Origin of the sequence: Rhodocyclus tenuis (genome assembly GCF_014197755.1) — a bacterium.
In the GTDB taxonomy this organism is placed as follows: Bacteria; Pseudomonadota; Gammaproteobacteria; order Burkholderiales; family Rhodocyclaceae; genus Rhodocyclus; species Rhodocyclus tenuis.
Genome location: NZ_JACIGE010000002.1, coordinates 282637 through 391646, shown reverse-complemented (window position 1 = coordinate 391646; position 109010 = coordinate 282637). Strand labels below are relative to the sequence as shown.

Below are 109010 nucleotides of genomic sequence, written 5' to 3'. Positions count from 1 at the left end.
GTTCAGGCGGGCTTGATGTCGGCCCAGTGCAGCAGGTGGCGCGTCAAACGCTGGATGCGAGAGACGCGGAACGAATAATCCGCGCCGCCATTCTGGCCAAAGCCCTCGGCACGCAGCAGCTCGTTGTGGCAGAGCACATCGAGCGCGCGGTAGATCGGCGGCTCGTCTCGCTCGATCGCAAGCCGCTCGCCCTGGTGCGCCGACCAGGAAGCGGGCGAGTCGTCGCTGGCGAGCAGGCGAATCTCCAGCGCAACAAAGCGCGCTTTCAGATCGCGGTGCAGGCCGGCCTTGGCCGCGTAGCCGACGACGATATCCCACGCCGCGAGCACGGCAGCAACGGTGGCGAGCGCCAGCAGCCAGGCGGGGGAATCACCGGGGCGCGCAATGTCGAACAGCACCGACCCGGACAGCAGCACCGTCAGGCCGCCCGTGATCTGATGCAGCCGCTCGAAGAAAGCGCGCCGCCGGTCGTGATAGCGGATGGAACGGCGGACATCGAAGAGCAGGCGGAACTGATCGTCGCTCATGTCCTGCAGGTTCATTTTTTATCGCCCTTTCCGCCGTTGCCGCCGTTACCGCCCCGATGAGGATTTGGCGGCGCCGGCATGGTGTTGGTGACTGCCCACCCGTGGCCTCGCTGATCAGACAGCGGCACGGCTTTGTCGTGCGTTTTGTTCCGGTCCGGATAAACAGCCGGCTTGCTCGGTTTCTTATCTTCCGCCACTTTGCTTCTCCCTTTCAAGTTGTTCTAAAAACTGCTGGCGCCGCAAACGGCGGTGCAGACCCCCGCCGCGCTGCCGCGCCGAGCCGTTTATAAACGCGCAGGCTGAGCCTCCGACCAAAAGCCTGCGCATCCGCCTGCACCTTGCCCCCGGTTGCGCCCCACAGCGCTTCCGCACCGATCGAGCCTGAGCGAAACAGGCGCTGTTCCTCTACCTCCGATCCTGGAGAATCGTGTCGATAATTTCGATGCGCTCGCGGTAGTAGGCGACCATCTTTCCCTTGCGCTGGCGCACGGTGGCCAGCCACATCGATGGGATCGCCATTGCGCCGATCATCCAAGCGAACATCCAGAACTGCCCTGCGATCTTGAACCACGCATCGGACAGCAGCAGCCACACCGACCCGATAACACCAGCCAAGAACCACCAGAACGGAATGCTGAAGAAAATATCCCGGCGCATCTGCCAAAGCTTCGCCTTGCACCGCTTGAGTTCCCAAGTCAGCTCTGTCGTATCACAGTCCCACAGCATTTGCGCCCCCACGTTGATGATGTCTCGGCCAGCCACGTAACCGACTTGGCCATTGAATTCCTGCTTATTCATCTCTCCCTTTCTTTGAGGTTCCACAGCGGCAGGGGCGAAGCCCCTACACCCTGCGGGGCTGATTAGAGGGCGCCGTTTCGGCGCGCTGTTTTCTTGCGCTCCGCAACGGCTCGATAAACCGCCTCGAGCTCCAGTGCGGAGAGGTCTTTCAGGGAGCGGCCGCTGTAGCGATCGGCCAGCAGTTGCGGCAACGCATCGGGCTGGCCGATCTCTTTCAATACCGCGTGGATGTAGCGATAGCGGCTGTTTCGCCAGTCCGCATCTTTGGCCGGGGCGCTTTTCGCCGAGCGCAGCCGCGCGAGCCAGGTCTGCAGATACGCCTCGGCCTGGGCAAAGTTCTCCGCCGGGATCAGGTGATAGCTCGTCACCTTGAGCTTGGCTGTCAAGGCCGACCACACGGTGGCGTGCCGCTTGGGCACGCGCTTGATGGCCGTCTCCAGCGCAACCACCTCGTTGACCAGATCCTTGAGCCGGACCTTCTGGGCCGGCGAGATGTGTTCGGGGCCGGGCTGGATGACGACCTTGAGGCGTGGCCGTGCCGCCACCTGCAGATGGATGTCGCCCGTCTGGCCAATGATGTTGTTGCCGCCGGAGATGCGGCCGATCCGGATGCTGTTGCCGGGCGCGTCATTGATGACGTCTCTGCCGGCGATGTCGCCTTCGATTGCTCCCTGGAACTCTTGCTTCACAACGGTCGCTTTCCCTTCGTCTTGATGATGTCGCGCCCGGCAACGTCGCCGACGGCACCGTGGAATTCCTGAATCGATCCTTCGAAGTTCTTCGGCGGCTGAGGGCTGGACCCGGCGCCGCCCCGGGCGCACAGCTTGACTACCGCGCGCGCCAGCTGCTGCGCGTCGAGCTTCTTGTCGAGCGAGAGCAGATCCACCGCGTCGAGCACCGCCTGATGCACGGCGGCTTCGCCGATGCCATCACCCCGCCGCTGGCCGGTGATGACGTACTGGACGTCAACGCCGGCAGTGGCGATTGCGGCGAGATAAGCCGCATCGGGGGAGCGCTCTGCCTCCTCATAGTTGAACTGCGTCTTGCGGCCAACGCCGCCCGCAGCTCCGAAATCGCTCTGGTTCAGGCCGAGCCGTTCGCGCTCTTCACGCAGCCGCTTCCCAATGCCCACAAAAAGCCCCATAAACAATTTGACAATGGGTACAAACGTACCCATAATTTATTCACACCGTCCAACACAGCACGGCGACTTAATCGACACCCGAAAGAGCGCCTAACCCCCGAAGGAGCTTCCATGAAACAACTGCGTACTGCCGAAGAAGCCCGCGCCGAACTGAAGCGTCAGGGCATCTCCATCACCGCTTGGTCGCTGGCCAACGGCTTCTCGCCCAACCTGGTCTTCGAAGTCCTCGGCGGCCGCAAGAAGTGCGCTCGCGGCGCCGCCCACAACATCGCCGTCAAGCTCGGCCTCAAGGACGGCGTCGTTTGCACCGACCCGGCCCGCGCGCTCGACTCGCAGGCTGACCGCCGCATCGCCGCGTGAGACCTGCCATGTCGGCCGATCAACTGCTCGCACTGCTCGCGGAGTTCAACGGCAGCAACCACGCCGAGCTCGCGATCAAGTACCGCATTACTACTGTGCAGGTTCATCGCCTGGTAGCGCAGCTGCGTCACGCAGCGCTGCGCGCGGCGCTCCTGGCAAGCGTTGAAAACTCCGCGCAAGTCCTCGTGGCATTCCGGTTTCAACAGGAGTTCCTATCTGGCACCGAAGCTGTGCTTCAAGCCGTTCAAAAGGCCAGAGCAGCGGGCTATGAGGATCGTCTTGTGCTTGCTCTGCATATTCTCGCGGCAGCGCCTGCAGCAACTGCGCCGGACTCCGGCTCGACTCCGCCAGCTGCGCCAGAAGAAAGCCAATCAGCGCCTCAAGCCCATCCTGATACAGCGCCGCTTCCTTCAGCGCCGCTGAAGTCGTCGCTGCTACCTGATGCAAGCCGTATTCCATTTCAGCCATGACGTACTCCCCTATCCAAATTATCGACGCTTCATCCTATTTCATGCAAACGCGTTGCAACAGCCGCAATTCGGCGATTTGTTTGGCGCGGCCATTTGCCGCCCGGAAAGGGGGCTTCCAATGAGCCGCCGGAACTGGAAACGCCTGCAGCCGACCAGCCTGCGCCACGCGCTGGAGCTGTGCAAAGACCACGCCCGCGAGCGCCGCAACCTCTCCGTTGAGCGTATTGCCGACGCGATGGGCATCACCGACCACTGGTCGCTCTACAAGTGGATTCAGTCCGGCCGCTTCCCGGCCAACCTGATCCGCCCCTACGAAAACGTCTGCGGCATCGACTTCGCCACCCGCTGGCTGGTGGCCAGCGCCGGCCGGCTGATGGTCGGCATCCCGACCGGGCGCAGCGCCTCGGCCGCCGACATCCAGACGCTGCAGGCGGTGCTCAACGATGCCGTCGGCGCGCTGATCGGCTTTTACGCCAGCCACGCCAACGCCGACGAGACGCTCGGCGCGATCCAGGCGGCGCTGGAAACGCTCGCCGCGCACCGCGGCAACGTGGTCAAGCACGCGCAGCCCGAACTCGACTTTGCAGGAGAGGCGGAATGAGCCGGGACGACGACGAACGCGGCGCCGCGCTGAAGGTGCTCGACGTGCTCGATGCACTGTCGGCTTACGCCGTGAATGGCGTCTCGAACGCCGCGCTGGCCAAGCAACTGAATCTGAGCGCCAGCAACATCACCCGCGCGACGCGCCTCCTGATCGAAAAGGGCTGGGCGCGCAAGGACGAGACCACCGGCCACTTTCACCCCACGCCCCGGATGGCCCGAGTCTTCGGTCGCGTGATGGCCGATCTGGACCGCGCCGATCAGCGACTGGCGGAAATCCGCCACAACTTCACCCGTACGAACTGAACTGGAGAACGCCAACATGGCACGCCCGACCAAAGCACTCCCCACCCCCGCCGACGACGGATTCAACCCGGCACGCCTCGAAGAGGCCAATGAGGCCGCCAAGCAACTTGGCGCCCTGCAGCAGGGTTACGAGCAGGGCCGTGACCTGGTCAATCAGCTGCTCGGCCAGGCGCAAGCGTTCCAGGCAGCAGGCGATCTACTCCGAACGTTCGGAGTTTCTAAGCTCGCGATCGTCAAGGAAAACAAGCTGTATCAGCAACTCGCGGGTGCAAGAACTCCGAACGGTTCGGAGTTGAAGGGTACGTGGGTGGAATTTTGCAGCCTGCTCGGGATTTCCGACGACAAGGCCAATCAGGACATCGCCAACCTGCAAGCGTTCGGCGAGGAGGCTCTGGAGCAGATGCAGCGCGTCGGCATCGGCTACCGTGATCTGCGTCAGTTCCGCAAGATGCCTTCTGATCAGCGCGCAGCACTGATCGAAGCGGCCAAGGAGGGCGACAAGGACACTTTGCTGGAACTGGCCGAAGACCTGATCGCCAAGCACGCGAAGGAAAAGGAGGCGCTGACGCAGCGCGCCGAAGCCGCCGAGGCCGACCTCGAAGCTCGCGGCGAAGTGCTCGAAGGCAAGAACCGCAAGATCGACGAGCTGACCGAATCGCTCGCCAAGGCGCAGCGCCGCGTGAAGGCGCTGCCGCCGGCCGAGGTGGCCGACGAGCTGCGCAAGGAAGTCACGCAAATGGCGGGCATGGCCGAAGTGGGCATCCTCGCGCTGCGCTCCGGTTTGGCGGCGCTCGCCGAGCATGCCGAAACGCACGGCGCCAATCACGAAGACTTCACCGCGGGGCTGATCTGCCAGCTGGAGCTGGCGATCAAGCAGCTGCGCGGCGAGTTCGACATCAAAGCCCGTCCGGACGGCGACGACACGCCCGAGTGGGCGCGCCCCGGCGCCGAAGCGCGCATCAAAGAAGCGACGGCTGCTGCGATGGCAGAAAACGGCTGGGCCTTCGATGCGAGCGGAAAGATGGTTCCCGCCGAGCTGGCGAAGAAGGGCTGGGAACTCGATGCGCAGGGCCGCATGGTGGCGGCCGGCACGGTGGCAGAGGCCTGAGCCATGAGCCCGGCGCTGACGGAAAGATTGGTGTCGCTGGCCTGCGCCCTTCGCCAGGCGGCGCACGGCAGCAAGGACGCCATCTACCAGGCTGCGTGCCAGGAACTGGGGATGTCGCGCGCCACGTTGCACCGCAAGCTGAAAGAGGTAGCCATCATGGGCGAGCGCAAGAAACGCCGCGACGCCGGCAAGACGGCACTGTCGCGCGATGAGGCGCTGGTGATCTCCGGCGTGCTGACGAACTCGGCGCGCAAGAACAACAAGCGTCTGTTCGGCGTGGGCGATGCGGTTGAAGCGCTGCGCGCGGATGAGAAGGTGCGCGCCGAGGGCATCGACAAATCGACCGGCGAAGTCCGGCCGCTCTCGCAGAGCACGATTCACCGCGCGCTGCGTGCCTACAAGCTGCATCCCGACCAGCTGGCCGAGCCGGCGCCGGCGACGCAGCTGGCCAGCCTGCACCCGAATCATGTGTGGCAGATCGACGCCAGCCTGTGCGTGCTCTATTACCTCAAGCCCGGCGCCGGCGCAGGGGCGCGCGAGAGCGGCCTGCAGGTGATGGAAGCCGACAAGTTCTACAAGAACAAGCCGAAGAACCTCGCCCGCATTGCCGCCAACCGCGTTTGGTCGTACGAGCTCACCGATCACACCAGCGACTGGATTTACGCCGAGTACGTGATGGGCGCGGAGTCCGGCGACAACCTGTGCTCGGTATTGATCAACGCGATGCAGGAGCGTGGCGGACAAGACCTCATGCACGGCGTGCCGAAGATCCTGATGCTCGACCCGGGTTCAGCCAACACGGCGGCGATGACGAAGAACCTGTGCAAGTCGCTCGGCATCCGGCTGATGCCGCACGCGCCGGGCAACGCCCGCGCCACCGGGCAGGTGGAAAACGCGCGGAACATCATCGAGCGCAAGTTCGAAGCGCGGCTGAAGTTCGAGCCGGTGGCGAATCTCGACGAGCTCAACGAGCGCGCCCGGCAATGGCGGATGGCGTTCAACGCGACGGCGATTCATCGCCGGCATGGACGCTCGCGCAGTGCGGTGTGGATGACGATTACCGCAGCGCAGCTGGAGAAGGCGCCGCCCGTAGAAGTGTGCCGTGAGCTTGCCGTCGCGGCGCCCGAGCCGCGCACGGTGACGCCGCTGCTGCGCGTGCAGTTTGCCGGCCGCGAGTGGGACGTGTCGACGGTGCCTCAGGTGATGGTTGGCGAGAAGGTGCTGGTGACGCGCAACCCGTGGCGCGACGATGCGGCGCAGGTGGTGCGGATCGACGCCGATGGCCGCGAGGTTTTCCACGTGGTGGCCGAGGTGAAGAAGAACGAATTCGGCTTTGCCGAGACGGCTGCGGTGATCGGCGAGCGCTATCGCGCGCCTGCCGATACGCCGGCGCAGACGGCCAGCAAGGAAATCGAGCGGCTGGTGATGGGCGCGGACACGCAGGGCGAGGCCGAGGCGGCACGCAAGGCGAAACGCCTGCCTTTCGGCGGCGAGTTCCATGCCTTCAAGACGATCACCGATGCCGAACTGCCGAACTATCTGCCGCGCCGCGGCCGGGCGCATTTGCTGACGCCGCCGACGGTGGAGTTTCCGCCGCTCTCGCACGTCGAGGCCGCACGCCGTCTCAAGGCGAGGCTCGGCGAGCGCTGGACGAGCGAGCACTTCGCGCGGCTGGCAAAGCGCTTTCCCGAGGGCGTTCCCGAAGACCAGCTCGATACGGTTGCCGCCGAGCTCGAGGGCGCGCGCGCGGCACAGGGCGAACCGGCAGCGCGGCTTCGCGCGGTGGGAGGTGCGTGATGCTCAGGCTGAAGCTTTTGCTCGGCCCCCCCGGCTGCAGGCAGGCCGATCTGGCGCGGGCACTGAAGGTATCGACCGCGACTGTCGCTCAGATCGTCAATCACGGCTCCTGGCCAAAGAGCTTGCCGCAGGAAACGCTCGAGGCGGGAATCCGGGCCTTTCTTTCGCAGGCCAATGTTCCAGCGGCCGATATCGCAACCGCTTTCGAAGTAGTGGGGCAGACGCGCGCCAACGCGCCTGCCCCGGTCTCCCCGCAGCAAACCACTGACGACTTACCCAAGGAGGATTCCATGTTACTGCGTAAACAAACCCTTCACCCGGCGACGAAGAAGCACTTCTCGCTCTTCCGCGACCCCTTTGCAGAGGATGCCATCCAGTCCGACGAGGACATGTATGTCAGCCCCGATATCCGCTATGTGCGCGAGTCGATGTTCTCGGCGGCCAAGTTCGGCGGCCTGCTCGCCATCGTCGCCGAGTCCGGCGCCGGCAAGACGACGCTGCTGCGCGACCTGGAAGAGCGCATCGAGCGCGAGCACCAGCAGATCGTGCTGATTCGCCCCTACGTGTTGGGCATGGAAGACAACGATCAAAAAGGCAAGACGCTCAAGGCCAGCCACATCGCCGAGGCGATCATGGCGACGGTGGCACCGCTGGAGCGGCCGAAGAGCAGCCCGGAAGCGCGCTTTCGGCAGTTGCACCAGGTGCTGCGCGAGAGTCACGCCGCGGGCTATCGGCATTGCCTGGTGATCGACGAAGCGCATGCGCTGCCGGTTCCGACGATCAAGCATCTGAAGCGCTTCTTCGAGCTGGAGACCGGGTTCAAAAAGCTCTTGTCGATCATCCTGATCGGCCAGCCCGAGCTGCAGGCGAAGCTGTCGGAACGCAACGCCGACGTGCGCGAGGTGGTGCAGCGCTGCGAGATGGTCGAACTGCCGCCGCTGGATGGCGGGCGCCTGGATGACTACCTGCGCTTCAAGCTGGAGCGTGCCGGCAAGGCGGTTGCCGATGTGATCGACGCGGGCGGCATTGACGCCATCCGCGCCAAGCTGACGGTGACGGCGCAGCGGCGCGACAAGGCGGAGACGGTCTCGCTGCTGTATCCGCTGGCGGTGGGCAACCTGATGACGGCGGCGCTCAACGTCGCCGCCGAGATCGGCAGCCCGCTGGTAACGGCCGACGTGGTGCGGAGCCTGTGATGAGCGCCGCCCATCTTCAACAGCCGCGGGCGCTGATCGACTCGGCGGCGCCGGACGCTACTCGCCAAACGTCGATCGCGGCGGCTACCAAGCTGATCACCAGCTTGCTGAACGCCGTGGTGTGGCTGATCAGCCAGCGCTTCAGCGTGATCAGCTTTCACGGATCGCGCGACATCGGCGGCGACAAGATCGTGATCGTCGTGGCGCCCAGCCCGCGCCTGCATGTGGTCTTCAAGGATGACTGCGCCTGGCGCCAGCGGCGGCAAGACGGCGCGCTGACGATCTACACCTGGTTCGCCGATCGCTTCGGCGTGAGGATTGAGTGGGAAGAAGTGACATGCCTTTGATCACTGAAACCATCATCTGGCACCCGACCGCCGAGCAACTGCCGGACTCGGATACGACGGTACTCATTACCGGCAACGTCGAGGCAGGAAATGTCTGGCTGGGCTATCTCGACGGCGAGCAGTGGCGCAATGCTGACGGCTGGCCGATTGATCCGCCCACTGCTTGGGCGACGATGCCGGCCGGGCTCGAGGCGGCGCAAGAACCTTTGACTGGCGTGCGCTGCGAGGTTGTGAAGAACTGCAAGAGCTGCCGGCACAGCTTTGGACGCCTGTCCTGCGCGCTGGCTGGTCGCGATTTCGACAGCCTAACGCGCGCCACAACGCCACCCGACTGGTGCCCGCTTCCGGTTTACACGGCCGCATTTGCTACCGCCGAGAAAGGCGGTGCCGTATGAAGCCGCTCGCTGCAGTTCTGCGCTGGGCAGAACGTGCCCGCCTGGCGCTGCGCTTTTCCGTCTACCTGCGCTATTCGCCGCGCCGGGCGTGGCTGCTGGCGAAGCGGGAAGGCCTGGCATGAGCAGCCTTTTCTCCTCGCAAATCGCGGCGCTGCTGCAGATGAAGACGCCCGAGCAGGAAGTCGTCGAGGCCCTGCGCGAGGCGCGCGAGCCGCTGACTTTCAGCGACATCAAGGTGCGGGTGAGCACGCATGCGCTCAGCCTGACGCGCCTGCTCGATCTGCTGCTGACCCGCCGCGTGATCGAACGCGCCAGCGATGTGGATGCGCCGGCGGGCTCGCCGCGCAAGAAGGTTGCGACCTACCGCCTGTGCGCCGGTGCCGATCTCTCCGCTTTTTCCGTCTCCAACTGAACTGAAAGGATTCACATGACCACTCCAACCATCGCCCATATCCGCGACGCCGCTCAGCGCCTTGCCGACGCGCACCGCTTGTCGGTGGCTCGCGCTACGGCGCTTGAGCACGCGCTCTCCGAAGCCGCGGCGCCGATCTATACCGCCCACCGCCCGGGGATCGACGCCGCCGCGGCGCACGAGGCCGAGTGCCATGCCGAGCTGCAGGCGCTCATCGACGGCGCGCCGCAACTGTTCGCTCGCCCGCGCTCGATCCTGATCGACGGCGTGAAGTGCGGCTACCGCAAAGCCGAGGATGGCATCGACTACGACGACGAAGCCGCCGTGATCAAGCGCATCAAGGCGCTGCTGCCCGATCAGGCCGATCTGCTGGTCCGCACGCAAGAAGCGATCAACGTCGAGGCCGTCGCTCAGCTCGACAGCGCCATCCGTCGGCAGATCGGCATCCGCTCGGTCAGCGGCGCCGATGCCTCGTTCATCAGCTTTACCGACACCGACGTCGAAAAGCTGGTGAAGGCCATCCTCGCCGATGCCGCCAAGCGCCAAGGCGAGGACGAGAAACCGTCGAAATCTAAGGGCAAGCGGAAGGGGGTGGCAGCATGAAGAGCATCAACGCAAAGACGGTTTCCGGCGCCGACGCGCTCGCGCTGCGCCGGGAGAAGAAGCTCAACCAGGCGCAATTCTGGGGGCCGATCGGCGTTACCCAGTCGGGCGGCAGCCGCTACGAAAACGGCCGCAGCCTGCCGAAGCCGATCCGCTTGCTGCTGGCCATCGCGCACGGCAGTGAGGCCGATAGCAAGAAGGCGGTAGCGCAGATTCGCGGCGAGGCCTGATCGGTCGCCGCCTCAAGCCGCTCCTCGGGGGCGGCTTCGGGAGACTGCCATAACCGGGAACACCACATGAACGAACGCGACAAGATCATCGCCAAAATCCGCAAGTGCCTCGCCCTGTCGGCCAGCGCCAACGAGCACGAAGCCGAGGCCGCATTGCGCCAAGCGCGCAAGCTGATGGAGACGCATGGCGTTGCCGACCTCGATATCGCTGCGGCCGAGGCCGCTGAGCGACGCGCAAAGGCTGGGGCCACGGCGAAACCGGCCCAATGGGAAGCAAGCCTTGCGAGCCTGACGGGAGAGGCCTTCGGTTGCCGTGTGATCTTCAGCCAAGGCTGGGATCGTGCGAAATGGGAACCCATCGGCGAATGGGCCTTCATCGGCACTGGCGCTACACCGGAGATTGCGCAATACGCCTTCACCGTGCTTCTTCGGCAAGTGCGGCGCGCGCGGGCCGAGCATATCAAGGCCAAGCTCAAGCGCTGCAAAACCGAGACCAAGACACGACGTGCCGATCTGTTCTGCGAAGGATGGGTGGATGGCGTTGCTCGCGCGCTCGGTGCATTCGCTGGTTCGGGTGAGAGCTCAACGGCGATCGAAGCGTTCGTCGCCAAACGCTACGGGGCTCTTGGCTCGCTTGAGGCGCGTGATCGCAACGCGGGCAGGAAGCTGCGCGACCATGAATACGACGACGCGCAGGCAGGGCATTGCTCCGGTCGTCAGGCTGAGTTGAATCGTGGTGTTGGTGGCGTGGCTGCGCCACTGGCACTGGAGTGACGTCATGACCACTTCAATCTGGAACCGTCGGCGTAGCGCCGAACAGCAGCGCGCGGCGGAGATCACGCATATCCACGTTGCGCGGCAGCAGACCGGCATGGCCGAGGATACGTATCGCGGGCTGCTGGCGTCGATCGAGCAGGTTCAGTCGTCGAAAGACTTGTCTGCGCTCGGCCGGCGCCAGCTGCTCGATCATTTTCGCAAGCTGGGCTGGAAGCCCAAGCCGCCCAAGAAGGCGCCGGCGACGCGCGCGCACAAGCCGATTGCGCTCAGCAAGGAAGAGATCGAGGCGAAGATTGCAACGCAGCTGAAGGCGCTCGGCGCCGAGTGGGGCTACGCCTACGCCGTGGGCCGGCGCATCTTTCCGGACATCGCGCGCTGGGAGTGGCTGACGCCGGAGCAGCTGGGCGCGGTGTCGTCGGCGCTGGAGCGGACGATCCGCTTTCGGGAAAAGTCGGCACAGAAGGATGCGCGGGCATGAGCCGGGGAGCGCCGCAGCTGATTGCCGACCTGGCGGAAACCATCGCCGCCGAGCTGGTGAAGTCCGGTCAGACGGAAGAAATCGCCGTGGAGATCGGCGTGGCCGTTGCGGACAAGATTCGCGGCGACTGGGGCGGCGAGCCGATCTATATCCCGAAGGGCTGCGCGATCGACATTTCCCGCCGCGACGTTGAGATTTTCGAGAAATTCAACGGCACCAACCACCACGCGCTGGCGCGTGAGTACAATCTGACGGTCATACACATTTATCGCGTCGTCAAGGCCGTCCGCCTGGAAATGGTGAAGAAGCGGCAGGGGGCGCTGTTCTAGGGGGGAATATGAAAAGGGTTTTTCTGGCGGCGGTTCTCACCGCATCTTTGCTCGGGTGTGGCGACAAGAAGCCTGAATCGCACGAATTTACGTTGCACACAGACAAAGACCTTTCTCCCGCTCAGATCGAAACGATCACCAACGCGGCCGGCGCCCTTTTCAAGCAATGCCACGCACTGAAGGAGTATCTGCCGGACGTGGTTGAGCACAATGCCAAGATCTATGACGCAAAGGGGTTCTCTGAAAGTCGCGACTTTGGGTGGCGTCAGTTCGTCGAATTTGACTTCACCTTGTCAGATAAGCCCAAGGTAGTTCCGCGCGAGTACTATGCCGCCGGGCACCACTGCCGCTTCAGGGTGAGCGGAGATGAGGTAGCAACGCAAAAGACACCATGCGCGCACTTGTGCATGGGGGCCGGGGCAAAAGTCGACGGGGCTTACAGCCTTTACATAGGAAAGGCAGTAGACGGAAAGCCGTCTTCTCGGCCGCTTTAGTTGCTCCCTCAAGATTTTTGCAACAAGCCCAAGCCCCGCTCAGAGCGGGGCTTGTTGTTTCTAACTGCGGTTAATGGAGCCTCCGCGCGCGCGTCGCTAACGTGGGCGCATGCCTCGTCGCCAAACATCCCCCGCTGGCCTCGCTCTCATCGAATCTTCCGAGAGCTTCAAGCCGACCCGCTATTACTGCCCAGCCAACAAGCTGACGATCGGCTTCGGCCACGTGATCCGGGCCGGCGAGTCGATTCCTGAGCGCATCACGATCGAGCAGGCGCGCGCGCTCATGCGCGACGATCTGGCGCCGGTCGAAATCTACCTTTCCGCCGTCTTCCCCGATCTGCCGCAGTGCCAGTTCGACGCACTGGCGAGCTTTGCTTTCAATGTGGGGATCGGCGCCTTCGAGAAATCGACGCTGTTCAGCCGCCTCAAGGCAGGCGACACGATGGGCGCTGCCGGCCAGTTTGCCCGCTGGGTCAAGGCCAACGGGAAGACGCTTCCGGGCCTCGTCAAACGCCGCGCCGCCGAGCGCGCACTGTTTCTTTCCCAGGAGAAGTGATGGACCCGCTCACGATTGGTTTGGGCCTGGCACAGATCGCGCCCAGCCTGATGCGCTTTTTCGGCGTCGGAGAAAAGCCTGTTGCGGTAGCCGAGAAAGTGATCGGCATCGCCCAGACATTGACTGGCCAGCCGACCGGCGAAGCCGCACTGGCGACGCTGCAGGCCGACGCAGAGAAAGCGGCCGAGTTTCGCCTGGCTGTGCTGCAGAGCGATGCGGATCTCGAACGTGCCTATCTGGATGACCGCAAGGATGCACGTTCGCGCGATGTGGCTTTGCACCAGGCTGGTTACGCGAACAAACGCGCGGACTTGATGGTGGTGTTCGACGCAGTGGGCCTGATCGCTTGCCTCATCGTGCTCTTTGCGTTTCGCAAGGAGATGCCTGGCGAGGTTGTCGGACTGATTTCAACCATCGCCAGCATTTTCGGGTTGTGCCTGCGTGATGCTCACCAGTTCGAGTTCGGGTCGAGCCGGGGCTCTCGCGATAAGGATGTGCTGCTCAACGTCGCCGGAGGAACGAAGTGAATGATCGTGCGCGCGCGCTGGCGCAGGCTGGGGGCCGGCGATGACCGTTCAGGTTGAGCTTTGGGGGCTGATCACCTTTCTGGTCGGTCTGGCGATCACGTTCATGAGCTGCGTTTTCGGCTTTGCTCGCGTGTTGGGCGCACAGATCGATCAGCGTCTCACCGAGAAATTCAGGGCTCAGGAAGAGGCGCGCGAAGTAGGCAGCAAGGCGCTGCGCGAGCACATCGACCGTTACATCGCACAGGCTGATCGCACGGCCGACCAGGTAGCGGCGCTTGAGCGCGATTTTTTGCGCTGGCAGGCGGAGCTGCCGGTGAATTACGTGCGACGGGAAGACTACGTGCGGGGGCAAAGCGTGATCGAGGCCAAGCTCGACGCGCTCTACAGCAAGCTGGAGGTGGTGCAAATGAGGGGGGCAAACAATGGTTGATACCGCCAAGGTTCGGCGCGAGTCGATGCGCTGGAATCTGATCAATACGCTGGACAAGGCGCGGCCGCACACCAGCAGCGAGGCGTTTCTGCTCGACGTGATGCGGGCGATCTATCCGGACGCGACCTTGCTGGAGGTTCGGCGCGAACTGGATTACCTGGCGGATCGGCGATTGGTCGATCTGAACAAGATGCCGTCGGGCGCGTGGTTTGCGGATCTGACGCGCTACGGCGTCGATATCGCGGAATACACGATCGACTGCGCGCCCGGCATTGCGCGGCCCGAGAAGTACTGGAGCGAGTGATGGCCCGGCGGTCGAACATTGACGGACTGCCGGAAGACGTTCGTCGGTGGCTTGAGCGCGCGCTCGCGGAAAACAATTTCAGCGGCTACCAGGCGCTGGAAGAGATGATGCGGGAGCGCGGCTACAGCATCAGCAAGAGCGCGATTCACCGCTATGGCCAGAAGATCGAGCGGCGCTTCGCTGCCATCAAGGCCAGTACGGAGGCGGCGCGCTTCCTGACCGAGGGGGCGGCCGACGACCAGGACGCGCGCTCGGAAGCGGTGATCGCCCTGGTGCAGACTGAGCTGTTCGAGAGCATCGTGAATCTGCAGGAGGCCGATGAAGAGGGGCTGAAGCCGGAAGACCGGATCAGCCTGCTTTCAGCGGCCGCCAAGAACATCGCCACGCTGGCGCGGGCGTCGGTCAATCAAAAGAAGTTTCGGCTCGAGGTGCAGGCACGCGTCGAGGCGGCGGCGACTGCTGCCGAGAAGATCGCCAAGAAGGGCGGCCTCTCTCCCGCGGCGGCTGCCGAGATCCGCAAGAGCATTCTGGGCATTACCGGATGAGCAACCCTCTCAAGACTGCGCTCACTCCGGAAGCGGCGGCCGATGCGCCGCCGCCGGTGCTTTTGGGCTATCAGCAGCGGTGGATTGCAGATCCGTCTCCCCTGAAAATCCAGGAGAAGAGCCGCCGCATCGGCTGGACGTGGGGTGAAGCTGCCGACAACGCTTTGACTGCCGCCAGCGAGGGGGGCAGCAACGTCTTTTACATCAGCGCGACGCAGGACATGGCTCTCGAATACATCGAGGCGTGCGCGATGTGGGCGCGGGCCTACGACCTGGCAGCGGGAGAGATCGGCGAAGGGGTTTTCGACGATGGCGAGAAGGAAATCAAGACCTACAAAATTGATTTCCCGAAGACCGGCCGTCGCATCGTCGCGCTATCGAGCAGACCAGCCAACCTGCGCGGGAAACAGGGCGACATCGTCATCGACGAGGCGGCTTTTGCCCCCGACTTCGCGGGCCTGATCAAGGCGGCGATGGCCATGCTGATGTGGGGCAATCGCGTCCGTATTGGAAGTACCCATGACGGAGAGGACAACCCATTCAATGAGCTGATCAACCAGGTTCGATCGGGAAAGCGCAAGGGCACTGTGCATCGAACAACCTTCGCTGAAGCGGTCAGCGATGGGCTCTATCGGCGCGTATGTCTGCGGCGTGGCATCCCTTGGAGCAAAGAGGCCGAAGAAGCGTGGGTTGCCGACGTGCGCGGCTTTTACGCCGAAGACGCGGCCGAGGAGCTTGACGTCATTCCGTCCAAGGGAGGCGGAACCTATCTTCCGCTGGCGCTGATCGAATCGCGGATGGCGCCGGGCGTGGCCATCGTGCGTCAGCGCTGGAATGCGGAGTTCGGACTGCTGCCGGAGCCGATGCGCGCCGCCGAGGTGGCGGACTGGTGCCGGGAGTTTCTGGCGCCGCACCTGGCGGCGCTGGACCCCAAACGCCCGCATGGTTTCGGCGAGGACTTCGCGCGCGTGGGCGATTTGACGGTGATCACGGCGCTTGAGGAAGGCGCGGATATCGTGACCCGGCCGCGCCTCGTGGTCGAGCTGGGCAACTGCCCGTTCAGCCAGCAGAAGCAGATCCTGACCTTCATCGTCGATCGCTTGCCGCGCTTCTACTCGGGGGCGCTCGACGCCGGCGGCAACGGTGCGGATATCGCGGAATACGCGGCTGACAAGTGGGGGCACACGCGCATCGAGCAGGTGAAGCTCTCCGATTCGTTCTACCTGGCGAACATGCCGAGGTTCAAGGCAGCGCTGGAGGATGCAACGCTCGACGGGTTGCCGCGCGACGAGCAGTGCCGGGACGATCTGCGCGCGATCAAGAAGATCGATGGCGTTCCCAAGCTGGGCAAGGCCAAAACGCAGAACGCTGACGGCAAGAAGGTTCAGCGCCACGGCGACTTTGCAATCTCGCTGTTCCTCGGCCACTTCGCGATGAAGCGCGATGTGGCGCCGATTGAATTCACCGCCGCCCCGTCCCGCGCCAGCCGCTGGGATGGCGACGGTCACAGTTACGGTTCAGGAGCCTGGTAATGGCGCAGATTATCGACATCAACGGTCGCCCGCTGCGGCGCGAGACGCTGGCCGAGCCGCAAACCTCGCGCATTGCCAATCTGGCGCAGACCTTTGCCGGCCATCCGTCGCGCGGGCTGACGCCGCCGCGGCTGGCGCAGATCCTGCAGCAGGCCGAGGCGGGCAATTTGACGGCGCAAGCCGAGCTATTCATGGACATGGAGGAAAAGGACGCGCACCTCTTTGCCGAGATGAGCAAGCGCAAGCGCGCGTTGCTGACGCTGGACTGGCGCGTGGTGCCGCCACGCAATGCGAGCAAGGAGGAGGAAGACGACGCCGCGTGGGTGAATGATGTGCTGCGCGACTTCGCCGACCTCGAAGACCTGATGCTCGATGCGCTGGATGCGATCGGCCACGGCTTTTCTGCACTGGAACTGGAGTGGCAGATGGTCGGCCGCGAGCGGCTGATCGCTGCGGCGCACCATCGGCCGCAGAGTTGGTTTCAGCTGGCGCGCAACGACCAGAACGAGTTGCGTCTGCGCGACAACAGCGGCGATGGCGCCGAGCTGCAGGCGTTCGGCTGGATTGTGCACACGCATCGTGCGAGGAGCGGTTACATCGCGCGCGGCGGGCTGCATCGTGTGCTGGCGTGGCCCTTCCTGTTCAAGAACTTCGCTGTGCGCGATCTGGCGGAGTTTCTGGAAATCTATGGGCTGCCGATGCGCCTGGGCAAGTATCCGCCCGGGGCTTCGCCGGAAGAGAAGGTGACGCTGCTGAATGCGGTGGTCAGCATCGGTCATGCGGCGGCCGGCATTATCCCGGACGGGATGTCGATCGAGTTTGAGGAGGCCGCCAAGGGGGCTTCTGATCCCTATGTGGCCATGATCGACTGGGCGGAACGCAGCATCAGCAAGGCGATTGTCGGCCAGACGACGAGCAGCGAGGCGAAGTCGACGGGCATGGGCAGTGGCATTGCCAATTTGCACGGCGAGGTTCGCCGCGATTTGCTGCTCTCGGATGCGCGCCAGCTGCAGGGAACGCTGACGCGCTGGCTGGTGCAGCCGTTGCTGGCGATGAATCGCGGGGTGAGCGATCCGCGGCGCTTGCCGCGGTTTGAGTTCGACACCGGCGAAGCGGAGGATCTGAAGCTGTTTGCCGAGTCGCTGCCGAAGCTGGTGGCGATGGGCATGCGCATCGATCCGGCGTGGGCGCACGAGAAGCTGCGCATTCCTGAAGCCGCAGAGGGCAAGCCGATTCTGGCGCTGGCGCGGCCGCAGCTTGCCGTTCCGCCTGACGAGCGCCCGGCCGAGGCGGCCGACAAAGGCGGGCAGGCGGCAGCGCGAGTTGCGCTGAAGGGCGGTAGCCGGGCTACGGCCGAGCTGGATGAGTTCGACCGTCTGGCGGAAGAGATGGCGGGCGATTGGGAGCGGACGCTGACGCCGCTTGTTTCGCCGATCGAGCGCCTGGCCGAGGAGTGCAAGACGCTGGAGGAGTTCAACGCGCGGCTGCCGCAGGCGGTTGCGCAAATGGATGCCGAGGCGCTGACGCAGCTGCTCGCCCAGGGCAATTTTGCGGCGGCGATCTTCGGCCGGGTCGGTGGCGGCCAGGTCGATTGATATGGCGCCGCGCATCGATCTGAAGCTGCTTCCGCCGGAAGAGGCGATTGCCTTCTTTCGGCAGAAGGGTTTTCAGATCGGCTTCGACTACCGCGATGTTTGGCAGCAGGAGCATCAGGCGGCATTCACCGTCGCCAAGGCGATGCAGGTGGATCTGCTGCAGGACATCCGGGCGCAGATCGATGCGGCGCTGGTCAATGGTACGACGCTGCAAACCTTCATCGCGGAGCTGCGCCCCAACTTGGTCAAGCGCGGGTGGTGGGGGCAGAAGTTGATGGCCGATCCGGTGACCGGCGAGACGAAGGAGGTGCAACTCGGCAGCGCGCGCCGGCTGAAGGTGATCTACGACACCAATCTGCGCACGGCGCACGCAGAAGGCCAGTGGGCGCGCATCCAGGAGGCGAAAGATACGCTGCCGTTCCTGATGTATGACCACACGCCGAGTGCGCACGAGCGCAAGGAGCATGCGGCGTGGGATGGCTTGGTGCTGCCGGTCGATGACCCGTGGTGGCAGGCGCATTTCCCGGTGAAAGCGTGGGGCTGCAAGTGCCGGGCGATCCAGGTGGGCCGGCGCCAGATTGATCGTCAGGGGCTGAAGGTCGGCTCGGCGCCGGCGGAATCGTTCAGCACCTATACGAACAAGCGCACCGGCGAGACGCAGCAGATTCCGGCGGGCGTCGATCCGGCGTTTCATTACCCACCGGGCGGCCGGCTCGGGAACCTGAAGAAGATGCTTTCCGAGAAAGTGAGCGCGTTGCCGCCCGCGATGGCTGCTGCCGTGACGAGGCCGGCGCCGGTCTTCATTGAAGCGAAGACGGCCAAGGCAGCGGCAGAGTTCGCAGTCAAGAACGACCTGGCCGACTTTGCCGATTACACGGGCGTGAAGCCTGAAGTCGCGAATGCGTGGAATCGAAGCCTGTTCGACCATTTGCAGGAGTTCCCGGAGCTGCGCAAGAACCAGCAGTTTGTAGGTAGTGCGCAAGCTCAGTTCGCGCGGTGGGCAGACCTGGCGCGCCGTGACTACGCAGACAAGCTGATGGGAAGCTTGGGCATGTCCGCCAAGACGGCGGAGTCGATGGCGGCGGCTCGAATCAAGGCGCCGAAGGTGAAGGGAACGACCTTCGCGCAGTCATGGGCTCAGCCGCGGGTCAGAGGGATAGCGGTCAACGCAAAATGGGGCGGAGCGCCGGAGGTTTGGCGCGCGACATTGACCGCGCGGGTGAGAAGCCAGTGGTTTCCCCCAGGCTGCGATACGTTTCGGGCTGTTGCTGATCACGAATTCGGGCACCAGCTCGACGATCTGCTCGGCCTCCATCTTGACAACGAGATCCTCGGCGCCCATAAAGATGCTGTCGCCAAGGGAATGAAAAGCGAGGTTTCCGGTTATGCCGAGTACAAGGGAAGTCCGATCAAGGAGTTCATCGCCGAGTGTTGGGCAGAATCCCTCAATAACCCCTCTCCGCGACCTGTCGCCCGAGCTGTTGCGGCAATTGTCCGAGCAAGGTATCGATCCAAGTTCCATCCCGGAGCCTGATGTCGATCTCGGGCATGTCAGTTCAGGTGTGTGCGCGACGCCCGAGGCGCAGAGCGCCTTTGACGCGTGGGTTGCTGCTGGCGGCGTTCCCGGTACGGAGGATGCTCGGCCGTAGTTCCGGCGCGGCGAAACAAGGCCCGCCAGTGAGCGGGCTTTTTTACGCTGACGACTCTTGGAATCGCGCGCGCCGACGGTCTTACCCCTGTTTCCACTGCTGCAACAACATTGCGCGGCTGATCCCGGAACCTCCCGGCTCGTTCCAGCTCTTCCCGGATTTATCGCGCTCCCGCCGCTTCCTTTATCTCACTCCCCTTTAGGCGGCGTCGCGCAAGCGGCCCGCGATCGCCCTTCACCCCGCCACCACCCACCCATCCTCTTCGCGCAGCGCACCGGCGCGGCGCAGGTCGCGCACCAGCCAGTCGGCGAGGGCTTCGTCGGATAGGCCGAGAAAGCGCGCATTCACGCTCTGCGCGAAGCTGAGCGAGGCGAGAAACGCGGGCAGGTCGGCGCTGCGGATGCGGCGGCGTTCGAGTAGCGCAAAGGCGACGATCACCTTCAGCGCGTGCCGGGCGAGGGCGTCGATGTTGTTCTCGAAGGCTTCCAGCCGGCGGTAGGCGCGTTCGAAGGCGGCGCCGATGTCGGTGAATGGCGCGCCGTGGCCGGGGATGACCAGGTCGACCGGCAGGCGCGCGAGCATGTCGAGCGTTTCGCGCTGTTCCTTGAGGCCGCCGCGTTCTTCGCTATGGCCGAGCAGTTCGACGAAGACCACGCCAAAGCCCGCCTGCCACAGCGCGTCGCCGGAGATGAGGATGCGCTTCTCGGCGCAGTGGAAGGCGAGCGCGTCTTCGTCGTGGCCGGGAACGGCGAGCGCGCGCCAGTTGAGTTCGCCGCAGACGAATTCGTCGCCGGCGGCAAGCGTCGCGTTGTGCGTGAAGCGCGCCGCCTGCTGGCCGAGCGGCGAGAGCAGCAGGGCTTCTTCGTCCCATTCGGCGATGGTCGCGGCAACGCCCACCGGCACGCTGACGCGGCAGCCGAAGGCTTCGACCAGCGCGGCGTTGCCGCCGATGTGGTCGGAGTGCGCGTGCGTGTTGAACAGGCGCTCCAGCCGCCGGCCGGCGAGTGCGGCGCGCACCAGCGCGACGGTCTGCTCGGCGTGGGTGACGTAGCCGCTGTCGATCAGCGTCGCCGCATCGCCGTCGATGCCGAGCACGCTGTTCGACGACAGCCAGCCGCGCTCGATGACCTGGAGCGTTGGCGGCAGCGCGATGGCTGCGGAGGCGGGCTCAGCGGCAGTCCGAGACGAAAGCACTGCGGCTGATGGCATCAGACGTTCCAGTCGGCCGGCGCAGCTGCGGCGTCTTCATTGCGGTCGGCCGCAGGCTTGCCGGTCTTGACGCTGGTGCCCGCGGCGGTGCATTCGGGCAGCCGGCCGCAGCCGAGACAGATGCCGCTCTCGGGGTCGTACTCGCACATGCCGATGCATTCGGGTTCTTCGCTCATCCTTACTCTCCTGCCGCGCGGCGCTCGGCAACGGCAGCCAGCACCTGCCGTTTGCGGTCGTCCGAAAAACCGCTCCAGCCACCGATTTCGTCGAGCGTGCGCAGACAGCCGATGCACAGTTGGCGCGCGGCGTCCATGCGGCAGATATCGACGCAGGGCGATTTCGGCGGTGCGTCGGCGATGTTGGCCGGGGCGGCCTGGGCGCCCGGCGCGGGGCGGTGTTGTGTATTTCGTGCGGGAAGGGGAGCGTTCATCAGCGGCGGTGTCCTGTTCGTTGGTGACGGGCGCTGGCCGGGTAGGCATCAGTGCCGGGCGTGGCGCGCTGCGAGCAGCGCGCGTGCGGCCTTCGACAGTGGTTCGCGCTGAAGGTGCGCAAGGATGAAACTGCCGGCGTCGAGCAGGCGATCCATGTCCACGCCGGTCTCGATGTCGAGCCCGTGCAGCAGATGCACGAGGTCTTCTGTCGCCACATTGCCCGAGGCGCCGGCGGCGTAGGGGCAGCCGCCGAGTCCGGCAACGGCGGCGTCGAAAGTCGCCATGCCGAGTTCGAGCGAGGCGTACACGTTGGCGATGGCCATGCCGTAGGTGTCGTGATAATGGCCGGCCAGATAGTCGATCGGCACCGCGCCGGCGCAGGCGGCGAGCATGCGCTGGATGCTTGCCGGCGTGCCGATGCCGATGGTGTCGCCAAGCGAGATTTCGTAGCAGCCCATGACGAAGAGTTCGCGCGCCACCGCCGCCACCTGTGCCGGCGCCACCTCGCCTTCGTAGGGGCAGCCGGCAACGCAGGAAACGTAGCCGCGTACCGGGATGCCGAGCAGCTGCGCCCTGGCCAGCACCGGCTGAAAGCGCTTGAGGCTTTCGCCGATCGAACAGTTGATGTTCTTCTGCGAAAAGCTCTCCGAGGCGGCGGCGAAGATCGCCACTTCCTTCGCGCCAGCGGCCACGGCGGAGTCGAAGCCCTGCAGGTTCGGCGTCAGCACCGGGTAGGCAACGCCGGCGTGCCGGCGCGGGCTCGTCATCACCGCGCGCAGCACCTCGCCGGCGTCGGCCATCTGCGGCACCCATTTCGGTGAGACGAAGGATGTGGCTTCCACCGCCGCCACCCCGGCGTCGGCAAGGCGTTCGATCAGCTCGATCTTCACGGCCGCCGGCAGCAGCGTCTTCTCGTTCTGCAGCCCGTCGCGCGGGCCGACGTCGACGATGCGCACCTTCGCCGGCAGCTTCATCTCAGCGCTCCGCGGCATTGGCCTGCGCCGCGCTGGCGATGGCAAAGTCGACCAGCTCGGCGCCATCGGCCACCTGATCGCCGACGGCGTAGCGGAAGCCGTTGACCGTTCCCGCCTGCGGCGCGGTGATGGTGTGCTCCATCTTCATCGCTTCGAGGATCAGCAGCGGCGCGCCGCGTTCGAGCGGCTGGCCCACCGGCGCCAGCAGCGCGACGATCTTGCCCGGCATTGGCGCCGTCAGCCGGCCGCCAGCACCGCTGCGTCCGCCAGCTTCGACCAGATGCAGCGGGTCGTGCCGCTCCAGCGGCCAGGTGCTGCCGTTGAGGAAGACGATGCGCCGCGCGGCGCCCTTCTCGGTAACGCTGACCACGCTGGCCACCAGCCGCCGGTCGTCGATCTCGACGGCAAAGCGGTCGTCCTCCAGCCGCCGGCCGCGCGCCAGTGAGCTTTCGCCGAGGCAGGTGAGCTGCCAGCTGCCTGCAACGCCGCCTCCACTGCCACCTTCGTTACTGCCGTAGCGCACGCTCACTTCCACCAGCTGTTCGCCGTCGCGGAAGATCAGCGTGCGCGACGAGGCGAGGTTGAGCCGCCAGCCGTCGCGCGCCTGCCAGGGCGACCACGGATCGCCCGACGCCTGCGCTTTCTGCCGCGCGCTTTCTTCCTCGGCAAGCAGTTCGCCGACGGCGGCGACGAGCAGCGCGTCGCGCGGTGCCGGCGCCGCTTCGGGGAAGAGGAAAACGCGGCTGCGCTCGATCAGCCCGGTGTCGAGGTCGGCCTGCGCAAAGGCCGGGCAGGCGACGAGGCGCGAGAGGAAATCGATGTTGGTGGTGACGCCGGCGATGCGCCAGTCGGCCAGCGCGCGGCGCATCCGTGCCAGCGCCGCGTCGCGTGCGTTTTCGTTGCCGCCGTCCCAGACGATCAGCTTGGCGATCATCGGGTCGTAGTGCGGCGTGATTTCGTCGCCTTCTTCGACACCCGAATCGACGCGCACGTTGAGGTTCTCGGCGGGAGCGACGAGGCGCAGCAGGCGACCGGTCGAGGGCAGGAAGCCGCGCGACGCGTCCTCGGCATAGATGCGCGCCTCGATGGCGTGGCCGCGGATCGACAGCTGTTCCTGGCGCAGCGGCAGCGCTTCGCCGGCGGCGACGCGCAACTGCCATTCGACCAGATCCTGGCCGGTGATCATTTCGGTGACCGGGTGCTCGACCTGCAGGCGCGTGTTCATCTCCATGAAGTAGAACGAGCCGTCCTGGTTTGCGATGAACTCGACCGTGCCGGCGCCGACGTAGCCGACGGCGCGCGCCGCCGCCACCGCCGCTTCGCCCATGGCGCGCCGGCGTTCGGGCGTCATGCCGGGCGCCGGCGCTTCTTCGAGCACCTTCTGATGGCGGCGTTGCACCGAGCAGTCGCGCTCGAAGAGGTGCACGCAGTTGCCGTGCGTGTCGGCAAAAACCTGGATTTCGATGTGGCGCGGGCGGGTGATGTATTTCTCGATCAGCACGTGCGCGTTGCCGAAGCTCGCCGCCGCCTCGCGCTGGCACGAGGCGAGCGCGTCGGCAAAGTCGGCGCTGCGCTCGACCAGTCGCATGCCCTTGCCGCCGCCGCCGGCCGCTGCCTTGATCAGCACCGGGTAGCCGATTTTGTCGGCCTCGCCGTGCAGCAGCGCCGGCGTCTGGTCGTCGCCGTGGTAGCCGGGGGTGAGCGGCACCGCCGCCGTTCCCATCAGTTTCTTCGCTTCCGACTTCGATCCCATGGCGCGGATCGCCGCCGCCGGCGGGCCGATGAAGACGACGCCGGCGGCGGCGCAGGCGTCGGCAAAAGCGGCGTTCTCGGAGAGGAAACCGTAGCCCGGATGCACCGCCTGCGCGCCGGTCTTGTGCGCCGCCTCAAGGATGCGCGCCGCGTCGAGATACGATTCCCGCGCCGGTGCCGGGCCGATGCACACGGCTTCGTCGGCCAGGCGCACATGGCGCGCGTTGGCGTCGGCTTCGGAATAGACGGCGACGGTGCGCACGCCCAAGCGACGCGCCGTGCGCATGACGCGGCAGGCGATCTCGCCGCGGTTGGCGATGAGGATCTTGTCGAACATTCCCGGCGAGTGTCTTGCAGCCATGCTGTCTCCGTTATTTTTGTCTGCGGGTACTGTGCGGGTGCTATCGGCGCTCTAGGCGCGGCGGGCGCCGCCGGTTTACATCTCCGCGTCGCTCTGCTGCCACGCCGGTTTGCGCTTTTCGAGGAAGGCGGCGAGGCCTTCGCGCCCTTCCGGGCTGGCGCGCACGCGCGTGATGCGGCGAACGGTTTCTTCGGTGGTCGAATCGTCGATCGGCTGCCCGGCGACGACGCGGATCAGCGCCTTGCACTCGGCCTGCGCGTTCGGGCCGTTCTTCAAGAGCGCGTCGACCAGTTCGCCGATGGCATCGTCAAGCTGCTCGGCGCCGGGGACGATTTCGTGCACCAGCCCGATGCGGTAGGCCTCGGCCGCCGAGAAGCGCTCGGCGGTGAGCATGTAGCGGCGCGCGTAGCGTTCGCCGATGGCGGCGAGAACGTAGGGGCTGATCACCGCCGGCACCAGACCGAGCTTCACTTCCGAAAGCGAGAAAACGGCGTCGTACGAGGCGACGGCGATGTCGCAGGCGGCAATCAGGCCGACGCCGCCACCGTAGGCCGGGCCCTGCACGCGCGCCAGCGTCGGCTTGGAAAGCTCGTTCAGCGTCGTCAGCAGATCGCCCAAGCGGCGCGCGTCGGCGAGGTTTTCGTCGGGTGTGGCGGCGGCGGCGCGCTTCATCCAGTTGAGGTCGGCGCCGGCGCAGAAGCTCTTGCCCGCGGCCGAGACGACGACGACGCGCACCTGCGGGTCGGCTTCCAGCCGGCGCAGGCCGTCGGTGATTTCGGCGATCAGCGTTTCGTCGAAAGCGTTGTGCCGTTCGGCCTTGTTCAAGGTCAGGATGCCGACGCCGTCGCCGACTTCGGTGACGATTGACTGGTAGTTCATTGCCCTCTCCTGTGCGGAAATGCGCCGCGTTTCACCGACGCCGCGCTACATGCGGAAGATGCCGAATTTCGTCGCTTCGGCCGGCGCGTTCATCGACGCCGACAGCGCGAGGCCCAGTGTGCGCCGCGTCTGTGCCGGATCGATGATGCCATCGTCCCACAAGCGGGCACTCGCGTAGTAGGGATGCCCCTGTGTTTCGTACTGGGCGCGGATCGGCGCGCGGAAAGCTTCTTCGTCTTCGGCGCTCCAGCTCTTGCCGGCCGCTTCGAGCGCGTCGCGGCGCACCGTTGCCAGCACGCCGGCGGCCTGCTCGCCGCCCATCACCGAGATGCGCGCGTTCGGCCACATCCACAAAAAGCGCGGGCTGTAGGCGCGGCCGCACATGCCGTAGTTGCCGGCGCCGAAAGAGCCTCCGATGACCACCGTGAACTTCGGCACCTTCGCCGTCGCCACGGCGGTGACCATCTTGGCGCCGTCGCGCGCGATGCCGGCGTTCTCGTATTTGCGCCCGACCATGAAGCCGGTGATGTTCTGCAGAAAAATCAACGGTATACCGCGCTGTGCGCAGAGTTCGATGAAGTGCGCCGCCTTTAGCGCTGATTCCGAGAAGAGGATGCCGTTGTTGGCGACGATGCCGACCGGGTAGCCCCACAGGCGCGCAAAGCCGCAGACGATGGTGGTGCCGTAGCGTGCCTTGAATTCGTCGAAGTCCGAACCGTCGACCAGGCGCGCGATGATCTCGCGCACGTCGAAAGGCTTGCGCGAATCGGCCGGGATGATGCCGTACAGTTCTTCTTCGGCGTAGGCCGGCGGGCGCGGCTCGGCGAGCGACACCGGCGGCGTCTTCTGCCAGTTGAGGTCGCCGACGATGCGCCGGGCGATGGCCAGCGCGTGCGCGTCGTTCTCGGCGAGATGATCGACGACGCCCGAAATGCGCGTGTGCACGTCGCCGCCGCCGAGGTCTTCGGCCGAGACGACTTCGCCGGTCGCCGCCTTAACCAGCGGCGGGCCGCCGAGGAAGATGGTGCCTTGGTTCTTGACGATGATCGACTCGTCGCACATCGCCGGCACGTAGGCGCCGCCGGCGGTGCACGAGCCCATCACGGCGGCGATCTGCGGAATGCCGGCGGCCGAGAGATTCGCCTGGTTATAGAAGATGCGGCCGAAGTGATCGCGGTCGGGGAAAACTTCGTCCTGCAAGGGCAGGAAGGCGCCGCCCGAATCGACCAGATAGACGCAGGGCAGGCGGTTCTCGGCGGCGATCTCCTGCGCGCGCAGGTGCTTCTTCACCGTCAGCGGGTAGTAGGTGCCGCCCTTCACCGTCGCGTCGTTGGCGACGATCATGCATTCGACGCCATTGATGCGGCCGATGCCGGTGATCACCGACGCCGCGGGGACTTCGAAGGGACTATCTCCTTTCTCGTCGTACATGCCCCAGGCGGCGAGCGGCGACAGTTCGAGGAAGGGCGAACCGGGGTCGATCAGCGCGTCGACGCGTTCGCGTGCTAGCAGCTTGCCGCGCGCGACGTGCTTCTGGCGAGCGGCTTCCGAGCCGCCCTGCGCGATGCGCGCGACGGTGGCGCGCAGGTCGTCGACCTGCGCGCGCATGGCGGCGGCGTTGGCGGCAAAGTCGGCGCTGCGCGCGTCGATGGCGGTGACGATCTGCGGCATCAGAAGCCCCCTCTGGTGAGCCATTGTTCGAGTTGCGGCAGCCGGTCGGCGCCGAAGAAAGGCTCGCCGTCGACGATGAAGAACGGTGAACCGAAAACGCCGGCGGCGAGCGCCGCGTCGCATTCGTTCTTCAGCTGTTCCTTGATCGCTGCCGAGGCGATGCCTTCGGCGAGCTCGCCGCGCAGTTCGTTGGCGTCGCTGAAGCGCCGCGGCGTGGCGCTGGCAGCCAGCGTTTCGACGGCGACTTCGATGGTCGTTGCCGGCGACGAGATGTCGCGGCCATCGACGAAGAAGGCGCGGTAGGTGGCGAGCGCAAAGGCCGCGGCGAGCGCCGGGTCGCGCTCGTGCAGCCAGTAGAAGGCGCGCGCCGGCGCTTGCGTGGCGATGGGAAAGGGCGTCGGCAGCTGGAAAGGCACGCCGAGAAAACGTGCCGAACGCGCGAAATCGTGCTTCGAGTAATCGCCCTTGAGCGGCACTTCGGTCAGCGGCTTGCCGCCGGTGCTGCGCATGATCACGCCGAGCAGCACCGGCCGCCAGTCGACGCTGCGGCCGAAGCGCGCGGCGAGCGCGTCGATCTGCGTCGCGGCGAGGTAGCCGTAGGGCGACGAGAAGTCGAAGTAGAAGCGGATCGGTGCGGCGGTGTTCATGGCGTGTCTCCTCCGGTTTTGATCGTGGCGCCGGGCGCTCTTGGCGGGCCTGCTGGCGTCTTCGCTATGCCTTGTTCGACCGCGGGCGGGCTAACTGCCGCGCGGCCAGAGAATCATCTGCGTGCAGCGGAACAGCGCCAGCCGGCGGCCATCGTCACCATTCACTTCGGCGTCCCACACCTGCGTCGTGCGGCCGGCGTGGATTACCGTCGCCGTGCAGTGCAGCGTGCCGCGCGTCTGCGTGGCGAAGAAGTTGCTCTTCAGCTCGAGCGTGGTGAAGCTGTCGGCGCCTTCGGGCAGATGCGCGATGGTGGCGAAGCCGGCGGCGGTGTCGGCCAGTGCGACGATCGTTGCCGCATGCAGGAAGCCGTTCGGCGCGAGCATTTCCGGGCGCACGTCGAGTTCAGCGTCGAGCCGGCCGTCGCTGACCTCGGTGATGCGGATGCCGAACCACGCCGGCAGCGTGCCGCCGGTGCGGGTGTTGAAGGCGGTGGCGTCGAAGCCGGCGCGGCGCTGCAGACCGCGCGGCAGCGACGGGCGCGGCTGTGCGGTGGCTTCCGGGAAGGCGCTGTCGGCGTCGAGCGGCGGGCAGTCGTTGAGGCTCATCTCGATTCCTGGTTGATTTCTAGATGCCGTCGGCGGCGATGGCGCGGCCGATGACCATGCGCTGGATGTCGTTGGCGCCTTCGTAAATCTGGCAGACGCGCGCGTCGCGGTAGATGCGTTCGACCGGGAAGTCGGAGACGTAGCCGTAACCACCGTGGATCTGGATGGCGTCGGAGCAGACCTTCTCGGCGATTTCCGAGGCGAACATCTTGGCCATCGACGCCTCCTTGAGGCAGGGCTTGCCGGCGTCGCGCAGCGCGGCGGCGCGCCAGACGAGCAGGCGTGCGGCGTCGACCTGCGTCGCCATGTCGGCGAGGCGGAAGCTGACCGCCTGATGCTCGATCAGCGGCTTGCCGAAGGTTTCGCGTTCGTGCGCGTACTTCACCGCTGCTTCCAGCGCCGCGCGCGCCATGCCGACCGACTGCGCGGCGATGCCGATGCGACCGGCTTCGAGGTTGGCCAGTGCGATCCGGTAGCCGTCGCCGGGCGCGCCGAGCAGCGCCGAGGCCGGAACGCGGCAGTTTTCGAAGATGATCTGCGCGGTGTCGGAACAGTGCTGGCCCATCTTTTCTTCGAGGCGGGCGACGATGTAGCCGGGCGTCGCCGTCGGCACGAGGAAGCAGGAAATTCCCTTCTTGCCGGCGGCCTTGTCGGTGACGGCGAAAACGATGGCGACGTCGGCGTACTTGCCGGTGGTGATGAACTGCTTGACGCCGTTGAGGATGTAATCATCGCCGTCACGGTCGGCGCGGGTGGTGATCGCCGACGCGTCGGAGCCGGTATGCGGCTCGGTCAGGCAGAAGCAGCCGAGCTTTTCGCCGCGCGCCAGCGCCGGCAGCCAGGTTTCCTTCTGCTCTTGCGTGCCGTAGCGCAGCGTGATGCCGCAGGGCAGCGAGTTCTGCACGCTGACGATGGTCGAGATGGCGCCGTCGCCGGCAGCGATTTCTTCGAGCGCCAGCGCCAGCGAGATGTAGTCCATGCCGGCGCCGCCCCATTCCTCGGGGACGACCATGCCGAGCGCGCCCAGCTCACCGAGTTCGCGCAGCAGCGCGGCGGGGAATTCGTGCGTGCGGTCGCGTTCGCCGGCGCTCGGCGCCAGCTTTTCCTGCGCGAAGGCGCGCAGCATGTCGCGGATCATTTCCTGTTCCTGCGTCAGGATCATGCGGGTTTCTCCAGCTTGGCAGGCGCCGGCGCGGCGCGTGCGGCATGCACGAGCCTGGCGCTGGCGCGGTTGGTAAGAGTGACGCCGGCAACGACGATGACGCCGCCGACCAGTGCGGCGAGGCCGATGCGTTCGCCGAGCAGCAGCGCGCCGAGCAGCACGGCGCAGAGTGGAACCAGATTGATGAAGGCCGAGGCACGCGTCGCGCCGATGTGCTCGACCGCTTCGGCGTACCAGGTGAAACCGAGCGCGGTGCCGAACAGGCCGAGGAAGACGATGCTCGAAATTCCCGGCCAGCCGGCGCCGTCGAACGCGAACAGCGAACCGTCCACCAGCGCCGCGACGGTGAGCATCGCCCAGCCGGTGAGGCTGGCGCCGAAGGTCATCGCCAGCGGTGTCAGTGTGCGCGTGCCGACGCGGCCGATGAAGGTGTAGGCCGCCCAGAGGACGACGCAGCCGAGGATCAGCCATTCGCCGCTGCCGACTTCACCGGCGAACAGGCGCAGCGGATCGCCGTTGGTGACGACGACCAGACAGCCGACCATCGCCAGCATGATGCCGGTGGCTTTGGCCGGCGACATCGGCGCGCGGAACAGCAGCCAGTCGGCGGCGGCGACCGCTGCCGGCGTCAGCGCGACGACCAGTGCGCCGCGCCCGGCCTCGATGCGTTGCAGGCCGTACAGGAAGCAGATGTTGTAGAGAAAGATGCCGCTGGCGCCGAGCGCCAGCAGCGTCAGCCAGTCGCGCCGGTTCCAGCGCGGCATGCCTTCGCGTGCCAGCACCAGCGCGCCGAGGATCAGCGCGGCGACGAAAAAGCGCCAGCTCGCCGCGGCCAGCGGCGTCACCTCACGCACGGCGACGCGCCCGGCGATCCAGGTGCCGCCCCAGAAGACGGCAGTCCCCAGCAGCTTGGCGAGGATCGCGGGCGGCATTGCGGGCGAGGCAGCGCTGCGTTGCGGCATCGCTCTTCCGGACTAGAGCAGCTCGACGCCGACAGCGACGGCTTCGCCGCCGCCGATGCACAGCGAGGCAACGCCCTGCTTCTTGCCGTACTGCCTGAGCGCGCCGAGCAGGCTGACGAGGATGCGCGCGCCGGAAGCGCCGATCGGGTGGCCGAGCGCGCAGGCGCCGCCGTGCACGTTCACCCTGGCCGGGTCGAGCTTGAGATCGTGGATCGCGGCCATGGTGACGACGGCGAAGGCTTCGTTGATTTCCCACAGGTCGACGTCGGTGGTGCTCCAGCCGATCTTCTTCAGCAGCTTCTCGATGGCGAACACCGGTGCCGTGGTGAACAGGTTCGGCTCCTGCGCGTGCGTGGCGTGGCCGACGATGCGCGCCAGCGGCGTCAGGCCGAGCGCGGCGGCCTTCGACGCCTTCATCAGCACCAGCGCCGCGGCGCCGTCGGAGATCGACGACGAGTTGGCGGCGGTGACCGTGCCGTCCTTCTTGAACGCCGGCTTGAGGCCGGGAATCTTCTCGATCTGCGCCTTCAGTGGCTGTTCATCCTTGTCGATGACGACGTCGCCCTTGCGCCCGGCAACGGTGACGGGGGCGATTTCCCAGGCGAACGAACCGTCGTTGATCGCCTGCTGCGCCCGCGTCGTCGAGCGGATGGCGAATTCGTCCTGCGCGGCGCGCGTGAAGCCGTAGGCCTCGGCGCACTCCTCGGCGAAGGTGCCCATCAGGCGGCCCTTCTGGTAAGCGTCTTCGAGACCGTCGAAGAACATGTGGTCGAGCAGCTGGCCGTGGCCGAGGCGGTAGCCGCTACGTGCCTTCGGCAGCAGGTAGGGCGCGTTGCTCATCGACTCCTGACCACCGGCGACGCCGATTTCGTAGGAACCGGCGAGCAGGCCGTCGTGCACCATCATCACCGACTTGAGCGCCGAGCCGCACACCTTGTGGATCGTCGTGCACCCGGCCGACAGCGGCAGGCCGGCGCCAAGCGCCGCCTGGCGAGCCGGTGCCTGGCCGACGCCGGCCTGCAGCACGTTGCCGAAAACGACTTCCTCGACCGCTGCCGGGGCGATGCCGGCGCGCTCGACGGCGGCGCGGATGGCAACGGCACCGAGTTGCGGCGCAGTGAGACTGGCGAAATCGCCCTGGAAGGCGCCGAGTGGCGTGCGCACGGCGGAAACGATGACGATCGGGTCAGACATGTGAAGCTCCTGGCGGGTTGGCAGAGAAGTGATTGGGCGGTGCGGTGGCTGTTCAGCGGCTTGTCCGGGGCAGGCTTGTCGCTGCGGCGGGCGGCGGCAGGGGCGTCGGCCGACGATCAAGCATGGCCGAAAACTCGCCCGCCGACCACCCCCGTAAACGCGCTTTTACCGGCATCAGGCGGTTTCGCCGAACAGCTCGCGGCCGATCAGCATGCGGCGGATTTCGGAGGTGCCGGCGCCGATCTCGTAGAGCTTGGCGTCGCGCCACAGGCGGCCGGCGGGGTAGTCGTTGATGTAGCCGTTGCCGCCGAGCGTCTGGATCGTCTCGCCGGCCATCCACGTCGCCTTCTCGGCGGCGTAGAGGATGGCGCCGGCGGCGTCCTTGCGCGGCGAGCGGCTGCCGGCGCCGACCTTCTCGCAGGCGCGGCCGACGGCATACACATAGGCGCGGCAGGCGTTGAAGGTTGAATACATGTCGGCGAGCTTGCCCTGCATCAGCTGGAATTCGCCGATGGCGCGGCCGAACTGGCGGCGCTCGTGCACGTAGGGCAGCACGGTGTCGAGGCAGGCGGCCATGATGCCGAGCGGGCCGCCGGCGAGAACGGCGCGCTCGAAGTCGAGCCCGCTCATGAGCACGCGCGCGCCGTCGTTTTCGACGCCGAGAACGTTTTCGGCGGGGACTTCACAGTCGTCGAAAAACAGCGGCCAGGTGTTCGAGCCGCGCATGCCGAGCTTGTCGAGCTTGGCGCCGGCGGAGAAGCCCTTGAATCCCTTCTCGACGATGAAGGCGGTGATGCCGCGCGCGCTGGCGGCCGGGTCGGTCTTGGCGTAGACGACCAGCGTGTCGGCGTCGCCGCCGTTGGTGATCCACATCTTCGAGCCGTTGAGCACGTAGCGGTCGCCCTTCCTGTCGGCGCGCAGTGTCATCGAGACGACGTCGGAGCCGGCGCCGGGTTCGGACATGGCGAGCGCGCCGACGTGCTCGCCGGAGATGAGTTTCGGCAGGTAACGCTGCTTCTGCGCAGCGGTGCCGTTGCGCTTGATCTGGTTCACGCACAGGTTGGAGTGCGCACCGTAGGAGAGCGCCACCGCCGCCGAGGCGCGCGACAGTTCTTCCATGATGACGATGTGCGCGAGGTAGCCGAGGCCGGCGCCGCCGTATTCCTCTTCGGCCGTGACGCCGAGCAGGCCCATGTCGCCGAACTTCTTCCACAGGTCGGCAGGGAAGGCGTCTTCACGATCGATGGCGGCGGCGCGCGGGGCGATCTCGGCGGTGGCGAAGTCCCGCACCGCGTCGCGCAGCATGTCGATCGTTTCGCCGAGTTCGAAATCGAGTCCGGGGTAGTCCATTTGTCTCACTCCTTATGGTTTATCTTTGCCGTGCACGGCGAGGATCGTCTGCTGCATCGCCGCACACCGGGTCTTGTGCCCGTTCTGTACGGCGAAACCCTCGCCGCGGGTGCTGCTGCAGATCGGCGCGCTCCGCCAGGTTCTGGGGAGCGCGACACAAGAGGGCAGCGGGACGCTATTTGAATTTACGTTGACGTTAACGTCAACTGATTTGCACGCGCAGTCAGTTGCGGCGTTGGCTGTGCTTAGGCTTGCTGTGTCACCGGGTAGCCGGCGCCGGTGCCGCGGCATCCGGCGTCAATGTGCCGGTGCTGCCAGTCAGGCAGCCTGCGTCTTGCCTGCGGCTTCTGCCGGGCCGTCGTCGAGCAGCTCGCGGCATTGTTTTTCGAAGGTTTCGAGTTCGCCAAGGACGGCGGCGATGTCCTCGCGCTGTTGCAGCAGCGCGGCCTTGCGCCGGCCGAGGACGAGCAGCACTTCGGCGAGCTGCGTGCGCTCGTCGCGCGCCGTGTCGTACATGCCGATCAGTTCCTTGATCTCGGCGAGGCTCAGTCCGAGGCGCTTGCCGCGCAACGCGAGCCTGAGCCGGGTGCGGTCGCGGCGGGTGAACACGCGCACGCGTCCCTCGCGTTGCGGCGCGACGAGACCCTGGTCTTCGTAGAAGCGGATCGTGCGCGGCGTGATGCCGAATTCGCGCGCCAGATCGGAGATGCTGAAAGTGCTTGCCTGCCTGCTCACTGGGTAACCGTCCGGAAACACGTCGGATGTTATAGTGGGTCGCGCCACCGTCTGCAAAAGCGTCGGCGGCGCGCTGTTTCAGCGTCGAAGTTTAGCGCCTGATGCAGGTTTTACCACGCAGCAGCTGCGACTGTCGCCGGTCTTCGCCGGTGTGCGCTGCCCGCTGCTGCCGGTTTTCAGCGCAGCTGCAGCCTGTCGGCGCGTTTTCTCTTGTAAGCCTCGTTTCAGCTTGCGCGTCCATTCTTTGCACTTTAAGCCGGAGATCTCCTGCATGTCGCATCCCTCCCCGGGCCTTGCTGCTGAGAATGTCGAAGCACTCGTCGCCGCCGAACGTCTGCCGCGCTATCCGCGCACGCAGGCGCCGCCGCCGGGCGAGACCTTCGAGATCGCCCCGGGCGTGCGCTGGTTGCGCATGCCGCTGCCCTTCGCGCTCAACCATATCAATCTGTGGCTGATCGAGGACGACGCTGGCTGGGTGATCGTCGACACCGGCTTCGCGCTGCCGGCGGTGCGCGAGTGCTGGACGAAGATTCTTGCGGAACTGGCGGCAACGCCGCGCGGCGAACGCATCACGCGCATCGTCGTCACCCACTTCCACCCCGATCACGTCGGTCTGGCGGCGTGGCTTGCCGAACAGAGCGGCGCGCCGGTGCTGATGACGCTCGGCGAATACCTCACCGCGCACGCCGTCTGGCAGGAGATCGGCGGTCACGGCAACGAGCCGATGCAGCGCCAGTTCGGCCGGCACGGACTGTCCGCCGAGCGCGGCGCGGCGATCGCCGCCGGCCGCGGCGGCTACAACCGCGGCGTGCCGACACTGCCGACGAGCTACCAGCGGCTGTTCGACGGTGCTGTCCTGCATATCGGCGGCCGCGACTGGCAGGTGCGCGTCGGTCACGGCCATTCGCCCGAACATGCTTCGCTGTACTGCGCCGAAGCCGGCGTACTGATTTCCGGCGACATGCTCCTGCCGAAGATATCGACCAACATCAGCGTCTTTGCCGTGACGCCGGACGCCGATTCGCTCGCCGACTACCTCGCTTCGCTCGACCGCCTGCGCGAGCTGCCGGCCGAAACGCTGATCCTGCCTTCGCACGGTTTTCCTTTTTATGGCCTGCATGCGCGCGTCGAGGCGCAACATGCTCACCATGACGAGCGGCTGGCCTTGCTTGAGCTCAGCTGTTCGTCGCCGCAATGCGCCGCCGACCTGCTGCCGGTACTCTTCGAACGCGAGCTCGACGCGCACCAGACGATGTTTGCCATGGGCGAGGCGATCGCCCACCTCAACCGTCTCGAGCACGCCGGTCGCGTACGGCGGCTCGATGGCGACGACGGTGTCACCCGTTTTGTCCGGGTCTGAAATGTCCTTGCGTCTTTCAGCCCGCGTTCTTGTCCGCATTGCGGCCCGCGTTTCGCCTGTTTCGCGCCACGCGGCGTCTCCCGTTCTGCGCATGCCCGCCGGGCCTGCGCCTTGATCCGTTTCAATCGTCGTACAAGGAGCCACCCATGACGCAGCAAAATCCCGTCGAAGAAAAGAAGGCCCCGCATCCCGCCGAAGTTGCCCAGGCGTATGCCGAAGTCGCGCAGCGAGCCTCGCGCATGCTCACCCAGCATCTGGAAAAAGCCGCGCGTGCCGGCGTTTCGGCGCCGACCGACGAACTCGGCATCGCGAAGGCTTTCATGGACCTGTCTTCGCATCTGCTCGCCAATCCGGTGAAGCTGGCGCAGGCGCAGATGAGCATGATGTGGGACTACTTCTCGCTGTGGCAGCACTCGACGATGAAGATGCTCGGCGTGCCGCTCAATCCGATCGCCGCGCCGGCCAAGGGCGACAAGCGCTTCAAGGATGACGACTGGGAACAGCACTTCCTGTTCGACTTCATGAAGCAGTCCTACCTGATCACCGCGCGCCATCTGCACGACACGGTCAGCGGCGTCGAGGGAATCGACCCGGCGACGCAGGGCAAGATCAACTTTTTCACGCGCCAGTACATCGACGCGCTGTCGCCGTCGAACTTCGCACTGACCAATCCGGAAGTCTTCCGCGAGACGGTCAAGACCAACGGCCAGAATCTGGTGCGCGGTTTCAACAACCTGCTCAATGATTTCGAAGCCGGCGACGGACAACTGCGCATCCGCATGACCGACACCGACGCCTTCGAGCCGGGCCGCAATGTCGCGACGACGCCGGGCAAGGTGGTTTTCCAGAACGACCTGATCCAGCTGATCCAGTACACGCCGACGACGCCGGACCAGTACAAGCGCCCGCTGCTGATCGTTCCGCCGTGGATCAACAAGTACTACATCCTCGACCTGCGCGACAAGAACTCGCTGGTCAAGTGGGCGACCGACCAGGGCCACACCGTCTTCATCATGTCCTGGGTCAACCCGGACGAAAAGCTGGCGCACAAGACCTTCGAGGACTACCTGCAGGAAGGCACGCTGGCCGCGCTCGACACGGTGTGCGCGATCACCGGTGCCAAGGAAGTTAATGCCGCCGGCTACTGCCTCGGCGGCACGCTGCTGATGACGACGCTCGCGTATCTGACTGCCAAGCGCGACAAGCGCATCGCTTCGGCCACCTTCTTCACCACGCTGATCGACTTTTCGGAACCCGGCGAACTCGGTGTCTTCGTCGACGACGCTTCGGTGACGGCGCTGGAAAAGAAGATGTCCGAGCGCGGCTTCCTCGAAGGTTCGGAAATGGCCGGCACTTTCAACATGCTGCGCGCCAACGACCTGATCTGGTCCTTCGTGGTGAACAACTACCTGATGGGCAAGGATCCCTTCCCCTTCGACCTGCTCTACTGGAACAGCGATTCGACGCGCATGCCGTACGCGATGCACAGCTACTACCTGCGCAAGATGTACATCGAGAACCGCCTGCGCGAACCGGGCGGGCTCGAGCTTTGCGGCGCCAAGATCGACCTCTCCAAGGTGAAGACGCCGTGCTACTTCATCTCGGCGATCGAAGACCATATCGCACCGTGGAAGTCGACCTACATGGGCGCGCTGCTGCCGACCGGGCCGGTCAAGTTCGTTCTCGGCGGTTCCGGCCACATCGCCGGCATCGTCAATCCGCCGGCGGCGAACAAGTACGGCTACTGGACCAACGAGAAGCTGCCAGCCGCTGCCGACGACTTCCTCAGCGGTGCGACGCAGAACGCCGGCTCGTGGTGGACCGACTGGCAGCAGTGGCTGACGGCGCTGCCGAAGGGTGAAGAGAAGGTCGCGGCGCGTGTTCCGGGTGACGGACCGCTGCCGGTGCTCGAGGACGCACCGGGTTCCTTCGTCAAGTTCCGTCTCGACACGCAGAAGAAGGCCTGAGAGCAGAAGGACTGAGGGCGCGCGGGAGCGGCATGCTCCCGCGACGACATCGGGCTGTTGCCTGGCGTCGTCCGTCTGAAGCGCTGCCGGTGCTTTCTCCGGCAGCGCTTTCTTCAGCCTCGTTTTCCACCGACCCATCGACCTGCGAGCTCCGACGTGATGAGCACGACTGTCCTGCCCGACTACAGCGGCGGCGGCATCGTCAATCTGCTGCAGAGCATCGGCGTCGCCTGCGGTGCGACACCGACGCATCCCGCCTATGCGCAATGCCACGCGCTGCCGGCAGCGCAGCTGGCTGCGGCGCGCAGCATCGTCTGTATCGTCATCGACGGTCTCGGCGAGCAGCGTTTCAACGCGCAGCACCCGAATGCCCGTGACTGCCCGAACCTCGCCCGGCATCGCCTCGGCGGGCTGACCTCGGTCTTTCCCTCGACCACCGCCAGCGCCGTCGGCGCCTACATGACCGGGCTGGCGCCGGCACAGTCGGCACTCATCGGCTGGCGCATGTATCTGCAGGAGATCGGGCAGACGCTCGCCATTTTGCCCCTGACGCCGCGCTGCGAAGTGGCGAAGCACACACCGGCTGAACTGCCGCCGCTGCTCTTCGACCATCCCTCGTTCTTTTCGCGCCTGCAGCGGCCGAGCGTCGTCTTTTCGCCGCGCGCCATCGCCGCCAGCCCGTTCAACGTCTGGCATACGCGCGGCGCCGAAGTGATCGCTTACGGCAGCGCCGACGAAATGTTCGCCGGGCTGGTCGAGCGCATGCACGCGCCGGGACCGCCGCGCTACCTCTACGCTTACTGGGGCGACCTCGATACCGCCGCGCATCAGGCGGGTACCGACAGCGAACTCGCACGCGCAACGCTCGCCGCTTTCGACGCTGCCTTCGGCCGTTTTCTCGCCGCCGCCGCCGGCAGCGACGCGTGGGTCGTCGCCAGCGCCGATCATGGTTTCATCGACGCGCCAAAGGAGCGGCTGATCGCGCTCGACGAGCACCCGGACATCGTCGGCCTGCTCGAACGGCCGCTCTGCGGTGAGCGCCGTGTCGCCTACGCCTGTGTCGCCGCGGCGCAGCGCGCCGAGTTCGCGGCAAAGCTGCGCCAGCGTTTCGGCCATGCGCTCGATCTACAGCACAGCGCCGACCTGATCGCCGCCGGCTGGTATGGAAACGCGCCGGCGCACCCGAAGCTCGCCTCGCGCATCGGCGATTTCGCGCTGGTGATGAAGGACGACTGGACTCTCGTCGACTGGCAGCCCGGCGAGAAACGCCACGACATGATCGGCGTGCACGGCGGAATCTCCGCCGCCGAGATGCGCGTGCCGCTGATCGCAGTCCGCCTCTGAGGGTGACGGCAGGCAGACGAAAGTGAGCGGACGCTCACTTTCGCGTCACCGACCTCCCACCGAAGACTGGCCGGCAGGCCGCGGCGGCTTCAGGTCTGCAGCCCGGCCACCGATTCCCTGAGCTGCGCTGCCAGTTCGCCGAGAACGCGCGCCGCGTCGACCGCGGCAGCGATGGCGGCGTGGTTGTCGTCGCTCATGCGAGCGATCTCCTCGACCTTGGCGGCGATGCTGTCGCTGGTTGTCGCCTGCCCGGCGGCTTCGGCGACGATGCCGTGCACGTGCGTCGCCGAACTGCCGACGCTGAGGCGAATCCGGCCCAGCGTCGCAGCGAGGCTGGCAGCGAGTTGCGCGCTGCCAGCGACCTGTTCGCCGCTGGCGTTCATCTCGCTGGCGGCAAGGGTGATATCGGACTGGATGGCGCCGATGGTGGCGCCGATTTCCTGCGTGGACAGGCGCGTGCGTTCGGCAAGCTTGCGCACCTCGTCGGCGACGACAGCGAAGCCACGCCCGGTTTCGCCGGCGCGCGCGGCCTCGATGGCGGCGTTGAGTGCGAGCAGGTTGGTCTGCTCGGCAATTTCGCGGATGGTATGAACGATGGCGTCGATCTCGCGCGAGCGTTGTTCGAGCGACTGGATGACGCCGACGGCCTGCTGCACGCCGCTGGCGATCCGCTGCATCTCGCTCGCGGTCGTGTGCGCCTCGGCTTCGCCGTGTTTGGCGCCGAGATCGGCGTCGCCGGCGACGCGCGAGGTTTCTTCGGCGTGTTCGGCAACCTGGCGGATCGACCCGGTGAGTTCGCGCACCGCAGCAGCGGCGCTGCCGGCGGTGGCGCTCTGCCGCGCCGAAGCATCGCCGATCTGCCGGCTCATGCCGCCAACGTGCGCCGCCGCCTGCGTCAGTTCATCGGCGGCATCGCTTGCGTTGCGGATGATGCCGGCGAAATTGTCGGCCATGCGGTTGAAGTCGCGGGCGACCGCGGCGAGCTCGTCGCGCGATGCGGGTTCGGCACGCGCGCGCAGGTCGCCGCCGGCCATCGCCGCCGCTGCCCGGTGCAGGCTGCCGATACTCTGCATGATTGACTGGTAGGCGCCGATGAAGCCGTAGGCGAGCAGGAGCAGCACGGCGCATATCCCGGCGGCACTGAGGTCGCGCTTCAGGCGCAGCGAGGCTTCGTGCTCGGCGAGCAGCGTTGCGGCCGCTGGCGCCGCGGCGCGCGCCAGTGTCAGTACGGCAGCAATGGCGCTATCGCCGCGTGCCGCATAGTCAGCCGGCGCCATGTCGTAATCGGTGGTGTCGAGCACCTTGGTCGTCAGCGCTTCCTGCAGCGGCAGGTGGGCGGTGCCGAGCGCCGTCGCGGGTGCCTCGACGGCGGCGGCAAGTTCCGGCCGCTGGGCGACAGCCTTGCCGATGTCGTCCACGCTCAGGCCGACCAGCGGATCGAGACTGCCGCGCACCAGCTGCAGTTTGCTGCGCAGCGTTCCCTTGAGGCGCTGGCGAATGATCGCGCCGACGCCGACGTCGCGCGCCAGACCGATGTTTTCGACCAGCAGCGGCAGGCGCTCGGCCAGCGCCGCCGCGAGCAGTGCCACCGTCGCGTCGCTGTCGGCGCGCAGGCCACCGCTCTCCAGCGTCTGCGCCATTGCGCTGCGCGCCAGCCGTGTCAGTTCGCTGTGCGCTTCAAGCCCGTCACTGTCGTCGGGCGAAGCCTCACGCAGTTCCTGCCAGCGTGCGACAAAGTCCGTCCACGCCGGCGCCGCGGGCAGAGCGGCGCTGTCGAGTTGCTGGCGCAGGCTGGCCAGGCCCTGGTCGACGGCCGCGCGCCGCGCCGCCAGCTCGCCGCGCGCAGCTTCATCACCGGCGGCACTGCGCTGGAAGACGGCATGCCGATCCTGCACGGCAACGAGCAGCTCCAGCGCCGGCAGTTGCTGCGCCAGCGCGGCGCGCTCGCGGCCGACGGCGTCGATGTCCTGCTGCAGGTCCATCAGCGTGAACAGCGAAAGCACCGCCAGCGGCACGATGAAGGCGACCGCGTTGAGCAGCAGCTTGTAACGATAGCTGAGGCGGCCGATCAGCCAGGCGGAGGGGGCAAAGAGTCGGTTCATTGGGCGTTCCGGAAGGATTGCGCCGGAGTGTGCACGCCCAATGTGTCACGGTTGTGAAATGCTTTTGTAATACAACGAGGCTGAGCGGGCGCGGCGCGACAGCGCTTCGCTGGCCTGACTGCCCGATCAGTCCACCGTCCGCTGCCGCGGTACCTGGCGCGGTCAGTCGCGCGTCTGCCAGATGTTGCGACAGCCGGTTTCGCGGATGCGCCACGCCGCGGCGGCGCCAACGACCGCCATCACGGCCAGCAGCAGCAAGCCGGCGCGGTAGTCGCCGGGCGAGTAGAGGCGGGCGCCGCTGGCGGTCAGCGCGCCGTCCCAGCGCTGGTCCATCACCCAGCCGACGGCCGGCTGCAGCAGCGCACCGGTGAGGAAACCGCACATGTTGGCGACGCTGGTCGACATCCCCGAGAGCAGCGGCGGATTGACTTCCTTGGCGCAGGCCCAGGTGAGCGTGAAGCTCGCCGTCGCCAGCCCCATCAGCGCGAACAGCGCGTAGCTCGCGGCCAGCGGCGGTTCGATGCCGGAGAGCAGCAGCAGCCAGATGGCCGCATAGAGGTGGCTGCTGGCGATCAGTACCGGCCGCCGTTTGCCGATGCGGTCGGAGAAGGAGCCGATGAGCACGCAGCCAAGCGCGAAGCCGGCGAAGTAAAGGCTCGCATGCGAGGTTGCCGCCTCGCGCGAGAGGCCGTGCGCCTGCGTCAGGAACGGCGTCGCCCACAGCCCGGCAAAGGCGAAGAAGCTGCCGGAAATGCCGGCATTGACGATCATCGCCGGCCAGGTGTCGCGGTTCTTCAGTACCGACAGCAGCGCCGAGAGGATCACCGTGCGGTCGAAGCGCGGTCGCGCTTGTGGCGTGCCATCGCTGTCGGGCCGGTCGCGCACGAGCAGACCACAGGCAACGGCGAAGATCGCCGAGAGCACGGCGGCGCCGACGAAAACGCCGCGCCAGCCGGCCGCCTGCGCCAGCCACGACAGCGGTGCGCCGGCGAGCACCGATCCGAGGTTGCCGATCAGCATGCACAGCCCGACCATCGTCGCGAAACGGCTCTCGTCGTACCAGACGGCGAGGATCTTGAGCATGGCGATGAAGGTCACCGAGACGCCGAGACCGATCAGCGTGCGCCCGATCAGCGCGCTCGACAGGTCTCCCGCCAGCGCAAAGAGCAGGCTGCCGGCGGCAGCGACGACGCCACCGGCGACGAGGATGCGGCGCGGCCCGAGCGTATCGGCAAGGATGCCGGTCGGCAGCTGCATCACGGTGTAGACGTAGAAGTAAGTGGCTGCCAGCGCGCCAAGCGAGGCTGCGCTGGTGTCGAAGGCCGCGGCGAGGTCGGGGGCGATGCCCGCCGGCGCGAAGCGCTGGAAGAAGGAAAGGATGTAGGCGCCGACGACGACGGCGAGGGCGAGGTTGCGCCGGCGGCGCTGCTGCGGGTCGAGCGGGGTCATGCGCGATGGCTCCGGAGTGACTCGTTCTGGGCGGGAGGACCGCGCCACCGTGAACGGCGGGCGGGCTGCGAAGAAAGTGCGACGGCAGCGGTTTGCGGCAGCGGGTGACTGCGGCGGACGACGGCAAGGGACTCACGCGCCGGGTGTGGCGTGATCTTGCCGGCAAGGGCGATTCTCGCGGATTTCGGCGCTTTCGTCTCGTCTGCCGGGCGGACGGACGGTGCGCCGGCGCGGACCCCGCGCGGCGCGCTCGTCGTCAGCGCCTAGCGGCTGCGCCCGGCGCTCCAGGCGGCGAAGATCGACAGTGTCTGCAAGGCGGCGACGCCGAGCAGCACCGCGGCAAAACGGCCGCTGTCCATGAAGCTGGCGAAGATCAGCGGCGCCAGTGCCAGCCCGGCGTCGAGTCCGGAATAGACGAAACCATAGACGCGGCCGTAGGCGGCCTGCCCGAAGCGGCTGGTGGCGACGCGGCGCACCAGCAGGTCGCGCGAAGGGCCGGCGATGCCGGTGCAGAAGCCGATCGTCGCCAGCAGCGGCAGCAGGCTGGCCGCCGGCGGCAACCCGCTGGCGAGCAGCAGTGCGAGCAGGGCGGCGGTGCCGAGCGCCAGTGCGATCAGCGTCTCCTGCCGGCCACGGCGGGCGAGGAAACCGCCGAACAGGATGCCGGCGCCGCCGCCGAGCAGGTAGGCCGAGACCGAACTCGCCGCCATTGCCAGCGACAGCCCGTACATCGACTGCAGGATCGGCGAGGCGAAGTTCTGCATCGCGCCGAAGGCGGTGGTGATGCAGAGGAAGAAGGCGAAACACAGCCACACCGGCAGCGCGCTGAGGTAGGCGAAGGAAGATCCGGCAGCGGCCGGCTGCGCGTCGGCTGCCGCCAGCGGGTCGGCGAGCACCTGCCGGCGCAGGAAAACCAGTGCCAGCGCCGCCAGCGCGACGACGGCGGCAGCGAGTGCCGCCACGCGGAAACCGGCCAGCGAAGCGACGCCGGTGAGCAGCAATGGCGCCAGCGCCCAGCCGACGTTGCCGGAAACGCCGTGAATCGAAAAGGCGTGGCCGAGCCTTGCCGTCGATACATGGCGGTTGAGCACGGTGAAGTCAGCCGGGTGAAAGACGCAGTTGCCGAGCCCGGCAATGGCGGCGACCACGTAGAGCATCGCCAGCCCGTTGGCGAAAGCCAGCAGCAGTGCGGCGATGACGAAGCAGGCGAGTCCGCCGGCGAGCACGCGCGCCGCGCCGATGCGGTCGACGAGCACACCCGCCGCTGCCTGACCGATTCCGGAAACGACGAAGAACAGCGTGATGACGCCGCCGATGCCGGAAAACGACAGTGCGAACTCGGCCATCAACCAGGGAAACAGCGGCGGTAGCAGCAGATGGAAGAAGTGCGAGACGCCGTGCGCAAAGCCGACCAGCGCGATCACTTCGCTGTCGCTGCGCCCGTCGGGGGTCGGCTGGGCGCCTGCTTCCGGCTGGCGGGGAGCATCGGCAGCGCCCGTGGCGGAATGTGTGGACAGGCTGGTGGAGGAATTCGTCATCGTTGCTGCGGGCGAAGTGCAAGGCGCGCAGTCTAGCGCGCCCGCAGCGCGCTGCGGTATGGGCGGCAAAATCGGCAGCGGCCTGGTGCCCCGCTTGCGGTAGTGCACGGCGTGAACCATGGCACGCGCAATCCGCTGGCGCTTGCGCCTTACAATGCCCCTGCCGCGGGCGATGCCCGCTTCGGCGATACGCCGCCGCTTCTGCGCCGGAGTCGGCCTGACGCGAACGTAACAGCCGGTTCGGCAGCACCGGTCAGATATCTGCAAGGAGTGCCCATGTCACCTCGTCAGCCTGTTCCTTCGCGCCCGCACACTTCGCCGGCAACGCCCGCTGGCGGCAGCGTCAGTCGCACGCTCAAGCTCGGCCTGCAGCAGACGACACGGCAGGTCGAGGCGGTGCATGGCGCCATCTCGGCGACCGCCTTCGGCCTGCTGCGCCGGATTCCCTTTGTCGGTCTGCCGGTGCGCATCGCCGAGGGAATTCACGACACCATCGCCGGCGGCGTCTATGCTGTCGCCCGCCACGGTGGTGGCGCGCTGCTCGATGTCGCGGCCAGCGTCGAGGAAAGCGCGCTGGCGCCGGGTGCACCGACCGCGCGGCGCGTCGGCGCACTGCGCGCTGCGCTCAACGCCGTCGCCGGCGATCAGCTGGCGGCACGCGGCAATCCGCTGGCCATTGCCATGGGGGTCTTCTGCGCCGGGCAGCGTCTGCCGCTCGATGCCGGAGCGCTGGCGGCGATGCTGGCCGACTCATTCCCGGCAAGGCCGGCTGCCGCATTGCAGCGCATCGTCATCTTCGTGCACGGCTTTGGCTGCGACGAGAACATCTGGCTGGGCGGCAGCAGTGCCGATCGCGTTGCGGATTCGGCCGATACGGCGCGCGCGGCGTCCGCGACAGCGCTCGATGCGGCCGACACTGAACCCGGCCGTCAGCCAGGCATCGACGCCGGCATTGGCGAGCGCCTCGCCGACGATCTGGGCCTCACCTCGCTCTACCTGCGCTACAACAGCGGCCTGCCGATCGAGGACAACGGCCGCGCCCTCGGCGAACTGCTGGAAACGCTCGTTGCCGCGTGGCCGGCGCGCCGCCCGGAAATAGTGCTGATCGGCCACAGCGCCGGCGGGCTGGTCGCGCGCTGTGCCTGCGAAGCGGTCGACGACGCCGGCGAATGGCCGCGCTGGCCCTGGCAGCGGCAGGCGCGCATGCTGATCTGCCTGGCGACACCGCATGGCGGCGCGCCGCTGGAGAAGGTCGCCGATCTGGCGACGCAGGCACTCGGCCTGTCGCCGCTGACCGCGTCGCTCGGCCGCTCGGCGAGCGAGCGCCGCCGCCGCATCGACGCCTTGCGCCGCGATCTGGCCGAGCCACGGCCCGGCGCGGCAACGCGCGGTATCGCCTGTCGTCTGCTCGGGACCTCGCTCGCCGACGATGTCGAACACCCGCTCGGCGAATGGCTCGGCGACGGCGTCGTCAGCCTGTCCGGCGCCACCCACCATCCGGCGCCGGGCGACGTCGCCAGCCGGCGCATCGGCGGCGTCGGCCATTTCGCGCTGTTGCACGACGAACGCGTCTACCAGCAGGTCAGGGAATGGATCGCGGCGCTGCCGCAGAAGGCGGCGCCGAAAGCAACACGCCGTCCGCGCAAGGCGCCGGTCGCGGCGCCTGCTGGCGGCTAGCTGCGGAGTATTGCGGAGGAAATCGCCGCCGCGCGCGGGAAATGGCCGGCGGCGCGGTCGGCAGCCGCAGACTAGCGGCGGAAGGCCGGCAGGTCCGGCAGATGCGGCAACTCGATCGCGTCGAGCATGTTCTTGACGATCAGCCCGAGCTCGGTGTCACCCTCGATCGATAGTTCGCGGTTGAAGAACAGCGTGTCCGGGTCTTCCTGACGCGCGAGCAGCTGCAGGAAAGCCGAGAGGTTGGCCGAGAACGACAGGTCGGGCGTGCCGCTGGCGGCAAACAGCGGCCGGAACAGGCCGTTGCGGTAGGTGAAGCGGGCTTCGCCGCCGGTGTCGTTGACGCGAACGAAGAAGTGGCGGCCTTCGAGTTGTGCGAGGCTGTCTTCCGGCAGCAGGCGCAGTTTCGCCGCGGCGTTGAGCGCGGTGACCAGCGCCACAGCGTGCGGCCATTGCGGCAGCCGGCTGGTGATCGCGGCAACGATCGTCGGCAGCTTGAAGCGGGGGATGGTCGGTAAGTTGCTCATGCTTCAGCCTCCAATTTGGTCGAGGGCGTTCTGGTGGTGCCGGGCAATGCCGGCGTCGCCGAACCAGTAGCCGTCGACCAGTCCTTCGGGGTTCCATTCTTGGCGTGCGCTGGCTGCTTCGCCGCGGCGGGCGGCGTCGAAAGCAGCGACGATCTCGGCAGTGTACGTCGGTTGCGGGCTGATGCGGATGATATCGATGCCCAGCGCCTGCATATCGGCGACTTCGCCGAGCAGATTGTAGCTTTGTGCCGACATCGTCTGGATGCCGTTGAGCGCGAGGAAGGGTTGTCCGTCGCGCGTTTTCAGCGTCAGTGCCTCGGGGTGTTCGAGACACTTGAACTGACAGTCGTCCTTGTTCAGTCCGTAGTGGCGGGCGGTGAAGCAGCGCGCCGAGAAGGCGAGCGGCAGCTTGCCGAAAACGAACACCTCGGTCTCGACGCCGGCGGGGCGCGTTTCGTGCAGCGCCTTGATCAGCGCGCGCGTCGCTTCCAGCGGCGGCACCCAGCGCTTCAGGCCGAAGCGCGCGTAGGTGGCAAGCGTGCCTTCGTTGTAGATGTTGAGGTGCGGACCGGCGACGAAGGACCGGCCGGCGGTGAGGTTCACCGCGCCGAGGTCGTTGGACTCGATCATGCAGTGCTCGCCGAGTTCCTCGATCTGCCGGCGCAGCGCCTTCAGGTCGCTTTCCGATTCAAGCAGCGCTTGCGCCGAGATGACGACTTCCTTGCCGGCGTCGACCAGGTCACGTGCCAGACCGATCCAGTCGGTCAGCCGCATCTGCTGGCGGCGCGAGCAGACGATCTCGCCGAGGTAGACGATGTCGATGGCCGGGTTCTGCGCCACTTCGGCGTAGAACTCGAGTACTTCCTGTTTCGGCCAGAAGTAGAGCAGGGGTCCCAGTGCGATCTTCATCGATGCTTTCTTTCAGCGCCGTCGCCGGCCAGCGGCGACGGATGTTCGGTTGATGTGCTTTCCTGCTGGAGCTGCGTCGCGCGCTGGCGTCTGACGAAGCGACTGCAGGGGTATGGCGCGGGCGTGTTCAGGCAAATCGCCGGCAAAGCCGGCTGCGCACAGCCGGTCGGCGTTCAGCGCCAGGGCCGGTTGTAGGCGCCGAGCGTCGCCTGCGAGCCTTCCGAGACCTTGGCCAGTTCGGCCTGCCACGCCGGCTTGACCGAAAAACGCTCGCGGTCGCGGGCGAAGCTGTCGAGCGCGGCGCGCAGCGTGCGCGTCACCTGCGTCACGTAGGTCGGGCTGCGCTGGCGGCCTTCGACCTTGATCGCCGAGACACCGATGCGCACGATTTCCGGCAGGATTTCGAGCACGTTGAGGCTGGTCGGCTCCTCGATCGCGTAGTAGGTCTCGCCATTCACCTCGTAGCGGCCCTTGCACAGGGTCGGATAGCCGGCCGGTTCGTCGTCGTTGAAGCGGTCGATGAGGATGCCGTTGAGGCGCGTGCTCATCGATCCCGGGCTCTTTTCCCACTTGACGTACTTGGCCGGCGAACAGGCGCCGACGGTGTTCGGGCTCTCGCCGGTGGCGTACGAGGACAGCCAGCAGCGGCCCTCGTTCATCACGCACAGGCTGCCGAAGCCGAAGACTTCGATCTCGACCGGTGTGTTCTTGATGACGTGTTCGACTTGCGCCAGCGTCAGCACGCGCGGCAGCACGGCGCGGCGTACGCCGAACTCGCGATGCGCGAAATTGACGGCTTCGTAATTGGTCGCCGAGCCCTGCACCGAAAGATGCAGGCGCAGGTTCGGGTAACGCTTGCTGGCGTAGTCGAGCAGCGCGACGTCGGCGAGGATCACCGCGTCGATGCCGGCATCGGCGGCGCCGTCGACGGCGCGTTGCCAGTCGGCGAGACGGCCGGGTTGGGCGAAGGTGTTGATCGCCATCAGCACGTGGCGACCGCGCGCTTGCGCGTAGCGGATGCCTTCGGCCATCGACTTCGGATCGAAGTTGAGACCGGCGAAATTGCGTGCGTTGGTGTCGTTGCGGTAGCCGAGATAGACGGTATCGGCACCGTTATCGACCGCTGCCTTGAGCGCCGGCAGGCTGCCGGCGGGACAGACGAGTTCGGGGATTTTCTGACTGGCCATGGGTGTTCTCTGCCAAACGAAGGCGCCAAGTATAGCCAGAGCGCGTCGCAGGCGCTTGATTTTGGTCAATTGCGCCCGTTTTGCGGCGGCCGGCGCGGGTGCGCCGGCGCGTCTTTTGCGCTTCGCCACGCCGCTGGCGGCGCCGGCAAACGTGCCGCTTGCCCGGCCCGTTTGCAGACGGCATGATGTCCGCTCTGCCAACAGTGCCTGTGAGGGGCCGTCATGATCGAAAAGAAGCTTGCCATCGTCACCGGCGCCAGCCGTGGTCTCGGCTGCGCCGTTGCGCGTGATCTCGCCGACGCCGGCTATCGCGTGCTGATGATTGGTCGCCAACGTCAGCAGATCGAAGCGGCAGCCGGCGAACTCGCTGCCAGCGGGCGCGACGTATTGCCGCATGTCGCCGACGTCGCCGATGCTTCCGCCGTTGCGGCGCTGGCGGCGCGCGTGCGCCGCGAGTTCGGCCGCGTCGATGTGCTGGTCAACAACGCCGGTGTTTTTCCCGAGCCCAACGATTTCGTCAATCCGCAGGGGGCCAGCGTCGCCGAGGTCGATCCCGAACTCGTTGCCAGCGCCTTCGCCACCAACGCGCTGGCGCCCTTGCGCCTGATTCAGGCTTTCCTGCCGCTGATGCTGGCGCGCAAGCAGGGACGCATCGTCAATGTCTCGTCGGGGATGGCGCAACTCGCCAATATGGGCGGCTTCTGGCCGGCGTATCGCATGTCGAAGATCGCGCTCAACGCACTGACGCGACTCACCGCCGAGGAAGTCGCCGCCAGCGGCATCAAGGTGAATTCGGTCTGTCCGGGCTGGTGTCGCACCGATATGGGCGGCAGCGGTGCCGGGCGCAGCGCCGACGAGGGCGCGGCGAGCATCGTCTGGGCGGCGCTGTTGCCCGACGACGGTCCGAGCGGCGGCTTTTTCCGCGACGGTCAGCCGATCGAGTGGTAGCCTCCGGCGCGTCGCCGGGAGTCGCGCAGCACTTCGGCCTGTGCAACGTCGCCTGCCGCGCCCTTTACAAGGGCAGTTGCCGCGGCTTGCGCGGCGCCTTGGCGAACAGGCGGTCGTAGAGCGCGTTCGGCAGCAGGCGCAGTGCCTTGGCAACGATGCCCATCTGCCAGGGAACGACGGCGTAGCTGTCGCCACGCGCGATGACGCGCGCGAAACGCCGGGCCGCGTCGTTCGCTGACAGCAGAAAGGGCATGCGGTAGGGGTTGACCGCGGTCATCGGCGTGGCGATGTAGCCGGGGCAGATCGTCACCACGCGTACGCCCGAATCGCGCATCTCCAGGCGCAGGCTTTCCAGGTAGGCGATCGCCGCGGCTTTCGAGGCGCTGTAGGCTTCGGCGCCGGGCAGGCCGCGGATGCCGGCGACCGAGGCGATGCCGACCAGCCGGCCAGCGCCCGCGGCGCGCATCGCCGGAATGAACGGCGAGAAGCTCGCCGCCATGCCATAGACATTGATGTCCATCACCCGGCGCAGCACGGCGAGATCCTCGCCGTATTCGCTGAGCGTGCCGACCGAGACGCCGGCGCTGGCGATGACGATGTCGGGCGGGCCGAAGCGGGAAATGAAGTCGGCAGCTGCTGCAGCCAGTGCCGGCGCGTCGGCAACGTCGAGCGGATAGCAGACGATGCAGCCGGGCAGGCGGCTGGCGATGTCCTGCAGCAGTTCTTCGCGGCGCGCGGCCAGACCAAGAATGGTGTCGGCTGCCGCGTAGTGTTCGGCCAGCGCGCGGCCGATTCCGGAAGAGGCGCCGGTGATGAAGATGCGCCGGGTGGACGGGATCGTCCCCGCGCCGGCTGGCGCGAGTTCAGACTGCACGTGAAGTCTTTCTGCAGGTAATGCGTGGGATGCTTGCGCCTACTTCTTGCCGCCGCGCTCGCTGCGTGCCTTGGCGATGATGCGCTCGGCCTGAGCCAGCAGCACGTCGTGGCTGTTGCTCTGCGTCAGCACGCGGTACTTGCCGTCGACGGTGAGTGCCGGAACGCCGTCGATGCGGTAGGTCTGCACCATCTGGTCGGCGCGGCGGACCTTGGCGGCGACGCCGAAGGAGCCGAAGGCGTCGGCGAACTTGCGCATGTCGACACCCTGCGCGGCGACCCACTCGTTGATGGCGCGCTCGTCATACAGGCGCAGTCCCTTCTCGTGCAGCGCGGCAAAGACGGCATCGTCGAGGCGGGCGAGGTCGCCGGTCGCTTCGAGCGCGAAATAGAGCTTGGACAGGTTGGCCCACTGCGGCCGGCCGAAGGAGACCGGCACGCGGCGGACGACAACGTCGGCCGGCTGGCGCGCCGCCCATTTGCCGAGCACCGGGTTGAGCTCCTTGCAGTGCGGGCAGCCGTAGGAGAAGAACTCGAGCACCTCGACTTTCGTCGGCGTGTCGGTCGGCTGTGCCGGATCAATCGCGGTGAAGTCGCGTCCGGGAAGCAACTGCGCCTGCGCCATTGCCGTCGTTGCTGCCAGCGCCAGCAGCAGTCCCGCCAGCCAGCCGGTGAAATTCTTCATCCTGTTCATCCGTTTCTCCTTGTCAGTCCTTCTTGACCACCGCCGCCTCGACACCCTGCTTGGCGAGTTCGGCGCGCATGCGGTTGAGATCGTCCATCTTGGTGAACGGCCCGAGACGGACGCGATACCACACCTTGTCCTGAACCATCACCTGCTGCACCGTCGCCTCGACGCCCATCATCGCCAGCTTGGCTTTCTGGTTGTCGGCGTCGCCGGAATTCTGGAAGGAGCCAGCCTGCAGGAAAGCCGGCTCCTTGAGCAGGTCGGCCTTGCCCTTGTCGGCGTCCGCGGGCTTGCTTTCGGCCGGCTTGGCTTGCGGCGTCGGTTCGGCGGCGCCGGGCAGGATCTTGTAGAAGTCGAAACGCGGCTTGTCGCTGGCGTTCGGTGCGGCGTCGCCCGGCTTGCCGGGCAGCGCTGCCGGTGCTGGCGGCGTGCCTTCGGTCTTGCCCGTTGCGGCGGGAAGCGCCGGTGCCGGTGCCGCCGCTTTGCTGGTGAAGGGCGTCGGCGCCTTGTTGATGTACCAGACGACGCCGGCAGCACAGACGACGCCGATGACCAGACCGATGAACAGGCCGAACAGCGTGCCGCCGCCGGATTTGCGCCGGCTGGGCGTGTTGCGGGGTTTCTTCATGTCGCGGCTCATGGGCTTTCTCGCTTACATCGATTCAGGGCAGCTGACGCCCAGGAGGCTCATGCCGTTGCGGATGACCTGGGCGACCGCAGCCGCCAGCGCCAGACGCGCGGCGCGCAGGGCGGCGTCGTCGACCAGCATGCGCTCGGCGTTGTAGTAGCTGTGGAATTCGGCAGCCAGATCGCGCAGGTAAAAGGCAATCGCGTGCGGCGCCAGATCGGCGGCAGCGGCATCGATCACTTCGGGGAATTCGCCGATGCGCGCCGCCAGCGCGACTTCGCGCGGATTGACGAGCAGCGCCAGGTCGGCATCTGCCGGCTCGTCGCTGGCATCGCCCGACTGCGCGAGCAGGCTGGCGATGCGCGCATGCGCGTACTGGATGTAATAGACCGGATTGTCGTTCGACTGGCTCTTGGCGAGGTCGAGATCGAAATCGAGGTGCTGGTCGGATTTGCGTAGCACGTAGAAGAAGCGGCAGGCGTCTGCACCGACTTCGCCGCGCAGCTCGCGCAGCGTGACGAATTCGCCCGAACGCGTCGACATCGATGCTTTCTGGCCGTTGCGGTAGAGCACGGCGAACTGCACCAGCGCCACGTCGAGACGGTCGCGGTCGAGGCCGAGCGCTGCCAGCGCGCCTTTGACGCGCGGCACGTAGCCGTGGTGATCGGCGCCCCAGATGTTGATGATGCGTTCGAAACCGCGCTCGTACTTGTTCAGGTGGTAGGCGATGTCGGAAGCGAAGTAGGTGTACAGACCGTTTTCGCGCTGCACGACGCGGTCCTTCTCGTCGCCGAAGGCGGTCGAGCGGAACCAGCGCGCGCCGTTCTGCAGATAGACGTGGCCGGCGCTTTCCAGCCGTTCGACGCAGCGCGCGACCAGTCCGGTATCGAACAGCGACTTCTCCGAGAACCAGACGTCGAAGTGCACGCCGAATTCCTCGAGGTCGTCGCGGCAGTCGGCGAGCTGTTCGTTGAGCGCGTGCGCGTGTACGTAGGGCCAGTCTTCACCGAGCAGCGTCTTGGCGCGCTCGATCAGTCCGTCGAGGTGCAGTTCGCGCTGCTGCTTGGCTTCGTCGTCGCTGCGTGCGGCGTCGGGCAGCGCCGGCACGCCGGCGAGCACTTGTGCCGCCGGGCGCAGGAAACGCGCACCGTGCGCGCTGCGCATCTGCTGCGCCATGTCGCGTACGTAGTCACCCTGGTAGCCGTTCGGCGGGAAGGGAACGCTTTCGTGCTGCAGGTCGAGATAGCGCAGCCAGGTCGACAGACCGAGGATGTCCATCTGCCGGCCGGCGTCGTTCACGTAGTACTCGCGCGTGACGTCCCAGCCGGCAAAGGCGAGCAGCGCCGAAAGGCTGGCGCCGTAGGCGGCGCCGCGGCCGTGGCCGACGTGCAGCGGCCCGGTCGGGTTGGCGGAAACGAATTCGACCTGCACGCTGCGCTTGCCGCCGGCTTGCGAGCGGCCGAAGGCAGCGCCCTGCGTCAGCGCGCTGCGCACGGCGGCGAGCTTGGCCGCCGGCAGCAGGTGAAAATTGATGAAGCCGGCGCCGGCGATGTCGACCTTGGCAACGAAAGGCGAAGCCGGCAGTTCGGCGATGAGCAGCTGTGCCAGCTCGCGCGGGTTGCGCTTCATGGCGCGCGCCAGCTGCATGGCGATGTTGCAGGCGAAATCGCCATGCGAGGCCTGTTTCGGGCGCTCGATGACGATGGCCGCGGCGGACTCGGCGGGCGCAACGCTGTTGAGCGCGGCGCGCAGCAGTTCGGCGAGGTGAAGCTTGATCTCTTGACTCATCGGGATTCTTGTCGGTGTTCGATTGGGAGCGAGCGTCGATTATACGACGGGCGGCGCCGCCGGGACGACGCGCCGGGCCGCCGGCGGACGCATGGCTGCGCCCGGCGCTGCGTATTCGGCGCGTATTTGGCGCGTGTTCGGGATAAACTCACGCCTTACTTTTGACTGACGATTCCGCCTGTTCGGGTGCCGCTTTTCCACTTGCCGCCGCCCGCTTGCCGTCCATATTCCATGCGTCTCTTCCGCCTCGCCAGGATTCTCAGCGTTTCCGTTCGTTACGGTCTCGACGAAATGATTTTCGAACACGAGTCGAGCGGCCGGCTGGTGGCGCTGTCGCGGATGTTCTTTTTCTGGCGCCGTTTCGATACGCCACCGGCCGTGCGTCTGCGCCTGGCACTCGAATCGCTGGGGCCGATCTTCGTCAAGTTCGGTCAGGTGCTGTCGACGCGCCGCGACCTGCTGCCGGCCGACATTGCCGACGAACTGGCGAAACTGCAGGACCGCGTGCCGCCGTTCTCGTCGGAGCTGGCGCTGGCCGAAATCGAACGTGCCTACGGCCGCCCGGCCTCGGCGGTATTTGCCGAGTTCGACGCGACGCCGGTCGCCTCGGCTTCGATCGCGCAGGTGCACTTCGCCCGCCTGCACGCTGCCGACGGTGGCTTTGACGTGGCGGTGAAGATCCTGCGTCCGTCGATGCGTGCCGTGCTGGCGCACGATCTCGGCCTGCTCGACACCTTTGCCGGCCTGCTCGAGAAAGTGTGGGCCGACGGCAAGCGCCTGCGGCCGCGCGCCGTCGTCGCCGAATTCGCCAAGTATCTCTACGATGAGCTCGACCTGATGCGCGAAGCCGCCAACTGCTCGCAGCTGCGGCGCAATTTCACCGGCTCGAAGATCCTGCAGATTCCCGAAGTGCACTGGGATTTCTGTACGCCGACGGTGATGGTCATGGAGCGCATGCGCGGCATTCCGATCAGCCAGACCGACGCCTTGATCGAGGCCGGCATCGACCTGCCGGCCCTGTCGCGCGCCGGCGTCGAGATATTCTTCACGCAGGTCTTCCGCGACGGCTTTTTCCACGCCGACATGCATCCCGGCAACATCTTCGTCGCCACCGATCCGGCGCGTCACGGCAGCTACATCGCGCTCGACTTCGGCATCGTCGGCACGCTGACCGACGTCGACAAGAACTACCTCGCGCAGAATTTCCTCGCCTTCTTCCGCCGCGACTACAAGCGCGTCGCGCTGGCGCACGTCGAGGCCGGCTGGGCGCCGCCGGACACGCGTATCGACGAATTCGAGGCGGCGATCCGCGCCGTCTGCGAGCCGGTGTTCGATCGGCCGTTGCGCGAGATTTCCTTCGGACGCGTGCTGCTGCGCCTGTTCCAGACCTCGCGTCGCTTCAACGTCGAGATTCAGCCGCAACTGGTCATGCTGCAGAAGACGCTGCTCAACATCGAAGGCCTCGGTCGCCAGCTCGACCCCGATCTCGACCTGTGGAAGACGGCCAAGCCCTTCCTCGAACGCTGGATGAACGAGCAGCTCGGCTGGCGCGGCTTCATCGACGGTTTCAAGCGCGAGGCGCCGAACTGGGCGCGCACGCTGCCGCAACTGCCGCGCCTGGTGCATCAGTCGCTGGCGCAGCCGGCGGTCGTCGATCCGACGCCGCTGCTTGCCGAGATCGCCGCGACGCAGCGGCAGCAGAACGCGCTGCTCGGCGTCATCGCGCTGCTGCTCGTCGCCTTGCTGCTGGCGCGTATTTTCTATTGAGCTGTCGGTAGTGAGCGCTTCACCCGCGGGGCTGTCGCCCGCGGAGCAATAACAATCCAATACCAATATCGACTGGAATCAGGGAGAGCGTTTCATGAACCGCGTCGTCATCAGCGGCACCGGCCTGTTTACGGCACCGCACAGCATCAGCAACGAAGAACTGGTCGCCTCGTACAACGCTTTCGCTGCCGCCGAGAACGCGCGCAACGCCGACGCCATCGCGCGCGGCGAGAAGACCGCGCTGGCGCCGTCGTCGGTCGAGTTCATTGAAAAGGCTTCGGGCATCCACCGCCGCTACGTGATGGAGAAGGACGGCGTTCTCGACCCGGCGCGGATGCGTCCGCGGCTGGCCGCGCGTGCCGACGACGAGCTGTCGCTGCAGGCCGAGATGGCCGTCGCCGCGGCGAGCGAAGCACTCGCCGCGGCCGGCCGCACGCCGGCCGACATCGACGCGGTGATCTGCGCCGCGTCGAACATGCAGCGCCCGTATCCGGCGATGGCCGTCGAAATCCAGGCGGCGCTCGGCATCACGCAGGGTTTCGGCTTCGACATGAACGTCGCCTGCTCATCGGCGACCTTCGCCATCGAACAGGCGGTCAATGCCGTGCGCAGCGGCAGCGCGCGCGCCGTACTCATCGTCAATCCGGAAATCTGCTCGGCGCACCTCGCCTGGCAGGACCGCGACTGTCACTTCATCTTCGGCGATGTGTGCACGGCGATCGTCGTCGAGAACGCCGATCTGCCGGCGACAGAAGCCAGCACCGGTGCCGCGCGCTGGGAGGTGCTCGGCACGCAGCTGGCGACACGCTTCTCCAACAACATCCGCAACAACTTCGGCTTTCTCACGCGTGCCGAGGACGGCGACTTTGCCGCGCGCGACAAGCTGTTCGTGCAGGAAGGACGCAAGGTGTTCAAGGAGGTCTGTCCGATGGCCGCCGAGCACATCGCCGCTCATCTCGGCAAGCTCGGTCTGGCGCCGGCCGGCGTGCGCCGCTTCTGGCTGCATCAGGCCAACCTGACCATGAACCAGCTGATCGGCCGCCGCCTGCTCGGCCACGAAGCCTCCGCCGACGAGGCGCCGGTGATCCTCGACGAGTTTGCCAATACCGCCTCGGCCGGCTCGATCATCGCTTTCCACCGCCATCGCGCCGACCTCGCCAGCGGCGACGCCGGCGTCATCTGCTCCTTCGGCGCCGGCTATTCGATCGGCAGCGTCGTCGTGCGCAAACTCTGACGACGGCGAGCTGACGGCCCGCCTCTTTTTGTGGCAGAGCAAGGGAGCGCCTGCCGGCTGAGTGACTTAGCGTGCCTTCCCCCATGCAGCGCACAGACTTATCCACAGAAGCTGTGAGTTAAACGCGAGCCAAAAAACGGTCTCCGGCAACGCTGCAAAATCGCTGATAACCGTATAATTCGCTGCCCTTTTTTCAACTTGTGCCGCGCCTTGCGCAGAGTCCCGGTCGGTCATGCTCGTCTGGTTTGTCGCCATTTACCTTCTAGCCTCGATCGGCGTCGGCCTTTACGCCGCGACGCGGGTGCATAACGCCAAGGATTTCGCCGTCGCCGGCCGTCGCCTGCCGCTGCCGGTGGTCACCGCCACCGTCTTCGCCACCTGGTTCGGCGCCGAGGCGGTGTTCGGCGTTTCCGCCACCTTCGTCAAGGAAGGGCTGCGCGGCGTCGTCGCCGACCCCTTCGGCGCCAGCATGTGCCTGATCATCGCCGGGCTGTTCTACGGCGCCATGCTGTACAAGCTGAACATCCTGACGCTCGGCGACTTCTTCCGTATGCGCTACAACCGCACGGTCGAGGTGCTGACGACGCTGTGCATCGTCGCTTCCTACCTCGGCTGGGTGTCGGCGCAGATCAAGGCGCTCGGGCTGGTGTTCAACACCGTCACCGACGGCGCCATCTCGCAGCAGGCGGGAATGGTCCTCGGCGCGGCGATCGTGCTTACCTACACCACCTTCGGCGGCATGATCTCGGTGGCGATCCTCGACTTCGTGCAGATGGGCGTGGTCATGGGCGGGCTGCTCTACATCGGCTATCTCGTCGCGGGAATGACCGGCGGCGTCGATGTCGTCGTCAGCCACGCCGCCGCTGCCGGCAAGCTCGATTTCTTCCCCGAGGCGAGCGCCGCCGAATGGCTGGCCTTCTTCGGCGCCTGGGTGACGATGATGCTCGGCTCGATCCCGCAGCAGGACGTCTTCCAGCGCATCACCTCGGCGAAGAGCGCGAAGATCGCGATCTGGGCGTCGGTGCTCGGCGGTTCGATCTACTTCTGCTTCACCTTCGTGCCGATGTTCATCGCCTACGCGGCGACGCTGATCGCGCCCGAGCAGTTCAACGCGCTGATCGAGTCCGACCCGCAGCAGGTGCTGCCGACCTTGGTGCTGCAGCACACGCCGGTGTTCGCGCAGGCGATCTTCTTCGGCGCCGTGCTGGCGGCGATCATGAGCTGCTCGTCGGCGACGCTGCTGGCGCCGTCGGTCGCCTTTTCCGAGAACATCGTTCGCGGCTTCTATCCGGGAATCAGCGACCGCGCCTTCCTGCGCATGATGCGCATCACCATCGTCTGCTTCACCTGCATCGTCCTCGTGTTTGCGCTCAATACCAACGCCTCGATCTTCAAGATGGTCGAGAACGCCTACAAGGTGACGCTGGCCGGCGCCTTCGTGCCGCTCTTTTTCGGCGCCTTCTGGAAGCGCGCGACGACGCAGGGCGCGCTGGCGTCGATCTTCGGTGGCCTTGGCGGGTGGCTGCTGGTCGAGCTGCTGCTCGGCGATGCCAGTCTGGTGCCGCCGCAGCTGATCGGGCTCGCGGTGAGCATGCTCGGCATGGTCGCCGGCTCGCTGCTGCCGCAAGGCATCGGCCGGCCGACGCCGCTGCCGGAGACGCACGCAACACAGCGCCATCAAGCGGCGATGCCGGCGCATCAGGTCGCCGAAGGGCCGACGCATCGGCCGGAGGGCTGAGCAGCAGCCTGCGCCGAGCGCGGCACACGCCGCCCCGCCGTCAGGGTCTTGCCGGGCAGACGGTAGACAGCTTGCCGTCGGCCAGACGGACTTCCAGCGTGCAGGCACCGGCACGAAGCCGCGCCCGCTGGCTGTCCGCCGACAGGGTCGGTCCGTCGGCCAGCCACGGCCCTTCCCTCGCACTGGCGCCGACTTCCCGGGCGGAGAGGCCGAGCGCGGCGACCACGTCTTGCGCCGAATACTCGACGATCACCTGATTGCGGCGATCGATCAGCAGCAGCGTGTGACGCGAGAGGATGTTGATCCATTCGTCGACCAGCAGGCTGTCGCCCTGGTCGGAAAGCAGAACCTTGCGCGGGCCGTGGTGATGCGGCAGTTGGCGCGTCCACACCCTCTGGAGCGTGCCCGATCGCTTGGCGTAGAGCGCCGCCGTCGCCCGTGGCGTTTTCCATTGGTCGTCGGCGCTGACGATCAGCGTGAACTCGCCTGAAGGCGAGGCGAACTCACGCTGCACCGGCGGCAAGGCGATGCTGTCAGTGGCCGCGGCCATTACCGGGGAGGCGAGAAACAGCAGTGCGCACAGGCGGCCAGCAAGAGCGCGGATTGCCATGTTCGTCCTCGGCCGTCATCGCCCGCTTTTCAGCTCAGGCGCGGAAAAAACGCCGGTGCGAGAGGCCGATGCCGAGCAAGCCGCCGAGCAGCAGGAGCGCGCTGCCCGGCTCGGGAACCTGCTGGCTGACGGGCTGCAGCAGGCTGCTGCTGCGCGCCAGCGCGATCTGCTGCGGCGACAGCAGATCGTAGCAGGCGCCATCGGGACAGACCTCGCTCAGCGTTTGCGGGATGTTGCGAACACCGCCCGAGGCCATCAGATAATTGCGGTTGGTGTCGTCATGCCAGCCGCCGTCGCCACCAATGCTCGGGGCAACAAGGCCCAGATTGTGTCCGAGTTCGTGCGCAATGGTGTCCACCCGCCCGGCGGAGCCGAAGCTCATGACGGTGTTCATGGCGATCACCAAGCCGCCGGCGCCCGGCCACGATTCACCGTAGGCGCCGCTGACCGTATTCACCAGCCACATGGTCACGCTGGTCGAGCTTCCGCCACCCGAAAGCTTGTAGAAGCTCGAGTCGAAGACATTGTCGTTGATGTTGAGGAAGCTCGAATTCGACAGGTAGGTCGGTGCCAGAAACTCGACCACGATGCCGGCCTGCGCCCATATCTTGTTCACGTACGAGGCGAAGAAGTTGTCGCCCGCCGGCCCAAGCGAAGCGCAGTTCGCGCCAGTGTCGTCGCAGACGTCGACGACTTTCACGGTCAGTGAATAGTCGATGGGGATTGCCTGCGCGCTGCCTCCCCAGGCAAGACAGGCAAGGACGACGCTTGCCAGCAGCGACTTGAGCGAGCGACGCGTGCCTGCGACATGATGAGTGATCATCGTCATTTCGTTCCTTTCGGGTTCCGCATGAGCCGCGCAAGCCTGCCGAAGGTGATCGTGCAACAAGGTCCAAGTCTTCAGGGCTGCGCTCTACCGCTTTTCATTCTATCGGGATTCCGGGCTTGCTCCAGAGACGGAATGAAAACTCTCTTCACTGCTCCGGCATGTTGCCCCGTCGTTCCGGCTTGCTCCGTCGCGCGCCGTTCCGCTATCCTGCCGCCATGCATCTCGTTCTGATCAGCGGCCTTTCCGGCTCCGGCAAGTCGATTGCCCTCAACGTGCTTGAGGACTCGGGTTATTACTGCGTCGACAATCTGCCGTCGTTGCTGCTGCAGCAACTGGTCGGGCAACTCGAGTTGCAGGGCTACGACAAGTGCGCGGTGGCGATCGACATCCGCGGCGGCGAGAGCATCGCCATGCTGCCGCAGCAACTCGACGCCTTGCGCGCCAATGAGCTCGACCTGCAGTTCCTCTTTCTCGATGCCAAGAACGAGACGCTGCTCAAGCGCTATTCGGAAACGCGCCGCCGGCATCCGCTGGCACTCGGCGACCGCACGCTGTCCGAGGCGATCGCCGAGGAGCGGCAGCGTCTCGAAGCGCTGATCGAACTCGGCCACCATATCGATACCAGCGACGTCAAACCGAATACGCTGCGCGAGTGGGTGCGCCACTTCGTCGCCACCGATCCCGGGCAGGGGCTGACGCTGCTGTTCGAATCCTTCGGTTTCAAGCACGGCATTCCACTTGACGCCGACCTCGTCTTCGACGTGCGCTGCCTGCCCAATCCGCACTACGACGCAGTGCTGCGACCGATGAGCGGTCGCGATCTGCCGGTAGTCGAGTTTCTCGAGGCGCAGCCCGAAGTGCTGCGCATGCGCGACGACATCGCGCGCTTCGTCTCCGACTGGCTGCCGGCCTACATCCGCGACAGTCGCAATTATCTGACCGTCGCCATCGGCTGTACCGGCGGTCAGCATCGCTCGGTCTATCTGGCCGAGTGGTTCGGCCGCGCCTTCCTCGGTCGCGCCCGCGTTCTCGTCCGTCACCGCCAGATCCTGCCGCCGAACTCCGGAGCGCTCTGATGCGCTGGTCGGCGTTCGTGCGCCCCGGCGACTGGGCGGTGGTCGCGGCGGGGGCGGCGCTCGTCGGCATCTCGTTCCCCCTCGCCTGGCAGGCCGGCGTTGCCGAAAAGGCGATCGTGCGCGCCGGCGGCGCGGTCTTCGCGGAACTCGATCTGGGCCGCGAGCAGCGCATCGAAGTGCCGGGGCCGCTGGGCACCACGACCATTGCCGTCGAGCGGCATCGCGTGCGCGTCGTTTCCGACCCCGGTCCGCGCCAGTACTGCGTGCGTCAGGGCTGGCTCGAGCGCCCCGGCGAAATCGCCATCTGTGCGCCGAACCAGGTGAGTGTGCAGGTCAAGGGCAGTCGGGAGGCGTATGACTCGCTCAGCTATTGAAAGCGGCATCGCGACCTGGGGCGACGCATGACGCGGCGCACGGTGACGCTGGCGACGACGCCCGAGGATCATCGCATCGCGCAGCTGGCGGCGGCGGCGGTCGGGCTGTCGCTGATCGACGCGGCGATCCCCTTGCCGCTGCCGGGGATCAAGCCGGGGCTGGCCAACATCGTCACCATGATCGTGCTGGCGCGCTATGGCTGGCGGACGGCGGTATGGGTCAGCGGCCTGCGCGTCATCGCCGGCGGTCTGCTGCTCGGCCAGTTCCTGTCACCGGGCTTTTTCCTCAGCCTGTCGGGCGCGGTCGGCAGCCTGCTCGTGCTCGCCTTCGCGTGTCGCTTGCCGCAGCGCTGGTTCGGTCCGGTCAGCTGGAGCATCATTGCCGCCTTTGCGCACATCGGCAGCCAGCTGCTGCTGGCGCGGCTGTGGCTGATTCCGCATAACGGCCTGTTTTACATGGCGCCGTTCTTCTTCGTCGCCGCGCTCGGCTTCGGTATCATCAACGGCCTGATCGCGGCGCGACTGATCGCCGAGTCGCCGTCGGGTGACTCGCCGCCGCCCGCCGCTGATCCCCTGCCTGCCGATTCCGGAGCCGCTAATGTCTGAAACCGTCTGCCTCGCCCTCACCGGCGCTTCGGGCATGCCCTACGGCATCCGCTTGCTCGAATGCCTGCTCGGCGCCGGCTGTCGCGTGCAGCTGCTTTACTCGCAGGCAGCGCAGATTGTCGCGCGGCAGGAGATGGGGCTGGAGCTGCCGTCGCGCGCCGCCGAACTGCAAGCCACGCTGCGCGAGCGCTATGCGGCGCTGCCGGGAACGCTCGCGGTCTTCGGCCGTGAGGAGTGGTTTGCGCCGGTGGCCAGCGGCTCGAACCCGCCTGATGCGATGGTCGTCTGTCCGTGTTCGATGGGAACGCTCGCCGCCATCGCGCAGGGCCTCGCCGACAACCTGATCGAACGCGCCGCCGACGTCGTCCTGAAGGAAGGGCGCAGGCTGGTGCTGGTGCCGCGCGAAACGCCCTTGTCGGCGATCCACCTCGAAAACATGCTGCGCCTGTCGCGCGCCGGCGCCGTCATCCTGCCGCCGAACCCGGGCTTCTATCACCGGCCGCAGAGCGTCGAGGCGATCGTCGATTTCGTCGTCGCGCGCATTCTCGACCAGTTGCGCGTGCCGCATGCGCTGATGCGGCGCTGGGGTGAGGTCGATGCTGCCGATGGCGGTGCCGCGCGCGCGCCGACCGCCTGAGGGGTTTGGACCCCGCGTCCGGCCGGCCTTTTGCTGCAAAGTTTCGCGGCAAGGAAATCGGCAAATAAATGAAAACGGGGGCCGCAGCCCCCGTCCTCATTTCTGCTGAAACTGATCAGCTGGCCGATTGCTGCTTCCGGCGCCGCGCAATTCCGATTCCGGCAAGGCCCAGGCCGAGCAGGGCGAGCGATGCGGGTTCGGGAACGGTCGAGTCCTGGGTGGGCTTCAACTGCCCGTAGACGTCGAGCTTTGCGCTGTAGAGCTTGAAGCTGTCCGCAAACCAGGTTTCTTCGGCGAACCAGAAGAAAAAGTTCTTGGCGGCGACCATCTGCCCGAATTCGGGGCTGAGACTGGAATCGATCCTGAACGTGACCGATCCCGGCGTGCTGCCGACCGACGCCAGCGGGAACGCCCAGTACTGATCGGGGGTTCCGCCCGGGCGGGTGAACCAGAATTCGGGATTCAGGAAGGCGCCATTGGTGCCGGAATAGCGCAGCGTAAGGTCGAAGCTGGTGATGGTGTTCGCAGCGAGCGCGCTGAAATCGAAGGAATCGTAAAAACGCGAACTCGACTGGTCACTGACCGTAACGTAGCCATTCGACAGCGCATCGTTGCCACCCGGATCGACCTGGCCGGCGCCATTGCCGTAGTTGTGCGTGTAGGTGGCAACTGGTGCGGCCCAGGCGCTCGCCGCAGTCATCAGGATCGCCCCCGCGAGCAGCGATGTCATTCTTTTCATTTTTCCCTCTTTGTTGTCCGTTGATGAAGCGAGAACCTGCACTAACGGTTTCCGGGTAGTGCATCAGCAGTTTTTGTGCCAGTCGAAAAATAAATAGACGGAACAGGGTATTGAGCTTTTCGGACTATTCGCGAGTGCAGAACTGTAAAAAATACCGACACCCCGCGGATGCACTCGCCTGGCTGTCGCGCACCGGCCGGCTAGCTGCCCGGGTTTGTTAAACTCGGTCAATGACGCTTCCCTTGTCACAACTCTTTGCCCAGCGCCGCTTCATGCGTTTCTGGTTGGCGCGGATTTCGGGCACGACGGCGAACCAGATGTTGATGGTCGCCGTTGCCTGGCAGATGTACGAACTGACCGAGAGCGCCTGGGATCTCGGGCTGGTCGGCTTGTTCCAGTTTGTTCCCGCCTTGTTGCTGACGCTGCCGGCCGGGCAGGTGGTCGACCGCGTGCGGCGCAGTTCGCTGTTCGCGCTGACCATGCTCGGTCAGGGCAGTGTGGCGCTGCTGCTGGTGTGGGCGACGCTCGCCGGCTTCGTCTCGCGCGAAGTGATCCTCGGCGTGTCGGTGGTGCTCGGTGTCGCGCGCGCTTTCCAGATGCCGGCGCAACAGGCGATCGTTCCCTTGCTGGTTCCCGAAAGCATGCTGGCAAGGGCGATCGCACTGAGCGCGATGGGTATGCAGGCGGCGGTCATCGGCGGCCCGGCGCTCGGCGGCCTGCTCTACGTGCGCGGCGCGGTCGATGTCTATGCCGTCTGTACCACGCTGCTGCTGCTCGCTTTTGTGCTGGCGCTGCTCATCCGCGAACGCCACCAGCCGGCGCAGGAGGCGGCAACGCTGCGTTCGATGCTCGCCGGCGTGGTTTTCGTCTGGAACAACAAGCTGCTGCTCGGCGCGACCTCGCTTGACCTCTTTGCCGTGCTGCTCGGCGGCGCGACGGCACTGCTGCCGATTTACGCGCGCGACATCCTGCACACCGGACCGGAAGGGCTGGGCCTGCTGCGCGCAGCGCCAGCCGCCGGCGCGCTGCTGATGTCGCTGCTCATCCTGCGCTGGCCGATCCATCGCCGCGCCGGCCACGTGCTGCTGGCCTCGGTGGCGGTGTTCGGGGTGGCGACCATCGTCTTCGGCCTGTCCGAGAGCTTCTGGCTGTCGTTGCTGGCACTGGCCATCACCGGCGCTGCCGACAACATCAGCGTCGTCATCCGCTCGACGCTGATGCAGATCGACACACCCAACGAGATCCGTGGCCGCGTCTCGGCGGTCAATTCGATCTTCATCGGTGCCTCGAACCAGCTCGGTGAGTTCGAGTCGGGTGCGGCCGCAGCGGCGCTGGGAGCGGTCGGCTCGGTCGTCCTTGGCGGTGTCGCCACCGTGTTCATCGCCGCCGGCTGGTTCCGCCTGTTTCCGGCGCTGGCGCAGCGCGACCAGCTGGTTCAGGACAAGCCGGCCAACCCGTAGTCCGTCCGGACAGCTGCGCCCATCGGTCTCAGGGTGCTGCTGCCTTGAGCAGCAGACGGACCGGTGCCGGCAGCGCGGCGGTCGCCACCGTCGAGCATCCTCTGGCGCTTGCTGAGTCGCCGGCACCCGCGTCGTTCCAGCTCACCCACTCCCAGCCGGCTTCGGCGGCGTGGGTAGCGTTGCGTTCGACGCGGCAGCGCTGCGGCGCGATGTGCAGGCGGAAGTGCGTGAAGCTGTGCGTCAGCGGCGGCAGCGCCTCGACCGCCAGCAGCCGGCAGCCGTGGCGACGGGCAAGCGATTCGGCGGCACTGGCGATTTCATCTGCGGACGCTTCACCGGCGCACTCCGGCGGCGCCAGCAGGCCGCCCCAGATGCCCGAAGGCGGACGGCGCTCGAGCAGCACGCTGTTACCGTCGTCGAGGATGAGCAAGGTCGTCTGCCGCTCGGGAACGGTTTTCTTCGGCCGCGGCGTCGGCAGCTGGTCCTGACGGTAATCGCGCCGGGCGACGCAGTCGGCGCCGAGCGGACAGTCGCCGCAGCGCGGCGCGCCGCGCGTGCAGATGGTGGCGCCGAGGTCCATCAGGCCCTGCGTGTACACTTCGACGCCGCTCGCCGGCAGCAGCGCCTCGGCGAGCGCCCACAGGCGCTTTTCGACGACTGGCGTGCCGGTGAATCCTTCAATGCCGAAGCAGCGCGCGAAAACGCGTTTGACGTTGCCGTCGAGGATCGCCGCGCGTTCGCCGAAGCCGAAAGCAGCGATGGCGGCGGCGGTCGACCGGCCGATTCCCGGCAGTTCGGCGATTCGCGCCGCTGCCCGCGGAAAGGCGCCGTCGTAGTCGGCGACGAGTGTCTGCGCGCAGCGGTGCAGGTTGCGGGCGCGGGCGTAGTAGCCGAGCCCGGCCCAGTTTTCCAGGACGTCGCCGAGCGGCGCGGCGGCGAGCGCGGCCAGCGTCGGAAAGCGTGCGAGGAAACGGTGATAGTAGGGAATCACCGTCGCCACCTGCGTCTGCTGCAGCATGATTTCCGACAGCCAGACGCGATACGGGTCGCGCGCTGCGCCCACCGCCTGCTGCCAGGGCAGGTCGTGGCGGCCGTATTCGCCTTGCCAGTCGATCACCCGGCGCGCGAAGTCGCGCGTAGCCGCTGTCAGGGCGATACCGCCGTCTGTCGGGCTGTCAACGCTGGCGCTTGCTGGCAGCGCTGACGCTTCCTCGTCCCGGCCCGCGCGCTCAGCGCGGTGCATCCGCTTTCCGCCCGTCCGGGGCGATCTCGTCCTTCCAGCCGCCGCCCAGCGCCTTGAACAGATCGACCGCCGCCGTCAGGCGTGCCTGCCGCGTGCTGATCAGCGACTGCAGCGAATCGTTGTTGCTGCGCTGCGCTTCGAGCAGGTCGAGATAACCCGAGTAGCCCGCGTCGTAGCGCAGTTGCGCGATCTGTAGCGCCTTTGCCGACGCCTCGACGCGCGCCGCCTGCGCGGCTTCGCCGGCAGTGTTCTCGCGCACGCTGACCAGCGCGTCCTTGACCTCCTTGAACGCCGTCTGCAGCGTGTTCTGGTAGGCGACGAGCGACTGCTTCTGCTGCGCCGTTGCCTGATCGACGCGCGCCGAGGTGCGGCCGAAATCGATGATCGGCATCAGCGCGCCGAGGCCCAGTGCCCAGGTGCCGGCGCCGGCGGAGAACAGGTTTTCCAGCGTCTTGCTCTCGCTGCCGAGACTGCCGGTGAGCGTGAATTTCGGGAAATAGCCGGCCTTGGCAACGCCGATGCCGGCGTTGGCGGAAACCAGATTTTCCTCGGCCTGACGCACGTCCGGCCGCGCCTGCACCAGCGATGAGGGCAGACCGGCCGGCGGCAGCGGCGGCAGCGGCAGCTGGCGCAGATCGCCGGGAGCGATGTGCAGGTCGGGGACGCCGACGAGCAGCGCCAGCTGGTGCTCGGTCTGCGCGCGTTGCAGGCGCAGGCTGGCCGTCTGCGCTGCGATGGCGGCGAGGTTGCCTTCGGCCTGATGCTGGTCGAGCGGCGAGACGAGTCCGGCATCGACGCGCGTCCTGATCAGCTCGAGCGTCGTCTTGCGGGTGGCGAGTGATTCGTCGGCGACCGCCAGTTGCGCGTCGTAGGCGCGCAGCGCGAGGTAGCTGTTGGTGACCAGACTGGCCACCGACAGGCGGATCGCGTCGCGCGAATACTGGCTGGCCAGCGCGCTGGCGCGCACCGACTCGTAGCCGCGGCGGACGCGGCCCCAGACGTCGAGTTCGTAGGAAGTGGTCAGCGCGGCGCTGCGTGCGTCGCGTTGCACGGGGGTCGAGCCGCTGAGCGGAATCGCGTTCATCGAGCTATAGCGGGCGCGGCTGCCGCTGGCCTGCGCGTCGATCTGCGGCAGCAGCGCGCCGCCGGCTTCACGCGCCGCCGCTTCGGCCTGCTCGACGCGGGCAATGGCGATACGCAGGTCGGCGTTCTGCACCAGCGCCTTGTCGAGCAGATCGTCGAGTACCGGGTCCTTGAACTGCTTCCACCAGTCCGGCTCGATCGCCGCCGCTTCGGTCGTCGTTTCGGTAGCCGCTTCGCTGCCGCTGCTGACGGCGTATTGCCCGGGCAGCGTCGACGCGGGACGGACGAAATCCGGGCCGATGGCGCAACCGGAGAGCCCGAGCACGCCGAGCGCGGCCATCGCCGCCAGCAGCGGCCGCTGCCGGGCAACGAGCTTGGCCGGGGTCGCCACGCGGGCAGCGGCGGCGTCAAGCAGGGACGAACTTTCTTGCAACTTGCGGGCGGCCATCATGGCTGCTCCTCCGAATGCGCGGCAGGCTTGGCATGCACCAGATGCTTGGACGCCTTGCCGCGTTCCAGCCACTTGAAGAACAGCGGGATGAAGATCGGTGCGATGAAGGTCGCCGCCAGCATGCCGCCGAGAACGCCGGTACCCATCGACTTGCGCGCGGCCGCACCGGCGCCCGACGAGAAGGCGAGCGGCGCGACGCCGAGAACGAAGGCCAGCGAGGTCATCACGATCGGGCGGAAACGCAGACGTGCCGCCTCCAGCGCCGCATCGGCGACGGCCATGCCTTCGGCGTGTTTCTGCGCAGCGAACTCGACGATCAGGATCGCGTTTTTCGCCGCAAGGCCGATCAGCACCACCAGACCGATCTGGAAGTAGATGTCGTTCGGCATGCCGCGCGCAAAGACCAGCGCCAGCGCACCGGCGACGGCAAACGGCACGGCCATCACCACCGCCAGCGGCAGCGACCATTTTTCATACTGCGCGGCGAGGATCAGGAAGACCATGATGATGCCGAAGATGAACGCCGGCGCCGACGAGCCCGAACTCTTCTTTTCCTGATAGGCCTGTCCGGTCCACGCGATCTCGTAGCCGGCGGGCAGCGTTGCCTTGGCGACTTCGTCGACGATCTTGATCGCATCGCCCGAGCTGATGCCGGGAACCGAGTCGCCCATCACCTTGGCGGCGACAAAGCCGTTGAAGCGTTCGAGCTGTTCCGGTCCGACGATGTTCTTCACCGTGCTCACGGCCGACAGCGGGATCATCGCGTTGGTCGTCGCGCTGCGCACATAGACCTTGCCGATATCCTCAGGCCGGGTGCGGAATTCCGGCTCGGCCTGCAACTGCACGCGATATACGCGGCCCGACTTGTTGAAGTCGTTCACGTAGAGCGCGCCCATCGTGCTTTGCAGCGTCTCGTAGATGCTCGACAGCGGAATCCCCAGCGACAAGGCCTTCGGTTCGTCAACTTCGACGAACAGCTGCGGCACCGTCGGCCGGAAGAAGGTGTTGATCTGCGTGAATTCCTTGTGCGTCTTCAGCGCCGCGATGAACGACTGCAGCACCTCGTTGAGCTTCTGCGGGTCGCCGTCGACACGGTTCTGCACATAGACCTCGAAACCGCCGGCGCTACCCAGGCCGAGAATCGGTGGCGGGTTGAAAGTCAGCACCATGCCGTCGGGCAGGCCCATGCCGATGCCCATGAACTTCTTCGCCGTCGTCGGCGCGTCGACAGCGCGTTCGTCCCAGTCCTTGAGGATGATGAACGCGGTACCCGAATTGGTCTTGCTGCCGCCGCCGATCAGGTCGAAGCCCGAGACCACAATCGCGTGGTCGAGCGCCGGGTCCTTGGCGATCACCTGGCGGAACTGTTCGCCGGTGGCGGCGGTACGGCCGAGCGTCGCGCCGTCCGGCAGCATCACCGCCGAAATCACGTAGCCCTGGTCTTCGGCCGGAACAAAGCTGCCCGGCACCACCTTGAACAGCACGACGGCCAGCGCAATCACCGTGACGAACACCGAGGTGCCGATGAAGGGGTGATGCAGGATGCGGTTCACCTGCCCGAGATAGGACTTGGTGAATTTGTCGAAGAAGCGGTTGAAAGGGCGGAAAATCGGCGCCTCTTCGTGCGTCGGCTTCAACAGCAGCGCGCACAGCGCCGGCGTCAGCGTCAGCGCGACGACGCCGGAAATCACCACCGCCACCGCCACGGTTACCGCGAACTGCTGGTAGAGCTTGCCGGCGATGCCGCCGAGGAAGGCCACCGGTACGAACACCGCGCAGAGCACGAGAACGATGGCGACGATCGCGCCCGACACCTCGCGCATGCCTTCGACCGCCGCCTCGAACGGTGGCAGCTTGTTTTCCGACATCTGTCGCTCGACGTTCTCGAGGATGACGATCGCGTCATCGACGACGATGCCGATGGCCAGCACCATCGCGAACAGGGTCAGCGTGTTGATCGAGAAGCCGAAGATCCACAGGCCGGCAAACGAGCCGATCATGGCGATCGGCACGACGATCATCGGGATCAGCGTGGCGCGCCAGCTCTGCAGGAAGATGAAGACGACGGCGAGCACGAGCAGCGCCGCTTCGACCAATGTCTTGACCACTTCCTTGATCGACGCCGAAACGAAGCGCGTGGTGTCGAAGGGGATCAGGTAGTCGACGCCTTCGGGGAACTTCTCCTTCAGCTGCTCCATGCGCGCATCGACGGTGCGCGCCACTTCCAGCGCGTTGGCGCCGGTCTGCAGGAACACGCCGAGACCGACGGAGGGGCCACCGTCGAGTGCGGTCTTCTGGTCGTAGCTGTAGGCGGCGAGTTCGACGCGGGCGACGTCCTTGAGACGCAGCACGCCGTTCGGGCCGCCAGCGCGGATGACGATGTCGCCAAACTGCTCGGGCGTCAGCAGACGACCCTTGGCGGTCACCGTGTACACCAGCATCTGGTCGTCCGGCGCCGGTTCCTGGCCGATCTTGCCGGCGGCGTTCTGCGCGTTCTGCGCGCGCACGGCGGTGGCGATGTCGCTGGTGGTGATGCCCAGCTGCGCCATGCGCTGCGGCTTCAGCCAGACACGCATCGAGTAGTCCTGCGCGCCGAAGATGGTCACGTCGGCGACGCCCTTGACGCGCTTCAGTTCATCGACGACGTTCAGGCTCGCGTAGTTGGAGAGGAACAGGCGGTCGTACTTGCCGTCCTTCGACTGCATGGCGATCACTTGCAGGATGTCGGTCGAGCGCTTCTGCACGACCACGCCGTTGCGCCGCACCTCTTCCGGCAGCCGCGGTTCGGCGGCCTTCACCCGGTTGTTCACGTTCACCGACGCCATGTCGACGTTGGTGCCGACCTCGAAGGTCGCGGTGATGGTCATCGCGCCGTTGGCCGATGAGGTCGAGGTGAAGTAGGACAAGCCTTCGACGCCGTTCAGCTGTTCCTCGATCGGCGCCGCCACCGTGCGCGCCAGCGTTTCGGCCGAGGCGCCCGGGTAGGTGGCGGTGATCAGCACCGTCGGCGGTGCGATCTGCGGATACTGGGCGATCGGCAGCACCTGCGCGGCAACGAGGCCGGCGATGACGATGACGATCGAGATGACCGCCGAGAAGATCGGTCGGCTGATGAAAAATTTGGACATTGCCATAAGCGGCCTCTTTACGCCTTGCCGTCGGCAGCGGCGGGTTTCGCGGCCTTCTCAGCCTTGTCGGAATTTTCCGGCGCGGCGGCGGGTTTCTCCGCCGGCTTGCCCGGCGCAGCAGCTTCTGCTGCCGCTGCAGCCGGCTTGGCGGCGTCGCCTGCAGGCGCTTCGGCCGGCTTCGCTGCGGCAGCGGGGGCGCCGGGTTGCTGTCCGGGGGCGTGCGGCGCGACCGGCATGTCCGGACGCAGCTTCATCAGGTTGTCGACGATCACCTTGTCGCCAGCCTTGAGGCCGCCGAGGATCACCCAGTCGCGGCCGCGCCATTCGCCGGCCTGCACCGGCCGCGGTGCCACCTTGTTTTCGGCCGTCGCCACCATCACCAGTCGCGCCTGTTCGGTCTGGATCACCGCCGATTGCGGCACGAGGAAAACACCTTCGCGATCGCCGGCGAGCAGGCGGGCGCGGACAAACTGGCCCGGCAGCAGACGGCTGTCGGTGTTGGGGAATTCGGCGCGCAACTGCTGCGTGCCGAGCGTGGTGTCGATGGTGCTGGCGAGGAAGTTGAGCTTGCCCTTCTGCGGGTAGACCGAGCCGTCCGGCAGGATCAGCTCGACGCCGCTGATGCTCGACGGCGTCAGCCGGCCGCCGGGCAGCTTGGCGATTTCGCTCTCCGAGAGGCTGAAGCGGACCCAGATCGGGTTCAGTTGCGAGATCGAGGTGAGCAGGCTGTCGCTGCCGACGGTGATCAGGTTGCCTTCCGACTTGAGCGCGCGGCCGGTGGTGCCGGCCACCGGCGCCGTTACCGTCGTCCACGACAGGTTCAGCTGCGCCTGGCGCAGCGCTGCCTGCGCCAGCGCGTCGGTCGACACTGCGTCGTCGTATTCCTTCTGGCTGATTGCCTTGGCGGCGATCAGGCCTTTCAGCCGGTTCATTTCGCGGCTGCTCTGCTCGGCCTTGGCGGTCGCCTCGGCCAGCGCGATTTCGTAAGTGGCACGGTCGATCTGGAACAGCGGCTGGCCGGCCTTGACCGTCGCTCCTTCCTGATAGAGGCGCTTGACGATGATGCCGCCGACGCGGGCGCGCACTTCGGTTTCGCGCGCGCCTTCGGTCTGCGCCATCACCTCGATCGACGACGGGATGGTCTGCGGCTGCACTTCGAGCACGGTGACCGGCATCGGTCCCATCGCTCCCGGCGGTGGCCCGGCCGGCGCGTTGGAACCCGAGCAGCCGGCGAGCACGGCAGAAACAAGGGCGGCGGCGCCCAGCAGACGGAAGGGGGCGGAGTGCCGGGTTGTTTGTCCGGAAGTCATGGCAGACCTTTGCAGAAAATGGTTTGGTGTATTATATACATACATACATGTATGTAAAGAACGAGAAGCCCCTTCCGCGAGCGCGGTTTTCAGCGGGCGGAGCCGGGCGGGAAGTCGTCGAAAGGAGTGTCGTATGGTGCGTAAAACCAAGGAAGAAGCCGGTCTGACCCGGCAACAGATCGTCGATGCTGCGCGTGCGGTGTTTCATGAATGTGGCGTCAGTCGTACGTCGCTGGAAGCGGTGGCGCGTGTCGCTGGTGTAACGCGTGGTGCTGTTTATTGGCACTTCAAGGGCAAGGCCGAACTGTTTCTGGCCGTGCGCGAGGAGGTCTTCTCGCCCTTGCTGGCGCGCAGCCACGCCATCCTCGACGACGAACGTTATACCGACCCGCTCGATGCGATCGAAGCGTCGATTACAGATTTTTTCAAAGTTCTCGACGAGTGCCCGACGCTGCGCCAGGTTTTCGAAATCATGATGCTGCGCTGCGAGTACGTCGACGAGTTCGCCGAAGTGCAGAGCGAGGCGCTCAAACCCTCGACCGACCTGCAGGTGAAAATCGAGCGGGCGTATCTGCGCGCTGCAGAATGCGGCAGCCTGCGCGCTGGCGTCGAACCGTTTGCCGTCGCGCGCGACACCTGGGCATTTTCTTCCGGCCTGCTCCACCAGTTGCTCGATGTCGGCTTCGAGAACGGGCTGAAGGCGGAAGTTCCCGCCATGGTGGCGGCGCACATGGCGCTGCGCCGCAAGGGCTGAGCGGCGCGGCCGGCTGGCGCGCGCGTGGCTGCCGACTTCCCTGTCAGTTCAGCCTCCGCGCCAGCGTGAGCAGCGCCCCTGCGGGCACTGCATTCAGAAATCCCGGCCTAGCCGGCGAGCGGGCGAACGCGGCTCGCGGCCAGCTTGGCGCGGCTACGCGCTTCGTCGGTATCGGCGCCCGTCGCCAGCGCGACGCCCATGCGCCGCTTGACGAAGCTCTCCGGTTTGCCAAAGAGGCGCAGGTCGCTGTCGGGCACCGCCAGCGCGTCGGCGAGTCCGGCGAAGGCGATTCCCTCGGCCTCCATGCCGCCGTAGATCACCGCCGAAGCGCCCGGCGCGCGCAGCGACACGTCCACCGGCAGGCCGAGGATGGCGCGTGCGTGCAGTTCGAATTCGGAGAGGCGCTGCGTCGCCAGCGTGACCAGCCCGGTGTCGTGCGGGCGCGGGCTGACTTCCGAGAACCACACCATGTCGCCCTTGACGAAGAGTTCGACGCCGAACAGGCCGCGGCCGCCGAGATTGGCGGTCACGGCGCCGGCGATGTCGCGCGCGCGCTGCCGCGCCACGGCGCTCATCGCCTGCGGCTGCCAGGATTCGACGTAATCGCCGGCAACCTGCACGTGGCCGAGCGGCTCGCAGAAGAAGGTTTCGACGGCGCCCGAGGCGCCGACGGCGCGCACGGTCAGCTGCGTGATCTCGTAGTCGAAGTCGATGAAGCCTTCGACGATGATGCGTCCGCCGGCAACGCGGCCGCCCTGCTGCGCGTAGTTCCACGCCTTCTCGACGTCGTCGGCGCTGCGCAGCAGCGACTGGCCCTTGCCCGACGAGGACATCACCGGCTTGACCAGACAGGGGAAACCGATACCCGGACGGCCTTCGCCGCCGTCGATGGCCGCGCGCAGCGCATCGAGCGAGTCGGCAAAGGCGTAGGGCGAGGTCGGCAGGCCGAGTTCTTCGGCGGCAAGGCGGCGGATGCCTTCGCGGTTCATCGTCAGGCGCGTTGCGCGTGCCGTCGGGATCACTTCGGCGATGCCCTCGCGCTCTATCTCCTGCAGCATGTCGGTGGCGATGGCTTCGATCTCGGGAACGACCAGATGCGGGCGCTCAGCTTCGATGATCGCGCGCAGCGCGGCGCCGTCGGTCATCGTCACCACATGCGCGCGGTGCGCCACCTGCATGCCGGGCGCATCGGCGTAGCGGTCCACGGCGATCGTCTCGACACCCAGTCGTTGCAAGGCGATAATCACTTCCTTGCCGAGTTCGCCGGCGCCGAGCAGCATCACGCGCGTTGCCGACGCACTGAGGGGAGTGCCGATCTTCACCCCGGCGCCTGTCGCTGCCGCACCTACCGTTGCTGACCCATTCCCTGACATTGCAATCACTCCCGAAGCCTCACTGAGGGCGCGATTTTACCATGCGCCGCCAGCCCATCCGGACCACCCGATGACCTCTCCGACCCCCGTAACCGACGCCGCGCCGGCGCATGTCGCCACGCCGCTCGCCGCCATCGACCAACGCCAGTTGCGCAACGCGCTCGGTACCTTTGCCACCGGCATCGCCATCGTCACCGCGATTTCGCAGAGCGGCGAAAAGATCGGTCTGACGATCAATTCCTTCAACTCGGTCTCGCTCGACCCGGCGCTGATCGTCTGGAGCCTGTCGCTCAACTCGCCGCGCCACGCCGACCTTGTTGCCGCCTCGCATTTCGCGGTGAACATCCTCGCCGCCGACCAGATGGATCTTTCCAACCTGTTCGCCGGCCGCGACGCCGAGCGCTTTGCCAATCTGGAAACCTGCGCCGGCCTCGGCGGCGCGCCGCTGATCCCCGGTTGCCTGGCCTGGTTTGAGTGCGCCAACGACATCCACCATGAAGGCGGCGATCACCTCATCTTCATCGGCCGCGTCGAGCGCGTCACGCTCGGCGAAGCCAAGCCGCCGCTGATCTTTCACGGCGGTCGCTACCGCGAACTCGCCGCTGACGCGTAGGCGCCGGCTTGTGGCGCTGCCGGCCGCCGCATAGAATGGCGGCCGACGCGGGTGTAGTTCAATGGTAGAACGGCAGCTTCCCAAGCTGCATACGAGGGTTCGATTCCCTTCACCCGCTCCACATCGAATTCAGGCAGCGTTTTGAGCTGCGACAAAAAAGCCAACCGATTCGGGTTGGCTTTTTTGTTCTCTGCTCGATATCTGGCAGGAGCGCGGGTTTTCGTCCGGGAGGGGCGGCTCCGAAAACCATAAATGTAGCCGCTATCAGCCGCGTTGGAATCAGCGGACGTTCTTGGCTTTCAGTGGCATGTGTACGATCAATGTCGCAATTGGCGGCCTTGGCGGCAGTGGGTTGAATGATAGGTTCGGTATCACTTTTGGCTGAATAACCAAAGCGCAAGCCCTCCAAGGACAAGCAAATTGCGAGTTTTCTCTTCTTCCTTTTGGCGCGCTGCTGCTTGTTTGGCTTGAAACTGTTTGAGTATGAACTCTTGAGCTTGCGCCATAGCGGCTTGAGGATCTCGGAAGACGGGGAGATATTTCAAGTCGCTAATGAAACCGGGCAGGGATAAGCCATCATCGAGAACAAGTGGGAGAATTGCTTTGTGAAGTGAGTGCGCTTTGCCGATTTCCTGAGGCACCCACTCCGAGGCTTTTGCGTTGGCACTCCAAAGAAGGACAAACAGGTCACACGCTGCAATGGCGGAAGAAATCGTTTCCGATAATGACTGGCTTGCGATAACAGAATGCTCAGCGACAAAAACTTCAACACCTGTTCCGAAAAGGGATTGCTGCAACTCCGAAACATTTTTGAGGTCGTGTGTCGAGTAGCTGATGAATACTTTAAACATGAAGGCAATAATCCAATTGTGATGCCTGGCGTGGGAGAGAGCAGCGGTTGGGGTACGAAGCGCGGAGATGGCCAATAAGCGTAGCTTGTTGGGTGTTTTTTCGGACTGTAGTGCTAGGTTGTGTTTGGATAGGCAGCGAACCGTTAAAATGGAATTTCGTCATCAAGCGTGGATTCTAATTTCTCGATGCGCTTCTCAAGCTGTGCGAGAACTTTGTTAGCTTGGACCGTGTAGCTAGTGCCGACCCTGCTGGACTTGAGCTTGGGAGTGACTAAATTGAATACGAGCTTCGCGTAAGTCTGCGTGCGTCTGAGTAGGTCAAGGACTGCAAATTGTTCTGCGCCCTCGGAAACTCTCAGGGTATCGGCCGTGTAATCGATCGTGCTCTGCAGGCAAACGATCCAGTGATTAAGCGAATCATCCTCAGAATGCCCAACTTGATTTGAACTGAGGGTGCGCACAATACCTAGAGTCTCTTCAATCATTTCCTCGATATTTCTGGGTTTCCGAGTTGCTTCTCGCGCATCTGAGGAAAGAACTGCCTGGACTTTTTCATCGAGTTCTTGCCAGCATCGATCGAATGCGCGCTCCAGTTGAATGTCGGAAAGCGGGAGGCTTGTCTCGGTGTTTACCGCCCCTAAGAACTTAAATACCTCTTCGCGCGAGTAAGGCGTTGCCTGAAACTGAAGCAATGGCCCAGACAGTTGCGCTGACTCGACGCCAAACAACAAAGGAAAAACTTTCCCGGTTTTGGTGTCTTTGGATACCGCGCCGGCTTCGAAAAGTAGCCATGGCGCAGTAAGATTTTCGCTTGTGATGCAGAAAAGGCCAAACTGGCTATTTTGGAGCTTGTCCGCGATCTCCGCGGCCCAGCGCTGGCCTTTGGTAATGTCATCGGGGGTGAAGTAGGGGCGTACAGACTGAATGACGTCAGGCAACCAGTGCCGGAATGCCTCCCCGATTTGCCGACTACGTTCGCCGGACCAAGAAATGAAAATCTGCATGGTTTTCCTAAAAAATCATTTGTATAGGCGCTGTAGGGCGGGTATTGCCCGCTAACATTTGAGCGACGCTGCCCACGGAGGCAGTTCCTGCGGTAGTCGGCTTGAGCTATGGGTTCGGTTTCGATAGCGCCGAGACTATTTCTGTGCTCTGCTTGCTGCCTCATAGCGCTCGGGATGGCTTGCTATGAGCTTGGCGATATATGCCCCTTCGATCCAGAATGTACAGGAAGTCTACTTATGCCCAGTGTCCGGGCAAAGGAGGCCTCCGGGTGGGTTCTGTATAGCGATACCGTAGTCTCTACAGGCTGAAGTGAGTAGCTTTCTATCGAGGAGATGGAGATCTTTCCGAGATTTTTGGCGCACTGGACTGTAGCGGATTGCCGCGATAGGTTCGGAAATGATGGGTTGGTCCTCTATAATATTCGTCATGGCGGCCTAGATTTTTTCGATCTTTACGACCATTGCTTCTTTGTTTATATATGCGGCGTTGCTGCTCCTAAACTTGTTTGGAGCTATAAGCCTTGCAGTGGTTTCATCTTCCGCCTCTACCGTAATGTTTTGGGTTGAATTTGGCACCTTGCCTGGGTTGCCATATTTGATCGTTACTCTGTACTTTTTCATGCTCTCTAAGCTCCCGGCTGGCGTAAATATAAGCTGAACTGGCTACTGAGCTACTGTTGTGAGTGCACAACTTCAAGTGGACTCAAAAGAAGAGGTGCTCCATCTCATAGCTGTATGTGATCTGCGCAAAAATTAACGTTCTCAGACAATTGGCGTAATTGGAATTACGACTAAGGATGGGGGTAATAGAATCATCGCTAAAAAAACTCTGCCCTCGCCCGTTGGGTCAGGTGTGCGGAAAACCCTTCGCAGTTTTAAGGCTGGCGCGTCGGCCATGCGTATTTCGACTGAGAACTTTTGCTGTGAAAGCGTACTCGACTCTGCCAGAAAAGTCATCTCGCATAAGTTGATGGCGGTTTTGCCGCGGGTAACGAGCATTGGCATTTCTCCTTCGTGGCTGGAAGGCGGACGTTCCGCACTGAGGGGCACCGAGCCGCAGCGTGCCCGCTCCAACCACCGCCCTAGCCCCCCCCGCCGGCGTTATATAATCGCCGGCTGCAAAAAGCTCCGCCCGGATTTCGCCCCATTGGGCGCCGGCCGGCAACCGAACCCTTTGGAGTGGCTCAGAGAGTGGCAACCGAGTTTGTGATGGGTAACGAGGCGATCGCGCTGGGCGCCATCGCTGCGGGGGTGGGGGTGGTGACCGGCTATCCAGGCACGCCGTCGAGCGAGATCCTGCTGACGGTGTCGAAGCGCAATCCGGGCGGCATCCACGTCGAGTGGTCGGTGAACGAAAAGGTGGCGTTGGAAGTTGCCGCCGGCGCCTCGTATGCCGGCGCGCGGACGATGGTCACCATGAAGCAGGTCGGCCTCAACGTTGCCGCCGATCCGCTGCTGAGCCTCGCCTACATCGGCGTCAAGGGCGGCATGGTCATCGTCGTTGCCGACGATCCCGGCCCGATTTCGTCGCAGACCGAGCAGGACACGCGCACCTTCGCCTTGTTCGCCAAGCTGCCGGTGTTCGACCCGGCGTCGCCGGAAGAGGCGTACGCGATGATGGCCGACGCCTTCGACCTGTCCGAGCGCTACGGCACACCGGTGATCTTCCGCCCGACGACGCGCGTCTGCCACGGCAACGCGCCGGTGGCCATCAGCGAGACGTTGCGGCCGCGCGCGCCAGCCAGCTTCGTCAAGGACCCCAAGTGGGTGATCTTCCCGCGCCTCTCCTACGAGAACCACATCCGCATCGAGCAGCAGCTGCCGGTGATCGGCGAGGAATTCTCGTCGTATCCGCGCAACTCGCTTTCCGGCGAAGGCACGCTGGCCATCGCCACGCACGGCATCAGCAGCGCTTACATCGCCGAGGCGCTGGCCGCGCTCGGCGATGCCGTGCCGGCGCACAAGCTGCTGCGCGTGGCGACGCCGCATCCTTTCCCCAAGCGTCTGGCGCGTGAATTCCTTGAGGGCGTCGAGCGCGTTCTCGTCGTCGAGGAGCTCGATCCGGTGATCGAGCGCGAGCTGCAGCGCCTGGCCGGCGAGCAGCACCTGCCGGTGGACGTGCTCGGCAAGGGCAGCGGCCACATTCAGGTGGCCGGCGAAAACACCGTCGATTCGGTGACGCGCGCGCTGGCCGGCTTTTTCGGCCTGCCGGTGGCGCCTGCCGCCCACTGTGCCGCGGCGCCCGAGGGCGCGGCCGAACCGCCGGTGCGCCCGCCGGTGCTCTGTGCCGGCTGTCCGCACCGCGCTTCCTTCCTCGCCGTCAAGCGCGCGATGCGCAAGCGCAAGTCGGTCTTCTGCGGCGACATCGGCTGTTACACGCTCGGCAACGCCAAGCCGCTCGACATGGTCGATACCTGCCTGTGCATGGGCGCCGGCATCACCGTCGCGCAGGGCCTGCAGGTGGTCGAGCCGGACGCGGTGCACTTCGCCTTCATCGGCGATTCGACCTTCTTCCACACCGGCATCCCCGGCGTGATCAACGCCGTGTACAACCAGACCAACATCGTCGTCGTCGTTCTCGACAACTCGACCACCGCGATGACCGGCTGCCAGCCGCATCCCGGCACCGGCGACACGATGATGGGCGAGATCGCCGACAAGATCGACATCGCGACCGTGCTGCAGGCCGTCGGCGTCAAGCACGTCGAAACCTGCGATCCGCTGCAGCTCGAAGCCGCGCAGGCCGCCGTGCTGCGTGCGGCCGACGCCGCGGCCGACGGTGTTGCGGCGCTGATCTTCAAGGCGCCGTGCATCCACGTCGCGCCGCCGGGCGTCACCTATACCGTCGACGCCGAGAAGTGCAAGTGCAAGATCTGCTTCAACCAGCTTGGCTGCCCCGCGATCATGAGCGTCGACGGCAAGGCCTCGATCGACCCGGCGCTGTGCTACGGCTGCGACATCTGCCTGCAGATGTGTCCGTTCGACGCGATCAGCACCGTCACTGCCGAAACTACCGGCGAGGTGCAGCCATGAGCCTCAAGCGCAACATCATGATCGCCGGCGTCGGCGGTCAGGGCACCGTGCTCGCTTCCAAGCTCGTCGCGCGCGCGGCGATGGACGCTGGCCTCGCGGTACGCACCTCGGAAACGATCGGCATGGCGCAGCGCGGCGGTTCGGTGGTCAGCCACGTGCGCGTTTCCGATTCGGCGATCGCCTCGCCGGTGCTGACGCCGGGCAGCGCCGACACGCTGATCGGTTTCGAGCCGGGCGAGGCGGTGCGCTGCCTGCGCTACCTGCGTCCCGGCGGCTGCATCGTCAGCAACGCGCAAACGGTGGCGCCGGCGTCGGCGGCGCTGACGCGCACCGAATACAGCGGCGAGGCAATGCTCGGGCGTCTGCGCGACTGCGGCGCAAGGCTGGTGGTCGTCGATGGCGACGCGCTCTGTGCCGAAATCGGCTCACTCAAGGCGCTCAACGTCGTCCTGCTCGGCGCGGCCGCCGCTGCCGGTGCGCTCGACTTCACGCTCGAGCAGCTGGAAGCCGCCATCCGCGCCACGGTGCGGCCGAAGTTCGTCGACTTGAATATCAGGGCGCTGCACGCGGGCGCCCGGGCATGAATGCGCCGCGGCGCGTAGCAGCGAAGGGTCTGCAGCAATGAGTCAATCCACTTTCCAGAAGCCGGCGCAGCTCGCTGCGATCACCCGCCTGCTCGCGGGCCTCGACCAGCGCAGCGCCTTCTACCGCGCCAAGTACGCCGGCATCGATCTTTCGGCGATCCAGAGCTGGGAACAGTTCGAACAGCTGCCCTTCACCGAAAAGGCCGACCTGCGCGACGCCTACCCGCTCGGCCTGCAGGCGGTTCCTGACGAGGAAGTCGTGCGCATCCACTCGTCGTCGGGAACGACCGGCACGCCGGTGATCATTCCCTACACTCGGCAGGACGTCGAGGACTGGGCCGAGATGTTCGCGCGCTGCTACGCAATGGCCGGCATCACCAACACCGACCGCATCCAGATCACGCCGGGTTACGGGCTGTGGACCGCCGGCATCGGCTTCCAGGCCGGCGCCGAGCGCCTCGGCGCGATGGCCGTGCCGATGGGGCCGGGCAATACCGACCGCCAGCTGCAGATGATGATCGACCTGAAGAGCACGGTGCTCTGCGCGACCTCGTCGTACGCGCTGCTCTTGGCCGAGGAAATCCAGCGCCGCGGCATCCGCGAGCGCATGCACTTGCGCAAGGGTGTCATCGGTTCCGAGCGCTGGGGCGAGGAGATGCGCAGCCGCATCGCGCGCGAGCTCGGCGTCGAGCTTTACGACATCTACGGGCTGACCGAAATCTACGGTCCCGGCATCGGCATTTCGTGCGAGCACGCCTGCGGCATGCACTACTGGGACGATTTCGTCTATTTCGAGATCATCGACCAGCACACCGGCAAGCATGTCGCCGAGGGCGAGCTCGGCGAACTGGTGATCACCACGCTGCGTAAGCAGGGCGCGCCGCTGATCCGCTACCGCACGCACGACCTGACGCGCTTCATCCCCGGCCCGTGCGCCTGCGGCTCGGCCTTTCCGCGCATCGACACGATCATGGGTCGCACCGACGACATGGTGAAGGTGAAGGGCGTCGTCATCTTCCCGGCGCTGATCGACGAGGTACTGCACGAGGTCGAGGGCGCCAGCAGCGAATTCCAGATCATGATCGACCACATCGAAGGCCACGACGTGATGACCGTGTTTTTTGAAACGGTCGCCGGCACGCACCGCGAAGGCGTCGAGGCGGCGGTGCGCCAGCGCTGCAAGACGCGCATCGGCCTGACCGTTGTGCCGAAGGCGGTCGCCATCGGCGAGTTGCCACGCAGCGAGAAGAAGACCAACCGCGTGTTCGATAACCGCTACTAGCTTGTTGCCGCCCGACTCGCTCGCAGCGGGCCGGGCGTGAACGCACAAGGGCCGCTTCCACGGAGGGAGGCGGCCCTTGTTGTTTCCTGCGCAGCCCTGGCGGGCTACCAGCCGTTCAGCTCGCGCGGGACGAGGCCCTCGGCGATCATTTCGCCTTCGACCTTGATGCGCAGCACGAGCAGTCCGTGCAGCGAGGCGCGCGCCTTGTCGTCGGCCCAGTCGCCATGCGGCTGTTTCAGGCAGCGCTTGACCGCGTCGTGGTCGGCGAGGTCGACGCCGCAGATCGCCGCGTAATGCTCGATCTCGCGGTCGATCTGCGCCAGTTCCTCGACGTAGTGCTCGATGCCGCTCACGGCAACGCGGTCCAGCGCCCGTCCTTGACCGTCATCATCACCCGCGCACGCGCATCCATGCCGTTGTGGTTCTGCGGGCTCATCGTGAACACGCCCTGCGCGCCGACGACTTCCTTGGCCTGCTCGAGCGCGTCGCGCAGTGCGGCGCGGAACTCGGGCGTACCGGGCTTGGCCTTCTTCAGCGCTTCCGGGATCGTCTTCTGCAGCAGCAGGCCGGCATCCCAGGTGTTGGCGCCGAAGGTCGAGGTGGTGCCGGCGCCGTACTTCGCTTCGTAGAGCTTGATGTAGTTCTGCGCGACGGCCTTGATCGGGTTGCTCGCCGGCAGATCGTCGGCAACGAGCATCGGGCCGCCGGCCATCAGCGTGCCTTCGACCTTGGCGCCGCCGAGGCGGATGAAGTCGTTGGTCGCCGCGCCGTGCGTCTGGTAGATCTTGCCCTTGTAGCCCTTGTCGGCGAGCGCCTGCTGCGGCAGCACCGCCGGGCCGCCGGCAGCGGCGACGAACACCGCGTCGGGACGCGCGGTGAGCAGCTTCAGCACCTGGCCGGTGACCGACGGATCGGTGCGCGTGTAGCGCTCGCTGGCGACGATGCGGATGCCGGCCTTTTCGGCCATCGGCGCGAACACCTTGTACCAGTTTTCGCCGTAGGGATCGTTGAAGCCGATGAAGCCGAGCGTGCGGATGCCGTTGGCGTGCATGTGCGCGACCACCGCTTCGGCGATGAGGCTGTCGTTCTGCGTCGTCTTGAACACCCAGCGGCGCTTCTCGTCCATCGGCAGCACCAGCGACGACGAGCCGACCGTCGTCAGCAGCGGCGTCTTCGCTTCGGCGACAAAGTCGAGCATCGCCGTCGCCGCCGGCGTCGACGACGGTCCGATCAGCGCATCGACCTTCTGCTCGCTGAGCAGCTTCTTCAGGTTGGTGACGGCGTTGGTCGGGTCGGAGGCGTCGTCGAGCAGGATGTAGTCGATCTTCTGACCGCCGATTTCGGTCGGCAGCATCGCTGCGGTGTTCTTCTGCGGAATGCCGACGACGGCGACCGGGCCGGTCGACGAGGTGATCACGCCGACCTTGATCTCGGCAAGCGCGGCGCCGGCGGCACCGAACAGACACGCGGCAAGCAGCGTGGACAGCAGACGCGGACGAAAGAAGCGCTGGGGCATGGCAAATTCCTCGAACAGGGGGATGGCGGCGATTATCGCGCATTCTGTCGCAAGCGCGCGCCGTGCCCGGCGCAAACGCAAGCCGCCTGCCGCACACGCACCTGGCTGGTGGCGCAAGGCAGGCTGCGCCGCCCGGGGCGGCACTGCCGGTGCAATCGGGCAATGATAGAATCGTCGCCCATGGAACTCGTCATCAACGGCGAAAGCCGCTCCTTTCCCGCCGCACTCAGCGTCGCCGCGCTGGTCGAAACGCTCGGTTTTACGGGCAAGCGCATCGCCGTCGAGCGCAACGGCGACATCGTTCCGCGCAGCCTGCACGGCGCGACGCTGCTCAATGACGGCGACCGCCTCGAAATCGTCGTCGCCGTCGGCGGCGGCTGAGCCGGCAGGCATGCACGCTCCCGCTCCCGCTGTCGAACTGCGCCGCCCTGGTCGCCAACGCGTCCTAACGTTTCCTTTTCCGGACAGATCATGAACCGCAACGCTTCCCCGCTCGTCATCGCCGGCCGCGAATACCGCTCGCGCCTGCTCGTCGGCACCGGCAAGTACCAGGATTTCGCCGAAACCCGCGCCGCCATCGATGCCTCCGGCGCCGAGATCGTCACCGTCGCCATTCGCCGCACCAACATCGGCCAGACCGCTGGCGAGCCGAACCTGCTCGACTTCCTGCCGCCGGCGCAGTTCACCATCCTGCCCAACACCGCCGGCTGTTATACCGCCGACGACGCGGTGCGCACGCTGCGTCTGGCGCGCGAACTGCTCGACGGCCACGCACTGGTGAAGCTCGAAGTCCTCGGCGACCCGAAGACGCTGTTCCCGAACATGCCGGAAACGCTGAAGGCCGCCGAAACGCTGGTCAAGGAAGGCTTCCAGGTGATGGTCTACTGCGCCGACGACCCGATCCAGGCGAAGATGCTCGAAGACATCGGCTGTGTCGCGATCATGCCGCTGGCGTCCTTGATCGGCTCGGGCATGGGCATCGTCAATCCGTGGAACCTGCGCCTGATCCTCGACGCGGCGAAAGTGCCGGTGCTGGTTGACGCCGGCGTCGGCACGGCCTCGGATGCGGCGATCGCCATGGAACTCGGCTGTGACGGCGTGCTGATGAACACCGCCATCGCGCACGCGCAGGACCCGGTGCTGATGGCGTCGGCGATGCGGAAAGCCGTCGAGGCCGGCCGCGAGGCCTTCCTCGCCGGGCGCATGGCGCGCAAGTTCTACTCGGCCGACCCGTCGTCGCCGACCAGCGGCCTGATCGGGTCCTGAGCATGGGCGGCGCAACGAACTCTCCGAACTCAGCGGATTCACCGGGCCCACAGGACGACAATTTGTCGCTGCCCGTACACCGGCCGATCCGCAGCTTCGTGCTGCGCCAGGGCCGTGTTTCCAACGCGCAGCAGCGTTACCACGAAAGCATGATGGCGAAGATCGGCGTGCCCTACACGCCGGCGCCGCTCGACCTTGATGCGCTCTTTGGCCGCGGCGCGCCGAAGATTCTCGAAATCGGCTTCGGCATGGGCGAAACGACGGCGACCATCGCCGTCGCTCGCGCCGACTGCGATTTCCTCGGCGTCGAGGTGCATACGCCGGGCGTCGGCAGCCTGTGCAAGCTCGTTGCCGAGCGCGCGCTGCCGAACATCCGCATCGTCCAGCACGACGCCGCCGAGGTGCTGCGCGACATGATCCAGCCCGGCACGCTCGCCGGCGCGCACATCTTCTTCCCCGACCCGTGGCCGAAAGCGCGCCACCACAAGCGCCGGCTGATCCAGCCGCCGCTGGTTGCGTTGCTCGCCTCGCGGCTGGCGCCCGGCGGCTATCTGCACTGCGCCACCGACTGGGAGAATTACGCCGAACAGATGCTCGAGGTGCTCAGCGCCGAGCCGCTGCTCGAAAATACCGCCGAGGGTTTTGCCAAGCGCCCGGACTACCGGCCACTGACCAAATTCGAGCAGCGCGGCCTGCGTCTCGGCCACGGCGTCTGGGACGTGGTTTTCCGCCGGCGCGCCGGCTAGGCGCCGCCACCGCCACCGCCACCGCCACCGCCACCGCCAGCGTCGAGCGCGTCGCTAGCGCAGACGGAAGGCGACCGGCAGGATCAGTTCGCGCCGGCTGCTGCCGGGTAGCGAGCCCATGGCGAAGGCGGCGCGCTGCGCCGCGGCGTCGAGGATGCGGTGGCCGCTGCTGGCGGCGATCTGCACGTCGCTGATCTGGCCGTCGGCGTCGAGCAGGACGAGCAGGCGCACCTCGCCTTCGAGTCCGGCGGCGATCGCCTCGGGCGGGTAGTACTGGTGCTGCGCGAGCTTCTTCTGCGCCGCGCGCAGTTCGCGTGCCGGCGTCGGCTTCGGTGCAGCGGCCGGGGTTTTTGCAGCGCTGGCGGGCGGCGGCAGTGGCTTGGCGGCGGGTTTTGCCGGCTCGGGTTCGGCGGCGAGTGTGTTCTTCAACAGCGGCTCGGCCGGTGGCGCCGGCGGCAGGCGCAGGCGCGCTTCCAGCCGCGGTGGCGCTGGCGGCGCGCGGCGGCTGTCGGCGCCGGCAAAGAGCAGCACGGCGTGCAGCGCGACCGACAGGGCGAAGGCAAGGGCAAGGCGGGCGGGCATGAGCGCAATATTGTGCACCAAAACGACAGACACGACGCCGCACGCCAGCGGCGACGGCTCAGGGAGAGAAACCATGCAGGCAATGCGCAGACTGGCTTTCGCGGCGTTCATCTGGCTGGCAGCCGCCGGCGTGCAGGCGGCGCCGCCTGACCCGATCGAGTTCGGCATCACCGTCGAGCGCGGCGACACGCGCACGGTCAAGCGCTGGCTCGACGAGGGGCTCGACCCCGAATTCCAGGCCGACCGCGTCGGCAGCGGCCTGATGATCGCCGCCTGGAACGGCGACATTCCGATGATGACGCTGTTCACCGAACGCGGCGCCAACCCGCGCCGCGTCAATCGCAATGGCGAACAGGCGCTGCTGCTCGCTGCCTGGAACGGCCATCTCGACGCGGTGAAGTGGCTGCTCGAGCACGGCGCCGCGCTCAACCGCGACGACCAGCAGTGGAGCGCGCTGCACTACGCGGTGTTCAACGGCCAGGAAAAGGTGGCGCGTTACCTGATCGAGCGCGGCGCGCAGGTCAATGCGCGTTCGCCCAACCTGTCGACGCCGCTGATCCTCGCCGCGCGCGAAGGTCGCGAGGATCTGGCCAAGGTGCTGCTCGAATCCGGCGCCGACCCGAAGGCGAAGAACGACTGGGGCGACAGCGCGCTGACCATGGCGATGCGCTACGACCACCTGCGTCTGGGCAAGATGATTTCGTCGCCCGAGGAATTCGCCATCGCCGTCAAGGCGCCGAAGGAAAGCTTCGGTACCGCCAGCCGCTCGGCGGCAGCGCCGAACGACATCGACCAGCTGCTGCGCCAGTTGCGTCAGGCGCAGGCCGAGGGCAAGCAGACCGACGAGCTGCGGCAGAAGTTCTATGCCGCGGTCGACGCTTTCCGCAAGGCGAGTACGCCGAGCCCACAGGCATCGCGCCGCCCCTTCCCGCGGCCGCAGACGCCGGGAACGCTGGTCATCACCGCGCGCCGCGGCCAGGTCGGCGAGCGCGCCGAACTCGTCGCTGCCGGCGGCCCGCCATCCGGCAAGGCCGAAACGACGCCGGCGGCGCGCACCGCCAGCGGGCCGAGCACGCCGGGAGAGGTCGCCGACCTGTTGCGCGAAATCCGCATCGCCAGCGTGCAGGGGCGCTCGACCGACGAACTGCGCCGCCGCCTCAACGACGCGATCGACCGGTTGCCGAAATAAGGGGGCAGGCGAGGGCCGGCGGACTGATCAGGTTTGCCGCGAGCGGGCGGCCGGCGCTCAATCGGCGCTTATTCGGCGTCGAGAAAGCCTTCAAGCAGGCGGTTGAGAAAACGCTGGCCGCGCGCGCTCGGCGCGATGCGGCCGTCGCCGCGAACAATCAGTCCGGCGGCTTCGGCAGCGGCAAGGCGCTCCTCGATCAGCGCCAGCGGCAGGCCGCAGCGTTCGCTGAACAGGCTGTCGGCGAAGCCCTGGTTGAGGCGCAGCGCGTTCATCATGAATTCGAACGGCAGCTCGTTCGCCGGCACGGTGAATTCCTCCGCCAGCGGCGTTCGTTGCGCGGCTTCGGCGAGGTAGCGCGCCGGCTGCCGCCAGCGCACCTGACGGACGATCTGCGGCTGGCCGTCTTCATTCACGGTCAGCTTGCCGTGCGCGCCGGCGCCGATGCCGAGGTAATCACCGAACTGCCAGTAGTTGAGGTTGTGCCGGCACTGCCGGCCGGGCTGGGCGAAGGCCGAGGTTTCGTAATGCGTATAGCCGGCGGCGGCGAGACGCGCCTCGATCCCTTCCTGCATCGCTGCGGCGATGTCGTCGTCGGGCAGTTGCGGTGGCGGCGCGGCGGCGAAGGCGGTGTGCGGTTCGAGCGTCAGCTGGTAGCACGACAGGTGCGGCGGCGCGAAGGCGAGCGCCGTGTCCACGTCGTGCAGCGCGCCGGCCAGGTCCTGCCCCGGCAGCGCGTACATCAGGTCGAGGTTGAAATTGTCGAAGTGCCGCGCCGCGTTGTCGATGGCGCGGCGCGCCTCGTCGCCGCTGTGGATGCGGCCGAGCGCGGCAAGTTGCGTTGGTGCGAAGCTCTGGACGCCGAGCGATAGCCGGTTCACGCCGGCAGCGCGCCAGGCGGCGAAAGCCTGTTCGCCGCCGGCCGTTTCGACCGTTCCCGGATTGGCTTCGAGCGTGATTTCGGCGTCGTCGGCGAAAGTGATGCGTGCGCGGAAGGCGTCGAGCAGGCGGCCGACGGCGCCGGGCGAGAGCAGGCTTGGTGTGCCGCCGCCGAAGAACACCGTGTTGATCGGCCGTTCGCCGACGAGTGGTACTGCCGTTTCCAGATCGGCAATCAGCGCGGCGACGTAGGCGTCTTCCGGGATGGCATTGACCACCGCGTGCGAGTTGAAGTCGCAGTACGGGCACTTCTTCACGCACCACGGGAAATGCACGTAGAGCGACAGCGGCGGCAAGCCGCCGGGCGTTGCCGCGGCGGGCTGGGTCGGCGTGGGCAGAGCGGGCTCCGGCTTGCTCAGCCGCGTTGGCGCAGGCGCTCGACCAGCCGCGCCAGCGCCTGGCCGCGGTGCGAGCGGCGGTGCTTCTCGGCGGCGGGCAGATTGGCGACGCTGGCCTGGCAGTCGGTGATCCACAGCAGCGGGTCGTAGCCGAAACCGCCGTCGCCGTCGGCCGCCGGCAGCAGCTCGCCGTGCCACTCGCCTTCGGCGATCAGCGGCTGCGGGTCGTCGGCGCTGCGCACGAAAACGATGACGCAGACGAAGTGCGCACGGCGCGAGACGCCGGGGCCGAGCGCAGCGAGTTCGGCCAACAGCTTTTCGTTGTTGCGCGCGTCGGACTTCGGTTCGCCGCCGTAGCGCGCCGAGAGCACGCCGGGCGCGCCGCCGAGCGCGTCGACGCAGAGGCCCGAATCGTCGGCGAGCGCCGGCAGGCCGGTGACGCGCGCGGCGTGGCGGGCTTTCGCCAGCGCGTTCTCGACGAAGGTGCAGTAGGGTTCTTCGGCCTCGCTGACGCCGAGTTCGCCCTGCGCGATCAGCTCCCAGCCGAGCGGCGCGAGGATGGCGTGCAGCTCGCCGAGCTTTTTCGCGTTGTTCGAGGCGAGGACGAGCTTCATGCGGCGCTTGCCAGTGCCTGTGCCAGCGCCGCTTTCTGCGCCGCGATCAGTTGCGCGATGCCGCCGCTGGCGAGGTCGAGCAGGCTGTCGGCCTGTGCGCGCGAGAAGGGTTCGCCTTCGGCCGTTCCCTGGATTTCGACGATGCCGCCGCTGCCGGTCATCACCACGTTCATGTCGGTATCGCAGTTCGAGTCTTCGGCGTAGTCGAGGTCGAGTACGGCGAGGCCCTGATAAAGGCCGACCGAGACGGCGGCGACGTGGTCCTTGAGCGGGCTGGCCGGCAGCTTGCCCTTGGCGACGAGCAGCGCGCAGGCGTCGGCGAGCGCCACCCAGGCGCCGGTGATCGACGCGCAGCGCGTGCCGCCGTCGGCCTGCAGCACGTCGCAGTCGAGCGTGATCTGGCGTTCGCCGAGCGCCTTCAGGTCGACCACCGCGCGCAGCGAGCGGCCGATCAGGCGCTGGATTTCCTGCGTGCGGCCGCTCTGCTTGCCCTTGGCCGCTTCACGCGCGCCGCGCGTGTGCGTGGCGCGCGGCAGCATGCCGTATTCGGCGGTGACCCAGCCCTGTCCCTTGCCGCGCAGGAAGGGCGGAACGTTCTCTTCGATGCTGGCGGTGCACAGCACCTGCGTGTCGCCGGCTTCGATCAGGACCGAGCCTTCGGCGTGGCGGGTGAAGCGGCGGGTGATGCGGATGTCGCGCAATTGCGCGGGCTGACGCTGGCTGGGACGCATGGATTTCCTGTCTTTACTTGGAGAACTTCTGGATGGCGTGGTTGATTTCGGCGATGGCGCGTTCGATTTCGTCGTCGGTGAGCTCGCTCTTGTACGCCGGATTGCGACCGAACTGGTCAAGGTGCGTGGTGATCGCGTCGATCGGCATGGTTTTCGTCGACACGGCGCTGGTGGTCTGGTCAAAGTAGCTGTCTTCCCAGCGCACGGCGATCATCGACAGATTGTCGGCGTGCGTACCGGCGCGCACTTCGGCCTGGCTGAGTAGCATCGGCACGGCCTGCATCAGATTGGCGTCCTTCAGCGACATCGCCATCAGTTCGCCGGGCATCGGCCCCCACACGCCATCGCTGCAGAGCACCAGTACATCGCCGTTTTCGAGTGGCGTCTTGCGCGAGAACTCGATCTCCGGAGCTTGCTCGCCGCCGAGGCAACTCCAGATGCGGTTGCGTTCCGGATGGCTGGTGGCCTGTGCCTCGCTGATCGCGCCCTGATCGATCAAGAGCTGTACGCGTGAGTGGTCGCGCGTGCGCGCCAGCATGCGGCCGTCGCGCATCAGGTACAGACGCGAATCGCCGGCGTGCGCCCAGTAGGCGACGTTGTCCTGCACGATGCAGGCGACGACGGTGGTGCGCGGCGAGTCGTTCAGGCGCTGTTCGCTGGAGTAGTCGCGGATCGCGCTGTGCGCATTGCTGATCGCTTTCTGCAGGAAGAGGAAAGGGTCCTGCAGCTGCGGCAGCGCTTCGCGCTGGAAGGCGCCGGTCAGGGTCTGCACGGCGATCTGCGCGGCGATTTCGCCGTAGTAGTGGCCGCCCATGCCGTCGGCGACGACCATCAGCAGCGCATCGCGCGAATAGCAGTAGCCGAGCCGGTCTTCGTTGTTGGCACGCCGGCCGCGGCGGCTTTCCTGAAAGATGGTGAACTTCATTTGCTCGCCGTTTTCTTCTTGAGTTTGCCGACGATCTGACCGATCCAGCCGGCTTCACGCTTGGCCGGTCTGGGTAAGACGGGTTCGGTGAGTGCCTTCTGCAACGCAAAGACGCTTTGCGGCCGGTAGAGGTGATTGAGGCTGAGGCACCAGTCGATCGTTTCCAGCAACTGGTCCGAGTATTCATGCTCCCAGCGCACCATCGCCGGGATCAGCTGGTCCTTGTCGAGGCGCGTGTCGGCGGCTTGCGGTGCCGAACCGGCGAGGCAGGCGTACATCGACGCGCCGACGCTGTAGATGTCGCTCCACGGACCGAGCAGTTCGCGCTGCTGGTAGTGTTCGGGCGAGGCGAAGCCCGGCGTGTACATCGGCTTCAACATCGGCGTGTCGGCGGCCAGCGTCTGCCGCGCCGCACCGAAGTCGATCAGCAGCGGTGTGTGGTCGTTGCGCATGTAGATGTTCGACGGCTTCAGGTCGAGGTGCAGCAGCTTGTGCGAATGCACCTCGCGCAGCCCGTTGAGCAGGCGCGTAAACACGTTGCGCATGAAATTTTCGGTGATCGCCGGCCGGTTCTTCTGCACGAACTCCTGCAGCGTACGCCCGTGCTCGTATTCCATCACCATATAAACGGTTTCATTGGCGCGGAAGAAGTTGAGCACGCGGATGACGTTGGGGTGCGACAGGCGGGCCAGCGCGCGCCCTTCCTCGAAGAAGCACTTCATGCCGTAGCGGAATGCGGGCAGGTGCTCGGGCGTGATCGTCGGGCAGATTTCACCTTCGCCGCGCAGCGCCAGACTGTTCGGCAGGTATTCCTTGATCGCGACTTCCTTGCCCTGCGCGTCGGTCGCCAGATAGACGATGGAAAAGCCCCCCAATGACAGCTGCCGCTCGATCCGGTATTCGTCGAGCTGGAAACCGGTCGGCAGGGCGTGGTTGGCTTGTTGCGCCATCGGGGTAGCGGCTATCATGATGTCCTTCGGCCATTTTCAGTGTTTGCCGGAAACGTGTAAAGCCGGCGCCCGGCGGCATGCCAGGGCAGCCAACGACTCCCGCTCCTTTGCACGGCTTCCCGCAGCGCCGCCATTCCCCTCTCGCCACCGTTACACATTCGCACATTCGGGACTCCCATGATTTTCAGCATGACCGGTTACGCCGCGCGCACGCGCGACGTCGAGCGCGGTGCCCTGCACCTTGAACTGAAGAGCGTCAATTCCCGGTACCTCGATTTCCAGTTCCGCATCTGCGAGGAGTTGCGCTCGGCCGAACCGGCGCTGCGCGAGCTGATTTCGGCGCGCATCTCGCGCGGCAAGATCGAATGCCGACTGAATTTCGTTCCGGCGACGACGAAAACCGTGCCGCAGGCGCTCAGCGGCGAGTTGCTCGCGCGGCTGGCCGATTTCGACGCGCAGGTACGCGCTGCGCTGCCGCAGGCGACGCCGCTGTCGGTCGGTGAAGTGCTGCGCTGGCCGGGCATGTTCGGCGACGACACGCTCGATACCGATGCACTCGTTCCCGAGGCGCTGGCGCTGATGCGCGAAGCGCTTGAAGACTTTGCCGCTTCGCGCGAACGTGAGGGTGCCAAACTGGCGGCGGTGATCCTCGAACGCGTCGCGCGCATTCGCGAACTGGTGCGCGCCGTCGCGCCGCATATTCCGGCGGCGCAGGCGGCCTTCCAGGACAAGCTGCGCCAGCGTCTGCAGGACGCGATCGGTTCGGTCGACGACGAGCGCATCCGTCAGGAACTCGTTCTCTTTGCCGCGCGCATCGATGTCGACGAAGAGCTGGCGCGTCTGTCGACGCACCTCGACGAGGTCGAGCGCGTGCTCAAGGCCGGCGGCGCCAGCGGCAAGCGCCTCGACTTCCTGATGCAGGAACTCAACCGCGAAGCCAACACGCTCGGCTCCAAGTCGGTGGTCAGCGCGGTTTCGCAGACGGCGATGGATCTCAAGCTGCTCATCGAGCAGATGCGCGAGCAGATCCAGAACCTCGAATAACCCGCAATCCGCAGCGCGGCCGCTTGCCGGGATGCAAGCCGGACCCGTAGCCCGCTGCGCTGCGCAGGAGCTTTAATGTCCGGTCATCTCTACATCGTCGCCGCGCCCTCGGGGACCGGCAAGACCACGCTGGTGCGCCTGCTGCTCGAGCGCGACGCCGGCATCCGCCTGTCGGTGTCCTACACGACGCGCGCGCCGCGCGCCGGCGAGGTCGACGGCACGCACTACAACTTCGTCGATCTGCCGACTTTCCGGGCGATGGTCGACGCCGGGCAGTTCCTCGAATGGGCCGAGGTGCACGGCAACTGCTACGGCACCTCGAAGCCGTGGATCGCCGCCGAAATGGCGGCAGGCCGCGATGTGCTGCTCGAGATCGACTGGCAGGGGGCACAGCAGGTGCGCGCGCTCTTTCCCGCGGCGATCGGCATCTTCATCCTGCCGCCCTCGCTCGACGAGCTTGCCCGCCGACTTGATGCGCGCGGCACCGACAGTACCGAGACGATCGCCACGCGTCTCGCCGCGGCGCGCACCGAGATGCGCCATGCCCGCGAATTCGACTATGTTATTATTAATCGCGACCTTGCCGACGCCCTCACGGATCTGCTGTCGGTGGTACGCGCCTCGCGGCTCGACTGGGCGTCCCAGAACGAGCGCCACTCCGGGCTGTTCGCCAGCCTGCTCTGAATTCTCCAAGGTATCCCTATGGCACGAGTAACCGTTGACGATTGTCTGCATCGTATCCCCAACCGTTTCCAGATGACGCTGGCCGCGACCTATCGCGCGCGTCAGATCGCCAACGGCGCAACGCCGATGGTCGATTCCGACAAGGACAAGCCGACCGTCATCGCCCTGCGTGAAATCGCTGGTGGCCTGGTTGGTGTTGAAGTCCTCAATCGGGGTCAGGCCTGACATTCGCCGGCAGGCGACACAGCGAACGATGATGAGCCGGGAAGGTTCCGAACCGCCCTCTACTCCACCGTCCGTCAAGCCTGCCGGTCCGGCAACTCCTGCCGCCGCTACTGCCGCTGATCAGCCGGCCGCTCCTGCCGGCGCAGCCGCCAATACCGAAACTCCAGCCACGCCGGCGCAAGCCGCCGGCGATGCAGCCTTGTCCGCCGCCGCGCTGAACGCCAGCGAAGACGACCCGGCCTTCCGCGTTTTCATCGACAGCCTGAGTTATCTCAAGCCCGACGAAATCGCGCTGGTGCGCGAAGCCTATCGTTTCAGCCAGATGGCGCACCGCGGTCAGACGCGGCTGTCGGGCGAACCCTACGTCACGCATCCGCTCGCCGTTGCCGGTGCGCTGGCCGAATGGCACATGGATGCGCAGGCGGTGATCGCCGCACTGCTGCACGACGTGATGGAGGACACGGCCTTTTCCAAGGCCGAGATCACCGCCCGCTTCGGCAAGGCCGTCGCCGAACTGGTCGACGGCGTCTCCAAGCTCGACAAGATCGAGACCCAGTCCTACCAGGAAGCGCAGGCGGAAAACTTCCGCAAGATGCTGATGGCGATGGCGCGCGACCTGCGCGTCGTCCTCATCAAGCTCGCCGACCGTCTGCACAACCTGCAGACAATGTCCGCCGTACGCGTCGACAAGCGGCGCCGAATCGCGCGCGAGACGCTCGAAATCTACGCGCCGATCGCCAATCGTCTCGGTCTGAACAAGCTCTATCGCGAGTTGCAGGACATCTCCTTCGCGCACATCCATCCGCGTCGCGCCGAGGTGCTGTCGAAGGCCTTGCGTGCGGCGCGCGGCAACCGGCGCGAACTGCTCAAGCGCATCCTCGACGGCATCCGCGGCCGCATGAGCGAGGCGCAGATCGAGGCACAGGTCTTCGGTCGCGAGAAAAGCCTCTATTCGATCTATCGCAAGATGGTCGAAAAGCGCCTGTCCTTTTCGCAGGTGCTCGATATCTACGGCTTCCGCGTCGTCGTCCGCGACGTGCCGACCTGCTATCTGGCGATGGGCGCACTGCACGCGCTGTACAAGCCGGTGCCGGGCAAGTTCAAGGACTACATCGCCATTCCCAAGGGCAACGGCTACCAGTCGCTGCACACGACGCTGATCGGCCCCTATGGCACGCCGATCGAAGTGCAGATCCGCACGCAGTCGATGCATCACGTGGCGCAGGAAGGCGTCGCTTCGCACTGGTTGTACAAGGACAGCGAGCAGAGCGGCGCTGACCTGCAGGTGCGCACGCACAAGTGGCTGCAGTCGCTGCTCGAGCTGCAGAACACCGCCGGCGATACCGCCGAGTTCTTCGAGAACGTCAAGGTCGATCTCTTCCCCGACGAGGTCTACGTGTTTACGCCGAAGGGCAAGATCATGTCGCTGCCGAAGGGCGCGACGGCGGTCGATTTCGCCTACACGGTGCACACCGACATCGGCAACCGCTGCGTCGCCGCGCGCATCAATTACGAGCTGATGCCGCTCAGAACCGAGCTGACCAATGGCGACCAGGTCGAGATCATCACCGCCGCGCACGCCAATCCGAATCCTGCCTGGCTGTCCTACGTCAAGACCGGACGCGCGCGCGGCAAGATCCGCCATTTCCTGAAGACGATGCAGAACGACGAGTCGGCGGCGCTCGGCGAGAGCATGCTCGACCAGGAACTACGCACGCTCGGCATCACGCCGGCCGAAGTACCGGTGGCGAGTTGGGAAGGGCTGGTGCGCGCTGCCGGCAGCAAGTCGATGAAGGAGGTGTACACCGACATCGGTCTTGGCCGGCGTCTGGCGGCGGTTGTCGCGCGGCGCCTGCTGGCGCATGAGGAATTGCCGCAGGTCGAACGCGGTGCGCCGCGTCCGTCGCTGGTCATTCGCGGCGCGCAGGGGATGGCGGTGCAGATCGCGCCTTGCTGTCAGCCGATTCCGGGCGACCCGATCATCGGCTCGATCCGCAAGGGACAGGGGCTGATCATCCATTCGCACGACTGTCCGATGATCCGCAAGGCGCGCAGCAACGATCCGAAAAAGTGGATTGACGTCGAGTGGGAGCCGGAAGTCGGCAAGCTGTTCGATGTGCGTATCCGCGTTACCGCCGAGAACGTGCGCGGCGTGCTCGGTCGCATCGCCACCGCCATTTCCGAGGGCGGTTCGAACATCGAGGGCGTTGGCATGGAGGAGAAGGCGCCGGGTCTCTATACCTCGCTCAATTTCACCGTGCAGGTTGCCGATCGCGCGCATCTGGCGCAAGTCATGCGCATCCTGCGGCGCATTCCGGAAGTGGTGCGCATCGCCCGCGAACGGGGGTAGACGCTTGTGAAGGTGCTTGTTCTTGGTGCCGGTGTCGTTGGTATCACCAGTGCCTGGTATCTGGCCGAGGCCGGCCACGAGGTTACCGTTGTCGACCGCCAGCCGGCGGCCGGTCTCGAAACCAGCTTTGCCAACGGTGGCCAGATTTCGGTGTCGCACGCCGAGCCCTGGGCCAATCCGCATGCACCGGCATTGGCGCTGGCGTGGATGGGGCGTGAAGACGCGCCGCTGCTGTTCCGGCCGCGCTGGGACCCCGCGCTGTTCGCCTGGGGGCTGCGTTTCCTGCGTGAATGCACGCCGGCGCGCACGCGCGCCAATATCCGCGACATCGTCGCGCTGGCGCTCTACAGCCGCAGCTGCCTGCAGCAGTTGCGCGCGGCGACTGACATTCAGTACGACCACCTCGAACGCGGCATCCTGCACATCTATACCGACCGCAAGGAGTTTTCCGGCGCCGTCGAGGCGGCGGCAGTGATGCGCGAACACGGTTGCGACCGCCGCACCATTTCTGCCGACGAATGCCTCGCCATCGAGCCGACGCTCAAGCGCATCCGCCCGCAACTGGTCGGCGGCGATTTCACTGTCGACGACGAGTCGGGCGACGCGCACCGCTTCACGCAGAATCTCGCCGCCTTGTGCGCGGCGCGCGGTGTGCGTTTTCATTACGACACGCCGATCGAGCGGCTGGCGGCTGCCAGCGGCCGCATCGTCGGCGTCATCGCCGGCGGCGAACTGCTCACCGCCGATGCCTACGTTGTCGCGCTCGCCTGCGAAACGCCGCTGTTACTGCGCCCGCTCGGCCTGCGTGTGCCGATCTATCCGGGCAAGGGCTACTCGGCGACGATTCCGCTCTCACCCGACTCGGTTGCGCCGACGGTGAGCGTCACCGACGACGGACACAAGATCGTCTTCTCGCGCCTCGGCCAGCGTCTGCGCGTCGCCGGCACCGCCGAATTCAACGGCTACGACCGTTCGCTCAATCCGGTGCGCTGCCAGGCGCTGCTGACGCGCACGCAGGAGCTGTTCCCCGAGCTGCGCCCGGCCGGCGAACCCGAGTACTGGGCGGGCCTGCGGCCGGTGACGCCGTCGAACCTGCCGCTGATCGGCCGTACCCGCATACCCAATCTCTATCTCAACGCCGGTCACGGTACGCTCGGCTGGACGCTGGCCTGCGGTTCCGGCGCCGCGCTCGCCGATCTGCTCGGTGGCCGCCTGCCGGCGGCCGAATTTCCTTTCCTGCGCGGCTAAGCGGGTGCCTTTCCGGGCGCCATTCAGGTGCGTGGACCGAAGCGATAACGCCCCGAATCGGGGCGTGTGGCGCTAGTCGGCTCGGCCTTGGGCGCTGCGGCAGCGGCGGGCGGCGGCGAGCTTTCCGGCGCCGGCAGGGGCGGCAGGAAGCCCATCAGCTTGCGCAGTTCGAGCGCGAGAATGACGATTTCTTCGTCGTCGTCGTCTTCTGCGAGGTTGAGCATCTCCAGTGCGTAAGCGCTTTCCGTGAAAAAACGCTGGGTGTTGAGCGAGAGCGCACGGCCGCGGCGCAAGCGGACTTTGAGACGGGCGACGCTGGTCAGCAGTTCGTTATCCATGGCGATACCATTGCTCCGATAGCTGTGCAGGTGCAACGCGAAGTTATTACAGGAGCAAACTTCATGCCCTTTCGTTGTCATCGGCAGTGCATGGTTTAATGCGCACTGCCGTTTTGAAACCCGACCCGCTGCCCTGAAGGAGAACGCATGACCGCTGTCCTTTACGAAGTCCGCGACGCCGTGGCGACGCTCACGCTCAACCGGCCGCAGGCGCTCAACGCGCTTGATCTGGCGATGATCGATGGTCTGGCCGAGGCCAGCGCGCGCGCCGCCTTCGACCGCGAGGTGCGTGCCGTCGTCCTCTGCGGTTCCGGCGAGCATTTCATGGCCGGCGGCGACCTGAAGTGGTTCCGCGAACAGCTGGCACTGCCGCCGGCCGAGCGGCAGGCGCGCTTTTCGCGGCTGATCGGCGCCGTGCATGCCTCGATCGAACAGTTGAAGACGATGGAAAAGCCGGTCGTCGCCTCGGTGCAGGGCGCCGTCGCCGGCTTCGGCCTGTCGCTGATGATGGCTGCCGATCTGGCGCTCGCCGCCGACGATGCCTATTTCACGCTCGCCTACTGTCGCATCGGCCTGTCGCCCGACGGTGGCGCGACCTGGTCGCTGCCGCGTCTGGTCGGCCTGCGTCGGGCGATGGAAATCGCGCTGCTTGGCGACCGTTTCGACGCCGCACGCGCCGGCGAGCTCGGGCTGGTCAACCGCGTCGTGCCGCGTGCGCAACTCGCCGACGAGACGGCAGCGCTGGCCGCCCGTCTCGCCGCCGGACCAACCGCCGCGCTGGCGCGCACCAAGGCCCTGCTCAACGCGTCGTTCACGCAGCCGCTGTCGGCGCAACTGGTCGGCGAGCAGCACGCCTTCGCCGCTTGCGGCGCCGAGCCAGACTTTGCCGAAGGTCTCGCCGGCTTCTTCGAAAAGCGGCCGGCGAACTTCTCCGGGCGCGAGTGAGATGACTGCCGCCGGCACTGTAGCGCCGGCCGGGCATGCCGGGGGCGAAGCCGTAGCACCGTCAGCGGCAGCGGCGAAACCGTCGTTCATCGACACGCATTGCCACCTCGATGCTGCCGAATTCGCCGCTGATCGTGTGGCAGTGGCCGCCCGTGCCGCTGCTGCCGGCGTCGAGCAGATCGTCGTGCCGGCGGTGGCGGCGGGCAACTTTGCCGACGTCGCTGCCTGCGGCGAGAATTTCGCCGCCGTGCGCGTCGCCTACGGCATTCATCCGCTCTATGTCGATGACGCCAGCGAAGCCGACCTGCGCGCCTTGCGCGAGCGGCTGGCGCGCGAACTCGATGGCCCACGGCCACCGCTGGCTATCGGCGAGATCGGCCTCGATTTCTATGTTGCGGGTGTCGACGTCGAGCGGCAGACGCATTTCTTCGTCGAACAGCTGAAAATCGCGCGCGACTTGGCGCTGCCGGTCTTGCTGCATGTGCGCCGCGCGCAGGACGCGGTGCTCGCGGCGCTGCGCCGTGTCGGCGGCCGCGGCCAGGCAAGCGCGCTCGCTGGCGGCATCGCGCATGCGTTCAACGGCAGCCGGCAACAGGCCGACGCTTTCATCGACCTCGGTTTCGCCCTCGGTTTCGGCGGCGTGATGACCTGGTCGCGCGCGCGCCGCATCCGCGAACTGGCGGCGACGCTGCCGCTGGCGGCGATCGTTCTCGAAACCGATTCGCCCGACATGCCGCCCGAGTTCGTCGGCCGCGGCCGCAACGAGCCGGCACATCTGCCGCGCATTGCGGCGACGCTGGCCGAGCTGCGTGGCATGTCGCTGGACGGGGTGGCGGCGGCGACGACGGCGACGGCGCGGCGCATCCTTCCGCGCTAGACGCGCGCCGCCGTTCCCGATAGATTCTTTGCTGCGCTGCAACAATTGCACTGCCGCTGTTGTCTGACAGCGGCAAGAGCGCGGTCCCTTTACGGAGAATCATCGATGTCGAGCCAGGCAGGACAACGCACGATCAATCTCGCCCTGCAGGGCGGCGGCGCGCATGGCGCGTTCACCTGGGGCGTTCTCGACTATCTGCTCGAAGACGGACGCTTCGCTTTCGAGGGCGTCAGCGGCACCAGCGCCGGCGCGATGAACGCGGTCGTCCTCGCGCAGGGCCTGATGAGCGGCGGCGAGGACGGTGCCCGCGCGGCGCTGGCCGATTTCTGGAGCGCCGTCGCCAACAGTGCCGCCTTCATCAATTCGATTTCGACCGACGGCGACGAGTCGCCGCGCCTGGTTCCCGGCCTCAAGCTGATGAACCTGCTGACCAAGAACCTGTTCTCGCCGAGCCAGCTCAATCCTTTCGACATCAATCCGCTGCGCGACATCCTCGAGCGCCAGATCGACTGCGAGCGCCTGCGCGACTGCAGCCCGGTGAAGCTGTTCATCGCCACCACGCACGCCAATTCGGGCAAGCTCAGACTGTTCCGTTCGGAAGAAATCTCGGTCGAGGCGGTACTCGCTTCGGCCTGCCTGCCAACCATCCACCGCACCGTGATGATCGACGGCGAACCCTACTGGGATGGCGGCTACAGCGCCAATCCGGCGGTTTTCCCCTTGTTCTACTACTGCGACAGCCCGGACATCATGCTCGTGCTGCTGACGCCGCTGCACTACAGCGAAACGCCGCACACGGCACGCGACATCACCTTGCGTCAGCAGGAGCTTGCCTTCCAGGCGACTTTCCTGCGCGAGATGCGCATGTTCGCGCACATGCGCGAGTACGTCCGTGACGAGGTATCGCCGGCCTGCCGCTTCGAACACCGGCTGACGCAGGTCAATTTCCACGTCCTCGCCGCCGACGAGCTGATGAGCGGGCTGGCTTCGGAGAGCAAGCTGATCGCCCGCGAACAGTTCCTGTTGATGCTGCGCGACCAGGGGCGCGAACACGCACGGGAGTGGCTCGCCGAGAACGCCGACGCCGTCGGCAAACGCGCGACGGTCGATCTGTCCCGATTGTTCTACTGACAGCGGCCGGGCGTTCGCCGGCGGCGAGCGATTCGATGTCAGTGCAATCGGGGTGACGCGGCGGGGCGGCGGACAGTAATATCGCTGCTTGCGCTGGAGTCCCCCATGTTTTTCGGCATCACCGACCTGCCCACCTTCATCCTCGGCACGATTTTCATCGTCCTGCTGCCGGGACCGAACTCGCTCTATGTGATGAGCGTCGCCTCGCGCTGGGGCGTCGGCGCCGGTTATCGCGGCGCCTGTGGCGTCTTCGTTGGCGACGCCATCCTGATGACGCTTTCGGCGACCGGTGTCGCTTCACTGCTGCAGGCGACGCCGGCGCTGTTCATGGCGATCAAGTACGCGGGTGCCGCCTACCTCGCCTGGCTGGGAGTGAACCTGCTGCGCGCCGCCTGGCGCCGCTGGCAGGCGCCCGCCGATGCCGCGCCGGCGGCGCCTGCGGTCGACGCTTCGCGCCCTTTCCACACGGCGCTGCTGATCAGCCTGATGAACCCGAAGGCGATCTTCTTCTTCGTTTCCTTCTTCATCCAGTTCGTCTCGCCGGACTACCCGCATCCGGTGCTGTCCTTCCTGATCCTCGGCCTGATCGTGCAGCTGTTCAGCGCGCTCTACCTGTCGGCATTGATCTTCGGCGGTGCCGGACTGGCCGCGCAGTTCCGCCGTCGCCGCCGGCTGTCGGCGGTGGCCAGCGGCGGCGTCGGCGGGCTGTTTGTCGGCTTTGCCGTCAAGCTGGCGAGCGCCACGCTCGGGCAGTCGGCAGCATGAGGGTCGTCGTGCAGCGCGTGCGCGCGGCGGCGGTCAGCGTCGATGGGCAGATCGTCGGCGAGATCGGCGCCGGCCTGCTGCTGCTCGCCGGTTTCGAGGATGCCGATCAGGCGAGCGACCTCGACTGGATGGTGCAGAAGCTCACCCGGCTACGTATCTTCGCCGATGCCGAAGGCGTCATGAACCGCAGTGTCGTTGATGCCGGCGGCGACATCCTCTCCGTTTCGCAATTCACCCTCTACGCCTCGACGCGCAAGGGCAACCGCCCGTCGTGGAGCCGTGCCGCGCGCGGCGAAATCTCGCAGCCCTTGTTCGAACGCTTCACCGCGCTGCTGACGCAGGCACTCGGCCGGCCGGTGCACACCGGCGTATTCGGCGCCGACATGCAGGTCAGCCTGATCAACGACGGCCCCGTCACGCTCACCCTCGACTCCCGGAACCCCGAATGATGCCGCCCGCCAATCCTCCCGGCCCGCTCGCCAAGATCCTTGCCGCGATCGTCCTCGCGCTGTTGCTCGGCCTCGGTTTCATGTTCTCGCTGGTGCTGCTGGCGCTGATTCCCTTCATTGCGCTGGCGGTCTGGGCGTGGTTCTGGTGGAAGACGCGCGAACTGCGCAAGCTGATGCGTGAGCAGGGGGCGGGTTTCAGCATGGGCGGCCAGTCGATGGGCGGTGCGTCGATGCGCGGCGAGGTGATCGACGGCGAAGCGGTGGTCATCCGCGAAAACGAAGCCAGCGATGCCGGTGAATCCAGCGCAGCAAGCGATGCGCGCGAGCCGCGCCTGCTGCCGCGCGACGATCGCAAGCCTTGAGCGGTCGGCCGCGATGAAAACGCGACTCGCCGACATTGCCCCGTACATCACCCGCGACGGCTCGGAAATCCGTGAACTGCTGCACCCCGGGCAGCATCCGGTGCAAAACCAGAGTCTCGCCGAGGCGGTCGTGTACCCCGGCCAGCGCACCTGGCTGCACCGTCACCACGCGACCGAAGAGATCTATCACCTGACGGCAGGCGAGGGCTGGATGACGCTCGGCGCCGAGCGCTTTGCCGTCGCTGCCGGCGACAGCGTGCTCATCCCGCCGGGAACGCCGCATTGCATCGAGGCCGGCGGCACGACGCCGCTGCACATCCTGTGCTGCTGCAGCCCGGCGTACGCGCACGCCGATACCGAACTGCTCGAACCCGTTCCCGCGCCCGAGTGAATGGGCCCGGCCGCGGCGCCGGCTGCCGCCACGCCTGAGCGGATCGGCGGGAGTCGCCGGAACGGCTGGCCCGGATCAGCGCCGCGCGGCGATGGCGGCGGTGATTTCCGTGGCCTCGGTTACCACCGGAAAGGCCTCGCGCACTTCCGGCGGAATTGCAGCCGGCCGCCCGCTCGTCGCGTCGCAATAGACCCACAGCGTCTCGGCTTCGGCGAGCGTCTTGCCGTCGCGCGCGCGTACGAAGCGGTACTTGCGCGGTGAGGTATGCGTGTCCATGCCGGCGATCCAGGTGGCCAGCAGCAGCTCCTCGCCGGCGAAAGCCGGCCGCACGTACTCGATGAAGTGCGAGCGGATCACCCACATCGATTTCACTTCGAGGTAGCGGGCGAGCGGCCAGCCGCAGTCGCTCGAATGCGCCGTGGCGATGTCCTGCATCCAGCGGATGTATTCCTGGTTATTGACGTGGCCGTTGATGTCGATGGCGGCATCGGGAACGGTAAAGCGGTCGACAAGTACGCGCGGCATGTGGTCTCTGCAGGTGAAGTGGGGCGCTGATTTTAGCCCCTTGGTGCAACCGGGCATGAAAAAGGCCGGAGCCGCCATCGTACGGCTGCTCCGGCCTGTGGCGGGCGCGCTGTCGCCCTGCCGCCCTTGCGCGCTTGCGCTGTGCGGTGCGATCAGGCGAGCACGTCCTTCCAGATCGTTTCGGCCCAGGCGCGCGTGTACAGGCCTTCTTCGACCGACGGCGCGCTGGAGACGCCGCCGGAACCGGCGACGACCAGCGGCTGCTTCTTCTCCGGGTCGTAGCGGTGCACCGAATCGACATGAATGGCACGCTTGTCGTCGACCAGCGAGTAGCAGGTGTTGGCGAGCAGCGTCGGCTGCGGCTCGCGCCCCGAGAATATCTCGACGATCGCCGCGGCGACGGCCTTGCCGTGCTGGTTGGCCATGTGCCCTGACTTCGGCATCAGCGGCGCCGCCGACAGCGCGTCGCCGACGACGTGCACGTTCTTCAGCGCCGTCGATTCGAGCGTGATCCAGTCGATGTCGGCCCAGCGGTCGTTCACGTTGACGATGCCGATGGCGCGCGCGATGTCGCCGGCGCGCTGTGCCGGCAGCAGGTTGAGCACGTCGGCGTGTAAGCGGTCACCGAGTTCGCTGATCACCGTGTTGCTGGCGGCGTCGACGCCGGTGGCGTTCCACTTCGGTGTATATTCGATGATGCCGGCGTAGTCCTTTTCCCAGACGCCGAGGAAGAGTTTCTCCTTGGAGATGATCTTGTCGTTGGCGTCGAGCACCAGCACCTTCGATTTCGGCTTGTTCTGCTTGAAATACCAGGCGATCTGGCTGGCGCGCTCGTACGGTCCCGGCGGGCAGCGGTACGGCGCTTTCGGGATGGTCAGCGCGTAGACGCCGCCGTCGGGCAGGTCGACCAGCTGCTGGCGCAGGGCGAGCGTCTGCGCACCGGCTTTCCACGCGTGCAGGATGCGTTCGCGCGCTTTCTCGTCGTAGCCTTCGATGCTGGCGAAGTTGAAGTCGAATCCCGGCGCGACGATCAGCCGGTCGTACTCGAACTCGCCGGCGGTATCGGTCCTGACGCGGCGCTTTTCCGCATCGACGGCGGTGGCCGAGGCATTCACCAGCTTGACGCCCCAGTTCTTGCCGAGCTTGTCGTAGCCATGCACCAGCGACTCGTAGGCGCGGTTGCCGCCGAGCACCTCGTTCGAGGTCGGGCACGAGATGAACTGCTTGTTGCGCTCGATCAGCGTCACGTCGATGCTGCCATTGCTCCACTTGCGCAGATACTTGGCAGCGGTGGCGCCGCCGAAGCCGGCACCGATGATGACGACGCGACCGATCGACTTCGGCTTGCGTACGGCGGCGAAGGCAGCTCCCTGAACGGCGGCGATAGCGGCGCCGGCACCGAGCGCGCCGAGCAGGCGGCGGCGACCGGAATTGACCGTGGCCTGGCCGAGGCTGTCGTCTGCAGTCCTCGCGTTTCCCGGCAGAGTGAACTCTTTTTCCTGACTCATGGCGGGCTCCTATTTCTGCTGCGAAAAGTAGTCGGCGAAGACGGCGAGTTCTTCGTCGGTATAGCCCTTGGCGAGCTGATGCATGATCGTCGCCGGCTTGGCGCCGCTCTTGTAGGCCTTCAGGGTTTCCTCGATATAGACGCGGTCACGCCCGGCGAGCGGCGGAATCGCGGCGCTGGTCTTGCCGTCGGTGCCATGGCAGTTGAAGCAGTTGGCGACGGCGTAGGGCACTGCTGCCGCGGACGCTGCGCTCAGCGCCGGTTTCGCCGGCGCTTTGCCGTCGCTGCCGGCCGGTCCTGCCGCGACGGCAGTGCCGGCTGCCAGCAGGGCAAGAAGCGGAAGTACTTGTTTCATCGCATCTCCTTCTCGGGGGAATGATGGGTAATGGCGCTAGCGCGCCGTGCTTGCCTGGGATTGTTCGGCGCCCTGGTTGTCGCGCCAGCTCACGCGCACCGCGTCGCCGATGCGCACGCCGCCGACCTTCCAGCCGAACAACGGGTCGGCGGCGATGCCGGGGCCGGTCTGCAAGGAGGCGACCAGCGCGTCGTTCACGAACACGCTGACCTCGGTGATGAAGTTCGCCGGGATGGCTTCGCCCGCAGCGGTCTTGCCGAGGCCGTTTTCCATTGGGTGCGTCAGCAGTGCCTTGATCAGCGCGCTGTCGCCGGTGACGCGGGCGGAAACGCGGATCGGCAGCGACGGACGGGTAGTGTTCTCAGCCATGGCTCAACCGACACAGCCGCCGACGATGACGCGCACGCGCCGGCTGGCGGTGTAAGCCTTGCCGTCGGCGATGACGATGGCGCGGACGTCGGACGTTTCGGCGAGCTTGATCCTGGCCTCGAACCACGGTTCGGCGCGGCCGGAAAACTCGATGTCGGCGAGCAGCGGGAAACTGTTGCGCTCGCCGATCAGCAGCAGGCGCCGCGCATTCGGCACGCGGATGCTGACCTCGACCGGAACGCTGGCGCCGTTGTCGGCGACGTCGGGTGCATTGATCAGGATCGCGCTGCTCGGCTGCGGCGTCGGCAGCCCGAGCGAGGAATACGCGGCCTCCCAGCTGCGCGCCTTGAAGGCGCCCGCATTGCGGGTGCCGGTAGCGGCCCGCGCGTTGCCGATGCCAGGTACGCCGACGAAGCCGCCGGCCAGCGCGGCAGCCCCCGCCACGACGAGAAACTCGCGACGAGAAACGGCAAAGGACATCGGCAAACCCCCCGGGAAAGTTCTGGTGAAACGCGAGGGAAGTCCCGTCAGCGCTGTGGTTGAAATCTTGCCCACCCGGCTAGCGATGCAGAACGATCGATTCCTGATAAGCAAATTCCCCTGCTGCCGGCTCCCCGGTCGGGGTCGTGAATGCCCATATGCTTATCAGGAAGTCTTTGTTCGCTTTCGCGACGGCCGTCCCTAATCTCCGCGGCTGTTACGCGTGATCGCGTTGCCGGGCCGGCAGCGGAGGGAACGCGAAGTCTTCAACTCAGCAGCAGGAACGTCTTGTCGTGAGCGATAGTTACCCCGAGAGCCTCAGTGCATTGCAAGCCCTGCGCATGCTCGGCGATGAGCGCCGGGCGCTGCTCGTCGATATCCGCTCAAGCGATGAGTTCCTTTCGGGGGGACACCCGGCAGGCGCCGTCAACATCCCCTGGTTTGACGAGCCGGACTGGCAGATCAACCCGAATTTCGTCGCCGAGCTGCGCCAGTTGCGCCGCGCGCGTGCTCAATCAGCCGACGATGGCGACGATGTGAACGGCATTCCTCTGATCCTCATCTGTCGCAGCGGCAGGCGCTCGCTGCTCGCCGGTCAGGCACTGCTCAGCGCCGGGCTGCGCAGCATCTACCACGTGCAGGACGGGTTCGAGGGCGAGGCCGACGCGGCGTGCCAGCACGGCAGCGGTGGCAGCGGGTGTTTCCACGGTCTGCCGCAGGAGTCGGCTTGACGCCGGCAAGCCGGCCCGGAGCGCGCGCATGCTGAGCGCGACGGCCATCCTCGCGCTGGCCTTTGTGCTTGGCGCCGCTTTCGGGCTGCTCTGCGCGCGTACGCGTTTCTGTACGCTCGGCGCCGTCGCCGACATCGTCGTGATGGCGGACTGGCGGCGCATGGGCATGTGGCTGCTGGCGATTGCCGTCGCCATCGCCGGCAGTGCGGCGCTGCACGCCGCCGGACTGATCGATCTCGACAAGACGATCTATCGCACGCCGAAACTGCTGTGGGCGGCGCACCTCGTCGGCGGTCTGGCTTTTGGCGTCGGCATGGCGCTCGCCTCGGGCTGCGCCGGCAAGACGCTGATCCTCATCGGCAGCGGCAGCATCAAGGCGCTGATCGTCTTTCTCGCACTGTGCGCCGGTGCGCTGATGAGCATGTACGGCATCCTCAGCGTCCTGCGCATCCGCGTGCTCAATGCGCTCAGCCTGCCCATGCCCGGCGGCAGCGACTTGCCGGCATTGCTCACCGGCTTCGGCGTTCCCGCTTCGGCCGCGCTGGCCATCGCCGCCGGGGGGCTGGTGATTGCCTTGCTCGCCTTCATCTTCCTGCGTGCCGGGCGCCTGTCGGCCGAACAGCTCGCCGGCGGCGCCGGCGCCGGGCTGCTGGTCGTCGCCGGCTGGCTGCTCAGCGGTCATTTCGGTTATGTCGCCGAGGACCCGGATACCTTGCAGGAGGCATTCCTCGCCACACGCAGCGGACGCATGGAATCGCTGAGTTTCGTCGCCGGACAGGCCGATCTGATGAGCCTGCTGACGCAATGGAGCGACAACAGCCAGCATCCTGACTTCGCCATTGCCGTTGCACTCGGTGTCGTTGCCGGCAGCGCGGCGCACGCGCTGGCGACCGGCAGCTTCCGCTGGGAGGGCTTTCACGATCTGGAAGACAGCGTGCACCATCTGCTCGGCGGCGTCCTGATGGGCTTTGGCGCAGTGACCGCGCTCGGCTGCTCGATCGGGCAGGGGATCAGCGGCGTATCGACGCTCGCGCTCGGCTCGCTGCTGACGCTGCCGGCGATCATCAGCGGCGCCGCGGCAACGCTCGTCTGGCAGCTGCGGCGGGCTGACTGAGTCGCTGGTGCCAGCTGCTTCGGGCAGCTGCGCCGTTTGCAGCGACGAGCTCAGACCGCGTATTCGCGGCTGGTTTGACCTAGGTGCTGGCCGTCAGCGCCTGTCGCCGCTGCGTGTGCCGGAAGCGCCTGCGCCGGTGTTTCCTGGCGAAGCGCCGCCTCCGGCGACATTTCCGCCGAATAGAAAAGGAAGCGCCCCTTGCCGGCGGCCTTGGCGGCGTACATCGCGCGGTCGGCGTCGATCATCATTTCGTGCGTGGTTTTCGCTTCCAGCGGGCAGATGACGATGCCGATGCTGGCCGAAACGATGGCGGGCCCTTGCGCGGTGACGATCGGATCGTCGAGAACGCGGATCAGGTCAGCGGCAATCTGGCTGATCGGATCGACGTGTTCGAGATGTTCGAGAATCACGGCGAACTCGTCGCCGCCGAGACGGGCGACGGTATCGGCCGCGCGCAACTGACCGCGCAATCGCCCGGCGACCACCTGCAGCAATTCGTCGCCGGCAGCGTGTCCGAGCAGGTCGTTGACCTGCTTGAAGCCGTCGAGGTCGATGAACATCAGCGCCATCAGTTTCTCGTTGCGGTCGGCGACGTCGATCGCATGCGCCAGCCGGTCGAGGAACAGATTGCGGTTGGGCAGGCCGGTCAGGCTGTCGTGCGTGGCCAGATAGACGATGTGTTCGGCGACGCGCTTCTTTTCGGCGATGTCGCGCAAAATCGCCAGGCAGATGGCGCCACCATCTTCTTCGAGCACGGCGATCGAGACTTCGGCGGGAAAGAGCGTACCGTCTTTCCGCCGTGCATCGACTTCGGTGCGCTCGGCGAGTTCGCTCGCCGTACTGCGCGGCGCCTGCGTGAAGCCGGTGTTGGCGAAGGCCTTCAGCGAAAAGGCCGGCAGCAGCGTGCTGAAGGCATGGCCGAGGATTTCGTCGGCGCTGTGGCCGAAGATGCGCTCCGCACCCTTGTTGAAGAAGATGATGCGGAAGTCGGGGTCGGTGGCAACGATGGCGTCGCTCGACAGGTCGAGCAGCGTCGACAGGCGGTCATTGATGCGCGCCGAGGCTTTCGCGCTTTCGGTCAATTGCGTCGGTAGCCAGCGTCGCTTCTGCAGATGCTTATGGATGAACCAGCGCAACTGGAACAGGCGGTCCCAGAAGACATAGCCGTCGGCGCCGGAATCGATGACCTGGCTGGCCATTTCCTCGCGCAGATTGCCCGAGGCAAAGACGATCGGCGGTCGGCTGTCGTGCTGGCGGCAGCATTCGATCACCTGCTCGACGTTGACACCGCCATGCCAGTCGTTGGCGATGACGAAGCACGAGTCGTCGCAGTCAAGGGCTGCCGGCAGCGCGCCAACGTCAGGCACGGTGCGATAGCCAAGGCCATACTGGCGGGTCAATGGCGCCAGCACCTGCTGGATCGAATCGACCTCAGCGGCGCAATATCCCAACAAGACGATTTTCATTTCCGAGGCCTGAGCTTGCCCAGCCAGCGCGCCTGATGCCGTACGGCGCACGACCATCCGGTCTTCAAGCGGGCCCGTTTGCGGCAGACCTGGGTGTCCGGATTCCGGCGCAGTTTTAGCGCGGATCCAGGAATGTCTGAAGGATCAAAATCTTCTTAGATCATGCAAATCTGAAGGCACGAGCCCCGCGCATCAGCGCCTGCATCGCCCTTCAGCCAGCGCGAAATCGCAGTAGTCGCATTACTGGCAGATCGGGTATAAGGAGAGGCGCAGCGGCGATTCCCTTTTCCTATGCCGTACAGATCGCAAGGGGCGGCGAAACCTTGGCCGCAAAACTCGGGAGCATCGGAGAATCATGAGTACAACAGATAAAGACGTCGTTTTCGGCACCGAAGACATCCTGCTCAGCCTGTGCAATTCGGTGACCCGCGTGCTCACCGTCGCGACGCAGAGTCAGGTCAATTTTTCCGGCATGGTGCAGCGCATCACCAAGACCTGTCTGAAGCCCGACATCGGCTGTTTCGTGCTGTTCGACGGCGGCTTTTCCGGCCTCGTCGTCATCAACTTCTCGGCGCCGGCGGCGATGGAGCTGTACGAGACCTACATGCTGACCATGGGCATGGCGAAGGACGAGCTGGCGACCTCGCACACCTCCGATGAGGTGAGCAACGTCATGGGCGAACTGATGAACCAGATCGTCGGCGACTTCACCGGCAAGGTGGCGCGCGAACTGCAGACGCACATCACGCAAAACCAGCCGAAGATGCTGGTGCTCAACAAGCAGGTGATGCTCAGCGTCGATACCAACCTCGACAAGCCCGAGGTGCGCCGCGTCACTTTCTTTACCGCGCGCAACAACATCTTCTACCTCGAGCTGGCGATCGATCGCACCGAGTTCATCAAGCTCTTTGACTTCCAGCCGCTCGACGCGCCCGATCCCGACGAACTGATCGCGCAGGCCAACGCGCAGGCGAGCCAGCGTTCGCCGCACGCCGCGTCGACGACGCCTGCCAGCGACCACGACGACCTGCTCGACTCGCTGGGGATGTGATTCAGGCAAGCCCGGCGCAGACTCGGGCGGCCTTGCTGCGGAAAGCCCGGCACTGAATGCTCTGTTTTGCACTTCGACCGCTACGGAACGACACGATGGAACAGGAAATTCTCACTTTCGCCGACGTCTATAACGAGCCCGCGGCGCGCGCTCAGGCCGAAAAGGAGAAGGCCGGCGCCTTCGGCTGGATGGCGCTGGCCAAGGTTTGGGATCGTCCGAAAGAGGCGGATATCAGCCTCGTCTCCTCGGAAAAGCGCTATGAGCCCTTCTGGCGTGTCCGGGCCGCGCGGCATACGCGTTTCCAGGTGAAGACCGACTACACGCTGCAGGCGGTGAGCCCGTACGCGCTCAAGGTGAGCTTGCTCGATCGTGATCTCGAGTTCCGGCCCGGTGGACAACTGCTCGTCAGCGCGCTCGAGCATTGCGAAAAGCACACCGAATTGTCCGAGTTCTTTGATGGCTTGCTGAAACACAAAGGCGCAAAAACGCCGTCCGAGTACGTCGCCGCGTATCAGGAGAAGGCGTCGCCTTATCTCGATGGCAGCGGCCTGAACCTGCTGCCGCCGGATATCACTGCGGCGCTGATCGTGCAGAAGGTCAAGGCGCG

At 66.2% G+C, this 109010-nt stretch carries 118 protein-coding genes and 1 tRNA gene (1 of these 119 running past the window's edge); 64 read left to right on the top strand and 55 right to left on the bottom strand.

What is annotated here, in order from left to right; all coding sequences use genetic code 11:
• Positions 1-2: 2 nt before the first annotated feature.
• The 5 genes from GGD90_RS04505 to GGD90_RS04485 all read right to left on the bottom strand — a co-directional run bounded on the left by GGD90_RS04505 (position 3) and on the right by GGD90_RS04485 (position 2502).
• Positions 3-542, bottom strand: coding sequence for a hypothetical protein (locus GGD90_RS04505; RefSeq protein WP_153114609.1), 540 nt, complete (start codon positions 540-542; stop codon positions 3-5).
• On the bottom strand, positions 539-724 hold the full coding sequence (locus tag GGD90_RS04500) for a hypothetical protein (RefSeq protein ID WP_153114608.1): 186 nt from the start codon (positions 722-724) through the stop codon (positions 539-541). The genes GGD90_RS04505 and GGD90_RS04500 overlap by 4 nt, the downstream gene beginning before the upstream one ends.
• Before the next feature lie 208 nt (positions 725-932).
• Positions 933-1325 (bottom strand): hypothetical protein, encoded by a 393-nt coding sequence (locus tag GGD90_RS04495; protein WP_153114607.1) that lies wholly within the window; start codon positions 1323-1325, stop codon positions 933-935.
• A gap of 62 nt (positions 1326-1387) precedes the next feature.
• Positions 1388-2014, bottom strand: a complete 627-nt coding sequence (locus GGD90_RS04490) for a hypothetical protein (protein ID WP_153114606.1) — start codon at positions 2012-2014, stop codon at positions 1388-1390.
• Positions 2011-2502: a helix-turn-helix domain-containing protein gene (locus GGD90_RS04485; RefSeq protein WP_221227654.1), complete on the bottom strand. Its 492-nt coding sequence runs from the start codon at positions 2500-2502 to the stop codon at positions 2011-2013. The genes GGD90_RS04490 and GGD90_RS04485 overlap by 4 nt, the downstream gene beginning before the upstream one ends.
• A gap of 78 nt (positions 2503-2580) precedes the next feature.
• On the opposite strand from GGD90_RS04485, the gene GGD90_RS04480 reads away from it, so the two are divergent.
• The 25 genes from GGD90_RS04480 (at position 2581) to GGD90_RS04365 (ending at position 19394) form a co-directional block, all read left to right on the top strand.
• Entirely contained in the window at positions 2581-2829 is a 249-nt protein-coding gene (locus tag GGD90_RS04480; RefSeq protein ID WP_153114605.1) for a DNA-binding protein, read from the top strand.
• Between the two features lie 8 nt (positions 2830-2837).
• Positions 2838-3299: a hypothetical protein gene (locus GGD90_RS04475; RefSeq protein ID WP_153114604.1), complete on the top strand. Its 462-nt coding sequence runs from the start codon at positions 2838-2840 to the stop codon at positions 3297-3299.
• A 118-nt stretch (positions 3300-3417) separates the two neighbouring features.
• Positions 3418-3900, top strand: coding sequence for a hypothetical protein (locus GGD90_RS04470; RefSeq protein WP_153114603.1), 483 nt, complete (start codon positions 3418-3420; stop codon positions 3898-3900).
• Positions 3897-4205, top strand: a complete 309-nt coding sequence (locus tag GGD90_RS04465; RefSeq protein WP_153114602.1) for a helix-turn-helix domain-containing protein — start codon at positions 3897-3899, stop codon at positions 4203-4205. The genes GGD90_RS04470 and GGD90_RS04465 overlap by 4 nt, the downstream gene beginning before the upstream one ends.
• Positions 4206-4221: 16 nt before the next feature.
• A complete protein-coding gene (locus GGD90_RS04460; RefSeq protein ID WP_184414920.1) occupies positions 4222-5313 on the top strand; it encodes a hypothetical protein in 1092 nt (363 codons plus the stop codon).
• 3 nt (positions 5314-5316) lie between these two features.
• The gene (locus GGD90_RS04455; protein ID WP_153114601.1) at positions 5317-7110 is read left to right on the top strand and encodes a DDE-type integrase/transposase/recombinase; all 1794 of its coding nucleotides are present in this window, start codon (positions 5317-5319) and stop codon (positions 7108-7110) included.
• 122 nt (positions 7111-7232) lie between these two features.
• Positions 7233-8306, top strand: a complete 1074-nt coding sequence (locus GGD90_RS04450) for an ExeA family protein (RefSeq protein ID WP_221227653.1) — start codon at positions 7233-7235, stop codon at positions 8304-8306.
• Positions 8306-8653 carry a hypothetical protein gene (locus tag GGD90_RS04445; RefSeq protein ID WP_153114599.1) on the top strand — a complete coding sequence of 116 codons (348 nt, stop codon included), beginning with the start codon at positions 8306-8308 and terminating at the stop codon, positions 8651-8653. The genes GGD90_RS04450 and GGD90_RS04445 overlap by 1 nt, the downstream gene beginning before the upstream one ends.
• Positions 8650-9048 carry a hypothetical protein gene (locus tag GGD90_RS04440; RefSeq protein WP_153114598.1) on the top strand — a complete coding sequence of 133 codons (399 nt, stop codon included), beginning with the start codon at positions 8650-8652 and terminating at the stop codon, positions 9046-9048. The genes GGD90_RS04445 and GGD90_RS04440 overlap by 4 nt, the downstream gene beginning before the upstream one ends.
• Positions 9045-9170: a hypothetical protein gene (locus GGD90_RS18205; protein ID WP_265589142.1), complete on the top strand. Its 126-nt coding sequence runs from the start codon at positions 9045-9047 to the stop codon at positions 9168-9170. Before GGD90_RS04440 ends, GGD90_RS18205 begins: the two co-directional genes overlap by 4 nt.
• The gene (locus tag GGD90_RS04435) at positions 9167-9460 is read left to right on the top strand and encodes a hypothetical protein (RefSeq protein WP_153114597.1); all 294 of its coding nucleotides are present in this window, start codon (positions 9167-9169) and stop codon (positions 9458-9460) included. Before GGD90_RS18205 ends, GGD90_RS04435 begins: the two co-directional genes overlap by 4 nt.
• A 15-nt stretch (positions 9461-9475) precedes the next feature.
• Positions 9476-10063, top strand: coding sequence for a hypothetical protein (locus GGD90_RS04430; RefSeq protein ID WP_153114596.1), 588 nt, complete (start codon positions 9476-9478; stop codon positions 10061-10063).
• A complete protein-coding gene (locus GGD90_RS04425) occupies positions 10060-10293 on the top strand; it encodes a helix-turn-helix domain-containing protein (protein ID WP_153114595.1) in 234 nt (77 codons plus the stop codon). Before GGD90_RS04430 ends, GGD90_RS04425 begins: the two co-directional genes overlap by 4 nt.
• 66 nt (positions 10294-10359) lie before the next feature.
• Positions 10360-11067 carry a DUF2786 domain-containing protein gene (locus GGD90_RS04420; RefSeq protein WP_153114594.1) on the top strand — a complete coding sequence of 236 codons (708 nt, stop codon included), beginning with the start codon at positions 10360-10362 and terminating at the stop codon, positions 11065-11067.
• 4 nt (positions 11068-11071) lie between these two features.
• Complete coding sequence (locus tag GGD90_RS04415; RefSeq protein ID WP_153114593.1) at positions 11072-11548, top strand: phage protein GemA/Gp16 family protein; 477 nt, start codon at positions 11072-11074, stop codon at positions 11546-11548.
• Positions 11545-11877: a Mor transcription activator family protein gene (locus GGD90_RS04410; RefSeq protein ID WP_153114592.1), complete on the top strand. Its 333-nt coding sequence runs from the start codon at positions 11545-11547 to the stop codon at positions 11875-11877. Before GGD90_RS04415 ends, GGD90_RS04410 begins: the two co-directional genes overlap by 4 nt.
• Before the next feature lie 8 nt (positions 11878-11885).
• Positions 11886-12371: a hypothetical protein gene (locus GGD90_RS04405; protein ID WP_153114591.1), complete on the top strand. Its 486-nt coding sequence runs from the start codon at positions 11886-11888 to the stop codon at positions 12369-12371.
• A gap of 109 nt (positions 12372-12480) precedes the next feature.
• Positions 12481-12927, top strand: coding sequence for a lysozyme (locus GGD90_RS04400; protein WP_153114590.1), 447 nt, complete (start codon positions 12481-12483; stop codon positions 12925-12927).
• Positions 12927-13454 (top strand): hypothetical protein, encoded by a 528-nt coding sequence (locus tag GGD90_RS04395; protein ID WP_153114589.1) that lies wholly within the window; start codon positions 12927-12929, stop codon positions 13452-13454. Before GGD90_RS04400 ends, GGD90_RS04395 begins: the two co-directional genes overlap by 1 nt.
• A 40-nt stretch (positions 13455-13494) precedes the next feature.
• A complete protein-coding gene (locus GGD90_RS04390; RefSeq protein WP_153114588.1) occupies positions 13495-13884 on the top strand; it encodes a hypothetical protein in 390 nt (129 codons plus the stop codon).
• Positions 13877-14188 (top strand): hypothetical protein, encoded by a 312-nt coding sequence (locus GGD90_RS04385; RefSeq protein ID WP_153114587.1) that lies wholly within the window; start codon positions 13877-13879, stop codon positions 14186-14188. The genes GGD90_RS04390 and GGD90_RS04385 overlap by 8 nt, the downstream gene beginning before the upstream one ends.
• Positions 14188-14733 (top strand): DUF3486 family protein, encoded by a 546-nt coding sequence (locus tag GGD90_RS04380; RefSeq protein ID WP_153114586.1) that lies wholly within the window; start codon positions 14188-14190, stop codon positions 14731-14733. Before GGD90_RS04385 ends, GGD90_RS04380 begins: the two co-directional genes overlap by 1 nt.
• On the top strand, positions 14730-16265 hold the full coding sequence (locus GGD90_RS04375) for a hypothetical protein (protein ID WP_153114585.1): 1536 nt from the start codon (positions 14730-14732) through the stop codon (positions 16263-16265). Before GGD90_RS04380 ends, GGD90_RS04375 begins: the two co-directional genes overlap by 4 nt.
• Positions 16265-17860 carry a DUF935 domain-containing protein gene (locus tag GGD90_RS04370; protein ID WP_153114584.1) on the top strand — a complete coding sequence of 532 codons (1596 nt, stop codon included), beginning with the start codon at positions 16265-16267 and terminating at the stop codon, positions 17858-17860. The genes GGD90_RS04375 and GGD90_RS04370 overlap by 1 nt, the downstream gene beginning before the upstream one ends.
• Position 17861: 1 nt before the next feature.
• A complete protein-coding gene (locus tag GGD90_RS04365) occupies positions 17862-19394 on the top strand; it encodes a phage head morphogenesis protein (RefSeq protein ID WP_153114583.1) in 1533 nt (510 codons plus the stop codon).
• Between the two features lie 349 nt (positions 19395-19743).
• Here GGD90_RS04365 and GGD90_RS04360 read toward each other — a convergent pair whose 3' ends face one another.
• The 14 genes from GGD90_RS04360 to GGD90_RS04295 all read right to left on the bottom strand — a co-directional run bounded on the left by GGD90_RS04360 (position 19744) and on the right by GGD90_RS04295 (position 33442).
• Positions 19744-20718, bottom strand: coding sequence for an MBL fold metallo-hydrolase (locus tag GGD90_RS04360; protein ID WP_153114582.1), 975 nt, complete (start codon positions 20716-20718; stop codon positions 19744-19746).
• The gene (locus tag GGD90_RS04355) at positions 20718-20894 is read right to left on the bottom strand and encodes a DUF1289 domain-containing protein (RefSeq protein ID WP_153114581.1); all 177 of its coding nucleotides are present in this window, start codon (positions 20892-20894) and stop codon (positions 20718-20720) included. Before GGD90_RS04355 ends, GGD90_RS04360 begins: the two co-directional genes overlap by 1 nt.
• Before the next feature lie 2 nt (positions 20895-20896).
• On the bottom strand, positions 20897-21148 hold the full coding sequence (locus GGD90_RS18295) for a DUF1289 domain-containing protein (protein WP_153114580.1): 252 nt from the start codon (positions 21146-21148) through the stop codon (positions 20897-20899).
• Positions 21149-21196: 48 nt separating this feature from the next.
• Positions 21197-22123, bottom strand: coding sequence for a hydroxymethylglutaryl-CoA lyase (locus GGD90_RS04345; RefSeq protein ID WP_153114579.1), 927 nt, complete (start codon positions 22121-22123; stop codon positions 21197-21199).
• Position 22124: 1 nt separating this feature from the next.
• On the bottom strand, positions 22125-24212 hold the full coding sequence (locus GGD90_RS04340) for an acetyl/propionyl/methylcrotonyl-CoA carboxylase subunit alpha (protein WP_153114832.1): 2088 nt from the start codon (positions 24210-24212) through the stop codon (positions 22125-22127).
• A gap of 99 nt (positions 24213-24311) precedes the next feature.
• Positions 24312-25115, bottom strand: a complete 804-nt coding sequence (locus GGD90_RS04335; protein ID WP_153114578.1) for an enoyl-CoA hydratase/isomerase family protein — start codon at positions 25113-25115, stop codon at positions 24312-24314.
• Positions 25116-25160: 45 nt separating this feature from the next.
• On the bottom strand, positions 25161-26786 hold the full coding sequence (locus GGD90_RS04330) for a carboxyl transferase domain-containing protein (protein ID WP_153114577.1): 1626 nt from the start codon (positions 26784-26786) through the stop codon (positions 25161-25163).
• Complete coding sequence (locus GGD90_RS04325; protein WP_153114576.1) at positions 26786-27433, bottom strand: 2-hydroxychromene-2-carboxylate isomerase; 648 nt, start codon at positions 27431-27433, stop codon at positions 26786-26788. Before GGD90_RS04325 ends, GGD90_RS04330 begins: the two co-directional genes overlap by 1 nt.
• Before the next feature lie 90 nt (positions 27434-27523).
• Positions 27524-28039, bottom strand: coding sequence for a PaaI family thioesterase (locus GGD90_RS04320; protein WP_153114575.1), 516 nt, complete (start codon positions 28037-28039; stop codon positions 27524-27526).
• 19 nt (positions 28040-28058) lie between these two features.
• Entirely contained in the window at positions 28059-29201 is a 1143-nt protein-coding gene (locus tag GGD90_RS04315) for an acyl-CoA dehydrogenase (protein WP_153114574.1), read from the bottom strand.
• Positions 29198-30163, bottom strand: coding sequence for a DMT family transporter (locus tag GGD90_RS04310; protein WP_153114573.1), 966 nt, complete (start codon positions 30161-30163; stop codon positions 29198-29200). The genes GGD90_RS04315 and GGD90_RS04310 overlap by 4 nt, the downstream gene beginning before the upstream one ends.
• Before the next feature lie 12 nt (positions 30164-30175).
• Entirely contained in the window at positions 30176-31357 is a 1182-nt protein-coding gene (locus GGD90_RS04305; protein WP_153114572.1) for an acetyl-CoA C-acetyltransferase, read from the bottom strand.
• 174 nt (positions 31358-31531) lie between these two features.
• Positions 31532-32707: an isovaleryl-CoA dehydrogenase gene (locus GGD90_RS04300; protein ID WP_153114571.1), complete on the bottom strand. Its 1176-nt coding sequence runs from the start codon at positions 32705-32707 to the stop codon at positions 31532-31534.
• Positions 32708-33025: 318 nt separating this feature from the next.
• Positions 33026-33442 (bottom strand): MerR family transcriptional regulator, encoded by a 417-nt coding sequence (locus GGD90_RS04295; protein WP_153114570.1) that lies wholly within the window; start codon positions 33440-33442, stop codon positions 33026-33028.
• Between the two features lie 271 nt (positions 33443-33713).
• On the opposite strand from GGD90_RS04295, the gene GGD90_RS04290 reads away from it, so the two are divergent.
• From GGD90_RS04290 to GGD90_RS04280, 3 genes are all read left to right on the top strand, one after another.
• A complete protein-coding gene (locus GGD90_RS04290; RefSeq protein ID WP_153114569.1) occupies positions 33714-34802 on the top strand; it encodes an MBL fold metallo-hydrolase in 1089 nt (362 codons plus the stop codon).
• Positions 34803-34948: 146 nt separating this feature from the next.
• Positions 34949-36769, top strand: coding sequence for a PHA/PHB synthase family protein (locus GGD90_RS04285; RefSeq protein WP_153114568.1), 1821 nt, complete (start codon positions 34949-34951; stop codon positions 36767-36769).
• A 159-nt stretch (positions 36770-36928) separates the two neighbouring features.
• Complete coding sequence (locus GGD90_RS04280; protein ID WP_153114567.1) at positions 36929-38113, top strand: alkaline phosphatase family protein; 1185 nt, start codon at positions 36929-36931, stop codon at positions 38111-38113.
• An 89-nt stretch (positions 38114-38202) separates the two neighbouring features.
• On the opposite strand, the gene GGD90_RS04275 is transcribed toward GGD90_RS04280, so the two are convergent.
• From GGD90_RS04275 to GGD90_RS04265, 3 genes are all read right to left on the bottom strand, one after another.
• Positions 38203-40215, bottom strand: a complete 2013-nt coding sequence (locus GGD90_RS04275; RefSeq protein ID WP_153114566.1) for a methyl-accepting chemotaxis protein — start codon at positions 40213-40215, stop codon at positions 38203-38205.
• A 162-nt stretch (positions 40216-40377) separates the two neighbouring features.
• Positions 40378-41664 carry an MFS transporter gene (locus GGD90_RS04270; RefSeq protein WP_153114565.1) on the bottom strand — a complete coding sequence of 429 codons (1287 nt, stop codon included), beginning with the start codon at positions 41662-41664 and terminating at the stop codon, positions 40378-40380.
• Between the two features lie 263 nt (positions 41665-41927).
• Entirely contained in the window at positions 41928-43202 is a 1275-nt protein-coding gene (locus GGD90_RS04265; RefSeq protein ID WP_153114564.1) for an MFS transporter, read from the bottom strand.
• Positions 43203-43478: 276 nt separating this feature from the next.
• Between GGD90_RS04265 and GGD90_RS04260 the strand changes: the two genes are divergently transcribed.
• Entirely contained in the window at positions 43479-44879 is a 1401-nt protein-coding gene (locus GGD90_RS04260) for an esterase/lipase family protein (protein ID WP_153114563.1), read from the top strand.
• A 71-nt stretch (positions 44880-44950) separates the two neighbouring features.
• Here the strand turns inward: GGD90_RS04260 and ubiT are convergent, their stop codons facing one another.
• The 3 genes from ubiT to ubiU all read right to left on the bottom strand — a co-directional run bounded on the left by ubiT (position 44951) and on the right by ubiU (position 47499).
• Positions 44951-45403: a ubiquinone anaerobic biosynthesis accessory factor UbiT gene (gene ubiT, locus GGD90_RS04255; RefSeq protein WP_153114562.1), complete on the bottom strand. Its 453-nt coding sequence runs from the start codon at positions 45401-45403 to the stop codon at positions 44951-44953.
• A gap of 3 nt (positions 45404-45406) precedes the next feature.
• Positions 45407-46312, bottom strand: coding sequence for a U32 family peptidase (locus GGD90_RS04250; protein WP_153114561.1), 906 nt, complete (start codon positions 46310-46312; stop codon positions 45407-45409).
• Between the two features lie 173 nt (positions 46313-46485).
• Positions 46486-47499 carry a ubiquinone anaerobic biosynthesis protein UbiU gene (gene ubiU, locus GGD90_RS04245; RefSeq protein ID WP_153114560.1) on the bottom strand — a complete coding sequence of 338 codons (1014 nt, stop codon included), beginning with the start codon at positions 47497-47499 and terminating at the stop codon, positions 46486-46488.
• 222 nt (positions 47500-47721) lie between these two features.
• Between ubiU and GGD90_RS04240 the strand changes: the two genes are divergently transcribed.
• Positions 47722-48447, top strand: coding sequence for an SDR family NAD(P)-dependent oxidoreductase (locus GGD90_RS04240; RefSeq protein WP_153114559.1), 726 nt, complete (start codon positions 47722-47724; stop codon positions 48445-48447).
• Positions 48448-48511: 64 nt separating this feature from the next.
• Here GGD90_RS04240 and GGD90_RS04235 read toward each other — a convergent pair whose 3' ends face one another.
• Genes GGD90_RS04235 through argS form a run of 4 tightly spaced genes read right to left on the bottom strand, consistent with a single transcriptional unit; the run spans position 48512 to position 52424 of the window.
• On the bottom strand, positions 48512-49321 hold the full coding sequence (locus tag GGD90_RS04235; protein ID WP_228273585.1) for an SDR family oxidoreductase: 810 nt from the start codon (positions 49319-49321) through the stop codon (positions 48512-48514).
• Positions 49322-49360: 39 nt separating this feature from the next.
• Positions 49361-50014, bottom strand: a complete 654-nt coding sequence (locus tag GGD90_RS04230; RefSeq protein ID WP_221227652.1) for a thiol:disulfide interchange protein DsbA/DsbL — start codon at positions 50012-50014, stop codon at positions 49361-49363.
• Between the two features lie 13 nt (positions 50015-50027).
• The gene (locus GGD90_RS04225; RefSeq protein ID WP_228273584.1) at positions 50028-50636 is read right to left on the bottom strand and encodes an SPOR domain-containing protein; all 609 of its coding nucleotides are present in this window, start codon (positions 50634-50636) and stop codon (positions 50028-50030) included.
• Between the two features lie 24 nt (positions 50637-50660).
• Positions 50661-52424, bottom strand: coding sequence for an arginine--tRNA ligase (argS, locus tag GGD90_RS04220; RefSeq protein ID WP_153114557.1), 1764 nt, complete (start codon positions 52422-52424; stop codon positions 50661-50663).
• A gap of 231 nt (positions 52425-52655) precedes the next feature.
• Between argS and ubiB the strand changes: the two genes are divergently transcribed.
• From ubiB to GGD90_RS04205, 3 genes are all read left to right on the top strand, one after another.
• Complete coding sequence (gene ubiB / locus GGD90_RS04215; protein WP_153114556.1) at positions 52656-54191, top strand: ubiquinone biosynthesis regulatory protein kinase UbiB; 1536 nt, start codon at positions 52656-52658, stop codon at positions 54189-54191.
• A 94-nt stretch (positions 54192-54285) separates the two neighbouring features.
• On the top strand, positions 54286-55425 hold the full coding sequence (locus GGD90_RS04210; RefSeq protein ID WP_153114555.1) for a beta-ketoacyl-ACP synthase III: 1140 nt from the start codon (positions 54286-54288) through the stop codon (positions 55423-55425).
• A gap of 232 nt (positions 55426-55657) precedes the next feature.
• A complete protein-coding gene (locus GGD90_RS04205; protein WP_153114554.1) occupies positions 55658-57163 on the top strand; it encodes a high affinity choline transporter 1 in 1506 nt (501 codons plus the stop codon).
• Positions 57164-57203: 40 nt separating this feature from the next.
• Here the strand turns inward: GGD90_RS04205 and GGD90_RS04200 are convergent, their stop codons facing one another.
• On the bottom strand, positions 57204-57773 hold the full coding sequence (locus GGD90_RS04200) for a hypothetical protein (protein ID WP_153114553.1): 570 nt from the start codon (positions 57771-57773) through the stop codon (positions 57204-57206).
• 34 nt (positions 57774-57807) lie between these two features.
• Positions 57808-58602: a PEP-CTERM sorting domain-containing protein gene (locus GGD90_RS04195; protein ID WP_153114552.1), complete on the bottom strand. Its 795-nt coding sequence runs from the start codon at positions 58600-58602 to the stop codon at positions 57808-57810.
• A 215-nt stretch (positions 58603-58817) separates the two neighbouring features.
• Here GGD90_RS04195 and rapZ point away from each other — a divergent pair, with 215 nt between their 5' ends.
• The 4 genes from rapZ to GGD90_RS04175 are packed head-to-tail and all read left to right on the top strand — an operon-like array spanning position 58818 to position 61295.
• Entirely contained in the window at positions 58818-59678 is an 861-nt protein-coding gene (gene rapZ, locus GGD90_RS04190; RefSeq protein ID WP_153114551.1) for an RNase adapter RapZ, read from the top strand.
• Positions 59678-60052, top strand: a complete 375-nt coding sequence (locus GGD90_RS04185) for a NusG domain II-containing protein (RefSeq protein WP_153114550.1) — start codon at positions 59678-59680, stop codon at positions 60050-60052. Before rapZ ends, GGD90_RS04185 begins: the two co-directional genes overlap by 1 nt.
• A 27-nt stretch (positions 60053-60079) precedes the next feature.
• A complete protein-coding gene (locus GGD90_RS04180) occupies positions 60080-60658 on the top strand; it encodes a Gx transporter family protein (protein ID WP_153114549.1) in 579 nt (192 codons plus the stop codon).
• The gene (locus GGD90_RS04175; protein ID WP_153114548.1) at positions 60651-61295 is read left to right on the top strand and encodes a flavin prenyltransferase UbiX; all 645 of its coding nucleotides are present in this window, start codon (positions 60651-60653) and stop codon (positions 61293-61295) included. Before GGD90_RS04180 ends, GGD90_RS04175 begins: the two co-directional genes overlap by 8 nt.
• 115 nt (positions 61296-61410) lie before the next feature.
• Here GGD90_RS04175 and GGD90_RS17975 read toward each other — a convergent pair whose 3' ends face one another.
• Entirely contained in the window at positions 61411-62076 is a 666-nt protein-coding gene (locus GGD90_RS17975; protein ID WP_228273583.1) for a PEP-CTERM sorting domain-containing protein, read from the bottom strand.
• A 200-nt stretch (positions 62077-62276) separates the two neighbouring features.
• Here GGD90_RS17975 and GGD90_RS04165 point away from each other — a divergent pair, with 200 nt between their 5' ends.
• Complete coding sequence (locus tag GGD90_RS04165; RefSeq protein WP_228273582.1) at positions 62277-63494, top strand: MFS transporter; 1218 nt, start codon at positions 62277-62279, stop codon at positions 63492-63494.
• Between the two features lie 28 nt (positions 63495-63522).
• On the opposite strand, the gene mutY is transcribed toward GGD90_RS04165, so the two are convergent.
• From mutY to GGD90_RS04145, 4 genes are read right to left on the bottom strand one after another with little or no spacing between them, the layout of a single operon-like run.
• Positions 63523-64737: an A/G-specific adenine glycosylase gene (gene mutY / locus GGD90_RS04160; protein WP_153114546.1), complete on the bottom strand. Its 1215-nt coding sequence runs from the start codon at positions 64735-64737 to the stop codon at positions 63523-63525.
• Positions 64724-66271: an efflux transporter outer membrane subunit gene (locus GGD90_RS04155; protein ID WP_228273581.1), complete on the bottom strand. Its 1548-nt coding sequence runs from the start codon at positions 66269-66271 to the stop codon at positions 64724-64726. Before GGD90_RS04155 ends, mutY begins: the two co-directional genes overlap by 14 nt.
• The gene (locus tag GGD90_RS04150) at positions 66268-69399 is read right to left on the bottom strand and encodes an efflux RND transporter permease subunit (RefSeq protein WP_153114545.1); all 3132 of its coding nucleotides are present in this window, start codon (positions 69397-69399) and stop codon (positions 66268-66270) included. The genes GGD90_RS04155 and GGD90_RS04150 overlap by 4 nt, the downstream gene beginning before the upstream one ends.
• 17 nt (positions 69400-69416) lie before the next feature.
• Entirely contained in the window at positions 69417-70709 is a 1293-nt protein-coding gene (locus tag GGD90_RS04145) for an efflux RND transporter periplasmic adaptor subunit (protein ID WP_153114544.1), read from the bottom strand.
• Positions 70710-70842: 133 nt separating this feature from the next.
• On the opposite strand from GGD90_RS04145, the gene GGD90_RS04140 reads away from it, so the two are divergent.
• Entirely contained in the window at positions 70843-71463 is a 621-nt protein-coding gene (locus GGD90_RS04140) for a TetR family transcriptional regulator (RefSeq protein ID WP_153114543.1), read from the top strand.
• A gap of 107 nt (positions 71464-71570) precedes the next feature.
• Here the strand turns inward: GGD90_RS04140 and purT are convergent, their stop codons facing one another.
• Positions 71571-72785, bottom strand: a complete 1215-nt coding sequence (purT, locus tag GGD90_RS04135; RefSeq protein WP_153114542.1) for a formate-dependent phosphoribosylglycinamide formyltransferase — start codon at positions 72783-72785, stop codon at positions 71571-71573.
• A 121-nt stretch (positions 72786-72906) separates the two neighbouring features.
• Here purT and GGD90_RS04130 point away from each other — a divergent pair, with 121 nt between their 5' ends.
• Together GGD90_RS04130 and GGD90_RS04125 are read left to right on the top strand one after the other, a co-directional pair.
• Positions 72907-73449, top strand: a complete 543-nt coding sequence (locus GGD90_RS04130) for a flavin reductase family protein (RefSeq protein WP_153114541.1) — start codon at positions 72907-72909, stop codon at positions 73447-73449.
• Between the two features lie 47 nt (positions 73450-73496).
• A tRNA-Gly gene (locus tag GGD90_RS04125) sits at positions 73497-73570 on the top strand.
• A gap of 250 nt (positions 73571-73820) precedes the next feature.
• Here GGD90_RS04125 and GGD90_RS04120 read toward each other — a convergent pair.
• From GGD90_RS04120 to GGD90_RS04110, 3 genes are all read right to left on the bottom strand, one after another.
• Positions 73821-74300 (bottom strand): toll/interleukin-1 receptor domain-containing protein, encoded by a 480-nt coding sequence (locus GGD90_RS04120; protein WP_153114540.1) that lies wholly within the window; start codon positions 74298-74300, stop codon positions 73821-73823.
• A gap of 143 nt (positions 74301-74443) precedes the next feature.
• Complete coding sequence (locus GGD90_RS04115; RefSeq protein ID WP_153114539.1) at positions 74444-75304, bottom strand: toll/interleukin-1 receptor domain-containing protein; 861 nt, start codon at positions 75302-75304, stop codon at positions 74444-74446.
• A 435-nt stretch (positions 75305-75739) separates the two neighbouring features.
• A complete protein-coding gene (locus GGD90_RS04110; RefSeq protein WP_153114538.1) occupies positions 75740-75925 on the bottom strand; it encodes a hypothetical protein in 186 nt (61 codons plus the stop codon).
• Positions 75926-76495: 570 nt separating this feature from the next.
• Between GGD90_RS04110 and iorA the strand changes: the two genes are divergently transcribed.
• From iorA to GGD90_RS04095, 3 genes are read left to right on the top strand one after another with little or no spacing between them, the layout of a single operon-like run.
• Complete coding sequence (gene iorA / locus GGD90_RS04105) at positions 76496-78337, top strand: indolepyruvate ferredoxin oxidoreductase subunit alpha (RefSeq protein WP_221227650.1); 1842 nt, start codon at positions 76496-76498, stop codon at positions 78335-78337.
• A complete protein-coding gene (locus tag GGD90_RS04100; RefSeq protein ID WP_153114537.1) occupies positions 78334-78921 on the top strand; it encodes an indolepyruvate oxidoreductase subunit beta in 588 nt (195 codons plus the stop codon). Before iorA ends, GGD90_RS04100 begins: the two co-directional genes overlap by 4 nt.
• Before the next feature lie 37 nt (positions 78922-78958).
• Entirely contained in the window at positions 78959-80203 is a 1245-nt protein-coding gene (locus tag GGD90_RS04095; protein ID WP_153114536.1) for a phenylacetate--CoA ligase family protein, read from the top strand.
• Between the two features lie 104 nt (positions 80204-80307).
• On the opposite strand, the gene GGD90_RS04090 is transcribed toward GGD90_RS04095, so the two are convergent.
• Both GGD90_RS04090 and GGD90_RS04085 read right to left on the bottom strand, forming a co-directional pair.
• Positions 80308-80556 (bottom strand): hypothetical protein, encoded by a 249-nt coding sequence (locus GGD90_RS04090; RefSeq protein ID WP_153114535.1) that lies wholly within the window; start codon positions 80554-80556, stop codon positions 80308-80310.
• Positions 80553-81719: an ABC transporter substrate-binding protein gene (locus GGD90_RS04085; protein ID WP_153114534.1), complete on the bottom strand. Its 1167-nt coding sequence runs from the start codon at positions 81717-81719 to the stop codon at positions 80553-80555. Before GGD90_RS04085 ends, GGD90_RS04090 begins: the two co-directional genes overlap by 4 nt.
• A 180-nt stretch (positions 81720-81899) precedes the next feature.
• Here GGD90_RS04085 and thiS point away from each other — a divergent pair, with 180 nt between their 5' ends.
• From thiS to trmB, 3 genes are all read left to right on the top strand, one after another.
• On the top strand, positions 81900-82100 hold the full coding sequence (gene thiS, locus GGD90_RS04080; protein ID WP_153114533.1) for a sulfur carrier protein ThiS: 201 nt from the start codon (positions 81900-81902) through the stop codon (positions 82098-82100).
• Positions 82101-82190: 90 nt separating this feature from the next.
• The gene (locus GGD90_RS04075) at positions 82191-82985 is read left to right on the top strand and encodes a thiazole synthase (RefSeq protein WP_153114532.1); all 795 of its coding nucleotides are present in this window, start codon (positions 82191-82193) and stop codon (positions 82983-82985) included.
• Between the two features lie 2 nt (positions 82986-82987).
• Entirely contained in the window at positions 82988-83731 is a 744-nt protein-coding gene (gene trmB, locus GGD90_RS04070) for a tRNA (guanosine(46)-N7)-methyltransferase TrmB (protein WP_153114531.1), read from the top strand.
• Between the two features lie 54 nt (positions 83732-83785).
• Here the strand turns inward: trmB and GGD90_RS04065 are convergent, their stop codons facing one another.
• Positions 83786-84313 carry an energy transducer TonB gene (locus GGD90_RS04065; protein WP_184414919.1) on the bottom strand — a complete coding sequence of 176 codons (528 nt, stop codon included), beginning with the start codon at positions 84311-84313 and terminating at the stop codon, positions 83786-83788.
• Between GGD90_RS04065 and GGD90_RS04060 the strand changes: the two genes are divergently transcribed.
• Positions 84312-85502 carry an ankyrin repeat domain-containing protein gene (locus tag GGD90_RS04060; RefSeq protein ID WP_221227649.1) on the top strand — a complete coding sequence of 397 codons (1191 nt, stop codon included), beginning with the start codon at positions 84312-84314 and terminating at the stop codon, positions 85500-85502. The genes GGD90_RS04065 and GGD90_RS04060 overlap by 2 nt on opposite strands.
• 68 nt (positions 85503-85570) lie before the next feature.
• Here the strand turns inward: GGD90_RS04060 and hemW are convergent, their stop codons facing one another.
• Genes hemW through GGD90_RS04035 form a run of 5 tightly spaced genes read right to left on the bottom strand, consistent with a single transcriptional unit; the run spans position 85571 to position 89996 of the window.
• Positions 85571-86734 (bottom strand): radical SAM family heme chaperone HemW, encoded by a 1164-nt coding sequence (hemW, locus tag GGD90_RS04055; protein WP_322741630.1) that lies wholly within the window; start codon positions 86732-86734, stop codon positions 85571-85573.
• A gap of 59 nt (positions 86735-86793) precedes the next feature.
• A complete protein-coding gene (rdgB, locus tag GGD90_RS04050; RefSeq protein WP_153114528.1) occupies positions 86794-87390 on the bottom strand; it encodes an RdgB/HAM1 family non-canonical purine NTP pyrophosphatase in 597 nt (198 codons plus the stop codon).
• Positions 87387-88121, bottom strand: a complete 735-nt coding sequence (rph, locus tag GGD90_RS04045) for a ribonuclease PH (protein WP_153114527.1) — start codon at positions 88119-88121, stop codon at positions 87387-87389. Before rph ends, rdgB begins: the two co-directional genes overlap by 4 nt.
• A gap of 13 nt (positions 88122-88134) precedes the next feature.
• Positions 88135-89046: a PP2C family protein-serine/threonine phosphatase gene (locus GGD90_RS04040; protein WP_153114526.1), complete on the bottom strand. Its 912-nt coding sequence runs from the start codon at positions 89044-89046 to the stop codon at positions 88135-88137.
• Positions 89043-89996 carry a serine/threonine protein kinase gene (locus GGD90_RS04035; protein WP_153114825.1) on the bottom strand — a complete coding sequence of 318 codons (954 nt, stop codon included), beginning with the start codon at positions 89994-89996 and terminating at the stop codon, positions 89043-89045. Before GGD90_RS04035 ends, GGD90_RS04040 begins: the two co-directional genes overlap by 4 nt.
• A gap of 177 nt (positions 89997-90173) precedes the next feature.
• Between GGD90_RS04035 and GGD90_RS04030 the strand changes: the two genes are divergently transcribed.
• The 5 genes from GGD90_RS04030 (at position 90174) to GGD90_RS04010 (ending at position 95547) form a co-directional block, all read left to right on the top strand.
• Positions 90174-91040, top strand: a complete 867-nt coding sequence (locus tag GGD90_RS04030; RefSeq protein WP_153114525.1) for a YicC/YloC family endoribonuclease — start codon at positions 90174-90176, stop codon at positions 91038-91040.
• 75 nt (positions 91041-91115) lie between these two features.
• On the top strand, positions 91116-91724 hold the full coding sequence (gene gmk / locus GGD90_RS04025; RefSeq protein ID WP_153114524.1) for a guanylate kinase: 609 nt from the start codon (positions 91116-91118) through the stop codon (positions 91722-91724).
• A gap of 18 nt (positions 91725-91742) precedes the next feature.
• Positions 91743-91949 (top strand): DNA-directed RNA polymerase subunit omega, encoded by a 207-nt coding sequence (gene rpoZ, locus GGD90_RS04020; RefSeq protein WP_153114523.1) that lies wholly within the window; start codon positions 91743-91745, stop codon positions 91947-91949.
• A gap of 28 nt (positions 91950-91977) precedes the next feature.
• Complete coding sequence (locus GGD90_RS04015; protein ID WP_228273579.1) at positions 91978-94299, top strand: RelA/SpoT family protein; 2322 nt, start codon at positions 91978-91980, stop codon at positions 94297-94299.
• A 6-nt stretch (positions 94300-94305) separates the two neighbouring features.
• Positions 94306-95547 (top strand): D-amino acid dehydrogenase, encoded by a 1242-nt coding sequence (locus tag GGD90_RS04010; protein ID WP_153114522.1) that lies wholly within the window; start codon positions 94306-94308, stop codon positions 95545-95547.
• A 23-nt stretch (positions 95548-95570) separates the two neighbouring features.
• Here GGD90_RS04010 and GGD90_RS04005 read toward each other — a convergent pair whose 3' ends face one another.
• On the bottom strand, positions 95571-95885 hold the full coding sequence (locus tag GGD90_RS04005) for a hypothetical protein (protein ID WP_153114521.1): 315 nt from the start codon (positions 95883-95885) through the stop codon (positions 95571-95573).
• A 147-nt stretch (positions 95886-96032) separates the two neighbouring features.
• Between GGD90_RS04005 and GGD90_RS04000 the strand changes: the two genes are divergently transcribed.
• From GGD90_RS04000 to GGD90_RS03970, 7 genes are all read left to right on the top strand, one after another.
• Positions 96033-96830, top strand: coding sequence for an enoyl-CoA hydratase-related protein (locus GGD90_RS04000; RefSeq protein ID WP_153114520.1), 798 nt, complete (start codon positions 96033-96035; stop codon positions 96828-96830).
• A gap of 1 nt (position 96831) precedes the next feature.
• Positions 96832-97707 carry a TatD family hydrolase gene (locus GGD90_RS03995; protein ID WP_153114519.1) on the top strand — a complete coding sequence of 292 codons (876 nt, stop codon included), beginning with the start codon at positions 96832-96834 and terminating at the stop codon, positions 97705-97707.
• A gap of 105 nt (positions 97708-97812) precedes the next feature.
• Positions 97813-98838, top strand: a complete 1026-nt coding sequence (locus GGD90_RS03990; protein WP_153114518.1) for a patatin-like phospholipase family protein — start codon at positions 97813-97815, stop codon at positions 98836-98838.
• A gap of 105 nt (positions 98839-98943) precedes the next feature.
• Positions 98944-99603 (top strand): leucine efflux protein LeuE, encoded by a 660-nt coding sequence (gene leuE / locus GGD90_RS03985; RefSeq protein ID WP_153114517.1) that lies wholly within the window; start codon positions 98944-98946, stop codon positions 99601-99603.
• On the top strand, positions 99600-100052 hold the full coding sequence (gene dtd / locus GGD90_RS03980) for a D-aminoacyl-tRNA deacylase (RefSeq protein WP_153114516.1): 453 nt from the start codon (positions 99600-99602) through the stop codon (positions 100050-100052). Before leuE ends, dtd begins: the two co-directional genes overlap by 4 nt.
• On the top strand, positions 100049-100414 hold the full coding sequence (locus tag GGD90_RS03975; protein ID WP_153114515.1) for a hypothetical protein: 366 nt from the start codon (positions 100049-100051) through the stop codon (positions 100412-100414). The genes dtd and GGD90_RS03975 overlap by 4 nt, the downstream gene beginning before the upstream one ends.
• Before the next feature lie 13 nt (positions 100415-100427).
• Positions 100428-100805: a cupin domain-containing protein gene (locus GGD90_RS03970; RefSeq protein WP_153114514.1), complete on the top strand. Its 378-nt coding sequence runs from the start codon at positions 100428-100430 to the stop codon at positions 100803-100805.
• 75 nt (positions 100806-100880) lie between these two features.
• On the opposite strand, the gene GGD90_RS03965 is transcribed toward GGD90_RS03970, so the two are convergent.
• The 5 genes from GGD90_RS03965 to GGD90_RS03945 form a co-directional block, all read right to left on the bottom strand.
• On the bottom strand, positions 100881-101330 hold the full coding sequence (locus GGD90_RS03965) for an acyl-CoA thioesterase (RefSeq protein WP_153114513.1): 450 nt from the start codon (positions 101328-101330) through the stop codon (positions 100881-100883).
• Between the two features lie 152 nt (positions 101331-101482).
• The gene (locus GGD90_RS03960) at positions 101483-102838 is read right to left on the bottom strand and encodes an NAD(P)/FAD-dependent oxidoreductase (RefSeq protein ID WP_153114512.1); all 1356 of its coding nucleotides are present in this window, start codon (positions 102836-102838) and stop codon (positions 101483-101485) included.
• A gap of 9 nt (positions 102839-102847) precedes the next feature.
• A complete protein-coding gene (locus tag GGD90_RS03955; RefSeq protein ID WP_153114511.1) occupies positions 102848-103192 on the bottom strand; it encodes a c-type cytochrome in 345 nt (114 codons plus the stop codon).
• Positions 103193-103228: 36 nt separating this feature from the next.
• Complete coding sequence (gene soxZ / locus GGD90_RS03950) at positions 103229-103561, bottom strand: thiosulfate oxidation carrier complex protein SoxZ (RefSeq protein WP_153114510.1); 333 nt, start codon at positions 103559-103561, stop codon at positions 103229-103231.
• 3 nt (positions 103562-103564) lie between these two features.
• A complete protein-coding gene (locus tag GGD90_RS03945) occupies positions 103565-104041 on the bottom strand; it encodes a thiosulfate oxidation carrier protein SoxY (protein WP_153114823.1) in 477 nt (158 codons plus the stop codon).
• Between the two features lie 293 nt (positions 104042-104334).
• Here GGD90_RS03945 and GGD90_RS03940 point away from each other — a divergent pair, with 293 nt between their 5' ends.
• Entirely contained in the window at positions 104335-104772 is a 438-nt protein-coding gene (locus tag GGD90_RS03940) for a rhodanese-like domain-containing protein (RefSeq protein WP_153114509.1), read from the top strand.
• 28 nt (positions 104773-104800) lie between these two features.
• On the top strand, positions 104801-105886 hold the full coding sequence (locus tag GGD90_RS03935) for a YeeE/YedE family protein (protein WP_153114508.1): 1086 nt from the start codon (positions 104801-104803) through the stop codon (positions 105884-105886).
• 50 nt (positions 105887-105936) lie between these two features.
• Here GGD90_RS03935 and GGD90_RS03930 read toward each other — a convergent pair whose 3' ends face one another.
• The gene (locus tag GGD90_RS03930; RefSeq protein ID WP_184414918.1) at positions 105937-107352 is read right to left on the bottom strand and encodes a sensor domain-containing diguanylate cyclase; all 1416 of its coding nucleotides are present in this window, start codon (positions 107350-107352) and stop codon (positions 105937-105939) included.
• A gap of 355 nt (positions 107353-107707) precedes the next feature.
• Between GGD90_RS03930 and GGD90_RS03925 the strand changes: the two genes are divergently transcribed.
• Both GGD90_RS03925 and GGD90_RS03920 read left to right on the top strand, forming a co-directional pair.
• Entirely contained in the window at positions 107708-108403 is a 696-nt protein-coding gene (locus tag GGD90_RS03925) for a DUF3334 family protein (RefSeq protein WP_153114506.1), read from the top strand.
• 95 nt (positions 108404-108498) lie between these two features.
• Positions 108499-109010 carry the 5' portion of a hypothetical protein gene (locus GGD90_RS03920; protein ID WP_153114505.1) on the top strand. 310 nt of this gene lie beyond the right edge of the window, so the window shows 512 of its 822 coding nt (coding positions 1-512); it begins with the start codon at positions 108499-108501; its stop codon lies off the right edge, out of view.

Bases quoted from the DNA above. Each gene is read 5' to 3' on its own strand.
- GGD90_RS03925 (WP_153114506.1), top strand. From the start codon at position 107,708: ATGAGTACAACAGATAAAGACGTCGTTTTCGGCACCGAAGACATCCTG.
- GGD90_RS04120 (WP_153114540.1), bottom strand. From the start codon at position 74,300: ATGTTTAAAGTATTCATCAGCTACTCGACACACGACCTCAAAAATGTT.
- GGD90_RS04345 (WP_153114579.1), bottom strand. From the start codon at position 22,123: ATGAAGCTGCCGGCGAAGGTGCGCATCGTCGACGTCGGCCCGCGCGAC.
- GGD90_RS03930 (WP_184414918.1), bottom strand. From the start codon at position 107,352: ATGAAAATCGTCTTGTTGGGATATTGCGCCGCTGAGGTCGATTCGATC.
- GGD90_RS04425 (WP_153114595.1), top strand. From the start codon at position 10,060: ATGAAGAGCATCAACGCAAAGACGGTTTCCGGCGCCGACGCGCTCGCG.
- GGD90_RS04240 (WP_153114559.1), top strand. From the start codon at position 47,722: ATGATCGAAAAGAAGCTTGCCATCGTCACCGGCGCCAGCCGTGGTCTC.
- GGD90_RS03965 (WP_153114513.1), bottom strand. From the start codon at position 101,330: ATGCCGCGCGTACTTGTCGACCGCTTTACCGTTCCCGATGCCGCCATC.
- GGD90_RS04140 (WP_153114543.1), top strand. From the start codon at position 70,843: ATGGTGCGTAAAACCAAGGAAGAAGCCGGTCTGACCCGGCAACAGATC.
- trmB (WP_153114531.1), top strand. From the start codon at position 82,988: ATGGGCGGCGCAACGAACTCTCCGAACTCAGCGGATTCACCGGGCCCA.
- GGD90_RS04340 (WP_153114832.1), bottom strand. From the start codon at position 24,212: ATGTTCGACAAGATCCTCATCGCCAACCGCGGCGAGATCGCCTGCCGC.
- GGD90_RS18295 (WP_153114580.1), bottom strand. From the start codon at position 21,148: ATGAACGCTCCCCTTCCCGCACGAAATACACAACACCGCCCCGCGCCG.
- GGD90_RS04370 (WP_153114584.1), top strand. From the start codon at position 16,265: ATGGCGCAGATTATCGACATCAACGGTCGCCCGCTGCGGCGCGAGACG.
- GGD90_RS04455 (WP_153114601.1), top strand. From the start codon at position 5,317: ATGAGCCCGGCGCTGACGGAAAGATTGGTGTCGCTGGCCTGCGCCCTT.
- GGD90_RS04300 (WP_153114571.1), bottom strand. From the start codon at position 32,707: ATGGACTACCCCGGACTCGATTTCGAACTCGGCGAAACGATCGACATG.
- GGD90_RS03975 (WP_153114515.1), top strand. From the start codon at position 100,049: ATGATGCCGCCCGCCAATCCTCCCGGCCCGCTCGCCAAGATCCTTGCC.
- GGD90_RS03990 (WP_153114518.1), top strand. From the start codon at position 97,813: ATGTCGAGCCAGGCAGGACAACGCACGATCAATCTCGCCCTGCAGGGC.
- GGD90_RS04360 (WP_153114582.1), bottom strand. From the start codon at position 20,718: ATGCCATCAGCCGCAGTGCTTTCGTCTCGGACTGCCGCTGAGCCCGCC.
- GGD90_RS04065 (WP_184414919.1), bottom strand. From the start codon at position 84,313: ATGCCCGCCCGCCTTGCCCTTGCCTTCGCCCTGTCGGTCGCGCTGCAC.
- GGD90_RS04000 (WP_153114520.1), top strand. From the start codon at position 96,033: ATGACCGCTGTCCTTTACGAAGTCCGCGACGCCGTGGCGACGCTCACG.
- GGD90_RS04375 (WP_153114585.1), top strand. From the start codon at position 14,730: ATGAGCAACCCTCTCAAGACTGCGCTCACTCCGGAAGCGGCGGCCGAT.
- rdgB (WP_153114528.1), bottom strand. From the start codon at position 87,390: ATGAAGCTCGTCCTCGCCTCGAACAACGCGAAAAAGCTCGGCGAGCTG.
- GGD90_RS04470 (WP_153114603.1), top strand. From the start codon at position 3,418: ATGAGCCGCCGGAACTGGAAACGCCTGCAGCCGACCAGCCTGCGCCAC.
- GGD90_RS04320 (WP_153114575.1), bottom strand. From the start codon at position 28,039: ATGAGCCTCAACGACTGCCCGCCGCTCGACGCCGACAGCGCCTTCCCG.
- GGD90_RS04150 (WP_153114545.1), bottom strand. From the start codon at position 69,399: ATGTCCAAATTTTTCATCAGCCGACCGATCTTCTCGGCGGTCATCTCG.
- leuE (WP_153114517.1), top strand. From the start codon at position 98,944: ATGTTTTTCGGCATCACCGACCTGCCCACCTTCATCCTCGGCACGATT.
- rph (WP_153114527.1), bottom strand. From the start codon at position 88,121: ATGCGTCCCAGCCAGCGTCAGCCCGCGCAATTGCGCGACATCCGCATC.
- GGD90_RS04330 (WP_153114577.1), bottom strand. From the start codon at position 26,786: ATGCCGCAGATCGTCACCGCCATCGACGCGCGCAGCGCCGACTTTGCC.
- argS (WP_153114557.1), bottom strand. From the start codon at position 52,424: ATGAGTCAAGAGATCAAGCTTCACCTCGCCGAACTGCTGCGCGCCGCG.
- GGD90_RS04200 (WP_153114553.1), bottom strand. From the start codon at position 57,773: ATGGCAATCCGCGCTCTTGCTGGCCGCCTGTGCGCACTGCTGTTTCTC.
- ubiT (WP_153114562.1), bottom strand. From the start codon at position 45,403: ATGAGCAACTTACCGACCATCCCCCGCTTCAAGCTGCCGACGATCGTT.
- GGD90_RS04095 (WP_153114536.1), top strand. From the start codon at position 78,959: ATGAGTCAATCCACTTTCCAGAAGCCGGCGCAGCTCGCTGCGATCACC.
- GGD90_RS04100 (WP_153114537.1), top strand. From the start codon at position 78,334: ATGAGCCTCAAGCGCAACATCATGATCGCCGGCGTCGGCGGTCAGGGC.
- GGD90_RS04005 (WP_153114521.1), bottom strand. From the start codon at position 95,885: ATGGATAACGAACTGCTGACCAGCGTCGCCCGTCTCAAAGTCCGCTTG.
- soxZ (WP_153114510.1), bottom strand. From the start codon at position 103,561: ATGGCTGAGAACACTACCCGTCCGTCGCTGCCGATCCGCGTTTCCGCC.
- GGD90_RS04400 (WP_153114590.1), top strand. From the start codon at position 12,481: ATGCCTCGTCGCCAAACATCCCCCGCTGGCCTCGCTCTCATCGAATCT.
- GGD90_RS04335 (WP_153114578.1), bottom strand. From the start codon at position 25,115: ATGAACTACCAGTCAATCGTCACCGAAGTCGGCGACGGCGTCGGCATC.
- GGD90_RS04475 (WP_153114604.1), top strand. From the start codon at position 2,838: ATGTCGGCCGATCAACTGCTCGCACTGCTCGCGGAGTTCAACGGCAGC.
- GGD90_RS03970 (WP_153114514.1), top strand. From the start codon at position 100,428: ATGAAAACGCGACTCGCCGACATTGCCCCGTACATCACCCGCGACGGC.
- GGD90_RS04275 (WP_153114566.1), bottom strand. From the start codon at position 40,215: ATGAACCGACTCTTTGCCCCCTCCGCCTGGCTGATCGGCCGCCTCAGC.
- GGD90_RS04480 (WP_153114605.1), top strand. From the start codon at position 2,581: ATGAAACAACTGCGTACTGCCGAAGAAGCCCGCGCCGAACTGAAGCGT.
- GGD90_RS03945 (WP_153114823.1), bottom strand. From the start codon at position 104,041: ATGTCCTTTGCCGTTTCTCGTCGCGAGTTTCTCGTCGTGGCGGGGGCT.
- GGD90_RS04175 (WP_153114548.1), top strand. From the start codon at position 60,651: ATGTCTGAAACCGTCTGCCTCGCCCTCACCGGCGCTTCGGGCATGCCC.
- GGD90_RS04485 (WP_221227654.1), bottom strand. From the start codon at position 2,502: ATGGGTACGTTTGTACCCATTGTCAAATTGTTTATGGGGCTTTTTGTG.
- ubiU (WP_153114560.1), bottom strand. From the start codon at position 47,499: ATGGCCAGTCAGAAAATCCCCGAACTCGTCTGTCCCGCCGGCAGCCTG.
- dtd (WP_153114516.1), top strand. From the start codon at position 99,600: ATGAGGGTCGTCGTGCAGCGCGTGCGCGCGGCGGCGGTCAGCGTCGAT.
- GGD90_RS04270 (WP_153114565.1), bottom strand. From the start codon at position 41,664: ATGACCCCGCTCGACCCGCAGCAGCGCCGCCGGCGCAACCTCGCCCTC.
- GGD90_RS04420 (WP_153114594.1), top strand. From the start codon at position 10,360: ATGAACGAACGCGACAAGATCATCGCCAAAATCCGCAAGTGCCTCGCC.
- GGD90_RS04015 (WP_228273579.1), top strand. From the start codon at position 91,978: ATGATGAGCCGGGAAGGTTCCGAACCGCCCTCTACTCCACCGTCCGTC.
- GGD90_RS04130 (WP_153114541.1), top strand. From the start codon at position 72,907: ATGACCTCTCCGACCCCCGTAACCGACGCCGCGCCGGCGCATGTCGCC.
- GGD90_RS04075 (WP_153114532.1), top strand. From the start codon at position 82,191: ATGAACCGCAACGCTTCCCCGCTCGTCATCGCCGGCCGCGAATACCGC.
- GGD90_RS04505 (WP_153114609.1), bottom strand. From the start codon at position 542: ATGAACCTGCAGGACATGAGCGACGATCAGTTCCGCCTGCTCTTCGAT.
- GGD90_RS04310 (WP_153114573.1), bottom strand. From the start codon at position 30,163: ATGCCGCAACGCAGCGCTGCCTCGCCCGCAATGCCGCCCGCGATCCTC.
- gmk (WP_153114524.1), top strand. From the start codon at position 91,116: ATGTCCGGTCATCTCTACATCGTCGCCGCGCCCTCGGGGACCGGCAAG.
- ubiB (WP_153114556.1), top strand. From the start codon at position 52,656: ATGCGTCTCTTCCGCCTCGCCAGGATTCTCAGCGTTTCCGTTCGTTAC.
- GGD90_RS04315 (WP_153114574.1), bottom strand. From the start codon at position 29,201: ATGATCCTGACGCAGGAACAGGAAATGATCCGCGACATGCTGCGCGCC.
- GGD90_RS04380 (WP_153114586.1), top strand. From the start codon at position 14,188: ATGGCCCGGCGGTCGAACATTGACGGACTGCCGGAAGACGTTCGTCGG.
- GGD90_RS04030 (WP_153114525.1), top strand. From the start codon at position 90,174: ATGATTTTCAGCATGACCGGTTACGCCGCGCGCACGCGCGACGTCGAG.
- GGD90_RS04325 (WP_153114576.1), bottom strand. From the start codon at position 27,433: ATGAACACCGCCGCACCGATCCGCTTCTACTTCGACTTCTCGTCGCCC.
- GGD90_RS04250 (WP_153114561.1), bottom strand. From the start codon at position 46,312: ATGAAGATCGCACTGGGACCCCTGCTCTACTTCTGGCCGAAACAGGAA.
- GGD90_RS04085 (WP_153114534.1), bottom strand. From the start codon at position 81,719: ATGCCCCAGCGCTTCTTTCGTCCGCGTCTGCTGTCCACGCTGCTTGCC.
- mutY (WP_153114546.1), bottom strand. From the start codon at position 64,737: ATGCACCGCGCTGAGCGCGCGGGCCGGGACGAGGAAGCGTCAGCGCTG.
- GGD90_RS04115 (WP_153114539.1), bottom strand. From the start codon at position 75,304: ATGCAGATTTTCATTTCTTGGTCCGGCGAACGTAGTCGGCAAATCGGG.
- GGD90_RS04285 (WP_153114568.1), top strand. From the start codon at position 34,949: ATGACGCAGCAAAATCCCGTCGAAGAAAAGAAGGCCCCGCATCCCGCC.
- GGD90_RS04280 (WP_153114567.1), top strand. From the start codon at position 36,929: ATGAGCACGACTGTCCTGCCCGACTACAGCGGCGGCGGCATCGTCAAT.
- GGD90_RS04155 (WP_228273581.1), bottom strand. From the start codon at position 66,271: ATGATGGCCGCCCGCAAGTTGCAAGAAAGTTCGTCCCTGCTTGACGCC.
- GGD90_RS03935 (WP_153114508.1), top strand. From the start codon at position 104,801: ATGCTGAGCGCGACGGCCATCCTCGCGCTGGCCTTTGTGCTTGGCGCC.
- GGD90_RS04365 (WP_153114583.1), top strand. From the start codon at position 17,862: ATGGCGCCGCGCATCGATCTGAAGCTGCTTCCGCCGGAAGAGGCGATT.
- GGD90_RS04185 (WP_153114550.1), top strand. From the start codon at position 59,678: ATGCGCTGGTCGGCGTTCGTGCGCCCCGGCGACTGGGCGGTGGTCGCG.
- rapZ (WP_153114551.1), top strand. From the start codon at position 58,818: ATGCATCTCGTTCTGATCAGCGGCCTTTCCGGCTCCGGCAAGTCGATT.
- GGD90_RS04205 (WP_153114554.1), top strand. From the start codon at position 55,658: ATGCTCGTCTGGTTTGTCGCCATTTACCTTCTAGCCTCGATCGGCGTC.
- GGD90_RS03955 (WP_153114511.1), bottom strand. From the start codon at position 103,192: ATGAAACAAGTACTTCCGCTTCTTGCCCTGCTGGCAGCCGGCACTGCC.
- GGD90_RS03960 (WP_153114512.1), bottom strand. From the start codon at position 102,838: ATGAGTCAGGAAAAAGAGTTCACTCTGCCGGGAAACGCGAGGACTGCA.
- GGD90_RS04210 (WP_153114555.1), top strand. From the start codon at position 54,286: ATGAACCGCGTCGTCATCAGCGGCACCGGCCTGTTTACGGCACCGCAC.
- GGD90_RS18205 (WP_265589142.1), top strand. From the start codon at position 9,045: ATGAAGCCGCTCGCTGCAGTTCTGCGCTGGGCAGAACGTGCCCGCCTG.
- GGD90_RS04180 (WP_153114549.1), top strand. From the start codon at position 60,080: ATGACGCGGCGCACGGTGACGCTGGCGACGACGCCCGAGGATCATCGC.
- GGD90_RS04230 (WP_221227652.1), bottom strand. From the start codon at position 50,014: ATGAACAGGATGAAGAATTTCACCGGCTGGCTGGCGGGACTGCTGCTG.
- GGD90_RS04110 (WP_153114538.1), bottom strand. From the start codon at position 75,925: ATGAAAAAGTACAGAGTAACGATCAAATATGGCAACCCAGGCAAGGTG.
- GGD90_RS03995 (WP_153114519.1), top strand. From the start codon at position 96,832: ATGACTGCCGCCGGCACTGTAGCGCCGGCCGGGCATGCCGGGGGCGAA.
- GGD90_RS04445 (WP_153114599.1), top strand. From the start codon at position 8,306: ATGAGCGCCGCCCATCTTCAACAGCCGCGGGCGCTGATCGACTCGGCG.
- GGD90_RS04305 (WP_153114572.1), bottom strand. From the start codon at position 31,357: ATGTCTGACCCGATCGTCATCGTTTCCGCCGTGCGCACGCCACTCGGC.
- GGD90_RS04145 (WP_153114544.1), bottom strand. From the start codon at position 70,709: ATGACTTCCGGACAAACAACCCGGCACTCCGCCCCCTTCCGTCTGCTG.
- rpoZ (WP_153114523.1), top strand. From the start codon at position 91,743: ATGGCACGAGTAACCGTTGACGATTGTCTGCATCGTATCCCCAACCGT.
- GGD90_RS04040 (WP_153114526.1), bottom strand. From the start codon at position 89,046: ATGAAGTTCACCATCTTTCAGGAAAGCCGCCGCGGCCGGCGTGCCAAC.
- GGD90_RS04260 (WP_153114563.1), top strand. From the start codon at position 43,479: ATGTCACCTCGTCAGCCTGTTCCTTCGCGCCCGCACACTTCGCCGGCA.
- GGD90_RS04195 (WP_153114552.1), bottom strand. From the start codon at position 58,602: ATGACGATGATCACTCATCATGTCGCAGGCACGCGTCGCTCGCTCAAG.
- GGD90_RS04355 (WP_153114581.1), bottom strand. From the start codon at position 20,894: ATGAGCGAAGAACCCGAATGCATCGGCATGTGCGAGTACGACCCCGAG.
- GGD90_RS04265 (WP_153114564.1), bottom strand. From the start codon at position 43,202: ATGACGAATTCCTCCACCAGCCTGTCCACACATTCCGCCACGGGCGCT.
- GGD90_RS04435 (WP_153114597.1), top strand. From the start codon at position 9,167: ATGAGCAGCCTTTTCTCCTCGCAAATCGCGGCGCTGCTGCAGATGAAG.
- GGD90_RS04430 (WP_153114596.1), top strand. From the start codon at position 9,476: ATGACCACTCCAACCATCGCCCATATCCGCGACGCCGCTCAGCGCCTT.
- GGD90_RS04290 (WP_153114569.1), top strand. From the start codon at position 33,714: ATGTCGCATCCCTCCCCGGGCCTTGCTGCTGAGAATGTCGAAGCACTC.
- GGD90_RS04415 (WP_153114593.1), top strand. From the start codon at position 11,072: ATGACCACTTCAATCTGGAACCGTCGGCGTAGCGCCGAACAGCAGCGC.
- GGD90_RS04390 (WP_153114588.1), top strand. From the start codon at position 13,495: ATGACCGTTCAGGTTGAGCTTTGGGGGCTGATCACCTTTCTGGTCGGT.
- GGD90_RS04495 (WP_153114607.1), bottom strand. From the start codon at position 1,325: ATGAATAAGCAGGAATTCAATGGCCAAGTCGGTTACGTGGCTGGCCGA.
- GGD90_RS04460 (WP_184414920.1), top strand. From the start codon at position 4,222: ATGGCACGCCCGACCAAAGCACTCCCCACCCCCGCCGACGACGGATTC.
- GGD90_RS04410 (WP_153114592.1), top strand. From the start codon at position 11,545: ATGAGCCGGGGAGCGCCGCAGCTGATTGCCGACCTGGCGGAAACCATC.
- GGD90_RS04395 (WP_153114589.1), top strand. From the start codon at position 12,927: ATGGACCCGCTCACGATTGGTTTGGGCCTGGCACAGATCGCGCCCAGC.
- GGD90_RS04060 (WP_221227649.1), top strand. From the start codon at position 84,312: ATGAGCGCAATATTGTGCACCAAAACGACAGACACGACGCCGCACGCC.
- GGD90_RS04405 (WP_153114591.1), top strand. From the start codon at position 11,886: ATGAAAAGGGTTTTTCTGGCGGCGGTTCTCACCGCATCTTTGCTCGGG.
- thiS (WP_153114533.1), top strand. From the start codon at position 81,900: ATGGAACTCGTCATCAACGGCGAAAGCCGCTCCTTTCCCGCCGCACTC.
- GGD90_RS04225 (WP_228273584.1), bottom strand. From the start codon at position 50,636: ATGAAGAAACCCCGCAACACGCCCAGCCGGCGCAAATCCGGCGGCGGC.
- GGD90_RS04465 (WP_153114602.1), top strand. From the start codon at position 3,897: ATGAGCCGGGACGACGACGAACGCGGCGCCGCGCTGAAGGTGCTCGAC.
- GGD90_RS04385 (WP_153114587.1), top strand. From the start codon at position 13,877: ATGGTTGATACCGCCAAGGTTCGGCGCGAGTCGATGCGCTGGAATCTG.
- GGD90_RS04035 (WP_153114825.1), bottom strand. From the start codon at position 89,996: ATGGCGCAACAAGCCAACCACGCCCTGCCGACCGGTTTCCAGCTCGAC.